101 protein-coding genes, 1 tRNA gene and 2 riboswitches (2 of these 104 running past the window's edge) are annotated in these 114,741 nt (G+C 70.5%); of the genes, 39 read left to right on the plus strand and 63 right to left on the minus strand.

What is annotated here, in order from left to right; translation table 11 throughout:
- Positions 1-104, plus strand: the 3' portion of a protein-coding gene (locus ACZ7CF_RS23985) for a hypothetical protein (protein WP_470370630.1). Its footprint begins 1,303 nt before the window's first position; only the last 104 of its 1,407 coding nucleotides appear in the window; its start codon lies off the left edge, out of view; it ends in the stop codon at positions 102-104.
- On the opposite strand, the gene ACZ7CF_RS23990 is transcribed toward ACZ7CF_RS23985, so the two are convergent.
- Together ACZ7CF_RS23990 and ACZ7CF_RS23995 are read right to left on the minus strand one after the other, a co-directional pair.
- The gene (locus ACZ7CF_RS23990) at positions 85-696 is read right to left on the minus strand and encodes an ANTAR domain-containing response regulator (RefSeq protein WP_360390086.1); all 612 of its coding nucleotides are present in this window, start codon (positions 694-696) and stop codon (positions 85-87) included. The genes ACZ7CF_RS23985 and ACZ7CF_RS23990 overlap by 20 nt on opposite strands.
- 42 nt (positions 697-738) lie before the next feature.
- The gene (locus ACZ7CF_RS23995) at positions 739-1,557 is read right to left on the minus strand and encodes a hypothetical protein (protein ID WP_360390089.1); all 819 of its coding nucleotides are present in this window, start codon (positions 1,555-1,557) and stop codon (positions 739-741) included.
- A gap of 621 nt (positions 1,558-2,178) precedes the next feature.
- Between ACZ7CF_RS23995 and ACZ7CF_RS24000 the strand changes: the two genes are divergently transcribed.
- Positions 2,179-3,759: a thiamine pyrophosphate-binding protein gene (locus ACZ7CF_RS24000; RefSeq protein WP_470370631.1), complete on the plus strand. Its 1,581-nt coding sequence runs from the start codon at positions 2,179-2,181 to the stop codon at positions 3,757-3,759.
- Positions 3,760-3,814: 55 nt separating this feature from the next.
- Positions 3,815-4,300 (plus strand): mycothiol transferase, encoded by a 486-nt coding sequence (locus tag ACZ7CF_RS24005; protein WP_360390094.1) that lies wholly within the window; start codon positions 3,815-3,817, stop codon positions 4,298-4,300.
- Between the two features lie 8 nt (positions 4,301-4,308).
- On the opposite strand, the gene ACZ7CF_RS24010 is transcribed toward ACZ7CF_RS24005, so the two are convergent.
- Together ACZ7CF_RS24010 and ACZ7CF_RS24015 are read right to left on the minus strand one after the other, a co-directional pair.
- On the minus strand, positions 4,309-4,836 hold the full coding sequence (locus tag ACZ7CF_RS24010) for a PH domain-containing protein (RefSeq protein WP_360390097.1): 528 nt from the start codon (positions 4,834-4,836) through the stop codon (positions 4,309-4,311).
- 34 nt (positions 4,837-4,870) lie between these two features.
- Positions 4,871-5,788, minus strand: coding sequence for a LysR family transcriptional regulator (locus ACZ7CF_RS24015; protein WP_470370632.1), 918 nt, complete (start codon positions 5,786-5,788; stop codon positions 4,871-4,873).
- An 81-nt stretch (positions 5,789-5,869) separates the two neighbouring features.
- Here ACZ7CF_RS24015 and ACZ7CF_RS24020 point away from each other — a divergent pair, with 81 nt between their 5' ends.
- The 6 genes from ACZ7CF_RS24020 to ACZ7CF_RS24045 all read left to right on the plus strand — a co-directional run bounded on the left by ACZ7CF_RS24020 (position 5,870) and on the right by ACZ7CF_RS24045 (position 12,692).
- The gene (locus tag ACZ7CF_RS24020) at positions 5,870-7,351 is read left to right on the plus strand and encodes an aldehyde dehydrogenase family protein (protein ID WP_470370633.1); all 1,482 of its coding nucleotides are present in this window, start codon (positions 5,870-5,872) and stop codon (positions 7,349-7,351) included.
- Between the two features lie 126 nt (positions 7,352-7,477).
- Complete coding sequence (locus ACZ7CF_RS24025) at positions 7,478-8,647, plus strand: NAD(P)/FAD-dependent oxidoreductase (protein WP_470370634.1); 1,170 nt, start codon at positions 7,478-7,480, stop codon at positions 8,645-8,647.
- A gap of 25 nt (positions 8,648-8,672) precedes the next feature.
- Positions 8,673-9,797 carry a Glu/Leu/Phe/Val family dehydrogenase gene (locus tag ACZ7CF_RS24030; protein WP_470370635.1) on the plus strand — a complete coding sequence of 375 codons (1,125 nt, stop codon included), beginning with the start codon at positions 8,673-8,675 and terminating at the stop codon, positions 9,795-9,797.
- On the plus strand, positions 9,794-10,873 hold the full coding sequence (locus ACZ7CF_RS24035; RefSeq protein ID WP_470370636.1) for a CaiB/BaiF CoA transferase family protein: 1,080 nt from the start codon (positions 9,794-9,796) through the stop codon (positions 10,871-10,873). The genes ACZ7CF_RS24030 and ACZ7CF_RS24035 overlap by 4 nt, the downstream gene beginning before the upstream one ends.
- Before the next feature lies 1 nt (position 10,874).
- A complete protein-coding gene (locus ACZ7CF_RS24040; RefSeq protein ID WP_470370637.1) occupies positions 10,875-12,035 on the plus strand; it encodes an acyl-CoA dehydrogenase family protein in 1,161 nt (386 codons plus the stop codon).
- Between the two features lie 63 nt (positions 12,036-12,098).
- Positions 12,099-12,692, plus strand: coding sequence for a TetR/AcrR family transcriptional regulator (locus ACZ7CF_RS24045; RefSeq protein ID WP_360390118.1), 594 nt, complete (start codon positions 12,099-12,101; stop codon positions 12,690-12,692).
- Between the two features lie 4 nt (positions 12,693-12,696).
- Here ACZ7CF_RS24045 and ACZ7CF_RS24050 read toward each other — a convergent pair whose 3' ends face one another.
- Positions 12,697-13,392, minus strand: coding sequence for a peptidylprolyl isomerase (locus ACZ7CF_RS24050; RefSeq protein WP_360390121.1), 696 nt, complete (start codon positions 13,390-13,392; stop codon positions 12,697-12,699).
- Positions 13,393-13,559: 167 nt separating this feature from the next.
- On the opposite strand from ACZ7CF_RS24050, the gene ACZ7CF_RS24055 reads away from it, so the two are divergent.
- The 3 genes from ACZ7CF_RS24055 to ACZ7CF_RS24065 all read left to right on the plus strand — a co-directional run bounded on the left by ACZ7CF_RS24055 (position 13,560) and on the right by ACZ7CF_RS24065 (position 16,759).
- Positions 13,560-13,748 (plus strand): antitoxin, encoded by a 189-nt coding sequence (locus ACZ7CF_RS24055; RefSeq protein ID WP_360390123.1) that lies wholly within the window; start codon positions 13,560-13,562, stop codon positions 13,746-13,748.
- Positions 13,749-13,980: 232 nt separating this feature from the next.
- Positions 13,981-16,017: a hypothetical protein gene (locus tag ACZ7CF_RS24060; RefSeq protein WP_470370638.1), complete on the plus strand. Its 2,037-nt coding sequence runs from the start codon at positions 13,981-13,983 to the stop codon at positions 16,015-16,017.
- Between the two features lie 52 nt (positions 16,018-16,069).
- Entirely contained in the window at positions 16,070-16,759 is a 690-nt protein-coding gene (locus ACZ7CF_RS24065; protein ID WP_470370639.1) for an RlpA-like double-psi beta-barrel domain-containing protein, read from the plus strand.
- Positions 16,760-16,766: 7 nt separating this feature from the next.
- Here ACZ7CF_RS24065 and recQ read toward each other — a convergent pair whose 3' ends face one another.
- Positions 16,767-18,791, minus strand: a complete 2,025-nt coding sequence (gene recQ / locus ACZ7CF_RS24070) for a DNA helicase RecQ (RefSeq protein WP_360390132.1) — start codon at positions 18,789-18,791, stop codon at positions 16,767-16,769.
- A gap of 39 nt (positions 18,792-18,830) precedes the next feature.
- The gene (locus ACZ7CF_RS24075; protein WP_458430806.1) at positions 18,831-20,681 is read right to left on the minus strand and encodes a Xaa-Pro dipeptidyl-peptidase; all 1,851 of its coding nucleotides are present in this window, start codon (positions 20,679-20,681) and stop codon (positions 18,831-18,833) included.
- Positions 20,682-20,780: 99 nt separating this feature from the next.
- Between ACZ7CF_RS24075 and ACZ7CF_RS24080 the strand changes: the two genes are divergently transcribed.
- The 4 genes from ACZ7CF_RS24080 to ACZ7CF_RS24095 all read left to right on the plus strand — a co-directional run bounded on the left by ACZ7CF_RS24080 (position 20,781) and on the right by ACZ7CF_RS24095 (position 27,800).
- Positions 20,781-21,719, plus strand: a complete 939-nt coding sequence (locus ACZ7CF_RS24080; RefSeq protein ID WP_470370640.1) for an iron-containing alcohol dehydrogenase — start codon at positions 20,781-20,783, stop codon at positions 21,717-21,719.
- Positions 21,720-21,810: 91 nt separating this feature from the next.
- Complete coding sequence (locus ACZ7CF_RS24085) at positions 21,811-23,112, plus strand: alpha/beta hydrolase (protein ID WP_470370641.1); 1,302 nt, start codon at positions 21,811-21,813, stop codon at positions 23,110-23,112.
- Entirely contained in the window at positions 23,109-25,586 is a 2,478-nt protein-coding gene (locus tag ACZ7CF_RS24090) for a phosphatidylglycerol lysyltransferase domain-containing protein (protein WP_470370642.1), read from the plus strand. Before ACZ7CF_RS24085 ends, ACZ7CF_RS24090 begins: the two co-directional genes overlap by 4 nt.
- A 93-nt stretch (positions 25,587-25,679) precedes the next feature.
- On the plus strand, positions 25,680-27,800 hold the full coding sequence (locus tag ACZ7CF_RS24095; protein WP_470370643.1) for an ATP-binding protein: 2,121 nt from the start codon (positions 25,680-25,682) through the stop codon (positions 27,798-27,800).
- 19 nt (positions 27,801-27,819) lie between these two features.
- On the opposite strand, the gene ACZ7CF_RS24100 is transcribed toward ACZ7CF_RS24095, so the two are convergent.
- On the minus strand, positions 27,820-28,428 hold the full coding sequence (locus tag ACZ7CF_RS24100; protein WP_470370644.1) for a LysE family translocator: 609 nt from the start codon (positions 28,426-28,428) through the stop codon (positions 27,820-27,822).
- A gap of 82 nt (positions 28,429-28,510) precedes the next feature.
- The gene (locus ACZ7CF_RS24105; protein ID WP_470370645.1) at positions 28,511-29,086 is read right to left on the minus strand and encodes a DUF4232 domain-containing protein; all 576 of its coding nucleotides are present in this window, start codon (positions 29,084-29,086) and stop codon (positions 28,511-28,513) included.
- A gap of 97 nt (positions 29,087-29,183) precedes the next feature.
- On the opposite strand from ACZ7CF_RS24105, the gene ACZ7CF_RS24110 reads away from it, so the two are divergent.
- Complete coding sequence (locus ACZ7CF_RS24110) at positions 29,184-29,873, plus strand: hypothetical protein (protein ID WP_470370646.1); 690 nt, start codon at positions 29,184-29,186, stop codon at positions 29,871-29,873.
- Between the two features lie 46 nt (positions 29,874-29,919).
- Here ACZ7CF_RS24110 and ACZ7CF_RS24115 read toward each other — a convergent pair whose 3' ends face one another.
- The 5 genes from ACZ7CF_RS24115 to ACZ7CF_RS24135 all read right to left on the minus strand — a co-directional run bounded on the left by ACZ7CF_RS24115 (position 29,920) and on the right by ACZ7CF_RS24135 (position 36,098).
- Positions 29,920-31,014, minus strand: coding sequence for a DNA cytosine methyltransferase (locus ACZ7CF_RS24115; RefSeq protein ID WP_458430798.1), 1,095 nt, complete (start codon positions 31,012-31,014; stop codon positions 29,920-29,922).
- A gap of 47 nt (positions 31,015-31,061) precedes the next feature.
- The gene (locus ACZ7CF_RS24120; protein ID WP_470370647.1) at positions 31,062-32,027 is read right to left on the minus strand and encodes a DNA cytosine methyltransferase; all 966 of its coding nucleotides are present in this window, start codon (positions 32,025-32,027) and stop codon (positions 31,062-31,064) included.
- A 113-nt stretch (positions 32,028-32,140) separates the two neighbouring features.
- Positions 32,141-33,025 carry a DUF6339 family protein gene (locus ACZ7CF_RS24125; protein WP_470370648.1) on the minus strand — a complete coding sequence of 295 codons (885 nt, stop codon included), beginning with the start codon at positions 33,023-33,025 and terminating at the stop codon, positions 32,141-32,143.
- Positions 33,025-34,008 (minus strand): hypothetical protein, encoded by a 984-nt coding sequence (locus ACZ7CF_RS24130; protein ID WP_458430795.1) that lies wholly within the window; start codon positions 34,006-34,008, stop codon positions 33,025-33,027. The genes ACZ7CF_RS24125 and ACZ7CF_RS24130 overlap by 1 nt, the downstream gene beginning before the upstream one ends.
- The gene (locus tag ACZ7CF_RS24135) at positions 34,005-36,098 is read right to left on the minus strand and encodes a helix-turn-helix transcriptional regulator (protein ID WP_470370649.1); all 2,094 of its coding nucleotides are present in this window, start codon (positions 36,096-36,098) and stop codon (positions 34,005-34,007) included. Before ACZ7CF_RS24135 ends, ACZ7CF_RS24130 begins: the two co-directional genes overlap by 4 nt.
- A gap of 402 nt (positions 36,099-36,500) precedes the next feature.
- Here ACZ7CF_RS24135 and ACZ7CF_RS24140 point away from each other — a divergent pair, with 402 nt between their 5' ends.
- The 3 genes from ACZ7CF_RS24140 to ACZ7CF_RS24150 all read left to right on the plus strand — a co-directional run bounded on the left by ACZ7CF_RS24140 (position 36,501) and on the right by ACZ7CF_RS24150 (position 37,741).
- Positions 36,501-36,932 carry a hypothetical protein gene (locus ACZ7CF_RS24140; RefSeq protein ID WP_360390156.1) on the plus strand — a complete coding sequence of 144 codons (432 nt, stop codon included), beginning with the start codon at positions 36,501-36,503 and terminating at the stop codon, positions 36,930-36,932.
- A 9-nt stretch (positions 36,933-36,941) separates the two neighbouring features.
- Complete coding sequence (locus tag ACZ7CF_RS24145) at positions 36,942-37,313, plus strand: MerR family transcriptional regulator (RefSeq protein WP_470370650.1); 372 nt, start codon at positions 36,942-36,944, stop codon at positions 37,311-37,313.
- Between the two features lie 65 nt (positions 37,314-37,378).
- Complete coding sequence (locus ACZ7CF_RS24150) at positions 37,379-37,741, plus strand: helix-turn-helix domain-containing protein (RefSeq protein ID WP_360390161.1); 363 nt, start codon at positions 37,379-37,381, stop codon at positions 37,739-37,741.
- On the opposite strand, the gene ACZ7CF_RS24155 is transcribed toward ACZ7CF_RS24150, so the two are convergent.
- The 5 genes from ACZ7CF_RS24155 to ACZ7CF_RS24175 all read right to left on the minus strand — a co-directional run bounded on the left by ACZ7CF_RS24155 (position 37,738) and on the right by ACZ7CF_RS24175 (position 40,360).
- Positions 37,738-38,325 (minus strand): ClpP family protease, encoded by a 588-nt coding sequence (locus tag ACZ7CF_RS24155; RefSeq protein ID WP_360390164.1) that lies wholly within the window; start codon positions 38,323-38,325, stop codon positions 37,738-37,740. The two genes, ACZ7CF_RS24150 and ACZ7CF_RS24155, sit on opposite strands and share 4 nt — an antisense overlap.
- Positions 38,322-38,933 carry a ClpP family protease gene (locus ACZ7CF_RS24160; protein WP_470370651.1) on the minus strand — a complete coding sequence of 204 codons (612 nt, stop codon included), beginning with the start codon at positions 38,931-38,933 and terminating at the stop codon, positions 38,322-38,324. Before ACZ7CF_RS24160 ends, ACZ7CF_RS24155 begins: the two co-directional genes overlap by 4 nt.
- A 122-nt stretch (positions 38,934-39,055) precedes the next feature.
- The gene (locus ACZ7CF_RS24165; RefSeq protein WP_470370652.1) at positions 39,056-39,802 is read right to left on the minus strand and encodes a hypothetical protein; all 747 of its coding nucleotides are present in this window, start codon (positions 39,800-39,802) and stop codon (positions 39,056-39,058) included.
- 150 nt (positions 39,803-39,952) lie between these two features.
- Positions 39,953-40,026, minus strand: a tRNA-Leu gene (locus tag ACZ7CF_RS24170).
- Positions 40,027-40,078: 52 nt separating this feature from the next.
- Positions 40,079-40,360 (minus strand): metal-sensitive transcriptional regulator, encoded by a 282-nt coding sequence (locus tag ACZ7CF_RS24175; RefSeq protein WP_360390172.1) that lies wholly within the window; start codon positions 40,358-40,360, stop codon positions 40,079-40,081.
- Between the two features lie 323 nt (positions 40,361-40,683).
- On the opposite strand from ACZ7CF_RS24175, the gene ACZ7CF_RS24180 reads away from it, so the two are divergent.
- Positions 40,684-41,025: a histone-like nucleoid-structuring protein Lsr2 gene (locus tag ACZ7CF_RS24180; protein ID WP_030466676.1), complete on the plus strand. Its 342-nt coding sequence runs from the start codon at positions 40,684-40,686 to the stop codon at positions 41,023-41,025.
- 123 nt (positions 41,026-41,148) lie between these two features.
- Here ACZ7CF_RS24180 and pabB read toward each other — a convergent pair whose 3' ends face one another.
- From pabB to ACZ7CF_RS24195, 3 genes are all read right to left on the minus strand, one after another.
- A complete protein-coding gene (gene pabB / locus ACZ7CF_RS24185) occupies positions 41,149-43,134 on the minus strand; it encodes an aminodeoxychorismate synthase component I (protein ID WP_470370653.1) in 1,986 nt (661 codons plus the stop codon).
- A 90-nt stretch (positions 43,135-43,224) separates the two neighbouring features.
- Positions 43,225-44,070 (minus strand): hypothetical protein, encoded by an 846-nt coding sequence (locus ACZ7CF_RS24190; protein ID WP_470370654.1) that lies wholly within the window; start codon positions 44,068-44,070, stop codon positions 43,225-43,227.
- Positions 44,067-44,564: a SigE family RNA polymerase sigma factor gene (locus ACZ7CF_RS24195; RefSeq protein ID WP_360390182.1), complete on the minus strand. Its 498-nt coding sequence runs from the start codon at positions 44,562-44,564 to the stop codon at positions 44,067-44,069. Before ACZ7CF_RS24195 ends, ACZ7CF_RS24190 begins: the two co-directional genes overlap by 4 nt.
- Positions 44,565-44,653: 89 nt before the next feature.
- On the opposite strand from ACZ7CF_RS24195, the gene ACZ7CF_RS24200 reads away from it, so the two are divergent.
- From ACZ7CF_RS24200 to ACZ7CF_RS24215, 4 genes are all read left to right on the plus strand, one after another.
- Positions 44,654-45,838 carry a metallophosphoesterase gene (locus ACZ7CF_RS24200; RefSeq protein ID WP_360390185.1) on the plus strand — a complete coding sequence of 395 codons (1,185 nt, stop codon included), beginning with the start codon at positions 44,654-44,656 and terminating at the stop codon, positions 45,836-45,838.
- Between the two features lie 107 nt (positions 45,839-45,945).
- On the plus strand, positions 45,946-47,112 hold the full coding sequence (locus ACZ7CF_RS24205; protein WP_458430788.1) for a type III PLP-dependent enzyme: 1,167 nt from the start codon (positions 45,946-45,948) through the stop codon (positions 47,110-47,112).
- 34 nt (positions 47,113-47,146) lie between these two features.
- On the plus strand, positions 47,147-47,542 hold the full coding sequence (gene speD / locus ACZ7CF_RS24210) for an adenosylmethionine decarboxylase (protein WP_030466682.1): 396 nt from the start codon (positions 47,147-47,149) through the stop codon (positions 47,540-47,542).
- A gap of 29 nt (positions 47,543-47,571) precedes the next feature.
- Positions 47,572-48,387, plus strand: coding sequence for a spermine/spermidine synthase domain-containing protein (locus ACZ7CF_RS24215; protein WP_360391446.1), 816 nt, complete (start codon positions 47,572-47,574; stop codon positions 48,385-48,387).
- Between the two features lie 70 nt (positions 48,388-48,457).
- Here the strand turns inward: ACZ7CF_RS24215 and ACZ7CF_RS24220 are convergent, their stop codons facing one another.
- Genes ACZ7CF_RS24220 through ACZ7CF_RS24230 form a run of 3 tightly spaced genes read right to left on the minus strand, consistent with a single transcriptional unit; the run spans position 48,458 to position 52,476 of the window.
- The gene (locus ACZ7CF_RS24220) at positions 48,458-50,506 is read right to left on the minus strand and encodes a S9 family peptidase (RefSeq protein ID WP_470370655.1); all 2,049 of its coding nucleotides are present in this window, start codon (positions 50,504-50,506) and stop codon (positions 48,458-48,460) included.
- A 9-nt stretch (positions 50,507-50,515) separates the two neighbouring features.
- Positions 50,516-51,286, minus strand: a complete 771-nt coding sequence (locus tag ACZ7CF_RS24225; RefSeq protein WP_470370656.1) for a DUF1295 domain-containing protein — start codon at positions 51,284-51,286, stop codon at positions 50,516-50,518.
- Positions 51,283-52,476 carry a class I SAM-dependent methyltransferase gene (locus ACZ7CF_RS24230; RefSeq protein WP_470370846.1) on the minus strand — a complete coding sequence of 398 codons (1,194 nt, stop codon included), beginning with the start codon at positions 52,474-52,476 and terminating at the stop codon, positions 51,283-51,285. Before ACZ7CF_RS24230 ends, ACZ7CF_RS24225 begins: the two co-directional genes overlap by 4 nt.
- A 295-nt stretch (positions 52,477-52,771) precedes the next feature.
- On the opposite strand from ACZ7CF_RS24230, the gene ACZ7CF_RS24235 reads away from it, so the two are divergent.
- On the plus strand, positions 52,772-53,326 hold the full coding sequence (locus tag ACZ7CF_RS24235) for a COG4315 family predicted lipoprotein (RefSeq protein WP_360390199.1): 555 nt from the start codon (positions 52,772-52,774) through the stop codon (positions 53,324-53,326).
- A 260-nt stretch (positions 53,327-53,586) separates the two neighbouring features.
- Here the strand turns inward: ACZ7CF_RS24235 and glyA are convergent, their stop codons facing one another.
- The 8 genes from glyA to ACZ7CF_RS24275 all read right to left on the minus strand — a co-directional run bounded on the left by glyA (position 53,587) and on the right by ACZ7CF_RS24275 (position 60,544).
- Positions 53,587-54,852 (minus strand): serine hydroxymethyltransferase, encoded by a 1,266-nt coding sequence (glyA, locus tag ACZ7CF_RS24240; RefSeq protein ID WP_470370657.1) that lies wholly within the window; start codon positions 54,850-54,852, stop codon positions 53,587-53,589.
- A gap of 13 nt (positions 54,853-54,865) precedes the next feature.
- Complete coding sequence (gcvT, locus tag ACZ7CF_RS24245; RefSeq protein WP_470370658.1) at positions 54,866-55,960, minus strand: glycine cleavage system aminomethyltransferase GcvT; 1,095 nt, start codon at positions 55,958-55,960, stop codon at positions 54,866-54,868.
- Between the two features lie 99 nt (positions 55,961-56,059).
- A riboswitch (glycine riboswitch) is annotated at positions 56,060-56,147 on the minus strand.
- 1 nt (position 56,148) lies between these two features.
- Positions 56,149-56,239, minus strand: a riboswitch (glycine riboswitch).
- Positions 56,240-56,284: 45 nt separating this feature from the next.
- The gene (locus tag ACZ7CF_RS24250; RefSeq protein ID WP_360390208.1) at positions 56,285-56,587 is read right to left on the minus strand and encodes a DUF3817 domain-containing protein; all 303 of its coding nucleotides are present in this window, start codon (positions 56,585-56,587) and stop codon (positions 56,285-56,287) included.
- A gap of 14 nt (positions 56,588-56,601) precedes the next feature.
- Positions 56,602-56,958, minus strand: a complete 357-nt coding sequence (locus ACZ7CF_RS24255) for a hypothetical protein (protein WP_470370659.1) — start codon at positions 56,956-56,958, stop codon at positions 56,602-56,604.
- Positions 56,959-57,114: 156 nt separating this feature from the next.
- Positions 57,115-57,606: a helix-turn-helix transcriptional regulator gene (locus ACZ7CF_RS24260; protein WP_360390214.1), complete on the minus strand. Its 492-nt coding sequence runs from the start codon at positions 57,604-57,606 to the stop codon at positions 57,115-57,117.
- A gap of 164 nt (positions 57,607-57,770) precedes the next feature.
- On the minus strand, positions 57,771-57,950 hold the full coding sequence (locus ACZ7CF_RS24265; RefSeq protein ID WP_360390217.1) for a hypothetical protein: 180 nt from the start codon (positions 57,948-57,950) through the stop codon (positions 57,771-57,773).
- 336 nt (positions 57,951-58,286) lie between these two features.
- A complete protein-coding gene (locus ACZ7CF_RS24270; RefSeq protein WP_360390220.1) occupies positions 58,287-59,411 on the minus strand; it encodes a CaiB/BaiF CoA transferase family protein in 1,125 nt (374 codons plus the stop codon).
- Entirely contained in the window at positions 59,408-60,544 is a 1,137-nt protein-coding gene (locus ACZ7CF_RS24275) for an acyl-CoA dehydrogenase family protein (protein ID WP_470370660.1), read from the minus strand. Before ACZ7CF_RS24275 ends, ACZ7CF_RS24270 begins: the two co-directional genes overlap by 4 nt.
- 107 nt (positions 60,545-60,651) lie before the next feature.
- Between ACZ7CF_RS24275 and ACZ7CF_RS24280 the strand changes: the two genes are divergently transcribed.
- The 3 genes from ACZ7CF_RS24280 to ACZ7CF_RS24290 are packed head-to-tail and all read left to right on the plus strand — an operon-like array spanning position 60,652 to position 64,377.
- Complete coding sequence (locus tag ACZ7CF_RS24280) at positions 60,652-61,086, plus strand: GNAT family N-acetyltransferase (RefSeq protein WP_360390225.1); 435 nt, start codon at positions 60,652-60,654, stop codon at positions 61,084-61,086.
- A gap of 56 nt (positions 61,087-61,142) precedes the next feature.
- The gene (locus tag ACZ7CF_RS24285) at positions 61,143-62,345 is read left to right on the plus strand and encodes an acetyl-CoA C-acetyltransferase (protein ID WP_360390226.1); all 1,203 of its coding nucleotides are present in this window, start codon (positions 61,143-61,145) and stop codon (positions 62,343-62,345) included.
- A gap of 49 nt (positions 62,346-62,394) precedes the next feature.
- Positions 62,395-64,377: a 3-hydroxyacyl-CoA dehydrogenase NAD-binding domain-containing protein gene (locus tag ACZ7CF_RS24290; protein WP_470370847.1), complete on the plus strand. Its 1,983-nt coding sequence runs from the start codon at positions 62,395-62,397 to the stop codon at positions 64,375-64,377.
- Positions 64,378-64,477: 100 nt separating this feature from the next.
- On the opposite strand, the gene ACZ7CF_RS24295 is transcribed toward ACZ7CF_RS24290, so the two are convergent.
- Both ACZ7CF_RS24295 and ACZ7CF_RS24300 read right to left on the minus strand, forming a co-directional pair.
- On the minus strand, positions 64,478-65,428 hold the full coding sequence (locus ACZ7CF_RS24295; RefSeq protein ID WP_470370661.1) for an AraC family transcriptional regulator: 951 nt from the start codon (positions 65,426-65,428) through the stop codon (positions 64,478-64,480).
- Between the two features lie 224 nt (positions 65,429-65,652).
- Entirely contained in the window at positions 65,653-66,225 is a 573-nt protein-coding gene (locus ACZ7CF_RS24300; RefSeq protein ID WP_360390231.1) for a DM13 domain-containing protein, read from the minus strand.
- 350 nt (positions 66,226-66,575) lie between these two features.
- Between ACZ7CF_RS24300 and ACZ7CF_RS24305 the strand changes: the two genes are divergently transcribed.
- Positions 66,576-66,959, plus strand: coding sequence for a hypothetical protein (locus ACZ7CF_RS24305; RefSeq protein ID WP_360390234.1), 384 nt, complete (start codon positions 66,576-66,578; stop codon positions 66,957-66,959).
- Between the two features lie 43 nt (positions 66,960-67,002).
- Here the strand turns inward: ACZ7CF_RS24305 and ACZ7CF_RS24310 are convergent, their stop codons facing one another.
- The 13 genes from ACZ7CF_RS24310 to ACZ7CF_RS24370 all read right to left on the minus strand — a co-directional run bounded on the left by ACZ7CF_RS24310 (position 67,003) and on the right by ACZ7CF_RS24370 (position 84,769).
- Positions 67,003-68,028, minus strand: coding sequence for a LacI family DNA-binding transcriptional regulator (locus tag ACZ7CF_RS24310; protein ID WP_360390236.1), 1,026 nt, complete (start codon positions 68,026-68,028; stop codon positions 67,003-67,005).
- 79 nt (positions 68,029-68,107) lie between these two features.
- Positions 68,108-68,638: a GNAT family N-acetyltransferase gene (locus ACZ7CF_RS24315; RefSeq protein ID WP_470370662.1), complete on the minus strand. Its 531-nt coding sequence runs from the start codon at positions 68,636-68,638 to the stop codon at positions 68,108-68,110.
- 221 nt (positions 68,639-68,859) lie between these two features.
- Entirely contained in the window at positions 68,860-70,281 is a 1,422-nt protein-coding gene (locus ACZ7CF_RS24320) for a GH1 family beta-glucosidase (RefSeq protein WP_360390242.1), read from the minus strand.
- 4 nt (positions 70,282-70,285) lie between these two features.
- Entirely contained in the window at positions 70,286-71,110 is an 825-nt protein-coding gene (locus ACZ7CF_RS24325) for a carbohydrate ABC transporter permease (protein WP_360390245.1), read from the minus strand.
- A 7-nt stretch (positions 71,111-71,117) separates the two neighbouring features.
- Positions 71,118-72,023, minus strand: coding sequence for a carbohydrate ABC transporter permease (locus ACZ7CF_RS24330; protein WP_458434337.1), 906 nt, complete (start codon positions 72,021-72,023; stop codon positions 71,118-71,120).
- A 71-nt stretch (positions 72,024-72,094) separates the two neighbouring features.
- Positions 72,095-73,357: an ABC transporter substrate-binding protein gene (locus ACZ7CF_RS24335; RefSeq protein WP_458430780.1), complete on the minus strand. Its 1,263-nt coding sequence runs from the start codon at positions 73,355-73,357 to the stop codon at positions 72,095-72,097.
- 492 nt (positions 73,358-73,849) lie between these two features.
- Positions 73,850-76,366 carry an ABC transporter permease gene (locus tag ACZ7CF_RS24340; RefSeq protein ID WP_470370663.1) on the minus strand — a complete coding sequence of 839 codons (2,517 nt, stop codon included), beginning with the start codon at positions 76,364-76,366 and terminating at the stop codon, positions 73,850-73,852.
- 4 nt (positions 76,367-76,370) lie between these two features.
- A complete protein-coding gene (locus ACZ7CF_RS24345; RefSeq protein WP_360390253.1) occupies positions 76,371-77,123 on the minus strand; it encodes an ABC transporter ATP-binding protein in 753 nt (250 codons plus the stop codon).
- Between the two features lie 195 nt (positions 77,124-77,318).
- Positions 77,319-80,291: a helix-turn-helix transcriptional regulator gene (locus tag ACZ7CF_RS24350; protein ID WP_470370664.1), complete on the minus strand. Its 2,973-nt coding sequence runs from the start codon at positions 80,289-80,291 to the stop codon at positions 77,319-77,321.
- A gap of 11 nt (positions 80,292-80,302) precedes the next feature.
- Positions 80,303-80,458 (minus strand): hypothetical protein, encoded by a 156-nt coding sequence (locus ACZ7CF_RS24355; RefSeq protein ID WP_360390259.1) that lies wholly within the window; start codon positions 80,456-80,458, stop codon positions 80,303-80,305.
- A gap of 82 nt (positions 80,459-80,540) precedes the next feature.
- A complete protein-coding gene (locus ACZ7CF_RS24360) occupies positions 80,541-83,369 on the minus strand; it encodes an AfsR/SARP family transcriptional regulator (RefSeq protein WP_360390262.1) in 2,829 nt (942 codons plus the stop codon).
- Positions 83,370-83,704: 335 nt separating this feature from the next.
- Positions 83,705-83,896, minus strand: a complete 192-nt coding sequence (locus ACZ7CF_RS24365; RefSeq protein WP_360390264.1) for a DUF397 domain-containing protein — start codon at positions 83,894-83,896, stop codon at positions 83,705-83,707.
- Between the two features lie 24 nt (positions 83,897-83,920).
- Entirely contained in the window at positions 83,921-84,769 is an 849-nt protein-coding gene (locus ACZ7CF_RS24370; protein WP_360390267.1) for a helix-turn-helix domain-containing protein, read from the minus strand.
- 149 nt (positions 84,770-84,918) lie between these two features.
- Between ACZ7CF_RS24370 and ACZ7CF_RS24375 the strand changes: the two genes are divergently transcribed.
- Together ACZ7CF_RS24375 and ACZ7CF_RS24380 are read left to right on the plus strand one after the other, a co-directional pair.
- Positions 84,919-85,236, plus strand: coding sequence for a hypothetical protein (locus ACZ7CF_RS24375; RefSeq protein WP_360390270.1), 318 nt, complete (start codon positions 84,919-84,921; stop codon positions 85,234-85,236).
- A gap of 405 nt (positions 85,237-85,641) precedes the next feature.
- Entirely contained in the window at positions 85,642-87,867 is a 2,226-nt protein-coding gene (locus ACZ7CF_RS24380; RefSeq protein ID WP_360390272.1) for a SulP family inorganic anion transporter, read from the plus strand.
- Positions 87,868-87,925: 58 nt separating this feature from the next.
- On the opposite strand, the gene dacB is transcribed toward ACZ7CF_RS24380, so the two are convergent.
- On the minus strand, positions 87,926-89,464 hold the full coding sequence (dacB, locus tag ACZ7CF_RS24385) for a D-alanyl-D-alanine carboxypeptidase/D-alanyl-D-alanine endopeptidase (protein ID WP_360390275.1): 1,539 nt from the start codon (positions 89,462-89,464) through the stop codon (positions 87,926-87,928).
- The gene (gndA, locus tag ACZ7CF_RS24390; RefSeq protein ID WP_360390278.1) at positions 89,461-90,891 is read right to left on the minus strand and encodes an NADP-dependent phosphogluconate dehydrogenase; all 1,431 of its coding nucleotides are present in this window, start codon (positions 90,889-90,891) and stop codon (positions 89,461-89,463) included. The genes dacB and gndA overlap by 4 nt, the downstream gene beginning before the upstream one ends.
- A 122-nt stretch (positions 90,892-91,013) precedes the next feature.
- Here gndA and ACZ7CF_RS24395 point away from each other — a divergent pair, with 122 nt between their 5' ends.
- Positions 91,014-91,313, plus strand: coding sequence for a DUF2218 domain-containing protein (locus tag ACZ7CF_RS24395; protein WP_360390281.1), 300 nt, complete (start codon positions 91,014-91,016; stop codon positions 91,311-91,313).
- Here the strand turns inward: ACZ7CF_RS24395 and ACZ7CF_RS24400 are convergent.
- Positions 91,296-91,922 carry a LysE family translocator gene (locus ACZ7CF_RS24400; RefSeq protein WP_458430776.1) on the minus strand — a complete coding sequence of 209 codons (627 nt, stop codon included), beginning with the start codon at positions 91,920-91,922 and terminating at the stop codon, positions 91,296-91,298. The two genes, ACZ7CF_RS24395 and ACZ7CF_RS24400, sit on opposite strands and share 18 nt — an antisense overlap.
- 27 nt (positions 91,923-91,949) lie before the next feature.
- Here ACZ7CF_RS24400 and ACZ7CF_RS24405 point away from each other — a divergent pair, with 27 nt between their 5' ends.
- Positions 91,950-92,459 carry an Lrp/AsnC family transcriptional regulator gene (locus ACZ7CF_RS24405; protein ID WP_470370665.1) on the plus strand — a complete coding sequence of 170 codons (510 nt, stop codon included), beginning with the start codon at positions 91,950-91,952 and terminating at the stop codon, positions 92,457-92,459.
- Here the strand turns inward: ACZ7CF_RS24405 and ACZ7CF_RS24410 are convergent.
- The 4 genes from ACZ7CF_RS24410 to pyk all read right to left on the minus strand — a co-directional run bounded on the left by ACZ7CF_RS24410 (position 92,456) and on the right by pyk (position 96,063).
- Positions 92,456-93,013, minus strand: coding sequence for a Uma2 family endonuclease (locus ACZ7CF_RS24410; RefSeq protein ID WP_470370666.1), 558 nt, complete (start codon positions 93,011-93,013; stop codon positions 92,456-92,458). The genes ACZ7CF_RS24405 and ACZ7CF_RS24410 overlap by 4 nt on opposite strands.
- A gap of 113 nt (positions 93,014-93,126) precedes the next feature.
- Positions 93,127-93,714: a Uma2 family endonuclease gene (locus ACZ7CF_RS24415; protein WP_470370667.1), complete on the minus strand. Its 588-nt coding sequence runs from the start codon at positions 93,712-93,714 to the stop codon at positions 93,127-93,129.
- Positions 93,715-93,726: 12 nt separating this feature from the next.
- The gene (gene tesB, locus ACZ7CF_RS24420) at positions 93,727-94,626 is read right to left on the minus strand and encodes an acyl-CoA thioesterase II (protein WP_360390296.1); all 900 of its coding nucleotides are present in this window, start codon (positions 94,624-94,626) and stop codon (positions 93,727-93,729) included.
- 12 nt (positions 94,627-94,638) lie between these two features.
- Positions 94,639-96,063 (minus strand): pyruvate kinase, encoded by a 1,425-nt coding sequence (gene pyk, locus ACZ7CF_RS24425; protein WP_360390298.1) that lies wholly within the window; start codon positions 96,061-96,063, stop codon positions 94,639-94,641.
- A gap of 64 nt (positions 96,064-96,127) precedes the next feature.
- Between pyk and ACZ7CF_RS24430 the strand changes: the two genes are divergently transcribed.
- Entirely contained in the window at positions 96,128-96,472 is a 345-nt protein-coding gene (locus ACZ7CF_RS24430; RefSeq protein WP_360390301.1) for a VanZ family protein, read from the plus strand.
- Here the strand turns inward: ACZ7CF_RS24430 and ACZ7CF_RS24435 are convergent.
- Positions 96,420-97,067 carry a DUF2461 domain-containing protein gene (locus tag ACZ7CF_RS24435; protein ID WP_360390303.1) on the minus strand — a complete coding sequence of 216 codons (648 nt, stop codon included), beginning with the start codon at positions 97,065-97,067 and terminating at the stop codon, positions 96,420-96,422. The genes ACZ7CF_RS24430 and ACZ7CF_RS24435 overlap by 53 nt on opposite strands.
- A gap of 75 nt (positions 97,068-97,142) precedes the next feature.
- Here ACZ7CF_RS24435 and ACZ7CF_RS24440 point away from each other — a divergent pair, with 75 nt between their 5' ends.
- The gene (locus ACZ7CF_RS24440; RefSeq protein ID WP_470370668.1) at positions 97,143-99,059 is read left to right on the plus strand and encodes a helicase-associated domain-containing protein; all 1,917 of its coding nucleotides are present in this window, start codon (positions 97,143-97,145) and stop codon (positions 99,057-99,059) included.
- Positions 99,060-99,094: 35 nt separating this feature from the next.
- Entirely contained in the window at positions 99,095-101,977 is a 2,883-nt protein-coding gene (locus ACZ7CF_RS24445; protein ID WP_470370669.1) for an NACHT domain-containing protein, read from the plus strand.
- Here ACZ7CF_RS24445 and ACZ7CF_RS24450 read toward each other — a convergent pair.
- The 4 genes from ACZ7CF_RS24450 to ACZ7CF_RS24465 all read right to left on the minus strand — a co-directional run bounded on the left by ACZ7CF_RS24450 (position 101,967) and on the right by ACZ7CF_RS24465 (position 105,257).
- Positions 101,967-102,791, minus strand: coding sequence for a DNA/RNA non-specific endonuclease (locus ACZ7CF_RS24450; RefSeq protein ID WP_458430771.1), 825 nt, complete (start codon positions 102,789-102,791; stop codon positions 101,967-101,969). The two genes, ACZ7CF_RS24445 and ACZ7CF_RS24450, sit on opposite strands and share 11 nt — an antisense overlap.
- A gap of 115 nt (positions 102,792-102,906) precedes the next feature.
- Positions 102,907-104,295 (minus strand): SulP family inorganic anion transporter, encoded by a 1,389-nt coding sequence (locus ACZ7CF_RS24455; protein ID WP_458430770.1) that lies wholly within the window; start codon positions 104,293-104,295, stop codon positions 102,907-102,909.
- A 15-nt stretch (positions 104,296-104,310) separates the two neighbouring features.
- Positions 104,311-104,784, minus strand: coding sequence for a carbonic anhydrase (locus ACZ7CF_RS24460; protein WP_360390315.1), 474 nt, complete (start codon positions 104,782-104,784; stop codon positions 104,311-104,313).
- 161 nt (positions 104,785-104,945) lie between these two features.
- Positions 104,946-105,257 carry a hypothetical protein gene (locus ACZ7CF_RS24465; protein WP_470370670.1) on the minus strand — a complete coding sequence of 104 codons (312 nt, stop codon included), beginning with the start codon at positions 105,255-105,257 and terminating at the stop codon, positions 104,946-104,948.
- A 289-nt stretch (positions 105,258-105,546) separates the two neighbouring features.
- Between ACZ7CF_RS24465 and ACZ7CF_RS24470 the strand changes: the two genes are divergently transcribed.
- Positions 105,547-106,206, plus strand: a complete 660-nt coding sequence (locus tag ACZ7CF_RS24470; protein ID WP_360390321.1) for a hypothetical protein — start codon at positions 105,547-105,549, stop codon at positions 106,204-106,206.
- A gap of 75 nt (positions 106,207-106,281) precedes the next feature.
- Here ACZ7CF_RS24470 and ACZ7CF_RS24475 read toward each other — a convergent pair whose 3' ends face one another.
- From ACZ7CF_RS24475 to dctA, 3 genes are all read right to left on the minus strand, one after another.
- Entirely contained in the window at positions 106,282-107,787 is a 1,506-nt protein-coding gene (locus tag ACZ7CF_RS24475) for a glutamate synthase subunit beta (RefSeq protein ID WP_360390324.1), read from the minus strand.
- Positions 107,780-112,303: a glutamate synthase large subunit gene (gene gltB, locus ACZ7CF_RS24480; RefSeq protein ID WP_360390327.1), complete on the minus strand. Its 4,524-nt coding sequence runs from the start codon at positions 112,301-112,303 to the stop codon at positions 107,780-107,782. The genes ACZ7CF_RS24475 and gltB overlap by 8 nt, the downstream gene beginning before the upstream one ends.
- 531 nt (positions 112,304-112,834) lie before the next feature.
- Entirely contained in the window at positions 112,835-114,193 is a 1,359-nt protein-coding gene (dctA, locus tag ACZ7CF_RS24485) for a C4-dicarboxylate transporter DctA (RefSeq protein WP_360390330.1), read from the minus strand.
- A 113-nt stretch (positions 114,194-114,306) separates the two neighbouring features.
- Between dctA and ACZ7CF_RS24490 the strand changes: the two genes are divergently transcribed.
- On the plus strand, positions 114,307-114,741 hold the 5' end (the start) of the coding sequence (locus tag ACZ7CF_RS24490) for a TAXI family TRAP transporter solute-binding subunit (RefSeq protein ID WP_470370671.1). The gene runs 468 nt beyond the window's last position; the window shows 435 of its 903 coding nt (coding positions 1-435); it begins with the start codon at positions 114,307-114,309; the stop codon falls past the right edge of the window.

Consider the following 114,741-nt stretch of genomic DNA (forward strand, 5'->3'; position numbering starts at 1 on the left):
TCGCGCTCAAGGGCGGCCACGACGTCGAAGTCCGCCTGCGCCCCGAGGATCCGGGACGGCAGGCGGACTCGGTCTGGCTGGAGCTCAGCCGAAGTTCTCGATGACGGCCTCGGCCACGGCCTTCATCGTGGTGCGGCGGTCCATGGCGGTGCGCTGCACCCACCGGAACGCCTCCGGCTCGCTCAGACCCTGCTTGGTCATGAGGATGCCCTTGGCCCGTTCCACGACCTTGCGGGTCTCCAGCCGCTCGGTCAGACCGGCGACCTCCTGCTCCAGTGCCGCGAGCTCGTTGAACCGGCTGATCGCCAGCTCGATCGCGGGCACCAGGTCCCGCTTCGCGAACGGCTTGACCAGGTACGCCATCGCACCCGCGTCACGGGCGCGCTCGACCAGCTCGCGCTGGCTGAACGCGGTGAGGATCACGACCGGCGCGATCCGGTTGCCCGCGATGTGCTGCGCGGCCTCGATCCCGTCGACCTTGGGCATCTTGACGTCCAGGATCACCAGGTCGGGGTCGAGCTCGGTCGCGAGTTTGATCGCCTCTTCACCATCCGCGGCCTCACCGGCCACGTCGTAGCCCTCCTCGCGCAGCATCTCCACGAGGTCGAGGCGGATGAGCGCCTCGTCCTCGGCGACGAGCACGCGCGGGGCCTTGCGCGTGGCTTCGGACTGGGCCTCGGCAGCCTGCTGGGTCACCGGGGTCCTCCTGACGATCGTTCCTGCGGGCGAAAGGGCAGTCTACCGGCGCCCGTGGCGCTGATCGGGCTCACCAGCCGTGACGGCAGACACGAACTCCTCCGGCCACGGGTAGGTGCGCATGCCCCGGTCGACGTCCTCGGCCGGCGCCTCGCTGCGCTGCAGCACGACCTCGTGCGCCGTGCCGAACCGCGGGTGGGCGAGCTTCTCCCGGACGCCGGTCTCGGAAGGACCGCCCGGCCACTCGACGAACCAGCCGTCACCCAGCGGAAGCGCACGGAGCCAGCACGCGTCGTGCCACAGGTGCACCCGGCGCAGGAGAGCGCTCCCAGTGGCCGCTTGCGCGACCTCCTCGTCGAGCCCGCCGCCGTCTGCGTACTCGACGCCGCGGAACTCGTGCATCCACCGCACGTACCGCATGCCCTGGTCCCACGCCGCCTGGTCGACACCGGCGAGGACCACCGACGCCTCCCCCGTGGTGAGCTCGGCGGAGCGCCGGTGCTGCCGGTGGACGAGCCCCGCGACACCCATGCCGTAGCCGCCCTCGGTGCGCGGTAGCAGCTCGAACAGCAACGGCCCCAGCACGCGCGGCGCGAGGTGCAGCCGGACCGCCTCCCCCGGCTCCACCGCGCGGAACGCGTGGGTGGGCGTCGTGATGCTCGCCGGGGGCATGAGCTGGACGATGCTCGCCGCCGTGCAGCCGGCGAGCAGCACCTTGGCCTCCAGCTGCTGCTGGGCCGCGGTGGTCGCGTCGGGCAACGGCGCCCCGTCGCGCACGGCGGGAACGGCCTGCGAGAGGTTCTCGCCCGTGTAGGTGCGCCGCAGGTCGGCGAGCTGGTCCGTGGTGGACAGACGTGCCATGGCAGCAGTCCTCGTTTCCGCCGCCCGGCTCGGCCGACAAGGACGCATGTGCACGCGTCTACGTGGTCAGTGCGCAGTTCGTGAGCAGGAGTTGCTGAACTCTGCGACGGACTCCGCTCCACTGCCGGGAGAGCGGCTCCAGCCCCACGTCTGCTCGACGCCACCGACCACGGTACCGGATCTGCGCACCCGATTTTCTGTCCGCGCCGACGATCAACCGGTACCGCACGTCGACGGTGAGCCGCGGCGCGCTGGTCGCGCATGCAGAACCGCCCGGACGTGTCGGTCACCGGGTTCGTGGTCGAGGGCTGGTTCGCCCACGTCCACCACCGCGCCTGGAACTCCGCGGTGGCCGGTTCGTCCGATGTGGACGACGTGGGGGGCGGTGGCGCCGCCGTCCGGGCCCCTGACCCGCAGCCGGCGAGCAGGAAGACCAGTCCTCGTCGTGCACCGGACGCCCCGCCACCGGATCTTCGGCAGACTGCGCACGGCTCCCTCGCCGGTCGTGACGACGCCCGTCGGGCGCGGGTCCGTCGAAGAGGCATCGAACAGGTGGTCCTGAGCACCAGACCTGCTGCGCGACCGTTGCCGGTGCGATAAGCGCCCCTTAGCGTCGAGCGCATGCCCAATGGTGCCGAGAGCCTGCTGGCGATGGTGGCCGCGCACGACGTCGAGGTGGTCTTCGGCCTGCCCGGTGTGCACAACCTGGCGGTGTGGGAAGCGCTTGCGGCGTCCGGGATCCGGATGATCGGCGTGCGGCACGAGCAGACGGCCGTGTACGCGGCGGACGGGTACGCGCGGGCGACCGGGCGGCTTGGCGTCGCGGTGGTGACGACGGGGCCGGGGGCGGCGAACACGCTCGGTGCGACGGGCGAGGCGATGGCGTCGGGCAGTCCGGTGCTGGTCATCGCGACGGACATCTCCAGCGCGGTGCGGCGGCCCGGCGTGTACCGCGGGGTGCTGCACGAGACGCGGGACCAGCGGGCGTTGTTCGGCCCGGTGACCAAGGCGGCGTTCGACGTGCCGGCGGCGGACGAGCTGCCCGCGTACGTCGACCGGGCGGTGCGCACCGCTCTCGAAGGCGCGCAGGGGCCGGTGTACCTCGGGGTGCCGACGGACTTCCTGACCGCGGAAGTGGCGTGGGGCGTCAGGTCTGCCACCGGCGAACGGCCCCCGGTGCCGGACCTGTACGCGGCGGTGGAGCTGGTCGGAAAGGCCGAGCGGCCACTGCTGTGGGTGGGCGGCGGTGCGGCGCGGTCCGGGGCCGGGGCCGCGATCAGCGCGGTGAACGACAGGCTGAACGCACCGATCATCACCACCTACGGCGCGCGCGGCATCAGCGACCACCCGCTCGTCGTGCGCGGACCGGTGCACGCACCGGTGGTCGGCGCGCTGTGGGACGAGGCGGACCTCGTGGTCGCCATCGGCACCGACTTCGACGGCATGATGACGCAGAACTGGTCGCAGCCCAAGCCACGCGCGCTGCTGTCGATCAACATCGACGACGCCGAGCTGTCGAAGAACTACCCGGCCGACGTGGCGTTGCTCGGCGACGCGCGGCACGTCACCGCGGCGCTCGCCGAAGCGGTCCCGGTCAAGAAGGCCGCCGTGGACGTCGAACGGGTCAACGCGGCGGTGCGGGAGTTCGTGCGCGCGGACTCGCCGGAGGCGGCGGTGTTCCTGGACGCGATGGCGGGCGTGGACGCCACGATCGTCGCCGACATGTGCATCCCCGGCTACTGGCTCGGCGGGTTCCACCACGTCCGCAGGCCGCGCGGGCTCGCCTACCCGGTCGGCTGGGGCACGCTCGGGTTCGGTTTCCCCGCTGCCATCGGCGCGGCGGTGCACGGGCGCACCATCGCGGTCGTGGGCGACGGCGGGTTCCTGTTCGCGTGCGGAGACCTCGCGACGGTGCGGCAGGAAGGGCTGCCGTTGACCGTCGTGGTCGTGGACGACGGCGGGTACGGCATGTTGCGCTACGACCAGCAGATCGCCGGCCACGCGATCACCGGCGTCGACCTCACCCGCCCTGACTTCGCGAAGCTGGCCGAAAGCTTCGGCATCCCGGCGGTCACGCTCGACGGGTTCGGCGGCCTTGCCGAGGCGCTGACGGCCGAGGGCCCGAACGTGGTCGTGGTCAACGCCAGGCTGCAACCTCCGGTCAACACCTCTCCGCGCTGGTACCGCACAACCACCGGCTGATCATGTTCGCGATCGACCGGGAGCCCGCCGAGCAGTCGGCTGGCAGACTCCTGCCGTGACCCGAACCTGGCCCGAGAACCTCGCGACCGACGAAGGTGTGCTCGCCTGGCAGTTCCTCGACTTCCTGCGCAGGACGGCCGTCCTGAAGGTCGACGGCCTGACCCGCGAGCAGGCGGCCGCCGCCCCGATCGCCACCTCGCCGAAGCTGACCGCGCTCGGCGTTCTCAAGCACCTCGTCGCCGTCGAGCGCTACTGGCTCTGCATCGCGGGCGCGGGCCTCGGCCTGCCGTCGCTGTGGGAGGGCGACCCCGACCCGTCGTGGGACCTCGACCCGGCCGACACGCCGAAGACGCTCATCGCCGCCTACCGCGCGGAGTGGGCCAACGCCGAAGCCCTCCGGGACTGCGGCGCGGACGCTGTCGCGGCGGACGGCAAGCGCACGGTGCGCTGGATCCTCGCCCACGTGGCCCAGGAGACCGCACGCCACGTCGGTCACCTCGACCTGCTGCGCGAGCTCGCCGACGGTCAGACGGGCGAATAGGGGCGCGATCAGGAGACGCCGGCCCAGGCCACGACCAGCAGCAGGGCGACCAGCCCCAGGAAGTGCCACGGACAGAGGTCGAGCCGCCTGCCGGGCACCTCACCCGCGGGCGGCACGGCCGGGCGGTGCCGCTCGATCTCCTCGCGCATCCGGTGCTGCACCCGGCTGCCGCCCAGTGCGCTCGCGAGCGAGAACGCCCCCGCGGTCACGTCGACCCGCTCCCCCGTCGTGAGCACCAGGACGACCTCGCGGGTCACCTCGACCTCGCGCAGCGCCGTCCACGGCACCCAGTAGGAGCGGAACCAGTTGACGACCCGCACCCCGGACTCGTGGACGCGCACCGCCGGGTGCGCGAAGACCATCCAGCAGAACCAGATCAGCGGCGCCATCACCGCGACGAGCTCCGTCTGCTGCGCGAACCCGGCACCGGGGAGCGGGTGCAGCAGGACGTAGGCCGTGCCGCCGGTCCCACCGATGGCCAGGGACCAGCCGACCGCGCTGTCGGACCTCCTGCGCAGCACTGCTCTCGCCTTCACCCGACGCATTGTCGCCGACTCCCCGTTCCTCCGGTCATGGCAGGCCGATGTGGTCGCCCACGGCGTCCTCGCAGGCCTGGTGCAGGGCGTTGACCGCGTCGTGCAGCAACGGGTTGGTGTTCGCCGTGCGGTGCACGACGTGCACGTGCCGCCGCAACGGCTTGCCGCGCAACGGCATCGCGTGCGTGCCGCTGAGCGCCTTGTGGCCGAGCGCCGGCACGAGGGCGACGCCGACGCCCGCCGCGACGAGCGACTGCACCACCTCGTAGTCGTTGCTGCGGAACGCGATCCGCGGCGCGAATCCGGCCGCGGCGCACAGCCGGGTCAGGCAGGTGGCCCCGGACGTGCCGTCCCGTGACGCGATCCAGCGCTCGTCCCGCAGGTCCTCCAGCCGCACGGTGGCGCGCGCCGCCGGGTGGTGCTCCGGCACCATCACCAGCAGCGCCTCGTCCAGCATCGGCCGCACCGTCAGCTCCTCCGGCCACGTCCGGGGAACGAGGTCGTAGGCGTAGACCAGCGCCAGGTCGAGCTCCCCGGTCAGCACCAGCGGCAGCACGTACTCCGGCTCGCCCTCGTCCAGCCGGATCTCGGCACCGGGCAGCTCGGCCGTGAGCCGGGCGAGCGCCCTGGGTACGACGCGCGACGACGCCGTGGGGAACGTGCCGATCCGCAGCCGCCCGCGCAGGCCCTGCACCACCGCCTTCACCTCGTGCTCGAACCCGTCGAACGCGGCCAGCAGCTCCGCACCCCGGTCGGCGATGAGCAGCGCGGCCGACGCGGGCCGGATCGAGTGCGCCTCGCGTTCGAACAGCGTCACGCCGACCGCCCGCTCGAACGCCGAGACCTGCTGGGACACCGCCGACGACGTGTAGCCCAGGCGGCGGGCCGCCTCGGCGAACGAACCGGTCCTCACGACCTCGACGAGCGTGCGGAGATGCACCGGGTTGAGCACCAGGCCAGCTTATGCTCGACGACGCGAGGTTTCGCTCTGCCGCCTCTGGTGTTCTCGCCGGGCAGCTACCAGGGTGGAGGCATGGCCTACGTCTCCACGAACCCGTCGAACACCTCCGACGTGGTCACCGAGATCGAGCTCGGGACCAGCGCGACCTTCATCGACGCCGCGGGACGCGCGAAGGCGGCGCAGCGCGAGTGGGCTCGGGTGCCCGCCCCCGTGCGCGGTCAGGTCATCGGCAACATCGGCCGTCTGGTGGAGGCCAACGCCGAGAAGCTCGCCCAGCTCGTGACCCGCGAGATCGGCAAGCCGATCGGCGAGGCCCGCGGCGAGGTGCGGGAGATCGTGGACACCTGCGACTTCTTCGTGGGCGAGGGCCGCCGCCTCTACGGGCAGACCGTCCCGTCGGAGATGCCCGACAAGCAGCTCTTCACCTTCCGCAACCCGGTCGGGGTGGCCGCCGTGATCACCGCGGGCAACTTCCCCGTGGCGGTCCCGTCCTGGTACATCGTGCCCGCGCTGCTGTGCGGCAACTCAGTCGTGTGGAAGCCCGCCGAGTACTCCGCCGCCTCCGCCCAGGCCTTCTACGACCTGTTCCAGGCAGCCGGCCTCCCCTCGGGCGTGTTCGAGGTCGTGTTCGCCGAGGGCGCGGAGACGTTCACCGGCCTGGAACGGGCCCTGCAGCAGGGCCTCGTCGACAAGGTCGGCTTCACCGGCTCCACCGAGGTCGGTGTGCGCATCGGCGAGCTCTGCGGCCGCCACCTCCAGACGCCGTGCCTCGAACTCGGCGGCAAGAACCCGATGGTCGTCACCGAGGACGCCGACCTCGACCTCGCCGTGCAGGGCGCGTTGTTCGCCGGCTTCGGCTCCGCCGGCCAGCGCTGCACCTCGCTCGGCACGGCGATCGTGCACGAGTCGCTGTACGACGAGTTCCTGGCCCGCTTCACCGCGGCCGTGTCCGACGCCGTCGTCGGCGACCCGACCGGCGACGTCCTCTACGGACCGCTGCTGGACGAGAAGTTCGCGCTGGCGTACGAGAAGTACCTCGGCTGGATCGGTGAGCACCACGTGGTGCACGGCCCGATCGGTCGCATCACCTCCTCCCACCCTCGTGGTGGGTTCACGGGCACGGGCGGCTTCTTCTACCACCCGGCGGTCGTCTCCGGCGTCCGCGCGGACGACGAGCTGTTCCTGCAGGAGACCTTCGGCCCCATCGTCGGCGTGATGGCGTACTCGTCGCTGGACGAGGCCGTCGAACTCGGCAACGCACCGGGCTACGGCCTGTCGTGCTCGATCTACACCACGGACCCGGACAAGGCGTTCCGCTTCCGCGCGGGCATCTCCGCCGGGATGGTGAGCGTCAACAACTCGACGTCCGGGGCCGAGGCGCACCTGCCGTTCGGCGGCAACGGCAAGAGCGGCAACGGCTCCCGGCAGTCGGGTGTGTGGGTGCTCGACCAGTTCACCCGGTGGCAGTCCATGAACTGGGACTACTCGGGCACGCTGCAGAAAGCGCAGATGGACACGCTCGAGATCGAGGCGGACCTTGGCTTCCGGCTGTGACGGTGGCGGGGCGCCGAGTGCCGTCGTGAGCCCGGCTCCTGCTGCACCGGTGCAGCGGGTGGCCTGCGGCTCGGTCCGGCCGACGCGCCCGGGACCGCCGTGGCGCCACGAGATCGGAGGCCTGCCATGACGTCCGGCTCAGTGGAGCTCCCTGCGCGGGCTGAGGTCGTCGTCATCGGTGGCGGGGTGATCGGCACGTCCATTGCCTTCCACCTCGCCGAAGCGGGCGTCCGCGATGTCGTCGTCGTGGAGAGGGACGAGCTGGGCTCCGGGTCCACCTGCAAGGCTGCAGGCGGGGTGCGCGCCCAGTTCTCCGACGAGCTCAACATCAGGCTCGGTGCTCGGTCTCTCGAAGCGTTCCAGCGCTTTCCGCAGCGGCCCGGGCAGGAGATCGATCTCCACCGGGTCGGCTACCTGTTCCTCCTCTCCTCGGCTGACCACGTGACGGCGTTCGAGCGCAACGTCGACCTGCAGAACTCCCTCGGCGTGCCGAGCCGGATGCTGTCGGTCGAGGAAGCCCGGCGGTTGTCTCCGCTGGTCGAAACGGACGGTCTGCTGGCGGCGGCCTATTCGCCGGAAGACGGACACTGCACGCCCGAGTCCGTGGTCCTGGGATATGCCACCGCTGCCCGCCGGATGGGGGCCCGTTTCTGCACCGGAACTGCCGTGGAATCGATAGTAGGGGCCGGGTCCGACACTTTTCGGGTCGAAACCGGCCGCGGCACCGTCATCACCCGGACGGTGGTCTGCGCGGCCGGTGCGTGGTCGCGCTCGATCGGCGAGATGGTGGGCGTCGACCTGCCGGTTTTCCCGCTGCGGCGGCAGGTGGTGTTCACCGGGCCCATGCCGGAGTTACTCGATCGGGTGGTTCCCTTCACCATCGACTTCGGCAGCACCTTCTACTTCCACCGCGAGGGCCGCGGCCTGCTGTTGGGCATGTCCGACCCGGACGAGACGCCGGGGTTCAAGCTGGAGGTGTCCGACGCGTGGCTGCCGCGGCTCACCGAGGCGATCGGCCGGCGGGCACCGCGGCTGCTCGACGTCGGCGTGCGCACCGGGTGGGCCGGGCTGTACGAGGTGACCCCGGACCACAACGCGCTCATCGGCCAGGCGGAGGGCGCGGGCCGCTTCTTCTACGCCACCGGGTTCTCCGGGCACGGTTTCCTGCAGGGACCCGCGGTCGGCGAGGTCGTGCGCGACCTCGTGCTGGGCCGGGAGCCCTTCCTCGACGTGTCCGCCCTGGACGCCTCCAGGTTCACGGCCGGCCAGGCGCGGCCGGAGCTCAACTGCGTGTGAAGCCCGACCGGGAGGGGGAAGTGCGGTGGACGTTCTCCAGCTCATGGACGAGTGGGGACCCGAGAAGGTCGTCGCGGTGTCGGACCGGCGCACCGGCATGAAGGGCGTGCTGGTCATCGACAACACCGCGCGCGGCATGGGCAAGGGCGGCACGCGGATGAGCCCCGGCGTGACGGTCGCGGAGATCGCGCGGCTGGCCAGGGTGATGACGTGGAAGTGGGCCGGGGTCGACCTCTTCTTCGGTGGCGCCAAGGCGGGGATCCGGTTCGACCCCGCCTCCCCCGGCAAGGAGGCGGCGCTGCGGGCGTTCGCGCGCAAGCTGTCGAACGAGGTGCCGCGCGAGTACGTGCTGGGCCTCGACATGGGCCTCACCGAACGGGACGCCGCGATCGTCCAGGACGAACTGTCGGACCGCGGCGCTATGATGGGCGCACCGGCTCAACTCGGCGGCTTGCCGTACGACGAGCTGGGCGTCACCGGGTTCGGTGTGGCCGAGGTGGCGGACGAGCTGATGCCCCTGCGCGGCAAGCGGGTCGCGATCCAGGGCTTCGGCGCGGTGGGTGCCGCGACGGCGAAGCGGTGCGCCGAGCTGGGCGCGATCGTGGTGGCCGTCTCTTCAGTTCACGGCGCGTTGGTGGACGCCGGAGGTCTTGACGTCGACCGGTTGTTGCGGCTGCGCGCGGAGTGCGGCGATCTCGCGGTGGAGGAACACGGCGGCGGTGCCCTGCGGGCGCTCGGCGCCGAGCTGCGGGTGCCGTGCGACGTGCTGGTGCCCGCGGCGGTGCAGGACGTCGTCGACGCCGATCTCGCGAAGGAGCTCGACACCGCGCTCGTGGTCGAGGGGGCGAACCTGCCCACCTCCCCCGCGGCGCAGGAGGTGCTGGCCGCGCGCGGGATCACCGTGGTGCCGGACTTCATCGCGAACGCCGGCGGCGTGGTCGCGGCGGCCTTCGGGATGGACGCGCGGTACTCGCCGTTCCCCGTCGACCCCGCGGTGGTGCTCGACGCGGTGTCGGTGAAGCTGCGCGCGAACGCGGCCACCGTGCTCGCCGAAGCGCGTAGTCGGGGTACGACAACACATGCAGCAGCGAGAGAGGTGGCTCAGGAACGCGTGCTCGCGGCGATGCGGCTGCGGGGGCGGGTCGCATGAGCTCGCTCGAAGGGGTGGTGATCGCCGACTTCAGCAGGGTGCTGGCCGCGCCCTACGCGACCATGGTGCTCGGTGACCTGGGTGCCGAAGTGGTCAAGGTCGAACAGCCCGGCCGGGGCGACGAGACCCGCACGTGGGGTCCGCCTCACCACGGCGACGAGGCCACGTACTTCCTGTCCGTCAACCGGAACAAGACGTCCGTGCAGATCGACCTGGGCACCGCGGCGGGCCGGGAGCAGGCGCGCGAGCTGATCGCGCGCGCCGACGTCGTGGTGGAGAACTTCAAGCCCGGCACGATGAAGAGGTTCGGACTGGACTACGAGTCGCTCGGCCGCGACGACCTCGTGTACTGCTCGATCTCCGGGTTCGGCTCCGGCAAGGGGGCCGACCTGCCCGGCTACGACCTGCTCGTGCAGGCCGTCGGCGGGTTGATGAGCGTGACCGGTGACGGCACGCCGGTGAAGACCGGTGTGGCGCTGGTCGACGTCCTGACGGGCCTGCACGCCTGCGTGGGCGTCCTGGCCGCGCTGCGGCACCGGGAGAAGACCGGGCTGGGGCAGCGGGTCGAGCTCGACCTGCTGTCGGTGTTGTTGTCCAGCATGGTGAACCAGAGCGCGGGCTTCACGCTGGCCGGTGCGATCCCGGAGCCGCTGGGCAACCGGCACCCGTCGATCGCGCCGTACGAGGTGTTCCCGACGGCTGACCAGCCGATCGCGCTCGCGGTGGGCAACGACCGGCAGTTCCGCCGGTTGTGCTCGGTGCTGGACGTGCCGGAGCTGGCGACCGACCCGCGGTTCGCGACGAACCCGGACCGGGTGGAGAACGTGGACGCGTTGTTCGAGGTCCTCGCGCGGCAGCTGCGGGAACGGCCGGCGCGGCACTGGTTCGAGACCTTGACGCCCCTGGGCGTTCCGTGCGGGCCGGTGAACGACATCGCGCACGCGTTCGCGCTGGCCGAGTCGCTCGGCCTCGCTCCGACCACGACGATCGACGGCATGACGCTCGTCGCGAACCCCATCCGCCTGTCGCGCACGCCGGTGAGCTACCGGCTGCGCCCGCCGAAGCTGGAGCCGTGAAGTGCAGGACCCGTTGCAGCTGCTGGACATCCCGTCGTTGCTGAGCGACGAGGAGCGCGACATCCAGGCCACCGTCGCGGAGTTCCTGGCCGACCACGTCCGGCCGCACGTCGCCGACTGGTTCGAGGAGGGCGTGCTGCCGCGCGAGCTGGCGCGGGAGCTCGGCAAGCTCGGTGTGCTGGGCATGCACCTGGAGGGCTACGGGTGTGCGGGCACGTCGGCGTTGGCCTACGGGCTCGCGTGCCTGGAGCTGGAGGCCGTGGACAGCGGCATCCGCAGCTTCGTGTCGGTGCAGGGCTCGCTGTCGATGTTCTCGATCTGGCGGTACGGGTCGGAGGAGCAGAAGCAGGAGTGGCTGCCGAGGCTCGCGGCGGGCGAGGCGATCGGGTGCTTCGGCCTGACCGAGCCCGACCACGGCTCGAACCCGAAGGGCATGCGCACGCGCGCGGTCCGCGACGGCTCCGACTGGGTGCTCGACGGCACCAAGACGTGGATCACGAACGGCGGGCTGGCCGACGTCGCGACCGTGTGGGCGCAGACCGGCGACGGCATCCGCGGGTTCCTCGTGCCGCGCGGCACCCCGGGGTTCACGACGCACGACATCAAGCACAAGCTGTCGATGCGGGCGTCCGTCACCTCCGAGCTGGTCCTGGAGGGCGTGCGGCTGCCCGACAGCGCCCGCCTGCCGGGGGCGACGTCGCTGGGCGCACCGCTGTCGTGCCTGAACGAGGCCCGGTTCGGGATCGTGTTCGGAGCGGTCGGTGCCGCCAGGGACTGCCTGCGGACGGCGCTCGGCTACGCGGCCACGCGGATCCAGTTCGACCAGCCGATCGCGGCGTTCCAGCTGACCCAGCGCAAGCTCGCGACGATGGCGGTGCAGGTGAACAACGCCATGCTGCTCGCGCTGCACCTCGCGCGGCTGAAGGAGGAGGGCCGGCTCAGGCCGGAGCAGATCAGCGTCGGCAAGCTCAACAACGTCGAGGCGGCCATCGCGATCGCTCGGGAGAGCCGGACCGTGCTCGGCGCGAACGGCATCTCGCTGGAGTACTCGCCGCTGCGGCACGCGAACAACCTGGAGTCGGTGCTGACCTACGAGGGGACCTCCGACATCCACCTGCTCTCCATCGGCCACGCGTTGACCGGAATCGCCGCATTCCGCTGATCTTCGCCCTATCCTGCACTGGCAGTTCGTCGAAAGACGTTCGACGGGGAGGACGTCCTGCCAGTGGACACGAGCAGCCGCAGCGACGCGCGCCGCAACCGCAAGCGGTTGCTGGAGGCGGCGACGCACGTTCTGCGGGAGGAGCCGACGACGGCGACGATGCAGTCCATCGCTCGCGAGGCGTGCCTTTCGCAGGCGACCGCGTATCGGCACTTCCCGTCCGTGGAGGCGCTTGTCGTCGCCTACCACGAGGACGTCATGACGTCGTTGGCCGAGCACGGCGAGAAGTCGCGCAAGACCGGCAAGGACCTGTTCGAGCACCAGGTGGCGCACTGGGTCGAGCTGCAGGACGTGCACGGTCCGGTGATCGCGCGGTTCTGGTCCCAGCGCGGGTTCCTCGACCGGCTGCGCTGCTCCGACGCCACGGCGGCGGTGTTCTGCCGCGCGTGGGACCGGGCCTTGCGCGGCGTGCTGATCGACCTGGCGCTGCCGGACCCGCTGCTGCCGGTGGGCCGGTTCCTGCACAACGCGCTGTTCGACCCGCGGGAGATCCTCGACCTCACGAGAGCCGCCGGACTCCCTGGCGAGCAGGTGGTCCGGCGGCTCTCGGACGCCTTCTACGGTGCGTTGTCGGGGTGGGCCCGTTCCGGGGCCTGACGGGTCAGATGCCGAGCGGGAGCACCCACCTGAGCTCGGACTTGACGTTCGGGCGGCCGTCGACCGGGTTCTCCCCCGCGATGCCGCCGGCGGCGATCTTGTCGAGCGTCTTCAGGCCCTCGGGCAGGATCTGGCCGAACACGGTGTAGTTCGGGCGCAGGACCGAGTCGGACTGGACGAGGAAGAACTGCGAGCCGTTGGTGTCCGGGCCGGCGTTGGCCATGGCGAGCGTGCCGCGCGGGTAGATGCGGCGCTGGCCGGTCGGGTCGTTCGGCACGGGCTGCAGGTCAGTCGGCAGCTCGTCCCGGTACCTGTATCCAGGGCCGCCCTCGCCGGTGTTGGACGGGTCGCCGCACTGCAGCACCTTCAGCGTCGGGTACGCGGTGAGGCGGTGGCACTCGGTGCTGTTGTAGAAGCCGCGGTGGGCGAGGTGGATGAAGCTGTGCGTGGTGCACGGCGCCTTGGTGCGGTCGAGCACGAGCGGGATGTCGCCCTGGTTGGTCTTGACCTTGACCAGCACCTTGCCCCTGGTGAACCAGGGGTCGTGCGGCACGGGCACCGGGCGGGCGGCGGGCTCCTCGGGCGTCGCGGTGTAGCCGCAGTCCGGCCTGGCCAGGTCTTCCTGCGCGGCCGCGGTGCCCGTCGTGCCGAAGACGACGGCGAGTGCCGCCACTGCCAGTCCAGCTGCGATTCGCCTCATGCGCGTTTCCTAGTGGAGGGGGTCGTGGCCCGGCAAGGGTTAACGGATCACTCAGCTGCCGGTCATCTGTGTCCCTCCACGCGTGGCTCGCCACGCTTCACCCCATCCAGCGACGTGTACCGGATGCCAGACCGGGTATCCCGACTCCATAGGGAGGTGATGCAGTCATGGGCTTCGACGAGTTGAAGGACAAGGCAAAGGACCTCGTCGGTCAGCACGGCGACAAGGTCGACCAGGGCGTGGAGCGCGCAGGCCAGTTCGCCGACGAGAAGACCGGCGGCAAGCACAGCGAGCACATCGACCAGGGCGAGGACAAGCTCAAGGAAGGTCTCCGGAAGTTCGGCGGCCAGCAGTGACCTCCGCGGCCGGCGCACTCATCTGGAGTGCGCCGGCCGCTTTCGCTTCAGCACGCGACCAGCACCCCGTGCAGCCGAACCCACCGGAAGTGGGCATCTGAGGCTGTTCGTGCGGGTGAGTCGCATGTGAGTTAGGCGGGAAACCGCCGAACGCGCTGTCTGCGCACCACCCGTCCGAGTTACTTCCGCGATCCTGCCGTCCCGGTTACCGTCGTTCGCCGGGATCGCGGAGGTGAAGGTGGATCCGAGCGGGCTGTCGAGAGCGGCACGGCTCACCGCGTTGGCCGGGTTGTGCCTGGTCACGGTCCTCCTGCTGCTCCCGGCGGCGATCAGCGTCAGCACCGGCGGCACCGCTCCGGAGTTCCTCGGCGAGTTCGGGCGCTGGCTGTGGCCGGCGGTGGGCGTGATCGTGCTGGTCGCGGTGGTCCTGGCCGTCTGGGAACGGGTCCGCGGGCACGAGACGTCGAGCCGGTCGGCCGCGCTGAACCGGGTCGAGGCGCGGGTCAAGGCCCTGCTCGCCTCCTCGCTCGCCGCGCAGACCCAGGTCAAGCTCGGTGTGCTGCGCCAGCCGAAGCTGTCCGTCCGTGCGGACGGCGACGAGATCTCCTCCACCGACCTGCCCGCCGTGTACGACCGGCTCGGCCACACGATGGTGCTGGTCGGACCGGTCGGCAGCGGCCGGTCGACGCTGCTGCGCGAACTCTGCCTGGTGCTCGTGGAACGGGCCCGCAACGACCCCGGCGCACCGATCCCGGTCGTGGTCGACCTCGCGACCTGGCGGCCGTACGGCGCGCGCAAGCCCACCGAGTTCACCGCGTGGCTGCTGCGCGAGATGAACCGCCGCTACGGGATCAGCCGCTCCGCCGGCACGATCTGGCTGCGCCGGAACCGGGTGGCCGTGCTGGTCGACGGGCTCGACGAGGTGCCGCGCGCCGACCGCGAGCACTGCGAGTCCGAACTGGCGCCGTTCGCCTCGGTCGTGGTCTCGACCGGACCCATCGAGAACCTGCCGTCCGTCCACGTCGACCCCCTGTCCCGCGGCGAGGTGCTGGAGTACGTCGCGTCGGTCAGCCCGCGGCTCGACAGCCTGGAGGCCGCGCTGACCCCGGAGGTGTGGGAGCAGCTGACCTCCCCGCTGGCGCTGAACCTCCTGGCGCTGACGCACCTCGACAAGCAGGTCGACACGATCGGCACGGACCTCGTCGGTTCCTTCGTCGTCGAGCGGCTCTCCGGTCAGCGCGGGGCCGGTCCTGCGATCCGCGCGCTCAAGTTCCTGGCCCGGCTCGGCCGACCGGACCTCGGTGCGCCCGTGCACATGCCACACCGCCGTGCGTGGTTACCGCTGCTGCCGACGCGTCCGCTGTGGTTGCTGTTCATCCGGGCCGTACCCGCCGCATTCGCCGGTGGGGTGTGTGCGGTGACGTTCATAACCGGGCTGCAGCTCGGCTTCTGGTCCGCGTTGACGTTCGTGGTGTCGGCTTCGCTGATGCTGGTGTGGGTGAACAAGCTGCCGCACGTGTTCCATCCGCCAGGGCGCGCACACGGTCTGATAACCGCCGGGATGGGTTTCCTGGCCGGTCTGGTCATGGGCTTGTTGGTCGGTTTCGTGGGTTTGTGGCTCGGCGGGATAGCAACGCCGTGGCCGTACTTCGCCGCGTATGCGTTCGTGGTGGTGGCGACATTCTTCTTGGCATTGGGTTTTGTCCCCGGTGACGCGCCTGTGCCGTGGTCGATCCTGATCACGGCGGCGCCCGGTGTGTCCATGGTGTGGGTCGGGCCGCATTCCGTCCTGGCCGGTATGGGACTGGGGTTCTCCGCGGGTGTGGCGGGCGGCGTGTTCGCGGCGGCGGTGGGACGGGTGTGGCGCACGGTGCGCCCGGCACAGCACCAGCGGATGCGGCTCGGCCGGCCGTGGTGGGTGCAGCCCGCGGTGCCGTTGGCCGGTGCGGTGGGGCTGCTGGGCGGCATCGCGTCGTTCGGGTCGTGGGGTGCGGCGCTGGGCGTCGCGCTCGGGTTGATGGTGACACCGGTCGCCGCCCGCGACTACGTCTGGCCGTTCGACGCGCTCGCGGAATGGGCGGCGGAAGGCCTCACCCGGCCGTTGTCGCTGGGTGAGTTGTCGTTCCGCCGCACGGCTTTGCTGCACCTCGCCGAGGACCGGCTGCTGCTCACGCGGGTCGACGGCGAGTACCGCTTCACCCACGTCGTGGTGCGCGACCACCTGGCTGCCTGCGACCCGACCGCGCTGGTGAGGGCCACCCGTCGTTGAACCGGGCCGTTCCGCGGGCCGTACGGCCTGACAGAAGGGTCGGGTGTTGCACATGCGCTGGTCAAAGGGCTGGATCGCGGCCGCCGGGGTGTTCTCGGTCGTGGCCGCGGTCGGGGGTACGGCCTTCGCTCTGGCTGGATCGGGTTCGCCGTCGGCGCAGACCTCGGTCGCCGGCAAGGAGGTCTGCGCCGGGGAACCACTTGAGCTCAAAGAGGTCGGCGGGCCGGCCGGGGTGTTGTCGGACCAGATCCCGGTGGGGACCTCACTGCGCATCACGAACCTGGCCAACAAGCGCAGGATCACCGTTCCCGTGGTGGGAACGGCGCAGAAGTGCGCGGTGCTGAACTACGCGGCGTACGAGACGCTGCGGTCGCAAGACACCGCGCGAGGTGGAGCGGAAACGGTTCTCCGGCGCGTGCTCGTGGAGATAGTGGGAAATGCGCCGGCGCCGGACCCGTCGGCGAAGGCGCAGGTGCGGGCTTCCGGGACCGCGGGACGAGTTGTGTGCGAGGGGGCTTCGGTCGCGTTGTCCGACGTGGGCGGGGCACCCGAGGCGTTCTCGTCCGTCCTGCCGGTCGGGACCGTGGTGCGGGTGACGCACCTGGACAGCGGGCGGCAGGTGACAGCGCCCGTCGTCGGGGTGGGACGCGGGTGCCTGGTGTTGAACCGGACGGGGTTCGCCGCGGTCGGGACGTCGGGCAGGAACGTGGTGGGCGGGGTGCGGATCGAAGTGGTGGGGTGAGGCCCCGTCACCAGTCGAGGGGCTCCTCGGGCTCGGGCCACTCCTCCGGTTCCGGCAGCGAGGAGAACCCGTCGTCGTCCGAGGCGCCGGGGGCCCAGGCACCGGCTGCGGTGGCGCGCGACGACGGCCGGGCGGACCGCGCGGGCTTCGCCGGGGTGCCGGTGCCGAGGAGCGCCTGGTCCGGTGCCGCGGCACCGGGACCGGCGTCGGCCACCAGTTCGAGGACCGCGGTGCCGTACTTGGTCAGCTTGGCCTGGCCCACACCGCTGACGGTGCCGAGGGCCGCGAGCGTGGTGGGGCGGGAGGCCGCGATGCCGCGGAGGGTGGCGTCGTTGAAGATCACGTAGGCCGGGACCGCCTGCGTGCGGGCCTGGTCGGCGCGCCACTTGCGGAGGGTCTCGAAGAGCGGGGCGGCCTCCGCGGGGAGGTCGGCGGCGGCCTTCGGCTTGGCACCCGGTGTGGCGGTGCGGGTGGTGGAGCGGGCCGGGGTCATGTCCTTGCGCATCATGACCGTGCGCTTGCGGGACAGGACGTCGCCGCTGGCCGGCGTGAGGACGAGCGTGGAGTACTCGCCCTCCACGGCGAGGAGGCCCTGGGCGAGGAGCTGGCGGACCACACCGCGCCACTCCGACTCGGTGAGGTCCTCGCCGAGGCCGAAGGTGCTGAGGCGGTCGTGGTCGAACTGCAGGACCTTGGCGGTCTTGCGGCCCAGCAGGATGTCGATGGCCTGGCCGGCACCGAACTTCTGGTTGCGCTCGGTGCGCAGGCGCCAGACCGTGGAGAGGAGCTTCTGGGCCGCGACCGTGCCGTCCCACGACTCGGGCGGGGTGAGGCAGGTGTCGCAGTTGCCGCAGGGAGTGCCGGGTTCTCCGAAGTAGTCGAGCAGCGAGGTGCGGCGGCAGTTGACGGTCTCGCAGAGGGCGAGCATCGCGTCGAGGTGCGCCTGGCTGCGGCGGCGGAACGCCTGGTCGCCCTCCGAGGACTCGATCATCTTGCGCTGCTGCACGACGTCGGCGAGGCCGTAGGCGAGCCAGGCGGTGGACGGCAGGCCGTCGCGGCCCGCGCGGCCGGTCTCCTGGTAGTAGCCCTCGACGGACTTCGGCAGGTCGAGGTGGGCGACGAACCGGACGTCCGGCTTGTCGATGCCCATGCCGAAGGCGATGGTGGCAACCATGACCAGGCCGTCCTCGCGCAGGAAGCGGGCCTGGTTGCGCTGGCGGACCGAGGCGTCGAGGCCCGCGTGGTACGGCAGCGCCTCGACGCCGTTCGCCACCAGGAACTCGGCGGTCTTCTCGACCGAGGCGCGCGACAGGCAGTAGACGATGCCCGCGTCACCGGCGTGCTCGCCGCGCAGCAGGTCGAGGAGCTGCTTCTTGGGCTCCTTCTTCGGCACGATCCGGTACTGGATGTTCGGGCGGTCGAAGCTGGAGACGAACAGGCGGCCGTCGCCGAGGTCGAGGCGGGTGAGGATCTCCTTGCGGGTCGCCTCGGTCGCGGTGGCGGTGAGGGCGATCCGCGGGACCTTCGGCCAGCGTTCGTGCAGGTGGGCGAGCGAGAGGTAGTCGGGCCGGAAGTCGTGGCCCCACTGCGAGACGCAGTGCGCCTCGTCGATCGCGAACAGCGCGATGTCGGCCTTGTCGAGCAGCTGCACGGTCGCCTCGGAGCTGAGCCGCTCGGGCGCGAGGTAGAGCAGGTCGAGCTCGCCCGCGACGAACTCCGCCTCCACCATCCGGCGCTCGTCCCACGACAGCGACGAGTTGAGGAAGCCCGCGCGCACGCCGAGGGCGCGCAGCGCGTCGACCTGGTCCTGCATCAGCGCGATGAGCGGGGAGATCACCACGCCGGTGCCGGACCGCACCAGCGCCGGGATCTGGTAGCACAACGACTTGCCGCCGCCGGTCGGCATGAGCACGAGCGCGTCGCCGCCCGCGATCACGTGCTCGACGATGTCGGCCTGCTCGCCGCGGAACTCGGGGTACCCGAAGACGCGCTGCAGGACCTGCAGCGCGTCTCCGTGGTCGGTTGAACCCATGCCGCCGATGCTAGCGAGCGGCACCGACAACGCGGGGAGCTAGCCCAGCGCGCTCTGCGTACCTGCGGAAACGCTGAGCGCGGTGATCGGGGCGGCGGACGCGGCCGGCACCGTGCCGCGGATCGGGACCCGCACCGAGGTGTCCGCCAGGTCCACGGTCAGCCGGGGCAGCCGACCCGGCGCGACGATCACGCTGGAGTCGGTGCCGCCGATCAGCAGGCCCAGGCGGTGGCCCGCCGGGACGAGGTGGTCCGTTGTGGACAGCCGGAACGTGATGCGGTACTTGGTGCCCGGCGTGATGGTGCGCGTGGTGGAACGCGACTCGTAGTTCGCGAGGTCGGCCCACCCGCGCGCGATGACCTGCGCGTCGACGTTGCCCGCCGTGGTCTCGGTGTTGCGGTAGCAGGCGTCGTCGCCGGTGCGGCTCTCGCCCCAGCACGACTCCGCGGTCAGCGTGCGGATGCCCTCACCGGTGCGGACCCGCGCCGGGCCGTAGTCGACGAGGTACGCCGTGAGGTGCGCGGTCGGCGTCGAGGACGACACCCCCACCGTGATCGACGACGTGCCCGCGACCAGCAGGTCCGACGTCAGCGGCGCGGTCGAGTGGACGACCCGGCCGGTGTTCGAGCCGGAGAGCCACGAGGACGGCGTGCCGCTGCCGTTGTCGGTGAACGCCGCGGTCCCGGTACCGGGCGTCGTGCCGAGGCCCGCGGCAGAAGGCCGCAGCACCTGCGTGGTGGTCCCGGCGGGCGGCCACGTCTGCGTGTCCTCCCACTGGTCCGGGTTGCGTTCGACGGACGCCTGGGCCTCGTTCTCGATGCCGTTGGGCACGTCGAGCAGCCAGCGGTCGAACCACCGGTGCAGCGTCGGCACCCACTCGGCGCGCCGGAAGTCGAACGGGTCGACGTGCGCGGTCTGCGAGAACCACAGCTTCTTCGGCACGGTGGCCGGCAGGGCGTCCCAGAACTGGCCGTACTGCAGCGTCTTCACGTTGAGGTCGTTCTGGCCGTGGATGGCGAAGACGGACGCCTTCACACGCGAGGCGTTGCGCACGAAGTCGCGCTGCTGCCACATGGCCGTGTAGTCGCCGTTGGCCGGAGAGCCGTTGTTGATCTCCGTGCGCACGGCACCACAGCGCGAGCTGGCGTTGGAGTTCTCGAACTGCGAACCCAGGCCCGTCGGGGAGCTGTAGCTGCGGTAGGAGACGCCGTCGGAACGGAACCAGTCGTACCACGAGCTGATAGCGGCAATCGGGACGATGGTCTTCAAACCGTCGATACCGGTCGCCGCGACGCCGTTCGCGATGGAGCCGTCCCACGACTTGCCGATCATGCCGACGGCGCCGGTCGACCAGCTCGCGGACTTCGTCGTGCTGCCGGTGACGGTCGTGTAGCCGGTCCGGCGGCCGTTCAGCCAGTCGATCACGGCGCTGGCGGACGCGATCTCCGCCCGTCCGCCGACGTCGACGCAGCCGCGCGACCGGTTCGTGCCGAGGAAGTCGACCAGCACGACGGCGTAGCCGCGCGGGACGAAGTAGTTGTCGTAGAAGAGCGGGAACTTCACCGGGACGCCGGCCGAGTCGTAGGTCTTGACCTCGCTCTCGTTGCCGCGGCCCGCGCTCTGGTAGTACGGGCTGGCGTCCATGATCACGGGCACGCGCCCGGTGGTGGCGGGTCTGATGACGTCGGCCGTGACGCGGTCGCCGCGGCCGTCGCCGTCGAGGTCGAGGCCGGTGTCGACCCAGACGCTCTCGCGGACGGCGTCGGCCATCGAGTGGATGGGAGCGGACACGCCGCCGGACAGGGTGAACGCCGGTGTCGCCGCTGTGGCAGGGATTGGCGCGAGGGTCAGGGCCCCTACTAACGCCACTACAACACGAGCACGGTTCATGAACTTTCACGCTACGGAGTGACAAAGTCACCTAGCAGAGTCGAAAGTCTGGTTCCGCAGAGTTGCGACCGGTCCCCGTGGCGCTGAACATACGACCTCGTGAGCTTCACCTTCGAGCCGGCGCGCACGCGGATCGTGTTCGGTCGCGGCACCTCCTCCTCCGTACCCGCCGAGGTCGAGCGCTTGGGCGCCGCGCGGGTCCTGCTGATCGCCCGGCACGGCGGCGACCGGGTCGCCGAGGCGCTGGGACCGCTGCTCGCGGCCCGGTTCACCGGCGCCACCGTGCACACCCCGGTCGAGGTCACCGACCGGGCGCTCGCGGTGCTGCGCGAGCACGGCGCGGACTGCGTCGTGTCAGTCGGCGGCGGGTCCGGCACCGGGCTCGCGAAGGCGCTGTCGGTGCGCGCGGGCGTGCCCCAGGTCATCGTCCCGACGACCTACGCGGGCTCCGAGGTCACGCCGGTGCTGGGCGAGACGGCGAACGGGCTGAAGAGGACCCGGCGGGATGCGGCGGTGCAGCCGGACGTGGTCGTCTACGACGTCGACCTGACGCTGGACCTGCCGCTGGACGTCACGGTGACCAGCGCCGTGAACGCGCTCGCGCACGCCGTGACGGCACGCGGCAACGAGAACCCGTTGATCGACGCCATCGCCGTCAAGGCCATCGACGGCATCTTGCACGCACTGGCTGACGATCCGTCCACGGTGGACGCACGGACCGAGTTGTTGTACTCGGCGTGGTTGGCGGGAACGTGCCTGGCGTCGGTTCCCATGGGGCTGCACCACAAACTGGCGCACGTTTTGGGTGGATCGTTCGGAATGCCCCATGCCGCAACGCACACGGTGTTGCTCCCCCACACCGCACCCGCCGACCTGGGCGGGCGCGTCCACGACACCGCGGCACGGTTCGGAGCCGCGACCTCGTTGCGGGAGCTGGGATTGGCGGAGTCCGATTTGTCCCGCGCCGCGGAGATCGCCGAGCACCCGGAGGCCTTGCGCGTGCTGGCGAACGCGTGGCGCGACGCACCGATCAGCTGAAGCGTTGTCAGCCTTAAGGCTGATGTTCACGTCATCGAACCGAGACCAATCTCCGATGTGGAACCTGTAGATCTGCTGATGAACTGACGGCATGTCCAGCCCCTTGGATCTGTCCCTGCTACACGGGCCGATCCCCGTCGCCGCGACTGCCGCGGGCGTGGTCGCGCTGCTCTTCCTGGCGATGCGGGCGAAACGGACGTGGTGGACGCGCGTGCTGCCGTTGACCGTGCTGGGCTGTGCGCTGGTCGTCGCGGGGCTGGCGTACGTGGTCGACCACGTGTGGAAACCGTGGCCGGAACCGCTGCCGGCGGTCCTGCTCGGGTGGCTGGGCGCGGCACTGGTCGGTCTCTGCCTGGCGGTCGCGCGGCTGCGGGCCGGGCGGTGGTACCTGCGCACGTTGAGCGTGGTGGCCGCTCTTGTCGTCGTGTCGAGCGCGGTGACGGCGACGAACGCGTTCTTCGGGCAGTACCCGACGATGCGGGCGGCGCTGGAGGTCTTCAGCAACCCGACCGTGGACCTCGACGAGGCCGCGAAGCCCGGTTCGGCCGTCCTCGAGGTGCCCGCGGGCAAGCGGCTGGCCGACGTGTGGCGCAAGCCGCCGGACCTGCCGGACAAGGGGACGGTCTCCGAGGTCGACATCCCGGGCGCCTTCAAGGCACGTCCGGCGTGGGTGTACCTGCCACCGGCGTACTCGGCGACCCCACGGCCCCGATTGCCCGTCATCGTGCTGATGGCGGGTCAACCGGGCAGTCCGCGCGATTGGCACGACGCCGGACGGCTCGTCGAGAACATGGACGCGTTCGCACGCGCGCACGACGGGCTCGCGCCGGTCGTGGTGGTGCCCGACCAGCTCGGTGCGGTGACGGCGAACCCACTCTGCCTCGACTCGAAGCTCGGGCAGTCGGAGACGTACCTCGCGCGGGACGTGCCCGCGTGGGTCAGGAAACGGCTGACCGTGGACGAACGCCGGGAGGCGTGGACCGTCGGCGGGTTCTCGCACGGCGGCACGTGCTCGTTCCAGCTGGCCGTGCGCGCGCCGGACGTCTACGGCAACTTCATCGACCTCAGCGGCCAGGCCGAGCCCACGCTCGGCACGCGCGAGGAGACCGTCAAGGCCGCCTTCGCCGGGGACGAGGCGGCGTTCCTTCGGGTCAACCCGCTGGACGTCCTCGCGCGCGAACGGTTCCCGCACACCGCGGGGGTCATCGTCGTCGGCCTGGGCGACCCGGGGTTCCGCGAGGCGAACGCGCTGGTGCTCGAAGTCTGCCGCAAGGCGGGCATGGACGTGGTGCGGCACGAGCTGCCCGGCGGGCACGACTGGAACGTGTGGCGGGCCGGGCTTTACGAACACGCGCTGCCGTGGCTCGCGGCGCGGACGGGGTTGAGCAGGTGAACGGGGTGGTGGCCGTGGCGCGCAGGGCGCGGCGGATGATCGCGCGGTTGTTCCGGACGGCACCGCTGACGTGCTCGTTCCTGGTGGTGTTCTGGACCGTCGGGACGCTGGCGCCGCCGGTCGACGAGGTGCTGGAGCGGGTCGGGTTCGGCACGGACAGTCCGGCGTGGACGGTGCTGACCTCGGCGCTGTGGGCGATGGACCTGCCGGGCTACGTCGCGACGACGGTGTTCCTGCTGGTCTTCGGCGCGCTGGCGGAGCGGGAGTTCGGATCGCTGTGGACAGCGGCGATCTTCCTGGTGTCGCACGTGGTCGGCGCGTTCCTGGGGATCTCGTGGGTGCTGCTCGGGCAGGCCGCGGGCTGGTGGTGGCTGGACTCGCTGGTCGGCCACGTGGCCGCGGGGCCGTCGATCGGCGGGGTGGGGCTCGCGCTGGCGCTGACGTTCCGCCTGCCACCGCTGTGGCGGCGCCGGGTGCGCTTGTTCACGATCTTGTCGGTGCTGGTCCTTACGCTCTACTCGGGATGGTTGGAGGACCTGCTCCGGCTGTCCGGTGGTGTGGTGGGTCTGCTGGTCGGAGCGTTGTTCCTGAAGGGAGGTGGCGAGCACAGGGCGCGCACGTTGCAGGAGACGCGGGTGCTGGTGGCGTTGCTGCTGGCGGCCTCGGCGCTGGGACCGGTGGTGGCGATGCTGTCGCCCAACCAGGACGGTCCGCTGTGGTGGTTCGCCGACGTCGTGGCGGTCGTGCAGCCGTCGCAGGACGAGGTGGCGGTCGTGTGCGGCAACCCGGACGCGGTGGACCTGTGCCGGACGATGCTGGTCCAGCTGTCGTACGGGCGGTTCCCGGCGCTGGTGATGTCGGTGCTGCCGGCGATGCTGCTGCTGGTGCTCGCGGAAGGCCTGCGGCGCGGACGGCGGTTCGCGTGGTGGTCGGCGCTGGTCTGCAACGCGGCGTACGCGGCGTTCATCGGGTGGTACGTCGTGGAGGCGGCGCAGATCCCCGAACGCGGGGCGCTGGACCTGGCGTTCTCGTACAGCGTGCCGATGCTGGTGCCGCTCGCGATCACGGTCGTGCTGCTGGTGACGCGTCGTCACTTCGACGTCGCGCTGCCCCGGCGTGCCGTGGTGCGGTTCTGGCGGTTCACGCTGGGCAGTGTGGCGCTGCTGTCGGCGCTGTACGTGTTCGGCGGGTACCTGGTGCGCGACGAGCTCACGCCGGCGCCGGGGTTCTCCGAGCTGCTCGCCGACCTGCCCGCGCGGTTCCTGCCGCCGGGGTACCTGGTCGGGCTCGTGCCGTTGCAGTTCTCGGCGGACGGGTTCGTGGGCGCGCTGCTGTTCGAGTACACCGGCGTGGTGTTCTGGCTGATCGCGCTCGCCGGTCTGCTGATGGCGTCGTGGCGTTCCTGGCCGACCGCGTGCACCGAGGCGGCCGAGCGCGCGCGTGCGTTGATGCGGCGCCACGGCGGTTCGTCGTTGTCGTACATGACGACGTGGCGCGGCAACCAGTACTGGTTCACGCCCGACGGCGAGACGGCCATCGCGTACCGGGTGGTCGCGACGATCGCGCTGACCGTCGGCGACCCGATCGGTCCGGCGCCGCTCGCGGCCGTGCGCGGGTTCGCCGAGTTCTGCGCGCGCAACGGCTGGACGCCGTGCCTGTACAGCGTGGGCGCGGCGACCAGGGACGCGGTGGCGGGCCTCGGCTGGTCGGCCGTGCAGGTCGCCGAGGACACCGTGGTGGAGCTGGAGGCGCTGAGCTTCACGGGCAAGAAGTGGCAGGACGTCCGCACCGCGCTGAACAAGGCGGCGAAGGCGGGCATCACCGCGGAGTGGTGCACCTTCGCCGACGCGCCGTTCGCGATCACCGACCAGATCCGGTCGATCTCGGCGGAGTGGGTGGCGGACAAGGGCCTGCCCGAGATGGGGTTCACGCTCGGCGGGCTGGAGGAGCTGACCGGAGAGGGGGTGCGCTGCCTGATAGCGGTCGACGCCGACCGCACGGTGCACGGTGTCACGAGCTGGCTGCCGGTCTACGCCGACGGCGAGGTCGTGGGCTGGACGCTGGACTTCATGCGCCGACGCTCGGAGGGGTTCCGCGGCTCGATGGAGTTCCTGATCGCCTCCGCCGCGACGTCGCTGAAGGAGGAGGGCGCGCGGTTCCTCAGCCTGTCCGGTGCCCCGCTGGCCCGCCTCGACCGCGGCGAACCCCCGCGCGGGGTGCAGCGCGTGCTGGACCTCACCGGGCAGGTGCTGGAGCCGGTGTACGGGTTCCGGTCGCTGTTCGCGTTCAAGGCGAAGTTCCAGCCGACCTACCGGCCGATGTTCATGGCCTACCCGGACTCGGCTGCGCTGCCCCGCATCGCCAACGCGGTGAGCCGCGCCTACCTGCCGCACCTGAACGCGCGGCAGGGCGTCCGCCTGGCCGGCAAGATGATCATCCGTTCCCGCGACCGCGAGCCCGCGCCCGTGCGCTGACCTGTGGGCGCGCCGGGTGAGAGTGCTAGGCCGAAAGGGTGGTGAGTCGATCCTTCTCGCCGTGGCGCGCGCGAGCTGGGCAAGGATGCGCCGATGACCGTGCGGGACGATCTGCTCGACCGGCCCACGACGTTCATCGGCCGGCACGCCGAGCTGGCCGAGGCCAGGGCGCTGCTCGGCCGGTCGCGGCTGGTGACGCTGGTCGGCACGGGCGGTGTGGGCAAGACGCGGATCGCGGTCGAGACGGCGCGCGCGGTGCGGGACGACACCGCGTTCCAGCACGGGGTGTGGCTGGTGCCGCTGGGCGAGCTCGACGACCCGGCGCTGCTGGCGAGGACGGTCGCGGCCGGGCTGCGCGTCGTCGACAACGGGCGGGACGCCGGCCCCTGCCGGCTCGTGGAGGCGTTGTACGACAAGCACTTGATGCTCGTGCTGGACGGGTGCGACCACCTGCTCGACGCCGTGCGGGACCTGGTGCACCACCTGTTGCGCCACTGCGAGGGGCTCACGGTCCTGGTGACCTCGCGTGCGCCGCTGAACCTGTACGGCGAGTGCGTGCTGCTCGTGCCGCCGTTGTCCGCCGATGATGCGCTGGCGCTGTTCCGCGACCGGGTGGCGGTCGCCGAGGCAGGGCTGCCGGAGGCGTTGGACGGGACGCCGCTGGCGGTCGAGCTGGCCGCGACGCGACCGGGTGAGCCGGTGCGCGCACCGGTGCTGGAGTGGGTGGCGCGGAACTGCTCCGACGAGGAGCGCGAGCTGTGGGCGGCGCTGTCGGTGTTCCCGGCGGACTTCGACCTCGCCGCGGCGACAGCGTTGTGCGGCAGGGAGATATCGCTGTCCGCGCTGGTGGACAAGGCGCTCGTGACGGCGTCGGCGAACCCGGTGGCGGAGCGGACGCGGTACCGGCTGCAGGACACGGTCGCGCGGTTCGGTACGGGTCTGCTGACGGACCCCGATGTCGTGCGGCGCAGACATGTGCGGCACTACAGCGCGGTGGCGGAGGAGGCCGCGAGGTCGTGGTTCTCACCGGACGACTCGCGGTGGGTCGCGCGCCTGCGGGAGGAGTGGCCCAACCTCCGGACCGCCATCGGGTACGCGCTGCGCTCCCCCGGCCTGGCGCCCACCGGCGCGACGATGCTGATCGACCTGGGGCGGACCCGGTTCCCCGTTCTCACGGGCGTGCTCGGCCAGTTCCAGGACCTGCTGGCCATCGCACGCGAGGCCGTCCGACCGCCGCTGCGGACGTCGCTGGCCGCGCACCAGGCATTGCTGGCCCTGACGCAGGGCGACCTCGCGGCGGCGGGCCCGTTGCTGAGCGAGTTGCGCGGGCTGCCACCGGATCCGGAGTCCGATGTGGACCTGATGTGGGTGGAGGCGACGCAGCTCTTCCTCGTGGCGGGCTCGGCTGACTGCGTGCCGGTGTACGAGCGCCTCGCCGAGCTGTCCAGGGAACGCTCGGCGCCGGGCGACACGTACGTGATCGAGCTGTTCCTCGCCACCGCCTCCTGCCTCCTGCTCGACGCCGAGGCCGCCGACAAGGCGACGACCGCGCTGGCCGCGAAGAGCACCGGGGTGGCCTGGTCGACCGCGTGGGCGCTGTGGCACCGCGGCCTCTACGAACTGCTGCACGGCGACCCCGCCCTCGCGCACCCGCACGCCGCGGAGGCATTGCGCATCCAGCTCACCCTCGGCGACACCCACGGTCCCGCCCACAGCCTGTGGCTGCTCGCGTGCACCTGCGCCGAACTGGGCGCCCACGACCGCGCGACCCGCCTGCTGGGCGCGCTGCGGTCGCAGGAGCGCACCACCCGGATCTCCTTCGCCGGCCTGACCCCGTTCCGCGTCCTGCTGGAACGCGCGGACCGCACCGTCCGCCGCGCACTGGGCGACGACCACCCGGTGATCGCCACCCTGGGCGCCGACCTGCGCCCCGACCAGGCGATGGAGCTCGCGCTGGAACCGGTGCCCGACTCCGAGCGCCGCCCGCCCCGACCGACCCTGCCCGGCGGTCTGACCAGGCAGGAGTTCACGATCGCGGGCCTGGTGGCCGACGGCTTCTCGGCCAAGCAGATCGGCGCCCGCCTCTTCATCTCACCCAGGACGGCGGACCGGCACGTGGTCAACATCCGCACGAAGCTGGGCCTGCCCAGCCGGGTGGCGCTGGCGGCGTGGCACCGGTCGGTGACCGGCGACGACCCCGACCGCCGCTGGTAGCCGGTTCGCCGGCACCGGCTCACCGCGTCTCGGCGGCCAGTTTCAGCCCCAGCGCGATCAGCACGGTGGCGGTGAGCTGGTCGAGCAGGAGTCGCCGGCGCAGCAGGAAGGCGCGGGCGCGGGCGGCCAGGCCGATGAGGACCGGGAACCACAGCAGGCCGATGCCGAGGTGAATGGCGACGAGCAGCACGCCCCACGACGGTGCGGACGCGGGCAGGAACTGCGGCAGCAGCGAGAGGTAGAAGACGCCGGGTTTGGGGTTGAGCAGGTTCGTCAGCAGGCCGACGCGCACGGCGGCGCGGACCGACGGGACCGGGGCCGGTTCGTCGAGGTCGACGGGTGTGCGGGCGGTCCACAGCGCCTTCACGCCCAGGTACACCAGGTAGGCGGCGCCGAGGACGCGGACCAGGTCGTAGGCGAGCTCGGACGCCGTCAGCAGCGCGGTCAGACCGGCCAGCCCCGCCGCCGCCCACACCAGGCAGCCCAGGGTGCTGCCGACCACGACGCCCAGCGCCGCGCGCCGGCCGACGAGCAGGGCCGTCCGCAGCACCAGCAGGGTCTCCAGGCCCGGGGTGATGACGGTGAGCAGCGCGACGAGCGTGAAGCTCAGCAGTGCGGTGGTCGACATGCGGCCATCAGAACACGGAAACGCTGCGGTGCCGGAAGAATTTACCCGGCCGACACGTGCGCGACACCATCCACAGTGGACCTCAGCGGTACCACGCCCGCACACCGATGCGGCCCGTGCTGCCCAGGTCGATGTTGATGCTGCGCTCGGGTGCGACCGGAACCAGCGACTGCCAGGCGCCGCCGGGTGCGGCCGCCAGGTCGACGTGGCTGCCGACCTGCGGCGGGTCGAGCGTGGTGTGCGTGTTCCGCCAGAGGATCGCCGAACGCGCGCGCTCGCCCGGTTGCACGGTGATCGGTTGTGACGGGTCGTCGAAGCCTTCGAGCCGTGCGATGCCGCCGGAACCCGGCAGGACCGCCACGTCCAGCGGCTGCCAGCGCTCGTCGAGCAGGCGCACCTGCGGGTGGCCGTTGAGCTGCACCGGTTCGATGCCGCAGTTGACCACCTCGACCGCCATCACACGCAGGCCGGTGGCCGCGTCGCCGCCACTCGTGGTGAACCGCAGGCCGCCGGTGCAGGCCGGTTCCGCCGGTGCCGCCGTGGTCAGCGCGGGTGGCGGAAGCACCGGTTCCTGCCGCAACGCCGTGTGCCTGCCGCACGACGCCAGTGCGACGAGCGCGGTCACCACCGCCAGAAGAGCTCCGCCCCCAGATCTCATGCGACCGATCATGCCCGTGACCGGAGGAGATGTCATTGATTTGGCACCGGCTGGCGTTCCGCCGCGGCGCTACCCTCTGCTCCGGGGAGGGATACCGATGAACGCCGCGCATCCCGGCTTCGTCCGGTGGATCAACGAGGAGTGGGGCGGTGACGAGCTCTTCGCGGCCGCCCTGTGCCTCGACGAGCTCGCGGAGGCCTGCGGAGGGCCGTACGGCGAGTGGGGCACGCTGTCCGAAGAGGACCAGTCGGTGCTGCTGCAGCACTTCAGCACGCTGCACCCGGACCGGACCTCGTTGCGGGCGGTCGCGTTCGAGTACCGGGAGCACGCCGGCGACGGGAACCTGCGCGAGCTGGCCCGGCGGCTGCGCGAGGACGGGGACGTCCCCGCGCACGACCTCGCGCCGGTCTGGTGGCGGCGCAAGCAGGAGAACCGGGTCAGCACGCACCGCTCCACCTACACCGTCGAGCTGCTGCTCGACGACTACGACCGGCTGATCGCGCTGGTGGGCACCCTGACCGACGCGGCACGGGACTCGGCGCAGTGCGAACGGCTGCTGGACCTCAAGATGGTGCACCGCGAGCTGGAACGCGGGCGCGACCGCGCCGTTCCGGCGATGACCGGGCAGAACCGGTGGGAGTTCTTCGTCATCCTCACGGCCGAGCACATGGACCTCCTGCGCGCGGAGGGCGGCGAGCACGCCCGGTCGGCGCCAGCCGGCTTCCGCGCCTACTGGCGGGACGTGGACAGGGCGTTGCGGTCGGCGCGGTCCATCGCGTTCTCCTGAGCGGGCTTGACTCCGAGTTCCGTACGTCAGCGGAAAAGGCGAAAGGTCAGCCAGTTCGCCTCGCGATCAGAGGCTTGGCATCTTTGGTCACATCCCAGCTTCCGTTCACCGCTGCGTCCAGAGCCTGCTCATCGAGCGTCCAGCCCATGGCCGCGGCGAGCACGTGTGCGGCCAGCCTGGGCGGAATGGCATTGCCGATCTGTTGGGAGACGTCCTTGCCTGACCACGGGTAGTCGACCGGGAACGTCTGCAAACGACCGGCCTCGGGAAGGCTGAACCGTTCGAGAGCTTCCTCGTCAGGCGTCACCAAGCGGTTGCGCGACACCTTGCCGGTGACCGTGGCCGCCGGTTCGCCAGAGGTGCGCCTGCCGCGGAGCTTCGGGTCTCCACCGGTGCCGTAGTTGGAGATGACCACGTATGGCGAGTCCCGTTTGACCGCGCGCCCCATCGTCTCCCAGGGCAGCAGCTGTGGATCTCCCTCTGTGGCAGGGACGCCTTTGCGGTACCGACGGTGCGTCGGTGCGGGAAGACTCGGCTTCCGGTCACGACGGGCGATCAGAATGGCACGTCGACGTGTCTGTGGAACCCCGAACATCTCTGTGTGCAGAATTCCACAATCTGCTTTGTACCCAACGCCTTCCAAGGCCTCCCGCACCGCGTGCCAGACCGGGAGGACCGCCGGAACCTGTTCGAGGATGATCGCCTCGTAGGGCCGGCCGTCCTGAACGGCTTCCAACGCCCAGCGCAACGGCTCCAACACGAGTCCCGTGCGGACGTCGTCGAGCTCAGCGAGGCTCTCCTTGACGTTCTCCCCTGCCGCCATGCGCTTCACGAAGCGGAGTACCTGCTCCAGCGCACGCCGACCAGCACCACCGCCTGCAACGGTGTAGGTCTGGCACGGGGGCCCGCCGGCGAGCACTGTCGCAGTATCGAAGTCGGCGGGCTTGTGCTCCCGAACATCCGCTTGCCAGGTGCGCAAGCCCGCCTTGGCGCGGGTAGCGCACGCGCTGACGTCCCACTCGATCCCGTCCACCGCCATGCCCAGCCAATGTGCGGCAACGTCCAGCCCTCCAGGGCCGGCGAAGAGATCCACCATGTGGATCTGCCCCGGTTCAAGGGACACGGGCTGTTCAGGGGTCATGAGGTCGGAGTTTATCCGGTACCGCACCCGCGATCGGGAGTGCCGGGTCAGTGTCCTTCCAGAACCCGACGAATCGCTTGCCCGAGCGCGTGCGCGACAGGCGGCGGTGATGCGTTCCCGATCTGGCGGTACTGCTTGGTCTTGCCACCTGCGAAGCGCCACTCCGCCGGGAACCCCTGCAGGAGTGCTGCCTGGCCAACTGTCAGCTTGACCATGCCGACAGGTCCGGCGGCCGGGTCCCAGTGGAAGTCGGCGCCGGGCGGTACGTCCGCCAGCGATCCGCCGTTCACGCCCATCGAGGCCCATGCCCGCTTCGATCCGGTGGGACCGAGATCAGGCCCTCCACGCTTCCACGAGCCACCGACCAGCGTGGGTGCCACGCGGTCGGCCTGCTCGGCCCAGTCCTGCGCCTGCTCCCACCCCCGCGACGCCATGGACTGCAGCAAGGCACGACCCACCGACGGTGGTGGATCCGCCACCGGAGGCACCTCGAACGAGTCCGCCGGCCTGTCTTTGAACGCCACGAGAACGCCTTGTTTGCGGTCTTGCGGCACACCGTAGTCCGCAGCGTTCACCACAAGCCAACGGGCTTGGTAACCGAGGTGGGTGAGTTCGGCCTCGATGTCGCGGCGCGCATCCTCGTACCGCTCCCTCGTCACGAGGTCTGGCACGTTCTCGACCAACAAAGCCCGCGGCTGCACGCCGTGCATCAACATGACCGTGGCATGGAGGAGCGCCAGTTCTTCATCACTTCCACGCGGCCGACTGTTCGAGGACGATGCCTCCACACGTGGCAGACCTGCCGCAAGCAGGTCGACGTCGTAGACGTGCTGGTTGTCAGCCGGGTCGAAGTCGATGAGATCGATCTGCCGGACGTCCCAGTCCGGACGGTTCATCAGCAACGTTTCGACGGCGACGTCTTTGTTGTCGATGAGCAGAACGGGATCGAATCCTGCACGCTCCAACCCGAGCGCCTGACCTCCTCCTCCCGCACAGATTTCCAGCGACCTCAAGCGAGTTCGCCCCAGAGCTGCTTCTCCCGGAATAGCCTTCGATACCGCACGCACGCAGAAATCCACCCCTTGCGCTGAATCCAGCCTTGATCGACGTCCCCGACCAGTTCGTCCTACTCGTCGTCGTCCTCCTTCTTCTTCCTGACACGAAGGGGCGCTTCGGCCAGGAGCTTCTCGAACATCGGAACCAGGACGTCCACGGCGCGTTTGTTGACCACACCGTCGTCCGGCCCGTCCGGCAACCGGTCCCACGGCACTTCGGCCATGTGCGCGGCCTCGGCGATCCAGTCGTGCACCGCGTCGTGGTCGACGGGAGTGTCCGGGGCGATCACATCGAAGATCAAAGTGCTTCCAGCGGCATTGACCGCCGCCGACAACGCGTTGATCTGGTCGGAGAGTTTCGGCGCGCCTTCGTCAATGAGCCGTTCCACGACACGCAGCATCGCCGCCGCCGTAGGGCGATGATTGATGATGTCCAGTCGCAAGATGCTGTTCACGACATCCTGGTAACCGAACATTTTTCCCACGAGCCGGTAGTCGGGGCCGGCGCGGAACATTTCCGCCGCCCACCACAAGCGCGAGAACGCTTGAACGTCAAGCGACCCGCTGAACCTGGAGGCGCTCGCTGCACCGCTCTTCTTCTCGTGCCGCCAGACCACGTAGTCAGGGGCAACGAGCATGGCCAGGTAGTTCCAGAAACGGCTGTCCGCGGCCTCGGCGCGGGTCAGCCGCAACGTCGCGTGCAACCGCGGAGCCAGCCACGAGTCCGCTTTGGGTCGCTGGTCCTCGAACCTGTGCATCGCTTCGTCTACCAGTACGCGCACAGGCTCCGTTCGCCACCTCGCGTCTCCAGCGGGCAGCTCCTGGACGTTCCTGCGCAACGCGTTCGGCGAGTAGTCCAGTCCTGCCTGCAAAGCAGGACCGAGGTACTTCGTGGCCGCAGCATTGGACAGAAGCCCGAGGACGGCCGGACAGTCAACAGGTCGAGCCGGGGTCATCAGGACCCGCTCCTCTCCTCGCGGTGAACCGTGCGAACAGCACTGGTCAACTTTTTGGCCGCCTGGCTCCGCCTGCCGGCCGCGTACTGGATGTTCGTCTGCAGCTCCGGCCACCCCGCACCGCTGGTACGGCGCTCGCTGATCTCATGCAACGCGTCTGTGAGCTGCCTGCCGGGCAGCACGTCCGGCAACATCGCGCGCAGCACCGACTCCCGCCAGCCGGCCGGCATGATCGGTGTGCCGTCCTCGTCCTGGTCGAGATGGCTCACCGCGGTGTGGAACATGGCGGTCCAGGCGTCTTGCGAGATCTGACTCGCCGCTACGTCCCGCACCACCTTCTCCGCGGTCGAACCGCCTGCGCCGTTCAACACCTCGACAAGACCTTCCACTCCTGCGGTGTTCAAGTAGACGATCGGGATCTCCGGGTCGTTGACCGTGGAGACAAGCCAGCCGGCGTCCTTGTACGGTCGAAGCCACTCCTCCGGCCCTTCCCGGAAGTCGATCTCCACAACCTTGACGTCGCGCTGTCGGCGCGGAGTCGCTTCCTTGAGGTCGACGTACCAGGGTGCTTCTGCCTTCCCGATGACTCGGCCGGACACACCTCCGATGTCACCGGTCACGACCAGTGAGAGCACCGCCCTGCTGAAGTGCTGGGCTCGCACCAGATCGATTTCCCCTCGCCAGGTCCCGTCGTCCTCTCTGACGAGACGGCTGCTGCTACGCACGTTCGTCCTGTTCTCGGACAGCACCGCGAGACAGACGACATTGGACCAAGGGCCATCGGCCAGCTCGTGCTCCGGCAACTCGGCCTTGAGCTGCAACGTCGCGACACTCCACTCGCCTCGCCCGGCTTGGTGCAGCGCGACAGCCTGGTCGGTCCTGGAGATCTGCGCATACGGAAGCGCTCTGCCGTCCACCGCAACGGATGCGACTTCCAGGACTGCCGGGTCGAACAGCGTCTTGTAAGGGAGATAAGGCCTCACGCCGCACCTCCGCGAGCCTTCTGCACATCGATGACCAGACCGGCCAAGCTGGCGTGAACGGGGTGGCTGGCAGGATCGGTCGTGCCGGAGAACGACGCCGAGCGCACGCCAGCCTCGATCACGAGGTTCCCGCCCTCCTCTCGACAGTTCTGTCCTTGCATCAGCTGCTTCCACTTCACCACTGGACGACCTCCGGACCGGACGTCGAACTTCGCGACAGGGGTGAGCAGCCACGGATCGGCGGCCTCGGGGAGCTTCAGGTCAACCAGGACGTGCCAGGCACCGGCGTCGTCGAGGTGACCGTCAGTGATCCGCACCGTCGGAACGCCCTGCGAACGGCGAGAACCCGAAGGACCGAAACCGTCCAGCCGGAGCAACTCCCGCAACACCGCGGGCCCGTCTGCGCCCGTGCTCGTGCGGCGTCCGACGAGCTGACGAACCGTCTTCTCGATCTCGACGCGGAACTCCTTGAGCCGACTGAGCGCGCCGCGCGCATACACAGCTGTCAGTTCTTCGGTGTACTCCCAGCTGTTGTGCTCGGGAGGTTCGGACGCACGGAGGAACTGCTCAGCCAGTTCCACCTCCTGCCCCTCGCGACCGGTGGCGTAGCCGGCGAGCAACACGGCGTGGAACCGAGTCGCCCCCAACGGAAGCTCACGTGGTCGCTTCCGCATCACCGTCATCCGGCTTCCCCGCATGTACACGACCTGGTTGACCGGATCGTCGTCCTCACCGGCAGGGGTGACCAGCAGTACGGCTCGGTGGTCACCTCCACCTTCCTTCCTCCGTTCCGACCGGAGTGGCGGTACGGAGAGCGTCACATCAGCCCGCGCGACATCAACGTTCGAGGTCAACTCGTCGACCGTCTCCCGATTGAGATACGCCTCGAACGCACGGCTCAACGCAGGATGCGCCATGTGTGGATCGACTCGTTCTTCGTCTTTGAACACCCGGCCGTTCCGCATGGTCACAACGCTCGCCTCCAGCAACGGACCGGCGTCCTGCCCACCGATCATTGCCGCCCAAAACCCGTCCGCGAGCGACTTCACCAGCTTCTCGTGCATCTGCTGAAGCGTCTCGGCCGTGCCCGACGCGTCATGCGCGCCGACGATGAGGAAGGAAGTACCGGGCTCATCGGTGAGCCGCTCCAAGTGGAGATCGCGCACAGTCTGCTCGTCCGCCCACCACGACCGGGAGACCTCTTCCCGCTCGGGTTGTGTGTCGGCCTGCCCAAACCACGCCGGACCTGCGTATGCCTTGCCGCCGACCTCGCGCCACGGCAGGTCCAGGCGCCCGACGAGCCGTCTCTCGCTGTGGCCCTCATAGGGTTCCGAAAGCGTCGAGTTGATCAGCACCAGGCTGAACCGGCTCGTGGCCCACAGGGTCACCTTTCCGAGGCCGTACGAGCCGGCTGCCTTGGTGCCGCTCTCCTTGAAGCTGTCCAGCTGCCTGCGGACCACGGCCGTGTACCGACCGTTCCCGTACTCGTCGCCGGTGAGTCCGGCCGCGTTGTAGTCGTCAACCTTGAGCAGGACCAGGCTCCTGCTCTCGTCCAGGTCGTCCAGCGCAGCCTTCAGACTGCGCGAGACCTTTTGCTCTGCGGCCGCGGCCTGGTCGTAGTGCTCACGCAGGTCGCTCCAGCGGATCGCGGCGAGGAACGCATCGAGGTGCTCACCGGTGAGTTCGTGCAACGTGTAGCGCACTCGCACCGGCCGGCTGGTGTCATACCGCTCGTCCAGGGAGTTCTGCGTCGCCTCGCGTGCCAGCGCGGTCAAGTTCGCGTCAAACGCGAAAGCGGCGGCATTTCCGTACTCGCGACCACCGTCCCTGTGCGCCGACCGGTGATGCCACTGCGGCGGCGTCTGCAGCACCACGTCCGTGCGGTTGTAGACCGAAGCGGAGTCGGTGCCGAGAATCTCGGCGATCCTGCGCTGGGTGTCCGGTCGAGGCTCGGCGCGACCGTTGACCCATGCGGACACCGCAGCCCTGGTGATCTTCAGATCGTCAGCGAGCTGGGCTTGGGTCATGCCCGTCTTGCGGAGCTGACGGGCCAACCAGGGGCCGAAATTCTCGCCCTGCTGTGGACTCATCGCGACTGCGACCCTCCCGACTTGTGTTGGAGCCCGCTCAAGCCGAGTGGGTCAGATAACACTATCAGCTGAATTTTGACATGACCACAAGGATCAAAATTTAGTACATAGTCCCAGCTCAAAAGCTTAGTGGAAGATCTACAACCGGTGTCGGGACTACTTCGTTCCTGGTCCGCATCAGGCACGCTGGCAGCGGCGACCTCGTTCTTCCCTGTGCTCCCCACGCATCGGAGGACGGCGCGCCCGGCAACCAAGGCCGACATCCAGGGGCATGCACCACGCGATCTCACGTCTGCGGTGTGGTGGAGCAGTTGGCCGCGCCCACGCCTTCACGTCACAGTCGCGGCGCGCCCCGTGAGCGGGCTTGACCCTGCACCGTGGTGCAGGGTCAAGGGTGGCGGTGTGATCGAGACCGTCGAGACTTCGGAACGCGCCGCGGTGACCAGGTGGGGCCGGGCGGGCGCGCTGTACGACCTGGTGGCGAGCGCCGCCTTCCTCACGCCGTGGACCGCCGCGTTCGCGCTGGGTCTGATCGGGGACCTGCACGCGGCGCTCGGGCTGCCGGGTGCGCCGCCTCCCCCGCCGAACGCGATGACGTTGTTGTTCGCCACGCTGTTCGGCACGGTCGTGGTGCTGTGGTCGGTGGTCCGGTGGGTGCGGCCGGAACCGGTGTTGATCGCCGCGGACACGGTGGGCAGGGTGCTGTTCAGCGGGTGGTTCACCCGGGCGCTCTGGCAGGGCGAGACGCCGGTGCTGGCGGTGTTCCTGGTGCTGGAGGTGGCGTGGGGTGCGGCGCAGCTGCGGGCGCTGCTGGCCGGGCGCAGGGCGGGGTAGCGTCCGGTGGTGCGCATCTCCGAACTGGCCCGGTCGGCGGGCGTGGGCATCAGCACGGTGCGGTTCTACGAACGGCGCGGGCTCGTCGTCCCGTCGGCGCGCACCAGCGGCGGGTACCGCGAGTACGAGCCGGAGGTGGTGAAGCGGCTGAAGTTCATCCGCCGCGCGCAGCTGCTCGGGTTCACGCTCACCGAGATCGACCAGATCCTCGCGCTGTCCGCCGGTCCGGCCGACGTGGCCGGGCTGGGCGGGGTGATCGAGGAGAAGGTGAGCGAGATCGAGGAACGGGTGCGCGACCTCGAACGGGTGCGGCTGGCGTTGCTCGACGTGGCCGCGAACGGGCCGCGCGAGACGTGCCCGGTGGTCGCCGCGTTGAGCTGACGGCGTCTTTCTGCCGACAGCAGAACGCACCTTCCGGCCGGTGCGGCTGCTGTCACGATGGCGGCATGGCGGACATCTTCGACTTCAAGGGCAAGCGCGAGCCGCAGCCGCTGTGGCGCGAGGCGCTCGGCCGGAAGCTGCGCGAGATCAGGGAGCTCCAGGGTGCCCGCCTGGTCGACGTGGCCGAACGGGCGGGCATCTCGACGCAGTACCTGTCCGAGATCGAACGCGGGCGCAAGGAGCCGTCGAGCGAGATGATCGCCGCGGTCACCGGTGCGCTGGGCGTGGACCTGGCCGACCTGCTCGTCGGCATCGCGGGCCAGGTCCGGCACTTCCAGACCGCGCGTCCGGTGCACCGCCCCGGCGGCCCGGTGATGACCACGCGGTCCCTCGGCCGTCCCAGCGGACCGGTGCTCATGGCGGCTTAGCGCTGCTCCAGCACCTGGTCGGCCAGTCCGTACGCCACGGCACCCTCCGCGTCGAACACCCGGTCGCGGTCGGTGTCGTGACGCAGCTGGGCGACGTCGCGCCCGGTGTGCCGCGACAGCACGTTCTCCAACTGGGAGCGCACCCGGACGACCTCGTCGGCGGCGAGGATGAGGTCCGGGATCGTGCCCCTGCCCTGTGCCGCCGGCTGGTGCAGCACGACCCTGGCGTGCGGCAGCAGTGACCGGCGGCCCTCCGCGCCCGCGGCCAGCAGGACCGCGCCCGCCGCGACGGCCTGGCCCACGCACGTCGTCGCCACCGGTGCCTTGATGTAGCGCATGGTGTCGTAGAGCGCGAGCATCGCCGACGGGTCGCCGCCCTCGCAGTTGATGTAGAGGTTGATCTCCAGGTCGGGGTTGTCCGACTCCAGGTGCAGCAGCTGCGCGATCAGCGCGTTGGCCACGCCCGAGTCGATCCCGGTGCCCAGGTAGACGATCCGCGACGACAGCAGGTGCGAGTAGACGTCCATGATCCGCTCGCCGCGGGCGTCGCGGGTGATGACGTTGGGGATGGTGTAGGTGCTCATGCGACGGCTCCGGAGTGCAGGCCCAACTGGTGGGTGCGGACGGGGACGACCTGGCCCAGGTCGCTGACGACGTGGTCGATGAACCCGTACTCGCGGGCCTGGCCGGTGGTGAACCAGCGGTCGTGCAGCGAGTCGGTGAAGATCCGGTCGAACGGCTGGCCGGTGTCCTCGGCGATCAGCCCGAGCACGGTGTCCCTGGTGTGGCGCAGGTCGTCGGCCTGCACCTCGACCTCGACCGCGGAGCCGCCGATGCCCGCGGACCCCTGGTGCATGAGGATGCGGGCGTGCGGCAACGCGAACCGCTTGCCCTTGGTGCCGGCGGAGAGCAGGAACTGGCCCGCGCTGCACGCGAGACCCAGCGCGAGGGTCGCCACGTCGCACGGGACCAGCCGCATCACGTCGCGGATCGCCAGCATCGACGGCACCGACCCGCCGGGCGAGTGGATCCACAGCGCGATGTCCTGCCGCGGGTCCTCGCTCGCCAGCGACAGCATCTGGGTCGCGAGCACCGTGCCGTTGTCGTCGTCGAGCGCGCCGTCGAGGATCAGCACCCGCTGCGCGAAGAACCGGTCCCTCAGACCGGGGCTGAACATCTTGTCGTTCGTCATGCACCCGACGATGCCGGTGCCACCGCCGCGGCCGCTTCCGTTGCTGCTGTGGGCAGATCAGCTCACGGCAGGCACGCACCCGGAGCTTCAGTCCTTTGAGGACACCTTCGGGGGCCGCACGGTCACGCCGATTCCACGGTGAGCCGCCACCGCACGATCCCTTCGGCGGGCACGACGGCGACCGGGTTGTCGGGGTCGGTGCGTTCGAAGCTCGCGCCGACCATGGGTTCCACCCCGATGCTGCGGTAGGGCTCCGGTTCCGGCCAGCCCTTGAGGTTCCGCCACAGCGCGATCGACACCGGCTGTCCCGCGCACTCCACCCGCAAGTCGAGCGCGTGCTCGCCGTCGACCACCCGGATGCGGTCGTGGCGCAGCACCGCACCGGTGGCCGTGCCGTCGTCCGGTCCGAGCGCGGCCAGTCCCGCCGGCCACTCGCTCATCACCGGCGCGGGGTCGGCGATCAGCACCGGGACACCTTCCGGCGCCTCCAGACGGGCTTCCTGGCTGAGCTCCAGCAACGCGTGTGCCGCCCACACGAACCGATAGCCGGGTTCGGCCGTCAGCTCGTAGTCGACGACCACCACGTCGCCTTCACCGCCGAAGCGCCGCCGGAACGAGAACTCCGGTGTCTCCACCGCCCACCAGCCGTCGACCTCGTGCCAGGGCCGGCTCCACACGTCACCGTGGTCGGGCAGCCCGCGCAACGTCGGAACGCATTCCTCCAGCCCGCCCGCGTCCACCCACGGGTCTCCGGGCGACACCGCCGCGCGTGCCGGGTCCTCTCTGGCCCACAGCCACTCGCGTTCCCCGCTGCGCAACGACGTCCACCGTCCGCCGAGCGAGTGGTCCACCTCGACCCGCAACCCCACCACACCACCCCCGCAAGCAAGGTCATCGCGTTCCGACCCTCCCACGCACCAAGGCGCAAAACAACGCCCGGCCGGGGACCTGGGAGCCCAGAAAACACCACGGGCGGGGTATGTCCGCGCGTTCCGCAGACATACCCCGCCCGAAGGTCGTGCCCCCGGTGCGACTCGAACGCACACTGGACGGATTTTGAGTCCGCTGCCTCTGCCGATTGGGCTACGGGGGCGTAGCGGGGTGAACTGTAGCGGATCTGGCGGTGTGGTTTGTTGCGGGTACCCCTAGGACTTCACCAAACGGCTGATGGCCGCGGTGGCTTCGGCGAGCTTCTCCTCGGCGACGGGGCCGCCTTCGGCGACGGCCTGGGCGACACAATGCTTGAGGTGCTCGTCGAGGAGGCCGAGGGAGACGGCCTGGAGGGCCTTCGTGGCGGCGGCGATCTGGGTGAGGACGTCGATGCAGTATTCGTCGTTCTCGACCATGCGCTGGAGGCCGCGGATCTGTCCCTCGATGCGGCGCAGTCGCTTGAGGTATGCGTCCTTGTCCGCGGTGTACCCGTGCATCGCTCCTGACCTTCCCTACCCCTGGCGGGTATGTGCAGGATACCCGGAGGACGGGTGGTGCGTTATGTGCAACGCTGCTCCGTCAGCGGGAATGGTGAAGCGTCCGGCAAGCCCAGCAACAGCGGCGTGATGAGACGACTAGCTGCACATTTTGGACCCATAACACCCCTGCGGTTTCCTCCGCAAAATGCCCCGACCGGGCGGTTGGGTCACATTTCAGCGGCGAAAGGTTCGCCGTTTTTCCTCGTGTGGACTATGGTGTTGTCGGTGCACGTGGTTTGGTCGAGGATCCGCGTGCTATGTGAGTACCCAACGGAGGAACAGTGGCACAGCAGACCGTCGTCCAACTCATCGACGACCTCGACGGCGGAGAAGCCGACGAGACCGTGACCTTCGCACTTGACGGTGTCGAGTACGCCATCGACCTGTCGAAGGGAAATGCGGAGCGGCTTCGCGAGTCGCTGGCGGACTTCGTCGCCAAGGCTCGTCGTGCGGGTGGCCGCAAGCAGCGCAAGGGCACCGGCAAGTCCACGGTGAAGGCCAGTGACAAGGCTGAGGCGCAGCGCATTCGGGACTGGGCCCGTGCGCAGGGGCACCAGATCTCGGACCGCGGCCGCATTCCGCAGAACCTGGTCGTGCAGTTCCAGGAAGCGCACGCGTCCTGACCTGCGCGGACTCGCGGGGTTTCCACACGTCGGCCGGGTGGCCGGCCGACGTGTTACCAAGAACAGAAGCACAAAGGTGTAACACGTCCCGGTTCGTTCACACCATCCCCGGAACGCGTGGGATCAGCGACCGGGAAAGTCCGCTCCGAACAGCCGCAACACGGCTGTCGCCTTGACCGCCGTCTCCTCGAATTCCGCGTCCGGCTCGGACAGCGAGATGACTGCTCCGCCGACGCCGAAACTGACCTGGGCACCGTTGCGGACCAGCGTTCGGATGACGATGCTGAAGTCCGCGGCGCCGTTGAGCGAGAAGTATCCGAGGGCTCCCGAGTACACGCCACGTGGACCAGCTTCGAGCCCGTCGAGGATCTGCGTGGTCCGGATCTTCGGTGCTCCGGTCATGGACCCGCCGGGAAACGCGGCTCGAACACATCGGACGGCGGAACTGTCCGGTCGAAGTCGTGCCCGCACGGTGCTCACCAATTGGTGGACGGTGGTGTAGGTCTCGACGTCGAACAACCGGGTCACCTCGACGGAACCGACTTCCGCGCAGGTGCCGAGATCGTTGCGGACGAGGTCCACGATCATCAGGTTCTCGGCGCGGTCCTTGACCGATCGGGCCAGGCTTGTGCGCAACATCTCGTCTTCGGCGGCGTCTTCGCCGCGGGGGCGGGTGCCCTTGATCGGCGATGACTCGACGACGCCATCCCGGTCGACGCGGATAAATCGTTCGGGTGACCCGCTGAGCACGGACAGTTCACCGAAACGCAGCAACGCGCCGAACGGTACGGGATTTGCGGCGCGGAGCAGCCGATAAGCGGCCCAGGGGTCCACGTCGGCCTGCCAGGACATCATGTTCGTCAGGCAGACCTCGTAGGTCTCGCCGGCGGTGATGGCTTCCTGGCACGCGTTGATCAGCTTCAGGTAGTGCGTGCGCGGGTGCCGCAGTTGCACGGTGGCCGCGGCGGGCGGTTCGGGGGCCGGCAACGGGGTGAGTGCGTTCAATACGACCAATACCTGGTCGAACCAGTCGTCGTCGGTCAACGACAGCAAATAAGTGGTGTCTTCGTGGTGGTCGATCACGACGGCGCGGTCGGCGAAGACGAACGACGCGTCGGGGTGGTCGGACCGGTGGGCGGAGTCGCCGCCGCACTCGGCTTTCAGCTCGTACCCGAGGTAGCCGACCCAGCCGAGCGCGAAGTCGAACGGCACGTCGGGTTGTTCGACGGCCCAGGCGGCCACGTCCTCGTCCAGCCACGAGAAGAACGACGGGCAGTGCAGGCGTTCGCCGTCGACGACCAGCTCCTGGTCCGGTACCGAGTACCGGGCCACGCGCGCGAGGGGCCCTGAGGCGTCGCCCAGGAACGAGAACCGCCCGCCGGAGCCGCTGTCCAGCCAGAACGCGGTCTCAGCGGTCCCGTGGAGGGCCGCGAACGCCTGCTCCGCGTCCACGGCCAGGTCCAGGCGGCGAACGTGCACAGGGCGCTTCTGAGCCGTTGTACGAACCACCGCGGGTTCGGGGACGGCGGCGGTCCGGGTGGGGGTGAGGGTGGCGAAGTTCGCCAGCAGCTCCCGGCCGGACCGGGTGCAGATCGACTCGGGGTGGAACTGCACGCCCCACGCCGGGCGGTCGAGGGCGCGCACACCCATCAGCACGCCGTCGTCGCTCCACGCGACGGCTTCCAGGGAGGGAGGCAGCTCGGTGACCGCCAGCGAGTGGTAGCGGACCACTTCAAGAGGTGACGGCAGACCGGCGAACACGTCGACGCCCGTGTGCGTCACCGGTGAGACGATGCCGTGGCGTGGCACCGGCGCGGGACCGACCGTGGCGCCGTAGGACAGGCACAGCCCCTGATGGCCCAGGCACACGCCCAGCAACGGGATCTCGGCGTGCTCGACCACCGCGCGGCAGAGGCCGAAGTCGGCGGGGTTGCCCGGCCGGCCGGGCCCCGGCGAGATCACCACGTTGTCGAACGACCGCAGCGCGGACAGCCGGAAGCGCGGGTCGTCGTTGGCGACGACCACGGGTTCGGCGCCGTTCACCTCGGCCAGGTGCTGGAAGAGGTTGAACGTGAAAGAGTCGTAGTTGTCGATGAGCAGAGTCCGCATCGCGGGCGGCACTCTACCTGCCAAAACACCCGATCGGACGCAGGAGAGAGGGCGGCCACAGAACGTGACCGCCCTCCGTGTGCGACCGGGTCAGCTCCCGAGGACGAACTTCGGGTCGACCGCCATGGCGGCGAGCTCTTCGCCGGAGAACGGCTCGACGTCGAGCGCCGGGTAGCCGCCTCCGTCGTAGCCCGCGCTCTGGGCGACGTTCACGACCCAGCCGTTCGGGTGCTTGTACGACATCCAGCCCATCACGCGGCCCTGGTCCGTGCTGGCCGCGTCACCGACCTTCTTCCCGTCGACGTCGCGCACCTTGCACATCGCCCGGCTCATTCCCCAGAACTGCCTGGCCAGGGCACACGGCTCGGAGGCGCTGCCCTGGCTGGGCGTGGACACCTCGACGATCAGCTTGCCGACCTTGCCGTTCTTGCGGACCGGCACGTACGACGTGTACTCCCAGACCTCGGGCTCGCCCTCGTTCGACGAGATCTGCGCCTGGGTGTGGAGCAGGTCGCCGTTCTGGTACTTCGTGTCCTGGTACTTCAGCGACGGCGTCTCGAAGCCGTGCGCCTGGGCGGACTGCTTGACCGCCTCCAGCAGTTGCACGCCGCGCGCCGCCTGCGGGCCCTGCTGCGCGGTGCGGTCGTTCTGCCCGGACGGCCACGCCATCTTCGACGAGGCGCCCGGCTGGGAGCTGCTGCTGCTCGGCCCCGCACCGATGAGGTAGTCCTGCGTGCCGCCGGGGTCGAGCGCGAACGCCGACCCGAGGCCGATGCCCACCACGAGCACCGCCACCACCGCGCCGACCTGCGACGACCGCCGTTTGGACCGGGCCTTGCGCGCGACGTCGAGCGCGCGGTTCGGATCCATGGCCGGCGGGGGGCTGCTGGTCACCACCACGTCCTGGAAAGCCGTCCTGAGGTCCTGTTCGTTCATCGAACCCTCTCCTGCTGTGAGAGCAGACCGCGCAGCGTCTGCAGCCCCCGCGCGGCCTGGCTCTTGACCGTTCCTCCCGAAACCCCGAGGACAGCGGCCGTCTGGTCGACGGACATGTCCTCCCAGTACCGCAGCACGAGGCACGCGCGCTGCTTCGGAGGCACCTTCGCCAGCGCCTCCAGCAGCACCATCCGCTCCTCCGGGTAGCGACCCGGTGCAGCGGCCGAGTCGGCGAGGTCCTCGCTCACCGACTCGAACCGGAACCACCCGCGCCGCCGCTCGGACAGGAACGTCCGCACCAGTACCTGCCTGGTGTAGGCGTCCAGCGCCTCGTGCCGGTCTATTCGCCGCCACGCCAGGTAGAGCTTCGTGAAGGCTTGTTGCACGAGGTCTTCCGCGCGATGCCAGTCGCCGCACAGCAGATACGCCGTGCCGCGCATGGCGTCGGAACGGGCCGCGAAGTACTCCTGGAACGCGGCGTCCCGGTCACTCATCAGGTCTCCCCCTGTCTGCGGTACCGGGTTACTCACGCCACCGCCAACCTGGCGGGTTGCACGGAGTTCGCGAAACGCATACTGATGTCGTGATTTTCCTTTTGCTCCTCGGCGTCCCCACCGCACTGGGCCACTTCTACCTGTGGCGCAGGCTGGTCGTGGACACCACCCGGCCGCGCTCGCTCGGGCGCCGCGTCGGCACCGCCGCCATCGCCGGCGCGTTCCTGGTGCTGATGAGCGCGCTGGTCGTGACGCGCCGGGTGCCGCCGGAGTACGGGAAGTTCTTCGCCTGGCCGGGCTTCGTGTGGCTGGCCGTGCTGTTCTACCTGGCCATCGCGCTGGGCATCGCCGAGGTCCCGCGGCGCATCCTGCTGCGCAGGGCCAGCGCCGCACCCGTGCCCGTCGGCACCGGCGCGGAGGCGGCCGAGCCGGTCGAGGTCGTGCCCGACCCCGGTCGCCGCCTGTTCATCGCGCGGTCGGTCGCGATCGGCTCCGGCATCGCCGCGGGCGGTGTCGTCGGGTACGGCATGACGCAGGCGCTCGGCGACCCTCAGCTGCTGAACGTGCCGGTGACGCTGGACAAGCTGAAGCCCTCGCTGTCCGGTTTCCGGATCGCGGTGGTGAGCGACATCCACCTCGGCCCGCTGCTCGGCCGCTCGCACACCGAGCGGATCGTGCGGATGATCAACGAGCAGGAGGCCGACCTCGTCGCGATCGTCGGCGACCTGGTCGACGGCACCGTGGCCGAGCTGGGCGAGGCCGCGGCACCGCTGCGGGACCTGGTGTCCCGGCACGGCAGCTTCTTCGTGACCGGCAACCACGAGTACTTCTCCGGTCACGAGCAGTGGATCTCCGAGCTCGACCGGCTGGGCGTGCACCCGTTGCGCAACGAGGGCCTGACCGTCGCCGGTGGGATCGAGCTCGTCGGCGTGAACGACGTCACCGGGAAGTCCTACGGCGACGGCCCCGACCTCGACCGCGCCTTCACCGGCCGCGACCGCGCCAACCCCGCCGTGCTGCTGGCGCACCAGCCGGTGCAGGTGGGCGACGCGTCTTCACGCGGAGTCGACCTGCAGTTGTCCGGTCATACACATGGCGGACAGATGGTGCCGTTCAACTTCGTGGTGCCGGTGCAGCAACCCGCTGTCGCGGGGCTGTCGAAGGTGGACGACACGTGGCTGTACGTCAGTCGTGGTGCGGGTTTCTGGGGGCCGCCGGTGCGCGTGGGCGCTCCCCCGGACATCACGCTGGTCGAGCTCCGGTCTGCTGGCTAAATCACACTCGGCCCCACGGGATTGCGCACTTGCGGTGTGCAGGCCGTAGAGTGGACGGCCGTGCCCGCGTACGGACGCGAGGCGGATGAAGGGGGAACCCTGGGGAAATGACCGAGAGCTTCGCCGTCGACCGGCGTTACGAGGCAGAGGCTCGTATTCGGCGTTTCCTGGACCAGGAGCACCCGTCGACACCGTGTCTGGTGATCGACCTCGAGACGATCCGCGCGCGTTACCAGGCGATCCACGCCGCGATGCCGTCCATCGACATCTTCTACGCGGTCAAGTCGAACCCCGAGGCCGACGTCGTCGCGACGCTGGTCGCCCAGGGCGCCCAGTTCGACGTCGCCTCCCCCGCGGAGATCGACCTGTGCCTGGCGCGCGGCGCCGCACCGTCGTCGATCTCCTACAGCAACCCCATCAAGAAGGCCGCCGACATCGCGTACGCCTTCTCCCGCGGGGTGCGGCTGTTCGTGTCGGACAGCGAGCAGGACGTGCGGTTCCTCGCCGAGCACGCGCCCGGTTCGTCCGTCCTGGTGCGGATCCTCGTCCACAGCAAGGGTTCCACCTACCCGTTCGGCAACAAGTTCGGTTGCGATCCGGAGATGGCGACGGATCTCTTGCGGTTGTCGCACCGGTTGGGGCTCGTTCCTCTGGGCGTCGCCTTCCACGCGGGCTCGCAGCAGCTGTCCGTGGCGGGCTGGGACTCCGGCATCGCCGACGCCGCCCTGATCGCGGCGAAGCTGCGCGCGGAGGGCATCGAGACCACCACGGTCAACCTGGGCGGCGGGCTTCCGGCCGTGTACCAGGAGGACACGCCGGGCCTTGAGGCCTTCGCCGCCGCCATCGAGGAGTCGCTGGCCCGGCACTTCGGTGCCGCACGCCCGCGGGTGATGATCGAACCGGGGCGCGCGATCTCCGCGGAGGCCGGGATGATCCGCTCGTCGGTCGTGCTGGTGTCGCGCAAGTCCTATGCGGACGAACGCCGCTGGGTGTACATCGACATCGGCCGCTACCAGGGGCTCGCCGAGACCGAGGGCGAGGCGATCGCGTACCGGTTGCGCACCTCGCGCGACGGCGGGCCGACCGGACCGGTCGTGCTGGCCGGTCCGACCTGCGACGCGGACGACGTGATCTACCAGCACACCCGCTACGACCTGCCGCTCGACCTGAGGGCGGGCGATCACGTGGACATCCTCCACGCCGGCGCCTACACCTCCTCCTATTCGTCCGTGTGCTTCAACGGCTTCCCGCCGCTGGCCACGTACTGCGTCTGAGTCCGCCTGTACTTCACATAGTTTGGAGTGATTGATGTCCGAAGCGCCCTGTCAGACCGAGGAGACCGTCGGTTTGTTCGCGGGACAGCACGTACTTGCAGAGCTTTCGGGTGTGAGTGCCGATCTGCTCGACGACGAGCAGTTCTTGCGCCACGCCCTCGGTGAGGTTCTCACGCAGGCCGACGCAACCGTGCTGGAGGTGATCTCCAAGAAGTTCGATCCCCAAGGAGTCACCGTGCTGGCCCTGCTGTCGGAGTCCCACGCGTCCATCCACACCTACCCCGAGGTGGGGTCGGTGTTCGTCGACGTGTTCACCTGCGGTACTCGTGCGAAACCCGCGCTCGCCGTCCAGCTACTCGCTGACGCTCTGGGCGCTGCTCACGTGAGCACGGACCTCGTCACTCGTGGCATCAAGGAGCACGCCGCGTGAACACGATCAACGAGCCGCTCGCCGAGGGCATGACCCGCCACTGGCGCGTGGACGAGGTGCTGGTCGACACCAAGACCGACTTCCAGCACCTGGTGATCGCCCGCACCGCCCAGGGCCTGTCGTTGTTCTGCGACGACGACCGCCAGTCCACGGAGCTCAGCCAGCTGACCTACCACGAGGCCCTGATGGTGCCGGCGCTGCTGCTGGCCGACCAGGTCGAGCGGGTGCTGGTCATCGGCTCGTCCGAGGGCGTGGTGTGCCAGATGGCGGTGCAGCACGGCGCCACCGTCGTCGACCACATCGACATCGACGAGCAGGCCGTGAAGCTGTGCGCGGAGCACCTCCCGTACGGCTACACGACCGAGGAGCTGGCGCTGGCGGAGAAGGGCGAGGGCCCGATCCGCGTGCAGTACATCGACGGGTTCGAGTACATCCGCACGACGTCGGAGAAGTACGACATCGTGCTGGTGGACCTGCCCGACGAGCGTGAGGAGGAGGCGCAGCACAACCGCCTGTACGGCGCGGACTTCCTGCGCATGTGCAAGGCCCTGCTGCGTCCGGGCGGCGTCGTCGTCAACCAGTCCGGTTGCCAGACGATGTGGCGCAACACCACGCTGATCCGCTCCTGGCAGCGGTTCAACGAGGTGTTCGAGACGGTCGCGTACTACGGCTCTGACGAGCACGAGTGGGCGTACCTGTTCGGGCGCGCGGACGTCGTCGAGGACCCGACGGCGCTGATGGTCGAGCGGTTGGCCACGGCCGGGTACCGGCCGGAGTCGATCGACGACCTGGCGTTGCTGGGCAACAGCATTCCGCCGTACCGGGTGCGGCAGTCGCTGGCCTGAGCCGGTTTCCGGCACGAGAGAGGGGCGCTTCCCGGTCACCGGGAGGCGCCCCTCCTCCGTTCGTGCGCGCCTAGCCGAGCGCCTGCTTCAGGAAGTCCACCTGGAGCAGCAGCAGGTTCTCCGCGACCTGCTCCTGCGGCGTCATGTGCGTGACACCCGACAGCGGCAGCACGGTGTGCGGCCGGCCCGCCGCCAGCAGGGCGCTGGACAGGCGCAGGGTGTGGGCGGCCACGACGTTGTCGTCGGCGAGGCCGTGGACGATCATCAGCGGGCGGGAGAGCTTGTCCGCGTCGGCGATGAGCGAGTTGGAGTCGTAGACCTCTGGCCGCTCGTCGGGGTGGCCGAGGTAGCGCTCCGTGTAGTGGGTGTCGTAGAGGCGCCAGTCGGTGACCGGGGCGCCGGCGATGCCCGCGTGGAACACGTCCGGGCGGCGCAGGACGGCCAGTGCCGACAGGTAACCGCCGTAGGACCAGCCGCGGATGGCGACCCGGTCGAGGTCGAGGTCGGGTTCGAGTGCCGCCGCGGCGTGCAGGGCGTCGACCTGGTCCTCCAGGGTGGCGCCGGCGAAGTCGAACGCGATGGCGCGTTCCCAGGCCAGACCGCGGCCGGGGGTGCCGCGGCCGTCGGCGACGAGCACCGCGAAGCCCTGGTCGGCGAGCCACTGCGAGGCGAGGAAGGCGTTCTGGGCCGTCAGGACGCGCTGGGCGTGCGGGCCGCCGTACGGGTCGAGCAGCACCGGGAGCTTGGTGCCCGGCACGTGATCGGCAGGCAGCAGCAGGGCCGCGCGCAGGTCGCGTTCGCCGAGGGTCAGCATGCGCGGGGACGCCCTGATGACCGGCGTCTCGGCCCACGACTCGATCTCGCGACCGCCGACGGTGACCTTCGAGCCGTACCAGTCCAAAGAGGACGATGCGAGCACAACCGTGTCACCGCCCCGGACCGCGGTGTGCACACCATCCCCTGTGGACAGCCGCTCGACCGTCGCGCCGACGGAGTGGACGTGCACCTGGGTGGGGTCGTCGGCGGAGGCCGCGATCAGCACGGAGTCGTCGGTGATGTCCAGGACCCGGCGCACCTGCAGGCCTTCGGTCACGACGTCGTCGCCGACCTGCAACGCGTACTCGTCGCCGGAGTGCACGATCCGGACCAGGCGGCCGTCGGGCGTCCACGCCGGGGCGCCGTCGCTGACCTCCAGCCACACCGGGTCGGTCTCGACGGCGAGCTCGGACACCGCACCGGTCTCCGGGGCGAGCGAGTGGACGCGGCGGGTGCGCTGGTCGCGGGTCTGCGTGGTGATCAGCGGCGCACCACCGGCTGACCAGTGCACGTCGTTGAGGTAGTCGAACTCCAGCAGCACCGGCACGAAGGTGCCGTCCAGCGACACCACGTGCAGCGACACCGCGGCGTTGTCCGTGCCCGCCGCCGGGTAGGCGATCTCGGTGGCCGGCGTCGCGGGGTTCGCCGGGTCGGCGATGTACCAGCGGCGCACCGGGGAGTTGTTCACGCGCGCGGCGATGAGGCGGGTGCCGTCCGGCTCCCACCAGTAGCCGCGGTAGCGCGACATCTCCTCGGCGGCGATGAACTCGGCCAGGCCGAACGTGACGTCCTCGCCGTCGGGCACGGCGACCGCGCGGTCGTCGCCCGAGTCCAGCTCGACCACGCGCAGGGTCCCGCGCGTCACGTACGCCACGCGCTGCCCCGTCGGGTCGACGCGCGGGTCGATGACGCCGCCACCGGTCGGCAGCTCGCGCACGTCCCCGCTCACCAGGTCGGCCACGAACAGGCGGCCGGACAGGGCGAACGAGGCGACGTTCGCGTCACCGGACAGGGCGTAGCCGACGATGCCCGCGCCGGACTCGCGCGTGCGTTCGCGGCGGGCCTTCTCCTCCGCGGGCAGGTCCTCCGGATCGGTCAGCAGGCGGCCGGGATCGGCCACCAGCCGTTCGACGCCGGTGGTCGTGTTCAGCTCCCACAGCCCGTTCGCACGGCTCGTGGCCGTGGCCGGGCGCAGGAAGAACACGCGCGAACCGTCCGGCGACACCGCGAAGGTGCGCGGTGCGCCGACGGTGAACCGCTGAGAGCGCGCCTGTTGGCGCGGGAAGGAGATGTCGTTGCCCACCCGCTCACACTATCCCGCGCGCGAACGCGGGGGCATGGGAACGAAACCGCTGGTACGACGCACGTACTCGGCGTACCCCGGCCGGCGCGACACGATGTCCCTCTCGAGCAGCGGTTTGCCCGTGCCCTTGGCGAGCAGCCACGTCATGACCACCGGACTGATGACCGTGAGCGCCGCCGGCCAGGAGTGCACCGCGAACAGGAAGAGACCCCACCACACCACGGCGTCCCCGAAGTAGTTGGGGTGCCTGGTGTAGCGCCACAACCCGCGGTCCATGACGGCGCCCTCGTTCGCCGGGTCCGCCCGGAACCGCGAGAGCTGCCAGTCACCGACTGACTCAACTGTGAAGCCGACCACCCACAAGGTCGTTCCGACCCAATCTAACACTCCCCACGGCGCGTCAAGGTGCTGTGCGACCTGCACCGGCAGCGACACGATCCACATCAGAACGGCCTGCAACAGGTACACCCGGTACATCCGCAGCCGCGGATTTCCCTTGGCGCGCTTGAGGATGTCCCGATAGCGCGGGTCCTCGTCCCTGGTCCGGTTGCGCAGGAGGATGTGCACGCCGAGCCGGACGCCCCAGATCACCGTGAGCGCCGTGACCAGCACGTTCCGCACCGGTTCGCCGTCCGCGAACAGGAACGTCACCACCGCGATGACCGCGAAGCCAGGTCCCCAGGCGGAGTCGACCAGGTCGTAGCGCTTGCGCCGGTCCGCGTAGCCGAACAACGCGGTGAGCAGCACCAGCACCACGAGGAAGCTGACCGGGTAGCTCACCGGGCCACCAGCTCACGGCGCACGCGCGGCATGCCGCTGCGGCCGTTCTCGCTCGTGCGCACAGCGAGGACCTGGTCCACGCCCATCCGTCCCTCCTCGAACGTCAGCGCGCCGCCGGCGAGGTAGAGCCGCCACACGCGCGCCTGACCCTCGCCGACGAGCGCGACGACCTCGTCCCACCTCTCTTCGAGCGTCCGCGCCCACGCGCGGACGGTCCAGACGTAGTGCTCGCGCAACGCGTGCACGTCCCGGATCTCCAGCCCGGCCGCCTCCAGGAACCCGGTCGTCTGGCTGACCGGTCGCATGTGCATGTCCGGTGCCACGTACGACTCGATGAACGCACCACCGCCCGGCGCGTTCCGGCCGCGCGACATCTGCTGCAGCAGCAGCCGCCCCTCTGGCTTGAGCAGCCGGTGCAGCGTCGCGGCGTACTCGGGGTAGTTCCGCTCGCCGACGTGCTCGCCCATCTCGATCGTGGAGATCGCGTCGAACGGTTCGCCGCGCACCTCGCGGTAGTCCTGCAGCCGCACCTCGACCCGGCCCTCCAGCCCTTCGGCCGCGATGCGCGAGAGGACGTGCTCGCGCTGCTGAGCGGAGATCGTGACCCCGGTGGCGTGCACGCCGTAGTGCTTCGCCGCGTGGATGATCATCGAGCCCCACCCGCAGCCGACGTCGAGCAGCCGCATGCCGGGCTGCAGGCCGAGCTTGCGGCACACCAGGTCGAGCTTGTTGTGCTGCGCCTGCTCCAGTTCCTCGTCCTCGGCGGTGAAGTACGCGCACGAGTAGGCCATGCTCGGATCGAGCACGAGCCGGTAGAAGGCGTTGCTCAGGTCGTAGTGGTGCGAGATCGCGTCCCGGTCCCGCTTCTTGCTGTGCAGCGCGCCTTTGAGCCGTGCCTCCTCCTTCGGCGCGTCCGGGTTGCGCCCGACCACCTTGAGGTCCAGCGCGAGCCGCACCACCTCGGTGAGCTTCGGCCTGCGCGTGACGCCGCGCCGCACCAGCCCCCAGACCTGGGAGAGCCCGGCCGCGAGGTCGCCTTCCACGTCGAGCTCGCCGCTCACGTACGCCCGCGCGAGCCCGAGCTCGTTCGGGCTCCACACGAGCCGGCGCAGCGCGTCGCGGGAGCGGAGCACGAGCACGGTCCCGTCCTGTGGGCCGGCCACGCTCCCGTCCCACGCCCGAATCCCGATCGGAAGCGGCGCACCCAGCACCCGTTCCGCCACTCCTGCCAGCTGACCAGCGACGACCACCCTGCACCTCCTGCGAAACCGGCTCCGCCTGACGTTCGGGACGGCAAGAGGTTCGGTTCGTTTCTGAACCGAGACGCAACCACGCCCGTATGGCCCGGTAGAGCGAACGACGGACAAGGAGGACATGAGTGTGATCCGACGTAACCGCATTGCCATCGGGCTCGCCGCGGGACTGGCAGTTGTGCTGGGTCTTGGTGTCTGGAGCGCCACGGGAAGTGGCACGAACTCGAAGCCGGTGGCACAGACCGAAACCGACCTGGGCGTCCTCGGTGACTACGGCGACGTGGGTCAGCCCCCGGTGCTCCAGGAACCCGCTCAGGCGCCCGAGACCCCGGTTCAGCAGCAGGCACCGGAGACCCCGGCCGCGCAGCAGCCCCCCGCAGCCGCACCGGTCAGCTCGCTGAAGCTGGTCGGCAAGCCGGTCGACAAGATGGGCCTGGTCGTCCAGGACGGCGACGGCCGCACGATGTACCGCTTCGACAAGGACACCCCGAAGCCGGAAGGCAAGTCGAACTGCAACGGCCAGTGCGCCATCACGTGGCCGCCGCTGCTGTCGGACACGATCCCGCAGGTCGAGGGCATCGACTCGAAGCTCGTCTCGCTGATCACCCGCGCTGACGGCAAGAAGCAGGTCGCGATCGACGGCTGGGCGCTCTACGCCTACTCGCAGGACCCGAAGCCGGGCGCCTGGAAGGGCCAGGGCGTCGGCAACACCTGGTTCGTGATCCAGCCCGACGGCAAGCGCAACGTCGAATGCCTTCCCCCCGGCGTGACGGTGCCCGCGGCCTAGTCCCCTTGCAACGACCATCCCGTTAGGACGGTCCACCTGACACACACGACACCCTGACACGCGAAACCCCGGCCCTGGGGAAGGGGCCGGGGTTCCCGTCGTTCCGCTCTCACCCGATCGAGTGGTCTTTCACGTCACGCGGGGGCCCCGCGTTCCCCACAGGGAAACGCGGGGCCCCCGCGTGACGTTCGAACAGGCGGAGAAGGGGCGGCGCCGGAGGTCCGGTGCCGCCCCTTCGTTGCCACAGGGTCAGAGCAGGGTCAGAGCGTGGAGTACAGCGGGTGCTTCGCGGCCAGCACCTCGACGCGGGCGCGCAGCTCGTCGATCGTGGCGCCCGGCTTGAGGGCCTCGGCGATCACGTCGGCGACCTCGGTGAAGTCCCCCTCGCCGAAGCCGCGGGTGGCCAGTGCCGGGGTGCCGATGCGCAGACCCGAGGTGACCATCGGCGGGCGCGGGTCGTTGGGGACCGCGTTGCGGTTGACCGTGATGCCGATCCGGTGCAGCACGTCCTCGGCCTGCTTGCCGTCCAGCTCGGAGTTGACCAGGTCGACCAGGACCAGGTGCACGTCCGTGCCGCCGGTCAGCACCTTCACGCCGGCCTGCGCGACGTCGGGCTGCGAGAGGCGGTCGGCGAGGATGCGGGCGCCGTCGAGGGTGCGGCGCTGGCGGTCGGCGAACTCCTCCGACGCGGCGTGCTTGAACGCCACGGCCTTGGCGGCGATCACGTGCTCCAGCGGACCGCCCTGCTGGCCGGGGAACACCGCCGAGTTGATCTTCTTGGCGATGTCGGCGTCGTTCGACAGGATCACGCCGCCGCGCGGACCGCCGAGGGTCTTGTGCGTCGTCGTGGTCGTGACGTGGGCGTGCGGGACGGGCGAGGGGTGCAGGCCCGCGGCCACGAGGCCCGCGAAGTGCGCCATGTCGACCATCAGGTAGGCCTCGACCGAGTCCGCGATGCGGCGGAACTCGGCGAAGTCCAGCTGGCGCGGGTAGGCGGACCAGCCGGCGACGATCAGCTTCGGGCGGTGCTCGGTGGCGAGGCGCTCGACCTCGGCCATGTCGACGCGGCCGTCACCGTCGGAGACGTGGTACGGCACGACGTTGTAGAGCTTGCCGGAGAAGTTGATGCGCATGCCGTGGGTCAGGTGACCGCCGTGCGCGAGGTCCAGGCCGAGGATCGTGTCGCCGGGCTGCAGCAGCGCGAACATCGCGGCGGCGTTGGCCTGGGCGCCGGAGTGCGGCTGGACGTTGGCGAAACCGGCGCCGAAGAGCGACTTGATGCGCTCGATGGCGAGGCGCTCGACGACGTCGACGTGCTCGCAGCCACCGTAGTAGCGGCGGCCGGGGTAGCCCTCCGCGTACTTGTTGGTCAGCACCGAACCCTGGGCCTGCAGCACCGAGACCGGCGTGAAGTTCTCCGAGGCGATCATCTCGAGGGTGCCCTGCTGGCGCGCCAGCTCGGCCGCAACGGCCTGCGCGACCTCGGGGTCGTACTCCGCGAGGGAGGCGTTGAACTGGTCGGACATCTGGAGGATCTCCCTACTTGGCGCGCTTGTAGAACGGAAGTGCGACGACCTCGACCGGCTGCTTCTTGCCGCGGACGTCCACCAGCAGAGGGGTGCCGGGCGCGGAGCTCGCCCGGTTCACGTAGGCCATCGCCACCGAGTAGCCCAGGGTCGGCGACAGCGCGCCCGAGGTCACCTCGCCGACGACCTCGTCGCCGTTCAGCACGGCGTAACCGTGGCGGGGCGCGCGGCGCTCGGGGGTCTTCAGACCGACCAGCACGGAGTCCACATCGGACTCGGACACCTCGGTCAGCGCCTCGCGGCCGACGAAGTCGCCCGGCTTGTCGAGCTTCACGACCCGGCCGAGACCCGCGTGGTACGGGGTGAGCGAGGTGGTCAGCTCGTTGCCGTACAACGGCATTCCGGCTTCCAGGCGCAACGTGTCGCGGCAGCCGAGACCGCACGGCTTGAGCTCGTGCGGCTGCCCGGCCTCCAGCAGCGCCGTCCACACTGCGGCGGCGTCGTCGGGCGCGACGAACAGCTCGAAGCCCTCCTCGCCGGTGTAGCCGGTGCGCGCGAGCAGCGCGTCCACCCCGGCCACCTTCGAGGGGTAGGAGGCGTAGTACTTCACCGTCGACAGGTCGGTGTCGGTCAGTCCGGCGAGGACCTCCACCGACTTCGGGCCCTGGATCGCGATCAACGCGTAGTCCGTGGACCTGTCCGTGACGGCGGTGTCGAACCCGGCGGCCCGCTCGACGAGCGCCTCGGCGACCACGGCGGCGTTCGAGGCGTTGGCGACGACCATGAACTCCTCGTCGCCCAGCCGGTAGACGATCAGGTCGTCGACCACGCCGCCGTCGGCCTGGGTGATCATCGTGTAGCGGGCCTTGCCGACCGCGAGCGCGGAGATGTGGCCGACCAGCGCGTAGTCGAGCGCGGCACCGGCCTGCGGCCCGGTCAGCACGATCTCACCCATGTGCGTGAGGTCGAACAGGCCAGCGGTGGTGCGCACGGCGTGGTGCTCGGCCAGCTCGCTGGAGTAGCGCAGCGGCATCTTCCAGCCCGCGAAGTCGGTGAACATCGCGCCGAGCGACTCGTGCTCAGCGTTCAGTGGCGTGAGGCGGGACATCAGAACGCTCCTCCAGGGTGCGCCGAAGAGCCGGGCCAGGCCGGCTGAGGCAACAGAAGAATGACACGGTCCACCGGAGACTCCTCACCAGAGCGAGCCTCCCCCTCTGTCATGAGCCTGAGAGCTTCGTCGCCGGAGCGACTTGCACCGTGGGCGAGGCTCCTGATGAGCCTGCTTTCCAGAGTTGCCTTCGTCGTGCGGTATCTGTGCCTGAGAGATTCCGGGGAGGAGTTGCTCCTTCGGCGCTCCCGCTGAAGGGAGCTCTCCCGCGCGACATCGACGGCCGTGTTCAGTTGGTTGCCCCAGACGCTAGCAGGCCGAACGTCACAGCGGCACGCCCTGAGCAGTCTTCTCCACCACCTTGCGCTCCGCCCAGAACGACAGGAACGGGATCGTCCCCGCGACCAGCACGAGCGCGGTGCCCTTGATGGACCAGCGCAGCTTCAGCGCCAGGTCGACCGAAAGCACCAGGTAGATGGCGTAGAGGAACCCGTGGATCGGGCCGACGACCTTCATCGCCTGGTCCATGCCGGCGGCGTACTTCAGCACCATCGCCACGACCAGCAGCAGCAGGAAGACACCGACCACGTAAGCCATGACCCGGAACCGGGTCAACGCACCCTTCATCTGCCCGCCTTCGCTCAACGACCGTCCCGCGCGTTGAGGTCCGCGAGCATGCGGTTGTAGGCCGCGAGCTCCGCGTCTTCTTCGTCGTCGAAGTGCTCGACAGGCGCGGGTTTGACGGCGTCAACGGTAGTCACCGGTGCGACGGGGGGTGCAACCGGCTCCGGTGCGGAGAGAGCCTCGTCACGGCGCTGGCGCGCGAGACGGCGGAACCGCCACACCATGAAGAGGGGGAAGAGGCCGAAGAGCGGCCACTGGAGCACGTACCCGAGGTTTTGGAACGTGCCGCTCGCGGACTCGAAGCGCTGCCACTGCCACCACGCGAGCCCGCAGCAGAGGACCAGCGCCGCCAGACAGGCGAGCGCGATCAGCACACGCTGGGGAGTAAGGAGGCCGCGCACGACCTCCACACTACTGGGGTGAGGCCTCCTGTCAGGAGGCCACCCGTGAGGGGTAGCGCGCCACGGGAGCGCGCGTGCCCGTTTGCGAGTGAACTTCGGGGCTGCCGATGCCTCGACAGCCCGCTTCTCCTACGCCACGCCGTCCCGGCGCTGCCTCTGCAGACGAGCAACGCACCAGGCCGCGGCCGAACCGCGGCGGAGGTGCTGGAGAACCGTCATCGGTCCCAGGCGCCTTCCGAGGTCGGCAGGCGTGAGGCCGGCGGCGCGGTAGTCGAGCGCGCGCTGGTCCAGCGGGCTGATGCCCGCGTCCCACCACTGCTCGGCCTCGGCGACGTCGCCCACCAGCTGCCAGTAGCTCGCCGCGGCGGCGAGCAGTGCCTCGGGTGCCTCCGGCGCCCGCTTGCGCATCGCGGCCACGTAGGCCGGATCCGCCGAGTCGACCTTGACCAAGCCACGCGGCCCACTCCTGCCTCCCCGCTGCACGGGGATGCCGGGCGCCGAGGGGGGAGCCTCCGCGAGCCACGCGTTCTTGATCCGGTTCACCTCCTGCATCTCTGCGTCGTCAGACCGTTCAGCCGCCCACTGCTGCAACAGCTCGTGGACCCCGGAGTCCTCGACCATCCATGCCTCCTCGTCGGTCGGGGATCGGCCATTGCAGCGGAAGGTATTCGGTAGGTCTGACAATCGCCAGACCCTGAATCGCCAGAACACCCGTTACCAGTGCGTGATTGGCCTCATTCCACCCGTCCGGCTCAACGCGGAGGGCCGAGGATCACCGAGGGTCACTAGGCGACGGGGGTGGCCGTCCCGAAGAGGCTCCTGACGAAGGTGATGATCGACTCCGCACCCTCGCGCAGCCAGCCGAGGGCCGTCTGGACCCCCGACGCGGACTCTTCCGGCTGGGTGATCAGGAGGAACAGCACCAGCGCGACGCCCGCCAGCACCAGCACCTTCTTGAGGTTCACAGGTCCCTCTCCGTCCATGTCGCTCACAGGTGGGCGGCGAACCGCCCGTGTCACCCGACATGCTCCCTCATTCACCCGTGCGATGAACAACCACCACGCCAGGCGGGGCGGCGGATCCACCGCCACCGCACGTCTGCACCGGGCCTGTTGTCACCCGAATGGCGGCTAAAGCCGCCGGTTTCCAGCGCCGATGTCCTGGGCACGAGGTGAGCGCGAGGACCCTCGAATCCCACAGCTTGGACAAGACACAGGTGCACCGGGCCTCACCCGGATGCCGAATGCCCGGCATCACGCTCCGTCACGGCGTGGTGTCGTCATTAATGCGCCTCCGACCGTTCACGCAATTGCTCCAGCCCGCCGCAGTTCCGCAATTCGGTCTTCCGCCACACCCATGTTCGCGAGCACTTCCGCGGTGTTCGCCCCGACCGGCACCGGAGGGGTCGGAACCGCCGCCGGGGTCCGGTCGAACCGGGGCGCCGGCGCCGGGTGCCGCACACCGGCGACGTCCACGAAGGTGGCGCGCTCCGCGGTGAACGGGTGCTCCGCCGCCTCGGCCGGGGTCAGCACCGGCGCCAGGCAGGCGTCCGTGTCCCGCGCGAGGTCGGCCCACTCGTCCCTGGTGCGGGTCCTGACCGCCGCCGCGATGTGTTCGCGCAGCTCAGGCCACCGGGCCGGGTCGTTGCGCGACGGTGCGTCCGCCAGCCCCAGCACGCGCACCAGGTCGGCGTAGAACTTCTCCTCCAGCGCGCCGATGGCCACGTACCTGCCGTCCGCGGCCTCGTAGACGTCGTAGAACGGCACCCCGCCGTCGAGCATGTTCTCGCCGCGGCCACCGGACCACATGCCCGCGTTGCGCATGCCGTGCAGGAACGTGGTGAGCAGCGCGGCACCGTCGACCATGGCCGCGTCCACGACCTGGCCGCGCCCGGACCGCTCCCTCTCGTACAGCGCGGCGAGCACGCCGAGGGCCAGCAGCAGCCCTCCCCCGCCGAAGTCACCCAGGAGGTTGATGGGGAACGACGGCGGCCCGCCGGCCCGGCCGAGCGGTTCCAGCGCGCCCGCGACGGCGATGTAGTTGATGTCGTGCCCGGCCCGGTCGGCCAGCGGCCCGTCCTGGCCCCACCCGGTCATGCGCCCGTAGATGAGGCGCGGGTTGCGGGCCAGGCACTGCGCGGGCCCGATGCCGAGCCGTTCGGTGACGCCCGGCCGGAAGCCCTCGACCAGCACGTCCGAGCGTTCGACCAGGGTCAGCACCAGCTCGGCGCCCTCGGGCGTGCGGGTGTCGACCGCGATCGAGCGCCGGTTGCGGCCGAGGAAGTCACCGGGGACCGCCGGGTGGGCGCCCGGTTTGTGCACCTGGACCACGTCCGCGCCGAGGTCGGCGAGCACCATGCAGCCGAACGGCGCGGGCGCGAGGCCCGCGAGCTCGACGACCTTCAGCCCCGCGAGCGGCCCGCTCACAGCGACCTCGCGATGATTTCCTTCATGATCTCGTTCGTGCCGCCGTAGATCCGCTGCACGCGGGCGTCGGTCCAGGCGCGGGAGATCGGGTACTCGTTCATGTAGCCGTAGCCGCCGAAGAGCTGCAGGCACTCGTCGACGACGCGGCTCAGCCGGTCGCTCGCCCAGTACTTCGCCATCGCGGCGGTCGGCACGTCGAGCTCGCCCCTGAGGTGCTTCTCGACGCACTCGTCGATGAACGCCCTGGTCACGGCCGCCTCGGTGGCGCACTCGGCGAGCTTGAAGCGGGTGTTCTGGAACTTGATCAGCTCCTTGCCGAACGCCGTGCGCTCCTTCACGTACTTCAGCGTCACGTCGACGGCGGCCTCGATGCCCGCGATCGAGGCGACGCCGATGATGAGGCGTTCCTGCGGCAGCTGCTGCATGAGCTGGACGAAGCCCATGCCCTCCTGGCCGCCCAGCAGGTTCTCCGCGGGCACCCGGACGTCGTCGAAGAACAGCTCGGCGGTGTCCTGGCCCTTCATGCCGACCTTGTCGAGCACGCGGCCGCGCCGGATGTCGTGCTCGACCACGAGCAGCGAGATGCCCTGCGCGCCCTGGCCGGGGTCGGTCTTCGCGACGACGACCACGAGGTCGGCGTGCACGCCGTTGGTGATGAAGGTCTTGGAGCCGTTGATGACGTACTCGTCGCCGTCGCGGATCGCCTTCGTGCGGATGGACTGCAGGTCCGAGCCCGCGCCGGGTTCCGACATCGCGATCGCGCCGACGTACTCGCCGGACGCGAGCTTGGGCAGCCAGCGGTGCTTCTGCTCTTCGGTGCCGTAGGAGTTGAGGTAGTGGGCCACGATGCCGCTGTGGACGCTGTTGCCCCACGAGCTGTCGCCGGCACGTGCCTGTTCTTCGAGCAGAACGGCCTCGTGTGCGAACGTGCCGCCACCGCCGCCGTACTCCTCGGGGATGCTCAGGCACAGCAACCCGAGCTCGCCCGCCTTGGTCCACAGGTCGCGGTCGACCTGCTTCTGCTCGGCGAAGCGCTCCTGGTGCGGCACGACCTCCTTCTCCATGAACGTGCGCGCGAGCTGGCGCAACTGGTCCAGGTCGCTGTCCATCCACCGCGATCGACGCTCTGCCATGCGGTCAACGAAACCACCGGCGGGTGGCCGACGCCATGACCGCCGCGCCTGCCCGTCACCCGAAAAACTGAGCGAAAAAACCACCTCGGTCGGTCAGACTGCCCGGTGTGCGGATTCACCGGGTCAGCCAGGACGACTGGCGGGTGTGGCGTGACGTGCGGCTGGAGGCGCTGGCCACCGACCCCGGCGGCTTCGGGTCGGCGCTGGCTCACGAGCAGGCGTTCACCGAGGACGACTGGCGGGAGGCCGTCGAGCGGGGGCTGAGGCTCATCGCGTTCGCCCCGGAGCCGGTCGGGCTGGTCGGTGCCACGCCGAAGCCCACCGGCCTGCACCTCTGCTCGATGTGGGTCAGGGGCTCCCACCGCGGCCGCGGCGTCGGGGAGGCGCTGGTGGACGGCGTGCTGGCGTGGGCTGCGGACGAGGGCTGGAAGGTCGTGCGGCTGCGCGTGTACGAGGACAACCTGCCCGCACGCAGGCTTTACGGGAGGCTCGGGTTCATCGACTGCGACGAACCCGAGCACATGGAGCTCCTCCTGAGCTAATCGGTCACCCTCCACGGTCATGGCCAGCGTCAGGAGCCGGGCTTAGCGTGGGTGCCATGAGCGAAGCCTTGATCTTCGACGCGGTGCGCACGCCGCGCGGCAAGGGCAAGCGCGGGTCGTTGCACAGCGTGCGGCCCGTCGAGCTGGCCGCCGGTGTCCTGCGCGCGCTGTCCGAGCGCAACTCCCTGGACACCTCCTCGGTGGACGACGTCGTGTTCGGCGTGGTGTCCCCGATCGGCGAGCAGGGCGGTGACATCGCCCGCGCGGCGGTGCTGGCCGCCGGGTGGGACCAGCGTCCCGCCGGTGTGCAGCTCAACCGGTTCTGCGCCTCCGGCCTGGAGTCGGTGAACCTCGCGGCGGCCAAGGTCGCGTCCGGGTTCGAGGACCTGGTGGTGGCCGGTGGCGTCGAGTCGATGTCGCGCGTGCCGATGGGCTCCGACGGTGGCGCGTGGGCGATCGACCCGGCCACGAACTTCGACCTGTCGTTCGTGCCGCAGGGCGTGTCGGCCGACCTGATCGCGACCCTGGAGGGCTTCTCCCGCACCGACGTCGACGCGTGGGCCGCCCGGTCGCACGCGAAGGCGTTCGAGGCGCAGAAGAACGGCTTCTTCGAGCGGTCCGTCGTCCCGGTCGTCGACCAGAACGGCACGGTGGTGCTCAAGGAGGACGAGACGATCCGCCCCGAGTCCACCGTGGAGTCCCTCGGCAGGCTGAAGCCCAGCTTCCAGTTCCACGGCGACCTCGGCTACGACACCGTCGCGATCGACCGCTACCCCACCGTCGAGCGCATCAGCCACGTGCACACGCCGGGCAACTCGTCGCAGATCGTCGACGGCGCCGCGGCCATGCTGATCGGCTCCGCGGCGGCCGGCCGGGCGCTGGGCCTCACCCCGCGCGCGAAGATCGTGTCCGTCGCGGTCGTGGGCACCGAGCCGACGATCATGCTGACCGGTCCGGCCCCCTCGGCGCGCAAGGCGCTGGACAGGGCGGGGCTCTCGGTCGAGGACATCGACCTGTTCGAGGTCAACGAGGCGTTCTCGTCGGTCGTGCTGAAGTTCCTGCGGGACATGGACGTCCCGGAGGACAGGGTCAACGTCAACGGCGGCGCCATCGCGCTGGGCCACCCGCTGGGCGCGACCGGCTGCATGATCCTCGGCACGCTGCTGGACGAGCTGGAGCGCCGGGACCTGCGCCGCGGCCTGGCCACGCTGTGCGTGGGCGGCGGCATGGGCATCGCGACGATCATCGAGAGGATCTGAGGTGCCTTTCCACTACGACAAGGACTCCGACGGCATCGTCACCCTGACGATGGACATGTCCGGCTCCGCCAACGTGATGAACGACGAGTACCGCGAGCTGATGGGCGATGCCGTCGCGAAGTTCGAAGGTGACGACATCACCGGTGTGGTCATCACGTCCGCCAAGAAGACCTTCTTCGCCGGCGGCGACCTGAACGTGCTCATCGCGATCACCCCGGAGAACGCCTCCCAGGCGCTGGAGGGCGTCGAGGAGGTCAAGGCGCAGCTGCGCAGGCTGGAGAAGCTCGGCAAACCGGTCGTGGCCGCGATCAACGGCACCGCGCTCGGCGGCGGGTTCGAGATCGCGCTGGCCGCGCACCGCCGGATCTTGCTGAACGACAACGGCATCCGCGTCGGGTTGCCGGAGGCGACGCTGGGCCTGCTGCCCGGCGGCGGTGGCGTGACGCGCATGGTGCGGCTGCTGGGTGTGCAGAAGGCGTTGCCGTTGCTCATGGAGGGCAAGCAGCTGCGGCCGGAGCGGGCGCTGCAGGCCGGGATCGTGCACCAGCTCGTGGACACGCGCGAGGAGCTGGTCTCCGAGGCCCGTGCGTGGATCAAGGCGAACCCGGCGCCCGTGCAGCCGTGGGACGTGCAGGGCGCGGGTGTGCCGGACCTGAAGTTCGGCGACCCGAACAGCTACGGCCTGCTCGGTGCCGCACCCGCCGTGCTGCGCAAGAAGTCGCACGGCGTCTACCCGGCGCCGGAGAAGATCATGGCGACGGCGGTCGAGGGCGCGTACGTCGACTTCGACACCGCGTTGAAGATCGAGGGCCGCTACTTCGTGGAGCTGGCGTCCGGCCAGGTCTCGAAGAACATGATCACGGCGTTCTGGTTCAACCTCAACGAGGTCAACGGCCGCGCGTCCGCCACGGGCAAGCGCGTCGCCAAGCTCGGCGTGCTGGGCGCGGGCATGATGGGCGCCGGGATCGCCGAGGTGTCCGCGAAGGCGGGCATCGAGGTGGTGCTGAAGGACGTCAGCCTCGAAGGCGCTCAGAAGGGCGCTCAGGGCCTGGCGGGCATCACGCCGACCGACTCCGACGACGACCTCGCGGGCTGCGACCTCGTCATCGAGGCCGTCTTCGAGAACCGCGAGCTGAAGAACGCGGTGCTGCCCGCCGCCGAGGCGAAGGCGTTGCCCGACGCGGTGATCGCGTCCAACACCTCGACGCTGCCGATCACCGGTCTCGCGTCGTCGGTGTCCGCGCCGGAGCGGTTCATCGGCCTGCACTTCTTCTCGCCGGTGCCGAAGATGCGGCTCGTGGAGATCATCCGCGGCGAGAAGACGTCCGAGGAGACGTTGCAGCGCGCCCTGGACTACGTGCGGCAGATCGGGAAGACGCCGATCGTGGTCAACGACTCGCGCGGCTTCTACACCTCGCGCACGTTCGGCACGTACGTGATCGAGGCGATCACGATGCTGGCCGAGGGCGTGGCGCCCGCGCTGATCGAGAACGTCGCCAAGAAGTCCGGCATGGCGGTCGGCCCGCTCGCGGTGTCGGACGAGGTGACGCTGTCGTTGCAGCTGAAGATCCACGACCAGACGCTCGCCGACGACCCGTCGCTGGTGTCGGACAGCCCGGCGTACGACCTGATCCGCGAGATGGTCTCGCTGGGGCGCACCGGCAAGTCCGGTGGCGCGGGCTTCTACGAGTACCCGTCCGACGGCTCGAAGAAGTTCCTCTGGCCAGAGCTCACCACCCGGTACGCGAAGGCCGACGCGGGCGTGTCCGAGCAGGACGTGCGCGACCGGCTGCTGTTCGTGCAGGCGCTGGAGACCGTGCGGTGCCTCGACGAGGGCGTGCTGACCTCCGTGGCGGACGCGAACATCGGCTCGATCTTCGGGTTCGGGTTCGCGCCGTGGAGCGGTGGCACGCTGCAGTTCATCAACTCGTTCGGCGTGCAGGCGTTCGTGGAGCGGGCGGACTACCTCGCGGACACCTACGGCGAACGGTTCCGCCCTCCGGCTTCGCTGCGGGAGCGCGACCAGTTCTAGGCAGGTTGCCAGATGTCGTGCCTGTGACGCCCCAAGTTCCCGCACCTGGCCCTGCTGGCGTCTGCAACGAGGGGCGAACGAGATTTCTGGCACCAGGTGCTCAGGCGCGGTAGGAGCCGGGTGAGGACCCGGTCCACCGCTTGAAGGCCCGGTGGAAGGCGCTCGCCTCGGAGAACCCGAGGCGCAGCGCCAGCTCCTCCACCGACTCACCGCCGCGCACGAGCGACGCCACGGCCTGGTCGCGCAGCAGCTGTTCGCGCACCTCGCGGAACGACGTGCCCTCCGCGGCCAGCCTGCGCCGCAGCGTCGGCGCGGAGATGCCGAGCCGTGCCGCGACCGCCTCCAGACCCGTGACCCCGCTGCCGAGCAGCCTGCGCACGTGCCCGGCCGTGTCGGCGCCGTAGTCCCTGCGCGACAACAGCTCCGCCGGCGAGTGCCGCAGGAACCGCTTGAGCGCCGCCTCGTCCTGCACCACCGGCATCCGCAGGAACCGGGGGTCGAAGCTGATCGTCGTGTCCGGTGCGCCGAACGCCATCGGGCAGCTGAAGATCAGGTGGTACTCCCCGGCGTGCGCGGGCTCGGGGTAGGCGAAGGTGGCCTGCCGCAACGGGATGCGCCGGCCGATCAGCCACGACGAGAACCGGTGCCACAGCACGAGCAGCGACTCGGTGAGGAAGTGGTCGGGGTCGCCGGGGACGTGCAGCCGGAAGGTGCCGCCGCTGAGGGCGAGGTCCAGCGGCTCGTCGAAGAGCGAGTAGAACGCGAGCCCCCTGCGCAGCGCCGACTCGAGGTCGGGGCAGTGCACGGCCAGCAGGCACATCATGGCGAAGGTGCCGCGTTTGGACGGTCGCGGGCCGAAGCCCATGAACTCGTCGTCGAGGACCTCCCACAGCGTCTGGACCAGCCGCGTGTACTGGGCCGGCGTGACGCGCGCCCGGTCGTCGGCGAGCAGCGAGGCGGGGACCCCGGCACCGGCGAGCACCTCGTCCGCGCGCGGGCAGGCGCGCAGGGCCGCTCGCACGTAGTGGATCGCCACGGTCCGGGTGTGCACGAGCCACAGTAAAACGCCTGCGGGCCACCGGCGGTGGCGCGACCCCGGGGAGAGCCGGGGTCGTGCCACCGCCGGAGAAGGCCCACCCGGTGAGCCGTGCTCCTCACCGATGGGGCTGACCGCCCACCCACCGGCAAGGGACGATGTCGTGATCTCACAATGACGCTATGTGGTCTAGACCACAAAAGTCAATAGTGCGAACAGAGCAGGCGGGAGCGGGTGTTTCAGGCCTGTTCCAACGGTGCTACGGCAAAGCCCGCGGAGAAGCGCTTGCACCAGATCACGACACTCCGAATGGTGGAGACGTCGACTCCGGCCGGAATTTCGTACACCTGGTCGCCACGATTTCCCTTCAGCTTGCCGAGACTGGTGAATCCCTGTCCGAAGGTCTTCTCCGCCGCGGTGGACGCGTGCGGCGAGAGGTAGACGTACAGGTCGGGGCCGTCGCTGGTGGCGAGCGCCGCGAACTGCACGGAGTGCCCGCCACCAGGCAGTTCGACCAAGCTCGCCTGGCCGGTGGTGGCGTGTTCGAGCGACCGCCACGCGCCGGTGGCGACCTCTCGCGGCGTTTCGACCGGCGGGGGTGCGACGGGAGTGGCTTCCGCACTCGTCCCGGACGTCGTCATCGGCGCGGACGAGGTGGGTCCCGCGGGAACGAGGAGCGCCTCGTTCGTTTCGCGGGTCGTCAGCAGGCGCCACGGCTGGAACAGGTACAGGCCGACCCCGAGCGCGACCACGAGGACGAGTGCGACGGGGATCAGGAATCGACGATGGCGCATACCGAAATACTGGCGCAAACCGGACCGGCAAGACCTTACTGAGTTGTTAAGGCGGCACGGTCGACGCCGACCTCCCCTGTGCGTGCGTTCAGGTCCGCGTCGCTCGATGGAGCAGTTCGCCGAGGTGTTCACCTGCTCGGGTGATGCTCCGGCGTGGCGCCTGACCGGAACCGTGCTGGTGGCAGGGCTTGCGGGGGCCGGTCCGGTGCTCGCCCGGACTGCGGTCCGCTGACGGCGGCCACTCAACCAGGGGCGTCAGGGCGCCGATAAGGCAGTCAGGTGAGCGTTCTCCTGCGCCCTTACTACCGGTAGCCTGCCGTGAGCGTGACCACCTGACTTCCATCCGTGAGCAATTGAGGAGGACTGCCGTGCGCGCACTGTGGGCCGCTGGCGGCTCCGCTGTGCTCGGCTCCGCGTTGCTCGGTGTGTTGGTGGGTATGGCCATCCACGGTGTCTCGGAAGAGGCCCCGTCGGCCGGAACACCCGGTTCCAGCTGGATCACCACCACCCCGAGCACGTCACTGAGCAGCACCGAGACCACCACGCCGTCGAGCAGCGCTCCGCCGAGTCCTCCGAGCTCCACGTCGAGCACGCAGCAGACGCCCAGGAAGACCACCCCGCCGCCGGCCGTCACCAACCCGGCACCGCCGCCACCGGTGAGCACGACCACGACGACCACGGCGACGCCGTCGGGGTGGCCGTGCAGCCCGCTGAACCCGTTGCCTCCGCCCACCTGCAAGAACCCGGGGTGAGTCCGCGCGCCCCGCTCAGCCGGGGCGCGCACTCCCCTGCTGGTCAGGCGGACTCGCGCCGCACCAGCGCCGTCGGCAGCATCTCCTGCTTGCGCTTCACCGTCTCGTCGCGCAGCAGCTTCATCAGGTGCGCGACCATGTGCTTCACCTGCGAGTCCGAGTCCTGGCGCACCGAGGTCAGCGGCGGCACGGTGTGCTCGGCGATCGCGATGTGGTCGTCAAACCCGACCACGGCGACGTCCTCCGGCACCCGTTTCCCGGCCTCGTTCAACGTTTCCAGCGCGCCGGCGGCCATCAGGTCCGACGCGACGAACACGGCGTCGAGCGCGGGCACCTTCGCCAGCAGCGCCGACATGGCCTTCCGGCCGCCCTCGCGGGTGAAGCCGCCGTCCTCGGTGAGGCGGGCCGCGGCCTTGTCGTCCAGCTTGAGCGCGGACTTGAAGCCGTTCAGCCGGTCGATCGCCGACAGCTCGTCGAGCGGGCCGGAGACGTGCACGATCTTGCGGCGGCCCAGCGACTTGAGGTGCTCGGTCGCGAGGACGGCGCCGCCCTCGTTGTCGTTGTCGACGAGGTGCATGCCGCGCAGGGAGCCCCAGGGCTTGCCGGCGTAGACCACCGGCAGCGGTAGCTTCTTCACGATCGAGACCAGCTCGTCGTTGCGGTGCGGGGCGAACACCAGCGCGCCGTCGACGTGGCCGCCCGCGAGGAAGCGGTGGGCGCGGGCCTGGTCGTCGAGCGAGTGGACGAGCATGAGGACCATCTGCACGTCGACGTCGGCCAGCGCGCGGGCGCCCGCGCGGATGAGGCGCGCGAAGTGCGGGTCGTCGAAGATCTTGGGTTCGGGCTCGGAGAACACGACGGCGACGGCGCCGGTGCGGCGGGTGACCAGTGCCCTGGCCGCGCGGTTGGGTTGGTAGCCCAGCGCGTGCACGGCGGCGTTCACGGCCTCCAGTGCCTCGGGGCTCACCCTCGGCGACGCGTTCAGCACCCGTGACGCCGTGGCGCGGGAGACCCCTGCCCTCGCGGCCACGTCCTCCAGCGTCGGTCGCGCGTGGTTGGACACGAGCACCACCACTCCTCGATGAAAAGCCTTTGAGTCGCTGGTCAGCTTAGCCGCAAGCGATCTCGGAGGAGGGTTTCCGCGTTTTTCAGCGCGTTTTTTCCCCAATAGCGGCCACTTTCGGCGGATCGGGCGTGCTTCCCCGTGGCGCGATGGAGACCCGGACCAGTCCGTCCTCCCGGCGGGTCGCAACGGGCAAACCGGCGGAAACGGCCGTCCGCACCAGAGCGGTCGACGAAGGCAGGCACCACGCCACGAGCTCCCGACAGCCGAACAGCTCCGCCTCGGAAGCCAGTGCGGACAGCAGCGCCGCACCGACGCCACGGCGTTGCCACGCGTCCTCCACCAGCAACGACACCTCCGCGCAGCCCGGCAGCCCGGTGCGGATGAGCTGCCCCAGCGCGATCAGCCGGTCACCGTTCTGCACCACGGTCGTGGTCCCGCGCGAGGGGCTGAGCAGGCGGTGCAGCCAGCGCCGCGGCACGGTGCTCATCCCGGAGTGGTAGCGGTTGAACAACGTCCCCATCGAACATCTGCCGTGCAGCTCGGCGACGGCGTCGGTGTCCGCGGCCGTGCCCGGACGCAGCACCAGGTCCTCGGTGAGCACTCCTCGCATCATGCGAACCAGGATCGCCGGGTGCTGTTGCGGGAACGCGACACCGCAGTAAAACGATCCAGAAAAGCCCGGGGTCGCGAAATGAGGGAATTGTCGTCGCGTCCCCGGCGAACTCCACCGCCCTGCCGGTGACACCGAGCGGCCGGGAAACGAGAGAGCGCTCTCACCTGCGGACGGGCGTGTCCGCGGGTGAGAGCGCCGGAGTCCCCGGTCCGGCCAGGCGGTCAGACCGCGTAGCCGTGCGCCGGCAGGCCGTTGTTCCCGATGATGCGGGAGAACGTCGCCGCGCTCTCCTTGACCGTGCGCTGCTGCGTCTCGAAGTCGACGTGCACGATGCCGAACCGCTGCGAGTACCCGGCCGCCCACTCGAAGTTGTCGAGCAGCGACCACGCCAGGTACCCGCGGACGTCCGCGCCCTCGGAGATGGCCCGGTGCACCGCGCGCACGTGGTCCACCAGGTACCTCGTGCGCTGCACGTCCACGACGCGACCGAGCTCGTCGACCTCGTCGGGGAACGCGGAGCCGTTCTCGGTGACCACCAGCGGGATGCCGTCGACGTGCTTCGACAGCCGCACCAGCAGCTCGGTGAACGCGTCGGCGTTCTGCTCCCAGCCGAAGCCGGTGAGCTCACCGCGCGGCGGTTGCAGCGCCACCCCGCGCAGGCCGGCGTGCGGGCCCTCGGGCACGAAGTCCTCCTCGGCCGGTGCCACGCGGGTCGGGTTGTAGTAGTTGACGCCGATCCAGTCGACCGGGGTCGCGATGGTCTCCATGTCGCCGTCGCGCACCACGTTCGTCCAGTCGCCCAGCCAGGCGGTGTCCTGCAGGACGTCCAGCGGGTAGCCGCGGCCGAGCACCGGGTCGAGCAGGATGCGGTTCTGCAGCCCGTCGACCTTGCGCACCGCCTCCAGCGACGCCTCCGAGGAGTCGTCCGCCCAGATCGTGCTGAAGTTCAGCACGAGCGACAGCCGGTGCGAGGCCGGGGCCTGGGCGCGCAGCGCCTGCGTGGCGAGGCCGTGGGCGAGCAGCAGGTGGTGGGCCGCCTCCAGGGAGGCCACCGGGTCGGCCACGCCGGGGGCGTGGATGCCGTTGCCGTAGCCCAGGAACGCCGACACCCACGGCTCGTTCAGCGTCGTCCAGGCCTCCACCCGGTCGCCGAGCCGTTCGTGCACGACGGCCGCGTACTCCGCGAAGCGGTAGGCCGTGTCCCGGTTGCGCCAGCCGCCGAAGTCCTCCAGCACCTGGGGCAGGTCCCAGTGGTACAGCGTGGCCAGCGGCTGGATGCCCTTGTCCAGCAACGTGTCCACCAGCCGGTCGTAGAACGCGAGCCCGCGCTCCTCGACCGCGCCGCTGCCGCTGGGCTGCACGCGCGGCCAGGCGATGGAGAACCGGTAGGCGGCCAGCCCGAGCGAGACCATCAGGTCCACGTCGGAGGCGTACCTGCGGTAGTGGTCGCAGGCCGGGTCGCCGCCGTCGCCGTTCAGCACCTTGCCCGGCGTGGCCGCGAAGGTGTCCCAGATCGAAGGCCCCCGACCGTCCACTGTGGTCGATCCTTCGATCTGGAACGCCGCGGTCGCCGCTCCCCACAGGAAGTCCGGCGGGAAGCTCAGCACCTCCCGCTCGACCTCGACGTCCGAGTCGGTCGTCATTCACTCACCCCTTCACAGCACCCTGCATGATTCCTCCGACGATCTGGCGGGAGAGCAGGACGAAGATCGCGATGACCGGCAGGACGGCGAGCGACGCGCCGGCCAGCATCAGCGAGTAGTCGGTGTAGTAGCCGCTGGCCAGGGTCGACAGCGCGACCTGGACGGTCGGGCTGTCGTTGGGGTCCAGCACGATCAGCGGCCAGAAGAAGTCGTTCCACGACGTCATGAACGTGAACATGCCGAGCACCGCCGCCTGCGGCCGGACGGCGGGGAACCCGACGTGCCAGAACGTCCGCAGCACCGAGCAGCCGTCCACCCGCGCGGCCTCGATCAGCTCGTGCGGCACGGTCTCCTCGCACGCCTGGCGCATCCAGAACACCGCGAACGAGCCGATCAGCACCGGGACGATGACCGCCTGCAGCGTGCCGTACCAGTCCAGGTCCGACATCAGCATGTACAGCGGGATCACGCCCAGCTGCGTCGGCACCATCGCGGTGCCGAGCACGACCAGGAACAGCGAGTCGCGGCCCTTGAACCGCAGCCGGGCGAACGCGAAGCCGGCGAGCGTGCCCAGCACGACGTTCGAGATGGCCACGGTCGAGGCGACGATGAACGAGTTCTGCATGGCGAGCCAGAAGTCGACCGTGTCGAAGACGCGGGTGACGTTCTCGACGAGGTTGCCGCCGGGGACCAGCGGCGGCAGCTTCTCGCCGAGCACCGAGTTGTCCTTCGACGCCACGATGAACGAGTAGTACAGCGGGAACACCGAGGCGGCGAGCACCGCGACCAGGAACCCGTAGAGCAGCGGTCCGGCCTTCGTGCGAGTCATCGGCCGATCACCCCTTCGACGCGATGCGCCGCGTCAGCGTGAAGTTGATGACCGCGACCACCAGCACGACGAGGAAGAGCATCCACGCCACGGTGGCCGCGTAGCCCGCGTCGAACAGCCGGAAGCCCTTCTCGTACATGTAGAGCACGAGCGTCTGGAACTGCCGGTCGCTGCCACCGGTCGAGTTGTTGGCCGCGAAACCGGGGTCGAACAGTGCGGGTTCGGCGAACAGCTGCAGACCGCCGATCGTCGAGGTGACGACGGTGAAGAGGATCGTCGGGCGGATCGACGGCACGGTGATCGACCAGAACATCCGCCAGCGCGAAGCACCGTCCAGGGTGGCCGACTCGTACATGTCCCTCGGCACCGACTGCATGGCCGCCAAGTACAGCAGCGCGTTGTAGCCGGTCCAGCGCCACATCACCATCGACGACACGGCGAGGTGCGAGGCCCACGTCTCGGCGCGCCAGTCGACCGGGTCGATGCCCACCAGCCCCAGCAGGTAGTTCACGATGCCGAAGTCGCGGCCGTAGAACTGCGCGAACACCAGCGCGACCGCGGCGACCGAGATGACGTTCGGCAGCAGCACGCCCGCGCGCCAGAACGCCCTGCCGCGCAGCCCCCGGTCGAGCAGCGCGGCCAGGCCGAGCGCGGCGAGGAGCTGCGGGACGGTGGAGAGCACGAACAGGCTGATCGTGTTGAACAGCGCGTTCCAGAAGTTCGGGTCGCCGAACAGCCGGCTGTAGTTCTCCAGGCCGACGAACCCCTGGTCACCGTCGATCAGCTGCCAGTCGTGCAGCGACACCCACGCCGTGTACAGCAGCGGGTAGAGCCCGAAGACCGCGAAGACCAGGAAGAACGGCGCGATGATCAGGTAGGGCGTGTACCTGGCGTCCCAGCGGCTCAGCCCCAGCCGCCGGGGCTCGTTCGAGGACGGAGGAACCGAGGCGGCCCTGGCCGCCTCGGTCTCCGGACGCGTCAACGTCACTTGACGAGGTCCTGTGCTTCCTTCAACGCCTGCGTCCAGGCGTCTGCTCCGGACTGCTTGCCCTGCTCGACGCGCGTGAGCGCGGTGCCGAACACGGGGCCGACCTTCGAGTCCTTCGTGCCGCGGTAGGTGGGCTTGAGCGACTCGGCGGAGGTGGCGAAGATCTGGCCCACCGGCGCGGAGTTGAAGTACTCGTTGACCGTGGCCTGGACCTCGGCGTCCTGGTAGACCTTCGGCTGGCTGGGCAGGTTGCCGGTCTCCTTGAAGATCCGCTTCTGCTGCTCGGGAGCGGTCAGCCACTTGGCCAGCTCGTAGGCCTCCTTCGGGTGCTTGCCCTGCTTCGGGATCGCGAGGAACGACCCGCCCCAGTTGCCGCCACCGCCGGGCGCCGTCGTGACGTCCCACTTGCCGGCCGCACCGTCACCGGCACCGGCCTTGATGAGCGCGAGCGCCCAGGCGGGGCAGGTGGTGGTGGCGAACGAGCCCTGCTTCAGCGCGACGTTCCACTCCTGGCTGAACGGCTCCAGCGCACCGGTCTGCTGCTTGGTGCCGAGCGCGGCCGCGGTGTCGAACGCGGTCTTGACCTTGTCGTTCTTCTCCGCGATGTAGGAGTCGTCCTTCGCGAAGTAGCCCTCCTCGGTCTGGTCGAGGATGGCCTTGTAGACGTTGCGGCCGGTGTCGACGAACTTCACGTTCGGCGTCTTGGCCGTGAACTGGTCCGCGACCTTGGCGTAGTCCGCCCAGGTCGGCCACAGCTTCGCGACCTCGGCGCGGTCGGTCGGCAGGCCGGCCGCGGCGAACAGGTCGCTGCGGTAGCACAGGCCCAGGCTGCCCATGTCGGTGCCGAGGCCCAGGACGAACTCACCGTTGTCGGCGGTGCCCTGGTTCCACTTCCAGTCGGCCCACTGCGACTTCAGGTCCTTGGCGCCGTACTCGGCGAGGTTCACGAACTTGTCCTTGGAGGCGCGGAACTGCGAGATCACGCCCTCCTCCAGCGCGACGATGTCGGCGGCACCGCGGCCACCCGCCAGCTGCGTGGCGAGCTGCGTGTTGTGCTGCTCCATCTTGACCTTGCGCTGCTCGATCTTGACGTTCTGGTGCGAGGCCATGTACTCCTCGATCAGCTTGTCGTAACCGAAGTCGGAGAACAGGCCGAGTGACAGCTCGACCTTGCCGTCAGCCTCGGAACTCCCGCCGCATCCCGCGACCAGAACCATCACGAGGGTCGCAGCAGCGCTGCCGACCAGCCTTCTGTTCATCCGTCCTCCTCGACGGCGCCGTTGGCGCATGTGAACCTCGGTGAGAGCGCTCTCACACTCAACTGGAGACGCGCCGGTGTCAAGCGGTCGACATCGTTCCGTAACTTTGTGGACAGGAGCAACAAAAACCTGGGACGAACTCCCGCGGCGTCTCAACCGGGTGGCGCGGAAGCGCCGGAACGGAGAGAGGGACGACCGGGCCCTCGCTCCGGTCGTCCCTCTCACCCCAGGTAGAGGGCGTCGCGCCCAAAAGATGACGCGCGCTCCCAAGATTTTTTCCACTCCCGCCCGTCCACCCCCTGCTGGGTGGGCACGCGGGGCCCTTCCGTGCACCAGGAGAGTACGAAAGCTCCCCGCGTGCACTCGACACAGCGGAGGTCCGGTGCCCCGAGTGCACCGGACCTCTGCCGATCCCCGGTCGTGCGGCCCCTGTTCCGCACCACCCGGTCCGTTCCGGCGGGTCCCCGAACTCACCCGGCCGGAACGGACGTCCTAGGCCTCCGCCATGCCCGCCACCACGGAGCTCTTCGCCGCCCGGCGGGCCGGGAGGGCGGCCGCGACGACCGCGGCGACCACGGCGAGGCCGAGCATGATGCCGATCTGGCCGTACGGGACGGAGAAGCTGATCTGCAGCTCCGAGTTGGAGATCGCCTGGACCAGCAGCCACCCGAACCCGGCGCCGAGCACGACGCCCACGACCGCGCCGATCAGCGCCATCAGGATCGACTCGACCACCAGCATCTGCCGCAGCTGACCCCTGGTGAGGCCCAGCGCCCGCAGCAGCGCCGACTCGCGGGTCCGCTCCAGCACCGAGAGCGTCAGCGTGTTCGCGATGCCGAACAGCGCGATGACCAGCGCCAGGCCGACGAGCGCCCAGATGAAGAGCAGGATCTGGTCGATCTGGCCGTTGAGCTCGGCCTTCGTCTCCGCCGCCGAGTTCAGCACCGCGACCGGCGAGGTGGCGATGACGCGTTCCAGGTCGGCCCGCGCGGTCGCGACGTCGGTGCCGGGAGCGAGCTTGACCAGCAGCTTCTCGTAGCCCTTCGGGGCCTCGGGGAGCAGGGCCGTGGCCGAGGGCAGCGTGACGATGCCGGTGCCGTAGCTGTTGTCCTTGAGCAGCGAGACGACCGTGAAGTCCTTGCCGCCGAGCTTCAGCGACGACCCGATCGAGAGGCCCGCTTCCTTGGCCTCCTTCTCGCGCATCGCGATCTCGCCGTCCTTCAGCGGGGTCAGCGGCCCGGTGGTCGTCTCCGCCCGCACCAGCGAGCCGATCGCGTCCGCCGGGTAGCCGGTGACGTAGGCGTAGGGCAGCTGCGGCGACTCGGTGGACGCGGTGAGCTGCGGCGCGACCTGGGCGACGGTGCGGACCTTCGCGAGCTCGTCGGCGAACTTGGAGGTCAGCGGCTGGCTGTAGACGCTGGAGCTGACCTCGTAGTCGGACGGGAACCGCTCGTCGACCTTCTTGCTCATCGTCTCGCGGCCGCTGCCGGCCACCACGGTCACCATCGCGACGATGGTCACGCCGATCATCAGCGCCGCCGTGGTCGCGGCCGTGCGCTTCGGGTTGCGGCCGGCGTTGGCCGAGGCCAGCTTGGCCGGGACACCGCGCAGCACCTTGCCGAACAGGCGGTTGACCGGGCCGACGTAGAGCGGGCCGAGGAGCAGGACCGCGAGCAGCAGCACCATCGTGGCACCGCCGGTGATGAACATCGCCAGCTCTTCCTCCTCCTGCCGGAGACCGAAGTAGACGGCGACGCCACCGGCCAGCGCGATCAACGCGGCGAGGACGATGCGGACCTTGCCGGTGCGGGCGACGTCGTCGTGGCTGTCGGGCTGCGAGCGCAGCGCGGCCACCGGGGCGACCTTCGTGGCGCGGCGGGCCGGCAGCACGGCCGACAGCACGGTCACGACCACGCCGACGCCGAAGCCGGCGGCGATGGTCACCCACGAGATCGGCAGGCGGATCGCTACGTCGTCCCCGCTCGGGCCGCCGACCGTGCCCACCAGTGCCTGCAGGCCGGCCGAGACGCCGAGACCGCCGAGGATGCCGAGCACGGACGCCGCGAGGCCCATGAAGACCGCTTCGGCGAGCACGCTGCGGAACACCTGGCCGCGTTCGGCACCGACGCAGCGCAGCAGCGCGAGCTCCTTGGTGCGCTGGGCGACCAGGATCGTGAAGGTGTTGTAGATGACCATGCCCGCGACGACGAGCGAGATCGCGGCGAACGCGAGCAGGAACGTCTTGATCTCCGCGGCGGCGTCACCGACCTGCTTGAGCGTCTCCTGGGTCAGCTGCTCACCGGTCTGCACCTGGTAGCTCGCGCCGACGACGCCCTTGATGGTGTCAACGAGCTGCTGCTGCGACACGCCGTCCTTCGCCACGGCGACGATCTCGTACACGCGCTGCTTCGGGATGACCGTGCGCAGGCCCTCCGGCGACACCACGACGTGGTCGCTGCCGGACATCGAGAGACTGCCGGCGCCCTGCTGGTAGGTGCCGACGACGGTGAACGCGTGCTCGGCGTTGTCCTCGTCGAGCAGCTTGACCTGGTCACCGACCTTGAGCTTCGCGATCTGCGCGGTCTTGGTGTCGACGGCGGCCTCGTCGGCCTTGGCCGGGAACCGGCCGTCCCTGAGGTTGAAGTCGCGCAGCGCCTCCGTGGTGGGCAGCGGCTGCACCAGCGCGTTGCGGGCCTTGCCGTCACCGCCGAGCAGTGCGGCGCTGCCGAACTCGCGGGAGTCGGCGCCGGCCACACCGGTGGCGGCGCGGATCTTCTGCAGGAAGTCGACGGGAATGCCGTTGTCCCGGTCGGGGCTGTTCTCCGACAGGTGCACCGCCGCGTCCACGTTGCGGGCGCTGCGGGCGAAGTTGTCCCTGGTCTGCTCCTCGACGGCGTCGCCGAGCACGAGGGTGCCCGTCACGAACGCGACGCCGAGCGCGATGGCGATGCTGGACAGCACCAGCCGCGCCGTGCGGGCGCGCAGGCCCGCGAGGATCGTCTTCAGCATCGCTTCACGCCCCCAGGTGCGTGAGGGCGTTGACGACGGACTCGGTGGTGGGCTGGTGGATCTCACCGGCGAGGCGGCCGTCGGCCAGCAGGACCACGCGGTCGGCGTAGCTGGCGGCCACCGGGTCGTGCGTCACCATGATCACGGTCTGGCCCAGCTTGCGCACCGACATGCGCAGGAAGTCGAGCACCTCGGCACCGCTGCGGGAGTCCAGGTTGCCGGTCGGTTCGTCGGCGAAGATGACCTCGGGGCGGGCGACCAGGGCACGGGCGCAGGCCACGCGCTGCTGCTGGCCACCGGACAGCTCGGTCGGGCGGTGGGTGAGGCGGTCGCGCAGGCCCAGGACGGTGACGATGGTGTCGAACCACTCCTGGTCGGGCTTGCGGCCGGCCAGTTCGAGGCCCAGCAGGATGTTCTGCTCGGCGGTGAGCGTCGGCAGCAGGTTGAACGCCTGGAAGACGAACCCGACGCGGTCGCGGCGCAGCTTGGTGAGGTCCTTGTCGTTCAGCTTCGTGATCTCGGTCTGTCCGATGTGGATCGCGCCGCTGTCCACCGTGTCCAGTCCGGCGAGGCAGTGCATCAGCGTCGACTTGCCGGACCCGGACGGGCCCATGATGGCGGTGAACCGCCCGGCCTGGAACGCGACGTCGATCCCGTCGAGCGCCCGCACGGCGGTGTCACCCTTGCCGTAGACCTTCACCAGGTTGTGGGCCGCCGCGGCGGTCCGGGTGCCGACCTCGGACACCAGTGCAGACATGTCTCGTGCCTTCCTCGCAGGGGGTCTGTCCTTGACGAGGAAGAAGCTATTTCGGTGGCTCGTGCGCGGACATCATCTCGCCGACGCGTTCCGCATCAGCCTGTGGGATGACAACCCACGGCGATTCGAGCAGCCCCCGGTCGTACCCGCCCGCCCCTCTGTTGGCCGATGGCATCTGCGGCGGGAAGCAGGGGGTCAGGGCGGTGCCAGCAGGGCGCGGTCGTAGGCGATCGCCACGGCCTCCGCGCGCCGGGAGGCGCCCAGCTTCGCCATGATGCGCGAGAGGTGCACGGACACGGTCTTCTCGCTGATGTAGAGCTCCTCGCCGACCTCGCGGTTCGTCCGCCCGGAGGCCACCAGCTCCAGCACTGCGCGTTCCCTCGGCGTGAACAGGTCGACCTGCTCGCGCACCGGCGCGTCGGCCCTCAGCGTGATGCGGGCCCGTTTGGCGACACCGGCCACGGCGTCCGCGAGCGCTTTCGCACCGAGCTTCGCCGCGGTCTCGTCGGCCCGGCGCAGCTCCTCGGCCGCGGCCTCCCTGCGGTCGGCGCCCAGCAGCGCCTCGGCGAGCCGCCACCGGCACAGCGCCTGCTCGAACACCAGGCCGTAGCCGAACCCGTCGACCGCGGCCTGCCACAGCGCGGGGTCACCGGGGCCGGTCAGCCGGGACTCCTCCGCCTGCGAGCGGGCCAGCCAGGCGCGGCCCTCCGGTCCGAGCGCACCGGAGCGCGGGACGCCGTTGCGCGCGGTCAGCCGGACGTGCTCGGCCAGCCTGCGGCCCTCGGCGACGGCCTGTTCCTCCGCCTGCCGGTCCCGCTTGCGGCGGGCCTTCGCGGCGATGTCGGCGTGGGCGGCGACGCCGATCGCGCCGATCCGGATGTCGGCCAGCATCCACGGCCCGCCGAGCTTGCGGGTCCACTCCAGCACGTCGGTGACCCGTTCGACGGCCAGCTCCGGCCGTCCCCGCCACAGCGCGAGCTCACCACCGGTGCCGCCGGTGATCAGGGCGATCTGGATGTCGCGGTGCCAGTCGCTGCGCAGCTTCGTGATCACCCGCTCGGCCTCGGCGAGCTGCCCGCGGCCGATGGTGAGGTGGGTGTTCGCGGCGCGCAACCTGGCCAGCACCGTCGAGGACACGGACATGCCCGGCGGTTCGCTGGCCCAGTCCGCGTAGTCCCAGTCGCCCAGGTAGTAGTGCACGAGCACCTGCTGGATGCGGATCTCCAGGCCGAACATGCTCCAGGTCAGCCCGGTCTCCTGGGCCCGCTCGCCCGCCTCGTTGTAGACGCGGGCGGCGGCGGTGAGGTCACCGCGGTCGTAGTGCATCAGGCCGTGGTAGTACCGGGCGCGCAGCTCGGTGTTGACCGCGCCGACCTCCCTGGCGCACTCGATCGCGCGCTCGAAGTTCCGCCACGCGTCCTCCGGCCGGTTCGCGTAGTCGTCGAGGATGCCGAGCGTGCCGAGGGCGTCCGCCACGGCTCCCGGCGCGTTCGCCGCCTGCCCGTCGGCGATGGCCAGCTCCGCCGCCTCGCGCGCCTCCTCCCCGCGCCGTTCCTGCCGCAGCAGGGAGGCCTTGCCGGCGAGCACGCGGGCCCGCGTCGGGCTCGCGTCCCGGTCGCAGACCAGGTTCCACGCCGCCATCATGACCTCGTGGTGCTCCTGGTCGTTGCCGTCCAGGATCGACAACGCCTGGGCGAGCCGCAGCAGCACCTCGGCCTGCTCCTCCGGCGACTGCCCGGCGAGCGCCTTCGTCGCGCTGCGCCCGAACGCCACCGCCCGCTCCGGCTGCCCGGCCGTGCCCGCCACCCAGGACGCCCGCCGCAGCAGCACTGCTTCGTCCACATCGGACGGACGGTCCGCCGCGGGCACCGCGTTCCACAGGTTGAGCGCCATCTCCAGGTGCTGCAACGACTCCGCGGGCGCCCCGGCGCGTTCGGCCTCCTTGGCGGCCTTGATGAACGCCGTGAGCGCCTGCCCGTGGTCGTGGCTCTGGAACGCGTGGTGCGCCAGCGCGGCCGCGGCGCCCCGCTCGTCGAGGTGCCGCGCGAGGTGGTGCGCGTACGCCGCGTGCAGCCGGACCCGTTCGCCGGGGAGGAGGTCGCCGTACACGGCCTCCCTGAGCAACGCGTGCCGGAAGGTGTAGACCTCGTTGTCGTCCACGACCAGCAGGTGGTGCTGGACGAGCTCGCGCAGCGCGGTGTCGAGCGCGAGGTCGCTCATCCCGGCGACCTCCCTGAGCCGCTCGTGCCGCACCCGGCGGCCCCGCACCGATGCCACCCGCACGACGTGCTGCGCCTCCGGGCTCAACCGCTCGACCCGGCTCAGCAGCACGTCCGCCAGCGCGCTCGGCAGCGAGCGGTCGTCGCACGCCGCCACCGCGATGAGCTCCTCGGCGAAGAACGCGTTGCCCTCCGAGCGTTCCGCGACCTGCTGCACGACGTCGGCGGGCAGGTCGTCGCTCAACGCGTCCACGAACCTGCGCGCGTCGGCGGCGTTGAACGGCGCGAGGTCCAGCCGTTCGACGGCGGGCAGCCGCACCAGCTCCGACAGCAGGGGCCGCAACGGGTGGCTGCGGTGCAGGTCGTCGCTGCGGTAGGTGCCGACCACCAGCAGGCGCTGGGACCTCAAGCGGGACAACAGGAACGACAGCAGGTAGCGGGTGGACGCGTCGGCCCAGTGCAGGTCCTCGACGACGAGCAGCACCCGCTGCCGCTCCGACAGCTCGGTCAGCAGGCCGAGCACCGCGTCGAAGAGCTGGAGCTGGCCGACGTCCTGCACGGGCCGGCGGCCGGGGATCAGGCTGGGCGCCAGCATCGCCTCGGTGCCGGGCTCGCGTTCGGCCGGAAGTGCCAGCTGCGGCAGGAGCATCGCGAGCGCCGGGCGGTGCGCGGTCCCGGTCTTGAGCTGGCCGAGGGCCTCGGCGAACGGGAGGTAGGGCAGCCCGGTCTCACCGGCGTCGAGGCAGCGTCCCAAGAGGACGAGCGTGTCGTCGGCCGCGGCGGCCAGCTCGTCGACCAACCGGGTCTTGCCGACGCCGGCGTCACCGGCGAGCAGCACCGCGGCGGCGGTGCCGTTGCCGGCGCCGGTGAGGGCGGCGCGCAACCGGGCCAGCTCGCGGTCGCGGGCGACCAGGGGAATTCCGGAACCCAGACGTGCCACGGGAGGCATGCTCGCACACCTCACGGGCTGGTGCCGCCGTGTTTCCGGGAGGTGCGGTGGATCACCCGGTGGAACCAGCGGCGCGGGCCGCCGTTGGACCGCTGCCAGGTGCAGCGGGCGTTCGCGCGGCGGTAGGCGATCTCGGCGTTGACGGCTTCGAGGGTCCACTCGGTCATGGACCTGAGGGTGGTGCTGAGGGTGGGCCGGGGACATTGGCAGAACGGGTGCGATCGGCAGCGAGAAGCCTTACCCCGCCTGCTACACCGCGGTCACCGCGCGCGCCCGTGCCAGCCTCGCCCGGATGCCGTCCGCCTCCGGTGCCCCCAGCTCCGTGAACAGCGCCAGCGCCCGCTGCCAGTGCGCCGCCGCACCCGCGGCCCCGAGCCGGTCGAACACCGCGGCGAGCCGGTCGTGGGCCAGGGCCTGGTGGTAGGGCGACACCGCGTCGCACGCGACGGCCAGCGCGGTGCGGGCCGACGACAGGGCGCCCTCGGTGTCACCGGTCTCCAGGAGCGCGGTGGAGAGGTCGACGTGGCAGGCGGCTTCCCCGCACTGCTCACCGACCTCGTGGTACATCCGCAGGGCCACGCGCAGCCACGGCATCGCGTCGTCGTAGCGGTCGTTGGCGAGGTAGAGCAGGCCGAGGTGGTGGTGGGCGTTGGCCTCCGCCCACCGGGAGCCCGCGATGCGCGAGACCTCCATCGCCTCGCGGTAGTGCGCTTCCGCCTCCTCCGTGCGGCCCAGGTCCATGAGGGTGCCGGCGACGGTGGTGAGGGCGCGGGCCTGCTGGTGGACGTCGGCCTTGCCGCGGGCCACCTCCAGGGCGCCGCGGTGGGCGGTCAGCGCCTCCTCCTTGCGCTCCACCTGCAACAGCGCCACGCCGAGGTTGAACTGCATGACGAACCGCGCCTCGTCGTCGCCGAGGGCGTTCGCGGCGGCCAGCGCGGCCTGGGTGATGCGCAGCGAGGTCTCGCGTTCGGTGCGGAGCCAGAGGTAGCGGGACAGCGTGTACGGCAGCTGCCAGGCGTGGACGTGCCAGCCGGAGGACGCGGCGTGTTCGGTGGCGGCGATGAGGTTGGCGCGTTCGGAGTCGAACCAGGCCATCGCGTCGGAGGGGCCGGTCAGGGACGGCACGGCGGCCGGGCGGTGCTCCGGGGCCACCAGGACGCTGCCGCGGTTGATGGGCAGCAGGCCGTCGGCGAGGTCCGCGCAGTGCAGGTAGTAGTCCAGCATGCGGCCGGTGGCGGCCCGGCGCTCCGGTTCGGAGAGCTCGCCCGCCAGGGTCTTCGCGTAGACGCGGACCATGTCGTGGGCGACGAGGCGGCCCGGTTCGGAGACGGACAGCAGGTTCGCGGCGGCCAGTGCGTCCAGCGCGCGCTGGGCCTCCAGCAGGGAGACCTCCCCCATCGCCGCGACGACGTGCGGGGTCAGATCGGCGCCGGGGTGCAGGCCGATGACGGGCAACAGGCGAGCGGGAACCGCTGGCAGCGCACGGCGTGATGCGTCCAGCGCGGCGCGCACGGGACCTTCGCCGTCCTCCAGCCCGAGAGCGGCCAACCGCCCGTGTTCGTCCTGCAGTTCCTCTACGAGCTCGGCGACGCGCAGCTTCGGGGACACCGCCAGCCGGGCGGCGGCGATCCGCAACGCCAGCGGCAGACCGTCGCACAGCTCGGCCAGCGACCGCAGGGCGGCGGCTTCGGCGGCACCGCGGCCCGCGACGCGGCCCAGCACGTCGACGGCGGCGTCCGCGGTGAGCATGTCCAGCTCGACCAGCTCCGCCTCGACCTGCGCCACCAGGCCGACCAGGCGCCGGCGCGAGGTGACGACCACGCACGACGGCGCGCCCGGCAGCAGCGGCAGCAGGTCACCGGAGCCGCGGACGTTGTCGAGCATCACCAGCATCCGGCGGTCGGCCAGGAGCGTGCGCAGCAACGCCGACCGCTCGTCGACCGAGACCGGGGTGTCGCCGGCGGGAACGCCGAGGGCGCGCAGGAACCGGTTCAGCACCTCGCCGATCTCCAGCGGTTCCCGGTTCGGGTCGTAGCCGTGGACGTCGACGTAGAGCTGGCCGTCCGGGAACTCCTCGCGCACCCGGTGCGCCCAGTGCAGCGCCAGCGCCGTCTTGCCCACGCCGGCCGGACCGGTCACCAGCAGCACGGGACCGTCGTGCGCGCTCAGCAACGAGTCCATCCGCGCCAGCTCCGCGTCCCGCCCGATCAACGCGACGGGTGCGCGCGGCAGCTGCGCGGGAACGGTCACGACGGGCTCGGGGGCCGGCTGCGCCGGGAGGCGGACCGGCGCGCGTTCCGGTTCGGGGCTGTCCCCCGCCAGCACGGCCTGGTGCACGCGGCGCAGCTCCGGCCCCGGTTCCACGCCCAGCTCGTCGATCAGCACCCGGCGGGCCTCGCGGTAGGCGGCCAGCGCCTCCGCCTGCCGGCCGGCCTGGACCAGGGCGCGCATCAGCAGCCCGTGCCCGCGTTCGCGCAACGGGTGCTCGGCGACGAGGGAGGTGAGCTGCGAGACGAGCTCGGGGCCCTGGCCGATCGCGAGACCGAGCTCGGCGCGTTCCTCGACCACGGCCAGCCTGCGTTCCACGAGCCGGCCGCGTTCGACGTCGGCGAAGAGACCGGACACGCCGCCCAGCGGCTCGGCGCGGAACAACGCCAGCGCGTCGTCCAGCTCCACCGCGGCTCCGGCGAGGTCCCCCGCCGCGCGCATGCGGTGCGCGAGCGAGACCTGGCGTTCGAACACGTCGAGGTCCAGCGCGCCCGTCTCGACCCGCAGCAGGTAACCGTCGCCGACGGACGTCAGCAGCTCCGCGGGGGCCCGGCGCGCGCGGGCCGGCTCCAGTGCGCGGCGCAGCCCGGCGACGTAGGTCTGCACCAGGTTGACCGCGCTGGAGGGCACGTTGTCGCCCCAGACGGCCTCGATGATCGTGCCCCTGCTCACCGGGGTGTTGCGCGACAGCAGCAGCACGGCGAGCACGGCGCGCTGCTTGGCCGCACCGAGATCGACCTCGTGACCTGCGCGAACGACCCGGAGAAGGCCGAGAACCTCGAACCGCAGGGGTTCCTCGCGCAGTGTCACCGATCTGTCCTTCGCCTGGTGGCCAGCTGGAGCTTGAGGACCACTTCAGTCGGGCTCCAGTCGTGCTGTAGAAGGCATTCTTACGCTTAGCGTGTCCAACCAACCACAGACGGCGAGATCAACGGAAACCCGGGGGTCGAGCAGTCGACGGGGTTGGACCGGACAGCGGAACACCCGCTGCTCCCCATGATCGACGTGGGCCGGCCGGCGTGCAAGGGGCATCCAGCCCGCGGCGGCGGAACGCCGGCCGGCCCACGTCCCCCTTTCCGCACACGACGAAGCCCCGGCTGGGCGATCCAGCCGGGGCTTCGCGGTTCTTCGCGGCTTGTCGTCGATCAGCTGGCGAACGTGCCGGTCCTGGCGGCGGAGAGGAAGCCCTCCCACCCGGCGGACCCGAACCGGAGCTGGGCCCCGTCCGCGTTCTTGCTGTCACGCACGGCCGCGCCGGCCGGGACGAGCGCGATCTCCACGCAGTCGGGTCCGCTGGCGGACGATCGGCTGCTCTTGCGCCAACGCAGGCTTTCCACTGTCTGTTCACTCCCGGTCTGCGATCAGCCGAGAGCGCGAGCGACTTCCGTGATCAGGGTCGCGGAGTCCGCCGGCTTGAGGGCGGTCCGCACCAGACGCTCGAACACCTCGGCGTACCAATTGACGTCACCGGACTGCTCCAGGTAGACGCCGCTTCTCGTGCTCTCGATGTACACCACGTCGGGGTCCAGCTGCTCGGGGAAGCTCAGGATGACGAACGGCCCGTCCATCGCAGCGTAACCACCGGCGCTGAACGGCACGACCTGCATCGTGACGTTCGGCAGTGCACCGACTTCGAGCAGACGCGCCATCTGCGTGCGCATCACCTTCGCGCCGCCGACGAGCCTGTGCAGGGCGGCCTCGTCGATCACGACGTGCAGGCGCAACGGGTCGTCCTCGCTCAGCAGTGCCTGCCGAGCCTTGCGCAACCGGACCCGCCGGTCGATCTCCGCGGTGCTCGCCTCTGGGAGCACCTGGGAGATCAACGACCTCGTGTACGCCTCGCACTGCAGCAGGCCGGGGATCATCAGGCCCTGGTAGGTCCTGATGGAGTCGGCGTCGGCCTCGTACCCGACGTAGCGACCGGGCACGATGTCGCCGAACTCGTCCCACCACGCCTTGCGGCGGGCTTCCCTGGCCAGCTGGACCAGCTCTTCCAGGGTGGTGGCGTCCGCACCGTAGGCGGTGAGCATGTCCCGCACGTCGCGCGGGCTCACCCCCACCCTCCCGGTCTCGATGCGGCTGATCTTGGAAGCCGAGCACTCGAGGCGCTCGCCGACCTCCTCGATCGTCAGCCCGGCCGCTTCGCGCAACCGCCGCAGCTCGCTCACGAGCCGGCGTTTGCGCAGGGTCGGGCTGCTACCCCGTGGCATCCACACCTCCTGGTCCGCGTCCAAGTTTGAGAGCAAAGGACACGCCCGCAAAGGGACGTCATCCATTCGTGTACTGCAACTTGCAGTTCGGCTCCGGGCCGGGCCAGGCTGCATGGGTTGCTCACGCGAGGACTGGAGCTCTGAGCCTGATGGCCGTCACGGTGTTCAGCCAACTGGACAGGTCGCTGCACTCCCACCTGGCCACGCTCGCGGACCTCGCCGAGCGCGGTGACGACCAGACGGCCCTCGTGCTCGCCAGGGTAGAGCTGCCGAGGGTGGTCGCGGTCGTCAAGGCGTTGCTGGACGAGCACCAGCCCGACGAGCACGGCCGCTGCGCCACGTGCAGGCGCGGCTGGTTCTCCCGGCGGATGCCCGCGCCGTGCCGGGCCTACCTGTCGGCGCAGCTCGTCCTGACCGTCGTGGGACAGGGGACTTCGCACGGCAAGCACCTGCGCCCGGTGGGCTGAACTCCGGAACTCGATAGTTCTTCAGCTCCGCCCCGGCCTGGGCCGGCTCCGCACCCCCCGACCGGAGCCGGCCCTTCTCGTGCCGGTCGGCCATCACCTCGCGTGACGATCACCGCGAAGATCAACACGACCGGCTGAAAGGTCTGTCACAGCGCCGCCTCCGCCCGCATCATTGTGGTGACGCGGCCTGGTCCCGACCCCGGATCCTCGTGCCGACACGGAGGTGTTCCCGTGCCGACCCCGCATGACCGCGCCGACGCGCTCGCTGCCGTCCGGCCGCGCCGCCTGCTGCCCTTACAGCGCCGCTAGCGCCCCTTCACCCGCGCTCTCCCCCTTCCCCATGTCCTGTGCCGGTCGCACAGGGCCATGCGGTCATTCCGCCGTTCCCACGAAAGGCAAGAAGACGTGAACCACCTCCAGCGGTCCAACGCCGGCGAGCACACCCCGCACGGTCCTCCGGGCGGGGTGCGCCTGGTCCTGCGGCACGACCTGCCCGCGAGCTTCGTGCTGTTCCTGATCTCGATCCCGCTCTCGCTGGGCATCGCCCACGCCACCGGCGCGCCGCTGATGGCCGGGCTGATCTCCGCCGTCGTCGGCGGTGTCGTGGTCGGCGCGCTCAGCGGGGCGCCGTTGCAGATCAGCGGACCGGGCACCGGGCTCGTGGTGATCGTCGCCGGGCTGGTGGCGCAGTTCGGCTGGGCCGCGACCGCCGCGATCACGCTGGCCGCCGGGGTGCTCCAGGTGGCGCTGGGCCTCACCGGGATCAGCCGGCTGGTGATGTCGCTGTCCCCCGCCGTCGTGCACGGCCTGCTGGCGGGCATCGGCATCTCGATCGCGGCCGGTCAGCTCGTCGTGGTGCTGGGCGGCACGGCGGCGTCGTCGGTTCCCGCGAACGTCGCCCTGCTGCCGGGTCAGCTGGCCGGGTCCCACCTGGGATCAGTGCTGGCCGGCGCGGTCGCGGTCGCGGTCCTGCTGCTGTGGCCGCGGGTCCCGCGCGCCTCGCTGGTGCCGGCGCCGCTCGTCGCCGTCGCCGCCTCGACCGGGCTCGCGGTCGCGCTGCGCCTCGACGTCGCACGGGTCGACCTGCCGGACAGCCACTCCCCGGTGTTCCCGGAGATGCCGCAGGGCAGCGCCGGAACCGTGGTCGTGGCCGTGGTGACGGTCGCGCTGGTGGCGAGCATGGAGTCGTTGCTGTCGGCGGTGGCCGTGGACCGGCTGCACGACGGGCCGCGGGCCCGGCTGGACAGGGAATTGATGGCGCAGGGCACCGGCAACGTGCTCGCGGGCGCCCTCGGCGGGTTCCCGATCAGCGGTGGCCTGGCGCGCAGCTCCACGAACGTCGCCGCGGGCGCGAAGACCCGCTGCGCCGCCATGATGCAGGGGCTGTGGATCGCGGTGGCGGTGCTGGCGTTCGCTCCCGCGCTGGAGCAGATCCCGCTGGCGGCGCTGGCGGGCGTGCTGCTGGTCGTCGGCCTGCGGCTGGTGTCGGTCGAGCGGATGCGCAACCTGGTGCGGCACCAGGAGCTCCTGGTCTACGCGGCGACCGTGCTCGGCGTCGTCCTCTTCGGACTGCTGGAGGGCGTGGTCGCGGGGCTGACGATCGCGCTGCTGCGCGCGCTGTACCGGTTGACGCACTGCTCGGTGCGGGTCGAGGGCAACCGGGTGTGCGTGCGCGGGTCGCTGGTGTTCCTCGGCGTCGGGGGGCTGGTGCGCGAGCTGCGCCGGTTGCCGCTCGGGCAGACCGTGGTGCTGGAGCTGCACGTCGACTACCTGGACCACGCGTCCTACGAGGCGATCGACGACTGGCGCGAGGGCTACGAACGGCTCGGTGGCCGGGTTCAGGTCGACGAGGTGCACGACACCTGGTTCGACCAGGCGGACCAGGGCAGGCCGGGGCGGCGCAAGACGTTGCCCGGTCCGCTGCCGCGCTGGTTCGCGCCGTGGTCGCACTGGCAGGGCGCGGGCACCACGGTGCACCTGCCGTCGCAGCGGCCGTCGCCGGAGAGCGATCCCATGCTGCGGGGCATGCACGAGTTCGAGACGCGGTCGGCGCCGCTGGTCCGGCCGTTCCTGCGGGAGCTGGCGGTGCGCGGGCAGCGACCGCGGCAGCTCTTCATCACCTGCGCCGACTCCCGGGTGGTGCCGAACCTGATCACCACGTCCGGGCCGGGCGACCTGTTCTGCGTGCGCAACATCGGCAACCTGGTGCCGATGCACACCGCTGAGGACCGGTCGGTCGGCGCCGCGGTCGAGTACGCGGTGGAGGTCCTCGGCGTCCGCTCGATCGTCGTGTGCGGGCACTCCGACTGCGGTGCGATGAAGGCGCTGGTGAGCGGCGGCGCCGCCCGCGGCTCACACCTGCACTCCTGGCTGCGCAACGCCGAACCGTCGCTGATCCGCTTCCACGCCCCCACCGCGCCCGGCTGCGCGGAGCTGCCGGTGGCCGACCGGCTCGCGGTCGCGAACGTGGCGCAGCAGCTGGACAACCTGCTCGGGTACCCGAGCGTGCGGGAGGCGGTCGCCGCGGGCGCGCTCTCGTTGAAGGGCCTGTACTTCGACATCTCGAACGCCCGCGTGTACCTGGTGGACCCGGACCGCAACGGGCTCGAACCCGTGCCGTCACCGGCCTAGGAAACGCCGGAGCCGCCCCGGTTCGTCCCGGGGCGGCTCCAGTGGTCTCACGCGTGGGTCAGCAGGTGCCGATCCACGAGCACTCGACGTCGAAGCGCTCCTGCGGGGGAACCGTCACGCGTTCCTGCGCGGGGGCCTTCCGCTGCTGCGGAACGGACTCGACCTTCGGCGTCGCCACCTGCGCGCCGCCGTCGGAGGCGAGCCGCACGGCGACCCTGTCCTCGACCGCCTTCGGGCTGAACCACAGCACCACGTTGTTCTGCACCAGCGAGAACACCAGCTGGCGGCCCGACGCCGTGGTGACGTACCCGGACAGCGCCGAGACGCCCGAGAGCGACCCGGTCTTGGCCAGCACGGTGCCCTCGGCGGCGGTGCCCTTCATGCGGCCCGCCAGCGTGCCGTCCCTGCCCGCGACCGGCAGCGCCGCCGACCAGGTGCCGAACCACGGCTTGGTCTTCGCCTTCACCAGGATCGAGGTCAGGTCGTCCGGCGACATCTGGTTCAGCCGGGACATGCCGGAGCCGTCGAAGACCTCGACCCAGTTCGGGTCGATGCCCAGGCCCGCCCACTTGCGGCTGAGCTGGTTGACACCGTTGGCGAACGAGCCGCCCGCGGTCTTGACCAGCACCTCGGCCAGCATGTTGTTGCTGTTCTTCAGCAACGGGGTGATCAGCTGGCCGAGCGTCTGCGACGTGTCGGAGGCCAGCACCGCGGCACCCTGCGGCGCCTTGGCCCGCTTGACGCCGCCGAGGACCTGGACCCCGTTCTGCTCCAACGCCTTGCCGAACACCGACGAGACGAGCCCGGTCGGATCCTTGACGGTGGACAGCGCGGTCGTCTCGACCCAGGTCGAACCGCTGACCTTGATCACGTTCGTGCCGTGCTCGCGTTCGACGGTGATGCCGGCGTCCCCGTTGGTGGTCGCCGTGCTCTGGATCTGCACCACGTCGTTCGCGGGCTCGACGCTCACCTGCACCGGCGCGCCCGTCGCGGCGCCCGGCTTCACCCGCACGAGGACCGTGCCGGCGCTGTACCGCTCGTCCGGTGAGAGCGTCAGTGCCGACGTCTCCGCGCTGTAGGAGTACGGCTCGTCGTCCCACGCCCAGCCACTGCCGTACGGCTGCGCGTCGAACGCCGTGTCGTCCAGCACGAGCGCGCCGGTCACCTGCGTGACACCGCTGTTCTTCAACGCCGCCGCCAGCGCCTGGTAGCGCGCGGCGGACATCGTCGGGTCGCCCGTGCCGCGCAGGACGAGGTCGCCGGTCAGCGTCGAACCCGAACGGGCACCGGACGACTGCAGCTCGGTCTTCCACCGGTGGTCCGGCCCGAGCAGGTCGAGCGCCGCCGCGGTCGTGAGCACCTTCAGGTTCGACGCGACCTGAGAGCGCTTACCACCTGATCTGGTGTACACGACCTCACCGGTGTTCGCGTCCCGCACGGTGATGCCGACGTCCGCGCCCTTGAGCCCGGAGTCGGCGAGGATGGCGTCGAGATCGCGGGTCAGCGCCTCGTTGCCGACCGCCACGGCGCCACCGCTGGACGTCAGGGTCAACCCCGCCGCCGCGACGACGACCGCCCCCAGTAAACGAAGTTTCACGCTTCCACCTCAGACCTGTCGCCTGACCACAACGTGTGGAAGCTACCGGCCCTGTCGGTGCGCCGATAAGTGTGTGCGCCGAAGAAGTCGCGTTGTCCCTGAACGAGTGCCGCGGGCAGCCGTTCCGAGCGAAGTCCGTCGTAGTAGGCCAAAGCGGACACGAAACCGGGCGTCGGGACACCGGACTCGACCGCGCGGACCACGACGCGCCGCCAAGCGGCCTCGGCATTCCGGACGGCGTCGCGGAAGTAGTCGTCCACCAGAAGAGACGCGAGATCCGCGTTCGCGTCATATGCCTCGCGAATGCGGTTGAGGAACCGTGCGCGGATGATGCAGCCACCGCGCCAGATCGTCGCCATCGCGCCGAGGTCGATGTCCCAGTCGAAGTTCTTCGACGCCTCGCGGATCATGTCGAAGCCCTGCGCGTACGCGACGACCTTCGACGCGTACAGCGCCTGCCGCACGTCGTCGACGAGCTCGGCGTCCGGCTTCGCCACGACCTCGCTCGCACCGAACGCGTCGCGCACGGCCTTGCGCTGGTCGGTGTGGCCGCTCAGGCTGCGCGCGAACACGGCCTCGGCGATGCCGGTGACCGGGACGCCGAGCTCCAGCGCCTCCTGCACGGTCCAGCGGCCGGTGCCCTTCTGCTCGGCGGCGTCCTCGATGACCTGCACGAGCGGCGTGCCGTCCGCGTCGACGTGCTTGAGCACCTCGGCGGTGATCTCGACCAGGTACGACTCCAGGTCGCCCGAGTTCCACTGCGTGAAGACCTCGGAGATCTCCGCCGGCGTCTGCCCGCCGACGCGGCTCAGCAGGTCGTACGCCTCGGCGATCAGCTGCATGTCCGCGTACTCGATGCCGTTGTGCACCATCTTGACGAAGTGCCCGGCACCGTCCGGCCCGACGTGCACGCAGCACGGCTGCCCGTCGACCTTGGCGGCGATCTCCTCGAACACCGGCCCGACGTGCTCGTAGGACTCGGCGGGACCACCGGGCATGATGCTGGGCCCGTTGAGGGCGCCCTCCTCGCCGCCGGAGATGCCGGCGCCGACGAACAGCAGGCCCTTCTCCTTCAGGGCGGCCTCGCGGCGGCGCGTGTCGGCGTAGTGGGCGTTGCCGCCGTCGATGACCATGTCGCCGGGCTCCAGCAGCCCGCTCAGCTCGTCGATGACGGCGTCGGTCGGCCCACCGGCCTTCACCATGATGATGATCTGGCGCGGCGTCTGGAGGCTCTGCACGAGCTCCTCCAGCGTCTCGGCGCCGACGAAGTCGCCCTCGTGGCCGTGCTCGTCGAGCAGCGACTTCATCTTCGCGGGGGTCCGGTTGTGCACGGCGACCTTGAAACCGTGCCGCGCGAGGTTGCGCGCGAGGTTGCTGCCCATGGTGGCGAGACCGGTGACCGCGATACGTGCTTTGCCTTCCGTCATGGGCGACAGCCTGCCGTGTTCTCAAGCTTTGCGCGAGATGTCACAGCGTCTTCTCAGCCATCGTTTCGCCAGGTGAACCGCGTCACCCAACGGTACGTACAGCAAGGCGTAAGTTGGTTTTCATGACGTTCGTGAGCGAGGGCACCTCGGCGACCGACCGCGCCGAGCGCTACGGGTCCCAGCTGGTCAAGCACTTCACGCAGAAGGACCTGGAAGGGTCCTGGGAGGACGGACGCGGTTTCGTCCGCTTCTCCGCGGGAACGGCGTCCTTCGCCGCTCTTCCGGACGCGCTGCGGCTGCGCGTCGAGGCCTCCTCGGAGGAGGACGCCGCCCGGCTGCGCGACGTCGTCGAACGGCACCTGGTGCGGTTCGGGACGCGCGACGAGCTGAGCGTCTCGTGGGACTCAAGCGGCGAGAACTGACGCCGCCATCCCGATGAGAGCGGTACCACAGACCCGCTCGAACGCCGTGCGAACCTTCGGCCTGCTCAGCACCGTGCCCAGCTGACGAGCCAGCGGGACCACCACCACCCAGAACCCCGCGAACACACCGACCGTCACGGCGCTCAGCAGCGCGGCCTGCGGCAGCGGTGGGCTGTTCGGGTCCATCGCCTGCGGGATGAGGCTCAGGAACGTGAGCATCACCTTGGGGTTCAACAGATCGCAGAGCAGGCCGCGCAGGAACACGTTGCCACCGCTGCGCGGCAGCTCCTGCTCCTTGCCCGCGCCCTTCAGCGTCATGAACCCGAGGTGGGCCAGGTACAGCGCGCCGACCGCCTTGACGAGGAAGAGCGCGGTCGGCACCGCCACCACGAGCGCGCTCAGTCCGACGGTCGCGAGCGTCGCGTGGACGAGCAGCCCCGTGACCACGCCCAGCGCCGCCGTGACGCCCAGCTTGAGGCTGCGCACCGCGTTCCCCATGATCAGGACGAAGTCGGGACCGGGCACGACCGTGATCACCACGAGTGCCAGCAGGAAAGACGTCCACGCGATGTGCATGAGCGGGATCGTCCGCCACTCGTTCTGCCACATTCCACCTGGTCAGTACGATGTTCGCTTATGCGCGAACAAGCCGAACTGGATTCGGTGGACTGGCACATCCTGGAGGAGTTGCAGAACGACGCCACCCTGCCGAACCGGTCGCTCGCCGAGATCGTCGGCCTGGCCCCGTCGTCGTGCCTGCAGCGGGTGCGCCGGCTGCGCGAGCTGGGCGTGATCACGGGCTCGCACGCCGTCGTCGACCCGGCCGTGCTCGGACTGCCGCTGGAGGCCGTCATCTCGGTGAACGTGCGGCCGCACACGCGCCCGGTGGTGGCGGCGTTCCGCGCGTTCGTGATGGCCCAGCCCGAGACGCGGTCGATCTTCCACGTCTCCGGGCAGGCGGACTTCCTGATCCACATCGCGGTGGCGGACTCCACACACCTGCAGGCGTTCCTGATGGACAAGATCGCGTCGCGGACGGAGGTGCGGAACCTGACGTCGTCGGTGGTGCTGGAGCGGGTGGAGACACGGGCGCTGACCCCGCCGGCGACCCTGCGGCCGACGCACCGGCGGCGCCGCGCGGACTAGGTCACGCGGGTCAGCCTGTCGAGGTCGATCACCAGTGGGGCCGGGCGGTTCAGCTTGACCTCGCCCGTGCACTCCTCCACCAGCTCGTAGCTCCCGTCGAGCAGCTCGAAAGCCTTGAGGGTGTTCGGTTCACCCAGTTCGACGAGCCAGTAGTGCGGGATTCCCACCTTGGCGTACTGCACGGGCTTCACGACGCGGTCCGTCCGCTCCGAGCCTTCCGACACGATCTCGACCGCCAGCACGACGTCCTCGGCCGTGAACCGCTTCGAACCGCGCAGGGCCGCTCCGGTGGTCACCACCACGATGTCGGGCTTGCGCACCGTCGGCCGCCTGGAGCCGTCGAGCGTGACGTCGACGTCGGCGTAGGACGTGAGGCCGTCCGGCAGCTGTTCGTCGATCCAGTAGGCGAGCCTGTTCTGCGCCTTCTGGTGAGGAGGTACAGCAGCAGGCACCACGTGCAGGACTCCGTCTACCAGTTCGAGGTTCTTGTCCTCTGGCATCGCGTCCCACTCGTCCAGGCTCACCGGGTGATCGCGCCACGCTTCCGCGGTCATGCGCACACCGTCCTTCCGCCTTGGAGCTCCCGCCACCAGTCAGTGTAGGCATCGACCACGCCCCGTCCCGGCTTGATGACCCGCACGGGTGGTTCGAACAGGCGTGCTAGGAGTTACTCCATCGAGCGACGGCGAGTCAGCGCGGCGAGGTCCACCGTCATCGGTGCCGGGCTGCGCACGTCGAGCATCCGCGAGCCTCCCCCGGCCAGCTCGTACCGGCCGTCCACCAGGGAGTGCGCGACCATGCTGACCGGCTCGTCCAGCGCGACCACCCAGTAGTCCGGGATTACTGCGGCGGCGTACTCGCGCGGCTTCACCCGCAGGTCCACGTCCTCCGAGCCCTCGGACAGGACCTCGACCACCAGCGCCACGTCCGCCGCGTCGAAGCGCGTCACCCCGGCGTCGAAGAGCTTGCTCGAAGCCACGACGACGTCCGGCTTGCGCATGAGCGGGCGTGCGCTGTCCTTGAGGAGGACGTCGAACGCGTGCACGACGTCGAGTTCGACGGGCAGCTGGTCTTCCAACTGGTCCGCCAGCAGGCGCACCGCGCGTTGGTGCACGGGATAGCGCGGTGGCATCTCCACCAGCACCCCGTCCACCAGCTCGTGGCGGCGGCAGTCTTCCTCGGGCAGGGCGTCGTAGTCGGCCAGCGTGATGATCACGGCCAGGTCATCGACGTGCGACGACCCGCCCTTGATCACTCACACAGGGCCTCAGTCCGACTTGACGACCCGGATCAGCCCCTCCTGCACCACCGTGGCCACCAGCTGCCCGTCCTGCGTGAAGAACTGCCCGGTCGCCAGCCCGCGGTTCCCCGAGGCGGACGGCGAGGCGGTGTCGTACAGCAGCCACTCGTCGGCGCGGAACGGGCGGTGGAACCAGATCGCGTGGTCCAGGGAGGCGCCGAGGACCTTGTCCAGTCCCCAGTAGACGCCCTGCTTGGCCAGGACGCCGTCCAGCAGCGTCATGTCCGAGGCGTAGGTCATCACGCAGATGTGCAGCATCGGGTCGTCCGGCAGCTTGCCGTCGGCCTTCATCCACACGCGGGACACGGCCTCGCCGGGACCGTCCTCACGGGACTCCCACGGCGGCTCGGTGACGTAGCGCACGTCGATCGGGCGCGGGAACTTCGAGTTCACCAGGGAGTAGCCGGCGGCCTGTTCGGTCCACGTCGGCAAGGTCTCCGGGTCCGGCACGGAGGGCATCGAGGAGGCGTGCTCGACGCCCTGCTCCTCCAACTGGAAGGAGGCGGAGAGGGCGAAGATGGCCTTGCCGTGCTGCACGGCCACGACGCGGCGGGTGGTGAACGAGCGGCCGTCGCGGATGCGGTCCACCTCGTACACGATCGGCACCCGCGGGTCGCCGGGCCGGATGAAGTACGAGTGCAGCGAGTGCACCCGTCGTTCCACCGGCACGGTCCGACCCGCGGCCACCAGGGCTTGACCGGCGACCTGCCCGCCGAAGACGCGCACCGGCGACTCGGCGGGGGACACACCGCGGAAGATGTTCTCCTCGATGCGTTCCAGGTCGAGCAACGCGACCAGGTCGTCCACTGCGGGTTGGCCACTCACACCGGGTGGTCCGGCGGCAGCGGCACGGGCGGCCTCAGTCACGTTCCAACACTCCTACGCGTGGTCTTCCTCCCCCAGCCGGTGCACCCGGATGAGGTTCGTCGACCCAATGGTGCCAGGAGGCGATCCGGCGACCACCACCATGAGGTCACCGGCCTGGTAGCGGCCGATCTCCAGCATGGCCACGTCGACCTGGCGGACCATCTCGTCGGTGGACTCCACGCGCGGCACGATGAACGTCTCGGTGCCCCACGTCAGCGACAGCTGCGAGCGCACCGACGGCTCCGGCGTGAACGCCAGCAGCGGCAGGTGCGTGTGCAGGCGGGCCAGGCGGCGGACGGTGTCGCCGGACTGGGTGAACGCGACCAGGGCCTTGGCGTTGAGGCGCTCGCCGATGTCGCGGGCCGCGTAGGAGATCACACCGCGCTTGGTGCGCGGGACGTGCGTCAGCGGCGGCACGACGACCGACTCGGTCTCGACGGCCTCGATGATGCGGCCCATGGTCTGCACGGACTCGATGGCGTAGCGGCCGACCGAGGTCTCACCGGAGAGCATCAGGGCGTCCGCGCCGTCGAGCACCGCGTTCGCGACGTCGGACGTCTCGGCGCGGGTCGGGCGGGAGTTCGTGATCATCGAGTCGAGCATCTGGGTCGCGACGATGACCGGCTTGGCGTTCTCGCGGGCGATCTGGATCGCGCGCTTCTGCACCAGCGGCACGCTCTCCAGCGGCAGCTCGACGCCCAGGTCGCCGCGGGCGACCATGACGCCGTCGAAGGCCAGCACGATGGCTTCGAGGTTGTCCACGGCCTCCGGCTTCTCGATCTTCGCGATCACCGGGAGGCGCTTGCTGCCCGCGCGGTCCATGACCTGGTGGACCAGGTCGATGTCGGCGGGCGAGCGGACGAACGACAGTGCGATGAAGTCCACGCCCAGCGAGAGCGCGAACTCGAGGTCCTCGATGTCCTTCTCCGACAGCGCCGGCACGGAGACGTCCATGCCGGGCAGCGAGAGGCCCTTGTTGTTGCTGACGGGTCCGCCCTCGGTGACCTCGCACACGACGTCGGAGCCTTCGACCTCGACGACCACGAGGCCGACCTTGCCGTCGTCCACGAGCAGGCGGTCGCCGACCTTGGCGTCCTTCGCGAGCTCCTTGTACGTCGTCGACACGCGGTCGTGCGTGCCCTCGACGTCCTCGACGGTGATGCGGACGATGTCGCCGTTGTTCCAGTCGACAGGACCGGCCGCGAACCGGCCGAGCCGGATCTTGGGGCCCTGCAGGTCGGCGAGGATGCCCACGGCGCGACCGGACTCGTCCGCTGCGGCGCGGACCATGTCGTAGACCTGCTTGTGGTCGGCATGGCTGCCGTGGCTGAAGTTCATCCTGGCCACGTCCATACCGGCCGCTACCAGGTCACGGACCTTTTCGGGCGTGCCAGTGGCGGGACCGAGGGTACAGACGATCTTTGCGCGTCGACTCACGTGTAGAGAGAGTAGTCCTCGTTCCTGGACCGATCCCGAACTACTCCTCGGTAATGTTCTGCCAATGGGTCGAGTGTTCCCGTTCGTGTTCGCCGCGTTGCTCAGCGTCGTCGTGTTGTTCACCCCCGAGTCAGGTGTGCCCTCCTCGCCGCCGGGCACCGACAAGGTCGTGCACCTGGTGCTCTTCGGCCTGCTCGCGTTCACCGGCCTGCACGCGAAGATCCCTCACGTGCTGTGGGCGCTGGTGGCGTACGCGGGGCTCTCGGAGGTGCTGCAGGAGCTCATCACGCCGCTGCACCGCAGCGGGGACGTCCTCGACGCACTCGTCGACGTGGCCGGGATCGGTCTCGGCTGGGCTATCGCCGCGGCTTCTCGCTCACGCCGACGTGGTCCTCGCACCACGCGTTGAGGTCCCTGAGCTGCCGCCACGCCTTGCGCACCCGGTCCAGGGCGCCCGGCTCGTGCAGCACGTCGTCGGGCTCCCAGACCTTGCGCACCCAGATCGACCGGTGCTTGAGCAGGTCGAGGTGCGGGTGGTCGTCGGCGAACCCGCGCGGCTTCGACCTCATCACGTCGCCGTGCAGCTTCCAGCCCTGCTTGACGAGCTTGTCGACGACCTTGCGCAGCAGGACGCCGTGCGCGTCGACGGAGGCGCGGTAGCGGGCCAGCTGGTCGGACTGCATGTGGAACGAGCCACCGCCCACCATCAGGCCCTCCGGGCTGAGCTGCACGTAGTACGCGCCGCCGCCGCGGCCCTTCTCGATCACGGCGCCGCAGTGGTCCTTGTACGGCGTCTTGTCCTTGGCGAACCGCACGTCGCGGTACGGCCGGAACACCTTGCCCTCACCGAACTCCCCCTCCAGCGCGAGCAGCAGCGCCTCCATGGGGGCGCGCACGTCGCGCAGGTAGGTCTCCCTGTTGTCGTCCCAGTACGCCTTCGAGTTGTCCAGCACCAGGCCGTCGTAGAAGTCGATCGCGTACTCGCCGAAACCTTCGAACGTCACCGAGTCAGCCTAGGCGGCACGCCCGAATGCGTGAAAACTCGTTTGAGCGCAGACGGTCGGGGCATACTCGGACGAATGCCACGCCGTACCACCGCGCTCGCGAACTGGCTCCAGCGGCTCGACCAGGACGCGGTGGCGGCGGTGCTGACACACCGCAGGGACGTGGGCGACCGGTTGCTGCGCACCCTCAAGGACCTCGCGTACCAGCTCACGGACCCCGACTCGGTGCACCGCGCGGAGGAGGACCTCGACCAGGGCGCGGTGGACGTGCTCGGCGCGATCGTCCGGCTGGGCCGCTCGGCGAGCGTCGACGCGGTGTGCGCGGAGCTGCGGTGCTCGGTGCGGGAGTTCGACCGGGCGTTCGCCGAGCTCAAGGTGCGCGCGCTGGCCTGGCCGGAGGGACCGGTGCTCAAGGAGGTCAACTCGGTGCGGGCCCTGCACGCCCGGCCGCACCTCACGCCGCGGCCACCGGCGGCGCGGCGCGGGCCGGTGCCGCGGGTCTCGCCGGTCGCGCCCGCGACGTCCACCGTGGACGGGGTGGCGCGGCTGCTGGCGCACTGCGAGCGGGACGCCTTCGAGGCCCGCCACACCGGCGGTGTCGCGACCGGGGAGATCCGGCGGGTCGCGCGGGCGCTGCGGGTCACCGACGGCGTGCTGCGGCTGCGGCTGGAGCTGGCGGTCGAGGCGCAGCTGCTGGGGCTGGAGCGCGGGCGCCTGCTGCCGACGCGGCACGCCGACGCGTGGCGGGACGCGCACCCCGGGGTCCGGCTCGCGCGGCTGGTCGCGGCGTGGCGGCGGATGGACTGGCGGCCCGACGCCGAACAGGCGCGGGCGGCGTTGCGCGACTACGCCGGGCAGTGCGGCGCCGAGCTGCGGCGGTCGACGCTCGCGGCGTTCAGCACCGGCCACGCGGTCGTGGAGCCCGGTGAGCTGGTCGCCGAGCTGGAGTGGGCCCGCCCGGCCGTGCACGACCTGCGGGCCACGGCGGTCGTCATCACCGAGCTGGAGGCGCTGGGGCTGGTCGCGGGTGGCGCGCTGACGCCGCTGGGACTGGCGGTGCGCGACGGCGGTGACGTGGCGGCGGCCGCGGTGGAGCTGATGCCGCCGGCCGCGGACAGGGCGGTGTTCCTGGCGGACCTGACCGCGGTGGTGGACGGCCTGCCGGGCACGGTGCTCGCCGCCACGCTGGACCTGGTGGCGGACCTGGAGGACGGCGACTCCGCGCGGGTGTGGCGGCTGTCGGCGGGGTCGATCCGGCGGGCGCTCGACGCCGGGCTGCCGTCCGAGGAGGTGCTGCTGCGGCTGGGGGTCGTGGCGGACGGGCCGCTGCCGCAGGCCGTCGAGCAGCTGGTGCAGGACGTGGCACGGCGGCACGGGCAGCTGACGGTGACCGAGGTCGCGTGCTGCGTGCGGGCGGAGGACCCCGCGCTGCTGCGGGAGATCGCGCGGTCCCGGTCGCTGGCGCAGCTGGGACTGCGGTTCCTCGCGCCGACCGTGCTGGCGTCCGCGGCGCCCATGCCCGAGACGCTGGCGGCGTTGCGCGCGGCCGGGTACGCGCCGAAGGGCGTCGACGGCGCTGACCGGTCCATTGTGGAGCGTTCACGGCCGGACCGGGCGCCCGCGCGCGGTGAGCGCGGACCGGACCGGCAGCGCGCCGAGCTGGACGACCTGGAGCTCACCCAGCTCGCGGTGCGGCTGGTGGAGCAGGAACGGCAGGTCCTCGGCCGGGGCACGCCGAGGGCGAACGCGGCGCGGCTGCTGCGCGACCAGAACGTCTTCCTGCGCGACGAGGAGGTGCAGCGGCTCGCGTCGGCGCTGGTCGACGGCCGGCCGGTGCGCATCGGGTACGCGAGCGGCCCGCGGCAGACGGAGTCGGTCCTGATCACACCGGTCAAGCACCTCGACGGCGTGCTGACGGCGGACTGCGAGGGCGGTGTGAGCCGGGAGTTCCGCATCGAGCACGTCCGCGCGGTGCACGTGCCCGGCGGGTGAACACCTGGTGAAGTCGCCGCCGCACCGGTGATCACGTGCTGATACTGGGGACCGTGCCCGACCCGTTCTCCGCCGGACTGCTGATGGTGCTCGAGACCGTGCTGGAACGCTTCCTGCTCGGGCTCTTCGACGCGGCGCACAAGGGTGCGCGGGACAAGAAGCGGCAGCGGGAGCTGACCAGGCCGGGTCCGCTGGTCGAGCGGATCGGCACCGAGCTCGCCCGCGGTGAGCTCGGCGGGGTCGCGGAGAACGAGTGGCGCGCCGCCGTGGCCGCGGTGCGCGAGTCGGTCGAGGCCGCGCTGCCGCTGCGCGAGGACGAGGCGCTGCACGTGGTGCTGACGCCCGAGGCGCTGCGGGCGCATGTGCTGGCCAGGTCGGTGGCGGTGCGGCGGGCGGCTGGGCTGTCCGAGGCGGCCTCGGCCGGCTACGACGCGCTGCTCACGCGGGTGTGCGTCGCGATCGTCGAGCTGGTGCGGTCGCAGCCGGAGTACGCGCGGCGGCTGGCCGTGGCGATGTTCCAGCTCGGTCAGCGCACCGCGGACGCCGTGGCGCGGTTGCCCGAGCAGCAGCGCGCGGCCGTGGTCGCCGCGCACCGCGAGTTCGAGGACCGGTACGCCGAGCAGGTCGCGCACGCGCTGGGCGGCCTGGAGGTGTTCGGGGTCTCGCGGGGACGGGCGCCGCGCCGGCACTCGTTCGACAGCTCGTACGTGTCGCTGGCCGTGGCCAGGGTCGGTGACACCGGCGAGCTGACCGGTGCCGGGCTGCCGGTGGCGGCGGCACTGGCGGACACGCCGCGGGTGCTGGTCCGCGGCGGCGCCGGCGCGGGCAAGACGACGTTCCTGCGCTGGCTCGCGATGAACGCGCTGGGCGAGACCAGGACCTCCGGCGACGAGTGGCTCGGCCTGGTGCCGTTCTTCGTGCCGCTGCGGCAGTGCACGGCGCTGCCGAAGCCGGAGGAGCTCATCGCCTGGACCGCGGCCGTGATCGAGGAGGAGAAGCCGTCCGGGTGGGTGACCGCGCGGCTGCGGGAGGGCAGGGCGCTGGTCCTGGTCGACGGCGTGGACGAGCTGGTGTGGGAGCGGCGGGCCGAGGCGCGGCAGTGGCTCGCGCAGCTCGTGGCGGCCTACCCGAAGGCGCGGTACGCGGTCACGACCCGGCCGGCGGCGGTGCCGGAGGACTGGCTGGAGGACTGCGGTTTCGCGGCGTTCGACCTGTTGCCGTTGAGCGACAAGGGGGTCCGCGACTTCGTCGAGGCCTGGCACACGGCGGCGCGCGACGAGCCGGGGTTGCCGCGGGACGCGCGGGTGTGGCTCGCCGAGTGCGAGACGCGGCTGGTGGCGACCCTCGCGAAGCGCCCCGACCTGCGGCGGCTCGCGTCGAGCCCGCTGCTGGCGGGACTGCTGTGCGCGCTGCACCAGGACCGGAACATGCACCTGCCGCGGGACCGGCGGTCGCTGTACGAGGCGGCGCTGGACCTGCTGCTGGTGCGCTGGGACGAGGACCGCGGCCTGGTGCTGCCGGCGTTCTCCAAGGAGGAGCAGCTCGTCCTGCTGCAGCGGTTCGCGTACTCGCTGGTGCGCAACAGGGAGCTGATGGTGCCGCGCGAGGAGGCGGTGCACCGGCTGGGGAACGCGATGCGCGGCCTGCGCTCGCACGACGTGGACCCGGATGAGGCGATGCAGCGACTGCTGGAACGCGCCGGGCTGCTGCGGGAGGCGGCCGGGGAACGGGTGCAGTTCGTGCACCGGACGTTCCGCGACTACCTGGCGGCCAAGGAGGTCGTGGACGCGGGCGACCTGAACCTGCTGGTGGACCGGGCGCACCTGGACGAGTGGCACGACGTGGTGGTCATGGCCGTCGCGCACGCCCGGCCGCGCGAACGGGCCAGGGTGCTGATGGACCTGCTGGCGGGCAACGACGACACGCGCAAGGACGAACGCGGCCGGGACAGGCTGCGGCTGCTCGCGCTGGCGTGCCTGGAGCAGGCCGACGTGATCGAACCGGAGACCGCACGCGCGCAGGTGACGTCGGCGGCGGCCGCGCTGATCCCGCCGACGAGCTTCGCGCACGCCGACGCGCTGGCCGAGGCCGGGTCGTTCGTCGTGGACCTGCTGCCGGGACCGGAGGCGGTGGCCGAGGCCGCGTTCGTCGTGCGGACGCTCGCGAACATCGGCGGTGAGGGCGCGTGGGAGCGGCTCGCGGAGTTCGTGGCCGTGGACCAGGTGATGGTCGTCGACGAGCTGCTGAGGGCGTGGCGGAACACCCCGGACGCGGAGAACTACGCGCGGACCGTGCTGTCCGGGGTGGACTTCGGCGACCGGCGGGTGGACGTCCGCGGCTGGCACCGCATCCAGTTCATCGCGCACCTCGCGAAGCTGCGGTACGTGCGGTGCATCGGCAACATCAACCCGCTCGACCCGCTGGGCGCCATGCCCGCGCTGCACCGGCTGGAGCTGTGGCAGAACGAGGTGGTGCGCGAGCTGGCCCCGCTCGCATTGTCGGGGTCGCTGCGGGAGCTGCACCTGAGCCGGTGCCGACCGCTGGGGCGGCTCGACCTGGCGCCGGTGCGGGGACTCGATGAGCTGCACCTGCACTTCAGCCGAGTCGACCTCGCGTCGCTGGAGGGCGGTGCGCTGCGGCGGTTGCAGGTCCGCGACGAGGGCTTGGACGGCGGTCTGGCGGCGCTGCCCGCGTTGCCCGCGCTGCGGCACCTGGCCCTCGACCACCGCCCGCCCTACCCGCTGGCGGGGCTGGAGCGGTGGCCGACCATCACGACGCTGGAGGTGTTCGGGGTGCCCGCGGCGGACGAGCTGCGCGTGCTGCCCGCGCTGGAACACCTCGTCGTGCACCAGCCGGAGTCACCGGCCCGGCTGGCCGGGCTGCGCCGGGAGCTGCCGGGGCTGCGGATCACCACCTGATGTCGGCGAGGCTGCCCAGTGGCGGGCGCCGCGACGCGTCCTGCGGCTGCACGGCGGACGTGTCGGCGGCGTGCAGCTCGGCGGGGAACGTGAAGCTCACCCGCTGTTCGAGCTCGGTCAGCGACACCTGGAACACCCGGAACTCGTCGAGGTCGAGCGCCTCGGCCAGCACGAGGTTCTGGGTGAGCAGGAACGCGCTGCAGCGCAGCTCGCCGTCCACGACGAACGCGATGGCCTTGAAGAACTCGCGCGGGATCGGGACACCGCGGAACACCCGGTCGTCGACGTTGAACACCGGTCCGCCGTAGACGCTCACCCTCAGGTCGTCCACGTCGACGTCGGCGAGCACCGCGTCCTCCAGCCGCCCCCAGAGGCCTTCCTTGGTGCTCTGGTTGAAGTCGTCCATCTGCGGGGTGATGTTCGTGAAGAAGAACGAGTCCCGGTTGGCCTTCTTCGCCTCCGCCGTCGGCCCCCAGCACAGGTCGGCGCGGCGCGCGATGTGGCCGCGGTCGAGCCGGTTGTCGCGGTAGAGCTCGTCACCGGTCTGGAACTCCGCGGGCACCCTCGGGTCCTTGACGAACGGAATGCCGGTGCGGCTCAACGCCTTCATGGCGGCACCGTCGATGTTCCACGCCACCCAGCTCGCGAACCTGCGCGACCTGCTCAGCGCGAGCGAGAAGTGGGTGTAGTCGATGGTGGTCGAGCCGTTCAGCTCGACCGCGTCCTCGGCGCCCGCCCCGGTCAGCACCGGAATCCCGGCGTCCGTGCCGAGGAAGCCGGTGTCGAAGCCCGTCTGCACCGCTGTGCTGGTCATGTGTCGCCCCCTGTGACTCACCTGCAGGATCGACAGTGTCACCACGACCGTTAGCGGCGTACACCCGAACGGCCCAGTGCCGCGACCACAGCCGGCCGCGGCACCGGACCCCGCACTACCTGCCGACCAGCTCGACGGTGCGGCCCGCGCGGCGGGACTCGTCGACCCACTGGTCGATCGCCTGCACGCAGGCCTGGTCGAGGTGCCGGACCCCGCTCAGGTCCATCCTGACGTGGTCCCTGTCGACGCCGTCGAGCACGTCGAGCAGGTTCGGCAGCCGCAGGAACGTGGCGTTGCCCTTCAGCTCCAGCCCGTCCGGGGTGACGACCACCGACAGCCGGGACACGTCCCAGGCGGTCTTCACGATCGCCGCGAGCAGGCCGACCAGCGTGCCGGTCAGCAGGTCCGTGGCGACGATGAGCCCAGCCGTGAGCACCAGGACCGCGCCCTCGGCCCGGTCGGTGCGCCACAGCGCGACGACCTGCTTGAGCCCGAGCAGCTTCCACCCGGCGTGCACCAGCACGGCGGCGAGCACGGCCACCGGGATCAGCGCGAGCAGCCCCGGCAGCGCCACCACGAACAGCAGCAGCCACACGCCGTGCAGCACCCGTGACGCCTTCGTCCGCGCGCCCGCCGCCACGTTGGCGGAGCTGCGCACGATCACCGCCGTCATCGGCAGTGCGCCGAGCAGGCCGCAGATCGTGTTGCCCACGCCCTGCGCCACCAGCTCCTGGTCGTACTTCGTCCGCGGCCCCTCGTGCATCCGGTCCACCGCGGCCGCGCTGAACAGGCTCTCCGCGGAGGCCACCAGCGCGAACACCACCGCGGAGCCGACCACCCCGGCGCCGAGCAGCGAGAACTCCGGCAGGTGCACGTCCGAGGCCAGCTCACCGACCTGGATCCGCGCCACCGGCAGCCCCGCCACCTCGGCGACCGCGGTGCAGACCACCACTCCGATGAGCACACCCGGCACCGCACGCCAGGCGAACCGCTGCCACAGCAGCATGATCGCGATCGTCGCGACGCCCAGCAGCACCGCCGCGGGCGTCACCGCGAGGTCGACCAGTCCCGCGACCTTCTCCCCCGTCGTGGCCGGCGCCTGCGCGCCGACCAGCGGGTAGAGCTGCCCGAGCACCAGCACCAGGCCGATGCCCGCGAGCATGCCCTGCACCACCGACGGCGAGATCGCGCGGAACCACCGCCCGCACCGCGCCAGGCCCAGGACCACCTGCAGCAGTCCGGCGCCGAGCACGATCACGCCGAGCGCGGCGATCCCGTGCGTGCCGACCGCGTCCGCCACCAGCACGGTCAACCCGGCCGCCGGTCCGCTCACCTGCATCGTGCTGCCCGGCAGCAACCCGACGACGATCCCGCCGACCACACCTGTCACGATCCCGAGCTCGGCCGGCACCCCCGACGCCACCGCCACACCGACGCACAGCGGCAGCGCCACGAGGAAGACGACGACCGACGCACCCAGGTCGGCCCACACCTTGTTCTTCATCCGGACCCCGCCCCCTTACAGCGGCAGGAACGCGTGCTCGGCGCACGCGGAGACCTCGCCGGTCTCGATGTCGTAGAACCAGCCGTGCACGCGGAGCTCGCCTCGGTCGACCTTCTCCGCCACGAACGGGTAGTCGAGCAACGCCCTCAGCTGCGCGCGCACGTGCTCCTGCCCCTCACCGCGCAGGGCCGGGTCCGCGGAGCTGCGCGGCCGCTGCTCACCGAGCCAGCCGCGCATGGCCGGCAGGTGGTCGATCGCGGCGCCGTTGAGCGCCATCACCGCACCGCAGTGCGAATGCCCGCACACGACGATCTCGCTGACGCCGAGCTGCAGGACGGCGAACTCGATCGTCGCCATCTCACTCGTGGGCGCGTTCAGCGAATACGGCGGAATGACGTTGCCCGCCGTCCTGAGCTCGAAGAGAGAGCCCGGTTCCGCGCCGGTGATGGCCGCGGTGACGATGCGCGAGTCGGCACACGTGATGAACATCGTCGACGGCTTCTGCCCCCGCGCGAGCTGCTCGCCAATGGCCTGGGGCCGCGACTTGGCGTGTGCGCGGGCATGCTGAACAAAGCGGTGGAAGTCCACGGGAATCCCTCACTGCTGGGGTTGAGATCTGTGTTCAGTTGGAACCGACCGGCGGGGACCGATCAGTTCCGGAACACCTGCAGTGCGGGTGGTGTGCGCCAGACCGCTGTCGGTTCGGCGGCGGGAACCGGCTTGGCACCGGTTGCCTCGACGCGCGGCGCGAGGGCCACCTCACGGGGCTTGGCCACGGTGGATGAACGTTCAACCGCCGAAGCGGCCGTCAGCAGGCGCAACCGGCTCGGTTCGCGCTCCTCGCGCGGCGCCTCTTCCTTCGGGGCCGACGTCTTGGACTTGGGCGGCGGCGCGCCGATCGACGCGGTCGACACCGCCGGGGCCAGCACGGCGCACAGGGCGACCACGACGGCCAGCAACACACTGCGCATGGTTCACCCCCCGACCGAGTTGATCTCGCACTTCCAGTTTTACCCGAGCGGATGACCAATGGGTTAACGGGGGCGCGATTGCACCGTCTCAACCGGCAAATTCACCCGAAAGGTGCTTCGCGTTTCACGGAGTGGAACGACGCTCACGCCTGACACACACCCTAGTCCTCCATTCAGTTTGTGGCGCAAATCATCAGGGAAGGGCCGAACCTTTCTCGTTCCCATCACGAAGGACACCTCACGCGGACTTTTACCGGCGCGGAACTGCTTGGATGACGGCGTGACCGCCTACGACGTCGCCCGGCTCCTGCCCGCCATCGAGGAACTGCGCGCGTTGTGCCGTTCGCTTGCCGTTCTGGACCTCGTGCTGAACCCGGACGACGACGTCCGGCGCCACCGGTTCGACGCCTCGTGGGCGCCCGGTGAGGAGCTGGCGTCCATGGACGACGGCTCGGGCAACGAGTACTCCGTCGTGTTCACGGCGGCGGGCGCGTACGTGCGCGGTTTCGACCACGAGTCGCCGATGAGTCCCTATGCCACCGACGACGACCAGCCGTGGCCCGGTGTCGTCGACGCCGTGCCCGAGGTGTTCCGGCAGTGCGTGGAGGAGCCGGCGTTCTGCGACGAGGGCGTCCCGCGCAGCACGGTGTGCCTGTGGCGGCGCACCGACGACACCGCCTGGCAGCACGGGGAGATCGACTTCCCCGACGACGACCAGGACGGGGCGGACTGGCTGTTCGCGCTGCTGACCGACCGCACGCCGGAGTCCTATCAGGACTGGGCGCGGGACTACTACGAGATGCCGGTCGACCTCGGCGCGGTGCGGCACGTGTACGCCGGGCGGTCGCTGACTTCGGACGTGGTGACCGCGCTCAACCCCGCCACGACCCTGGCCGCGGTGGCGGACCGGGTGGCGGCCATCGGCCACCCCGTCCGCTGAAAGGCGAACGCCCCGGTCCGACGTCGTTGTCGGGGCCGGGGCGCCATGCTGCTGACCGCTGGTCGGACGTCGTTGTCAGACCACGGCGAGCGGAAGCTGGTTGGGGATCACGGGCGAGGGCAGGTTGGACGAGCCGGTGAGGAACCTGTCCACGGCGTGCGCCACGGACCGGCCCTCGGCGATCGCCCAGACCACCAGCGAGGCGCCGCGGTGGGCGTCGCCGCAGACGAAGACGCCGGGGGCGGTCGTCTGCCAGTCGGAGCCGCACGAGATGGTGCCGCGCGACGACAGCGGGATGCCGAAGTCGTCGAGGACCTTCATGTGCTCGACACCCTCGAAGCCGATGGCGAGCAGCACCATGTCCGCGGGCAGCAGCTCGACCTCGTCGGACACCGGCACGACCTGGCGGCGGCCGGAGGAGTCCCGCTCGACGCGCACCTGCTGCAGCTCGATGAACCGCACGTGGCCGGCTTCGTCGCCGACGAAGCGGCGGACCGCCACGGTGAAGCGGCGTTCGCCGGCCTCCTCGTGCGCGGGGTACGTGCGCAGGACGTGCGGCCACACCGGCCACGGCGAACGGTCGTCGTCGCGGACCGACGGCGGCATCGGGTACTGGTCGAGCTGCGTCACGGACAGCGCGCCCTGGCGGGTCGCGGTGCCGTAGCAGTCTGCGCCGGTGTCGCCACCGCCGATGACGATGACGTGCTTGCCCTCGGCCGAGATCCCGCTCGGCCCGTCGCCCTCGCAGGCCCGGTTCGCGGGGACCAGGTGGTCCATCGCGAGGTGGATGCCGTCGAGGTCGCGGCCGGGCGTGGACTTGTCGTCACGGCCGCGCAGCGCGCCGACGGCGAGCACGACGGCGTCGAAGTCCGAGCGCAGCTGCTCGACGGTGATGTCGACGCCGACCTCGCAGCCGGTGACGAACCTGGTGCCCTCCTTGCGCAGCTGGGACAGCCTGCGGTCGAGGACCTTCTTCTCCATCTTGAACTCGGGGATGCCGTAGCGCAGCAGGCCGCCGAGGCGGTCGTCGCGTTCGTAGACGACGACCTCGTGACCCGCGCGGGTCAGCTGCTGGGCGGCGGCGAGACCGGCGGGACCGGACCCGACGACCGCGACGCGCTTGCCGGAGGACACCGCGGCCGTGGACGGCTGCACGTAGCCGTTCTCCCACGACATGTCCGCGATGGTCTCCTCGACCCGCTTGATCGCCACGGCACCACCGGCATCGTGGGAGATCGCCAGCACGCAGGCGGCCTCACACGGTGCCGGGCACAGCCGCCCGGTGAACTCCGGGAAGTTGTTGGTGGCGTGCAGCCGGTCGGAGGCGAGCTCCCAGTCGCCGCGGCGCACCAGGTCGTTCCACTCCGGGATCAGGTTCCCGAGCGGGCAACCGGCGGTTCCGCTGTGGCAGAACGGGATGCCGCAGTCCATGCACCGCGTCGCCTGCGTGCGCACGGCGGCGTTGCGCTCCTCCGGGGCCTCCTGGAGGTAGACCTCGTTCCAGTCCTGCAACCGTTCCGGCTTCGGGCGCTTGGGCGCGTCGGAGCGGGAGTGCTTGAGAAAACCCTGTGGATCAGCCACGAGACGCCTCCATGACAGCCGCGTCAACGTCCCGGCCCTCGGCGCGGGCGAGGCGCATGGCCTCGAGAACGCGCTGGTAGTCGCCGGGCATGACCTTCGTGAACGCACCGGCTCGACGGGTCCAGTCACCGAGCAGCGAGGCCGCGACGGCGGAGCCGGTCAGCTCGTGGTGCCTGGTGACGACGTCCTTGAGCCAACGCAGGTCCTCGGCGCTGAGGCGCTGCAGTTGCACCATCTCCTGGTTCACCGACAACGGGTCCAGGTCCAACACGTACGCGATGCCGCCGGACATGCCGGCCGCGACGTTGCGACCGGTCGGGCCGAGCACGACGGCACGGCCTCCGGTCATGTACTCGAACGCGTGGTCGCCCACGCCCTCGGCCACCAGCGTGGCACCGGAGTTGCGGACGCAGAAGCGTTCGCCGACCCGGCCGCGCAGGAAGATCTCACCCGACGTGGCGCCGTAGCCGATCACGTTGCCCGCGATCACCTGCAGCTCCGCGCGGAACGGCGCGTCGTCGTGCGGGCGGACGACGATCCGGCCGCCGGACAGGCCCTTGCCGACGTAGTCGTTGGCGTCGCCGACCATCTCCAGCGTGATGCCGCGCGGCAGGAACGCGCCGAGCGACTGGCCGGCCGAACCCGTGAGCTTCACGTGGATCGTGTCGTCCTCCAGGCCCTCGCCGCCGTAGCGGCGGGTGACCTCGGCGCCCAGCAACGTGCCGACGGTGCGGTTGACGTTGCGGACCGGCAGCTCCAGCTTCACCTGGTGCGCGTCCTCCAGCGCCGCCTCCGCGAGCTGGATGAGCGTGCGGTCCAGGGCCCGGTCGAGGCCGTGGTCCTGGTCGCGGACGCGGCGCTTGGCCGTGGGGTACGGCGTCTCGGGCACCTCGAAGACCGGGTCGAGGTTCAGGCCCTCGATCTTCCAGTGCTCGATCGCCTCGTCCTTGTCGAGCAGCTCGGCGTGGCCGACGGCCTCGTCGATCGTGCGGAAACCCAGCTCCGCCAGCAGCTCCCTGACCTCCTGCGCGATGAACTCGAAGAAGTTCACGACGTGGTCGGCCTGGCCGGTGTAGCGGGCGCGCAGGTCGGGGTTCTGCGTGGCGACGCCGACCGGGCAGGTGTCGAGGTGGCAGACGCGCATCATCACGCAGCCCGCGACGATCAGCGGTGCGGTGGCGAAGCCGAACTCCTCGGCACCGAGCAGCGCGGCCACCACGACGTCGCGGCCGGTGCGCATGGCGCCGTCGACCTGGACGGTGATGCGGTCGCGCAACCCGTTGAGCAGCAACGTCTGCTGGGTCTCGGCGAGGCCGATCTCCCACGGCGTGCCCGCGTGCTTGAGCGAGTTCATCGGCGAGGCACCGGTGCCGCCGTCGTAGCCCGAGATGAGCACGACGTCCGCGTGCGCCTTGGCCACGCCCGCCGCGACCGTGCCGACGCCGATGGAGGAGACCAGCTTCACGTGGACGCGGGCCTGCTCGTTGGCGTTCTTGAGGTCGTGGATGAGCTGCGCCAGGTCCTCGATCGAGTAGATGTCGTGGTGCGGCGGCGGCGAGATCAGGCCCACGCCGGGCGTGGAGTGCCGGGTGCGCGCCACCCACGGGTAGACCTTGAAGCCGGGCAGCTGACCGCCCTCGCCGGGCTTCGCGCCCTGCGCCATCTTGATCTGGATGTCCGTGGCGTTCACGAGGTACTCGCTCGTGACGCCGAACCGTCCACTCGCGACCTGCTTGACCGCGGAACGGCGTTCCGGGTCGTACAGGCGCTCGCGGTCCTCGCCGCCCTCGCCGCTGTTCGACCGGCCGCCGAGGCGGTTCATCGCGATGGCCAGCGTCTCGTGCGCCTCGGCCGAGATCGAGCCGTAGGACATGGCGCCGGTGTTGAAGCGCTTGACGATCGCGCTGACCGGCTCGACCTCGTCGATCGGGATCGGCGTGCGGCCCTCGGTGCGGAACTTGAACAGGCCGCGCAGCGTGCCGCCCTGCCGGGAGATGCGCTCGACCTCCGCCGTGTACTGGCGGAAGACGTCCTCCTTGCGCGTCTTCGTGGCGTGCTGCAGCAGGAACACCGTCTCCGGCGTGAACAGGTGCAGCTCGCCCTCGCGGCGGTACTGGTAGTCACCGCCCACCTCGAGGCGGCGGTGCGCGCGGTCGGTCGGGTTGTCCGGGTACGCGCGCCGGTGGCGCAGCGCCACCTCCTCGGCGAGCACGTCCATGCCGGCACCGCCGAGCTTGGACTGCGTGCCGGTGAAGTACTCGTCGAGCAGGTCGTTCGACAGGCCGACGGCCTCGAAGATCTGCGCGGCGGTGTAGGCGCCGACCGTCGAGATGCCCATCTTCGACATGATCTTCAGGACGCCCTTGACGAGCGCCTTGACGTAGTTGCGGATCGCCTTGTGCGCCGGGACGCCGGTGATGGCGCCCTGGCTGATCAGGTCCTCGATCGTCTCGAACGCGAGGTACGGGTTGACCGCGGCGGCGCCGTAGCTCAGCAGCGCGGCGACGTGGTGGACCTCGCGGCAGTCGCCGGACTCGACGACGAGCGCGACGCGCAGGCGTTCCTTGGTGCGCACCAGGTGGTGGTGCACCGCGGAGACCAGCAGCAGCGACGGGATCGGCGCCATCCGGTGGTCGGAGTCGCGGTCGCTCAGCACCAGCGTGCGGGCGCCGTTCGCGATGGCCTCGGACGCCTCGCGGCGCACCCGCTCGACCGCCGCGGCCAGCGCGTCGCCACCACCGTCCACCTCGTACAGTCCGGACAGGACGGTGCACGCGAAGCCGGGCAGGTCGCCGTCGTCGTTGATGTGGATGAGCTTGGCGAGCTCGTCGTTGTCGATCACCGGGTAGTCGAGGGTGACGTGCCGGCACGAGACGGGACCGGGGTCGAGCAGGTTCTGCTCGGGGCCCATCACGCGCTTGACCGAGGTGACGATCTCCTCGCGGATCGCATCCAGCGGCGGGTTCGTGACCTGGGCGAAGTTCTGCACGAAGTAGTCGTAGAGCAGCCGGGAGCGCTGCGACAGCGCGGCGACCGGGGTGTCCGTGCCCATGGAGCCGAGCGGCTCCTGGCCCATGACCGACATGGGCGTGAGCAGGATGCGCAGCTCCTCCTCGGTGTAGCCGAAGGTGAGCTGGCGGCGCACGACCGACTCGTGGCTCTGCACCACGTGCTCGCGGGCGGCGAGGTCGGCGAGGTCGAGCAGGCCCGCGTGCAGCCACTCGTCGTAGGGCTGCTCGGAGGCGAGGCCCGACTTGAACTCCTCGTCGTCGACGATGCGGCCCTGGGCGGTGTCCACGAGGAACATCCGGCCCGGCTGCAGCCGGCCCTTGGCGACGACCTGGTCGGACGGCACGTCCAGCACACCGGACTCGGAGGCCAGCACGACGCGGCCGTCGGCGGTCTGCCACCAGCGGGCGGGGCGCAGGCCGTTGCGGTCGAGCACCGCGCCGACGACCTCGCCGTCGGTGAACGTGACGCACGCCGGGCCGTCCCACGGCTCCATCAGCGAGGCGTGGAACTGGTAGAACGCGCGGCGCTTCGGGTCCATCGTGGCGTGGTTCTCCCACGCCTCCGGGATCATCATCAGCACCGCGTGCGGCAGGCTGCGGCCGCCGAGGTGCAGCAGCTCCAGCACCTCGTCGAACGACGCGGAGTCCGAGCCGTCCGGGTCGCAGATGGGGAACAGCCGCGCGAGGTCGCCGGGGATGAGGTCGCTCTCCAGCAGTGCCTCGCGGGCGCGCATGCGGTTGCGGTTGCCGCGCACGGTGTTGATCTCACCGTTGTGGGCGACGAACCGGAACGGGTGCGCCAGCGGCCACGACGGGAAGGTGTTGGTGGAGAACCGGCTGTGCACCAGCGCGATCGCCGACCGCAGCCGCTCGTCGTGCAGGTCGGGGAAGAACGCCGGCAGCTGCTCGGTCGTCAGCATTCCCTTGTAGACGATCGTGCGCGCCGACAGCGACGGGAAGTACACGCTGCCCTCGTGCTCCACGCGCTTGCGCAGGCAGAAGGTCAGGCGGTCCAGGGCGACGCCGGTCTCGTCGCGCGTGCCCTTCACGAAGAGCTGGGCGAAGTGCGGTGCCACGGACAGCGCCGTCGGGCCCACGTTCGCCTTCTCGGCGTCGACCGGGACGTCGCGCCAGCCGAGCACCTCGAGGTTCTCCTCGACGGCGATGCGCTCGATCTGCTCCCGCGCGGCCTCGCGGTCCTCGGCCTCGAACGGCAGGAAAGCGATTCCCGCCGCGTACCCGCCGCGCTGCGGCAGGTCGAAGTCGACGACAGCGCGCAGGAACTCGTCCGGCAGCTGGAGCAGGATGCCGGCGCCGTCGCCCGAGGTGGGCTCTGCTCCGGCTGCGCCACGGTGTTCCAGGTTGGCCAGGGCGGTGAGCGCGTCGCTCACGATGCCGTGGGAACGCCTGCCCTGGATGTCGGCCACCATCGCGACACCACAGGCGTCGCGTTCATCAGCGGGGTCGTAGAGACCCTGGGGGCCGGGGATGGCGGAGAAGATCACTGCGCAGACCTCCTTCGTCGTCCTCGCGTAAAGAACTAAAGTCCTCGTGCTCAGACCTCGAACCAACAGGTGGGAGCACGGGACGACGATGGCCCGCGTGTTGACGCGACTTTAACAGCCGCGAAACCCGGGGACACCATCCAATGGGTGATCCAGGTCATGGAAGCGTAACGATTTCCCAGCGCTGAGCGACATTGCAGCGAACGTCGAGGCCCGTTACGGCTGAGTTAGCGTAACCGAACGTTCAACTTCGGCCAGCGCGATGAGAGCTGCACAACATTCGCGTGTTGCCACAAGATCAGCTGGGTAACCCCTCCTTCTTCCTGGTCAGACGCCTGCCGTCCCAGTTAGCGGACGCTCACACCGCACCGCCCGCTCCGCCGGGATGCCGTTCGTTTCCGGTCAAAAAACCGAGGTCCCGGTCCTCCGCATCGCGTGCGGGAGGACCGGGACCTCGGTCTTCGCAGGGCTTGGCCGCCGTCAGGTCACGTGGCCGGGAGCGAGAGGGGGTCGCCCCCGGCCACGGACGCCTCAGTGGGCCGGGACCGCCACCTTCGCGGTCTCGTCCTCGCCGGACTGCTTCGCGAGCAGGTCGTCGACGTCGACGCTGCCGGGGTTGTTCAGCACCTCGGTCAGGCGGTCCCTGTCGAGGGACTTCTGCCAGGCGGCGACCACGAGCGAGCCGACGCCGTTGCCGATGACGTTGGTGATGGCGCGGGCCTCGGACATGAACCGGTCGATGCCGACGATGAGCGCGATGCCGACGGCCGGGATGGCGCTGTGCGCCTCGAACGCCTGCAGCGAGGCGGCCAGGGTGACCAGGCCGGCGCCGGTGACGCCCGCCGCGCCCTTGGACGCGATCAGCATGAACAACAGCAGGCCGATCTGCACGCCGATCGACACGTCGTGACCGGTGGCCTGGGCGATGAAGATGGCGCCCATGGTCAGGTAGATGCAGGTGCCGTCGAGGTTGAACGAGTACCCGGTCGGGATGGTGAGGCCCACGACCGACTTCTGCGCGCCCGCCGCCTCCAGCTTGACCATCATGCGCGGCAGCACCGACTCCGAGGACGACGTGCCGAGCACGATCAGGATCTCGTCCTTGATGTAGCGCAGGAACTTGAAGAGGCTGAAGCCCGCGACCTTCGCGACGATGCCGAGCACCACGACGACGAACAGCAGGCAGGTGGCGTAGAAGGAGCCCATCAGCCACAGCAGCTTGCCGAGCACGCTGCCGCCGAACTTGCCGACGGTGTAGGCGATGCCGCCGAACGCACCGATCGGCGCGACGTACATGACGATCTTGATGATGCCGAACATCACCTTGGAGAGCGTCTCCATCGCGGACACGACCTTGGCGCCGCGCTCGCCCATGCCGGCGACCGCGATGGCCACGAGGATCGCGACCACGAGCACCTGGATCAGCTGCCCGTCGGTGAACGCGCTGACGAACGACTTCGGCACGAGGCTCAGGATGAAGCCGGTGACACCGGTCTCCGCGCTGGAGGCGTCCTTCAGCGTCTTGTCGGCGGCACTCGCGTTCAGCTGGATGTCGCCGCCGTGGTGACCCGGCTGCACGATGTTCACGACGAGCAGGCCGATGGCGAGCGCCACGGTCGTCATCGCGGTGAAGTACAGGATCGTGCGGAGTGCGAGACCGCCCGCCTTGGCGAGGTTCCCGAGGCCGGCGATGCCGACGATGATCGTGGCGAAGATGGTCGGGGCGATCACCACCTTGACCAGGTTCACGAACAGGTCGGCGAGCCACTTCATCTCGGACGCCTGCTTCGGGAACAGGAACCCGACCGCGGCGCCCAGCACGATGGAGACCAGCACCCAGAAGTAGAGGTGCCTGTAGATCGGTTTGCGGCCTGTGGTGGTGGTCGCCACTGTTCCTCCTCGAACACTTCGCGTTGGGTAGGAGGGTGAGCCGCGCCACGCACAGCGACAAGGCGGTGCCCGGAAACTTCAGACAGACCTGACGTAACGGTTAGTCTTCGGTGGTGTCGCTCAGCCGTCGCACACTTCTGCTAGGGGGTGCCCTCGCTCTCACGGGGTGCACCCCGCGGAAGGTCGAGGCACCCGCGCGGCTCGTGCTGGCCACCGGCCCGGACGGGGCGGTGTTCCGCGAGATCGGGGCGGCGCTCGCACGGGTGCTGGCCGAGCAGCTGCCCGGCACCGAGGTGGTCGCGCAGCCGACCGGCGCGTCGGTGGAGAACCTGCGGCTGCTCGCCGAGGGCAGGGCCGACCTGGCGCTGTCCTCTTTGGACGCCATCGAGCCGCCGGAGAGCGTGCGCGCGGTCGGGCGGCTCTACGACAGCTTCATGCAGATCGCGGTGCGCAAGGAGTCGTCCATCGAACGGCTCGCGGACCTCGCGGGCAAGCGGATCTCTTTGGGGCCCGTGGGTTCCGGCACGGAGTTCACCGGACGGCGGCTC

Source organism: Lentzea sp. NPDC036955 (genome assembly GCF_055608005.1).

Bases quoted from the DNA above. Each gene is read 5' to 3' on its own strand.
- ACZ7CF_RS23995 (WP_360390089.1), bottom strand. From the start codon at position 1,557: ATGGCACGTCTGTCCACCACGGACCAGCTCGCCGACCTGCGGCGCACC.
- ACZ7CF_RS24000 (WP_470370631.1), top strand. From the start codon at position 2,179: ATGCCCAATGGTGCCGAGAGCCTGCTGGCGATGGTGGCCGCGCACGAC.
- ACZ7CF_RS24020 (WP_470370633.1), top strand. From the start codon at position 5,870: ATGGCCTACGTCTCCACGAACCCGTCGAACACCTCCGACGTGGTCACC.
- ACZ7CF_RS24025 (WP_470370634.1), top strand. From the start codon at position 7,478: ATGACGTCCGGCTCAGTGGAGCTCCCTGCGCGGGCTGAGGTCGTCGTC.
- ACZ7CF_RS24035 (WP_470370636.1), top strand. From the start codon at position 9,794: ATGAGCTCGCTCGAAGGGGTGGTGATCGCCGACTTCAGCAGGGTGCTG.
- ACZ7CF_RS24050 (WP_360390121.1), bottom strand. From the start codon at position 13,392: ATGAGGCGAATCGCAGCTGGACTGGCAGTGGCGGCACTCGCCGTCGTC.
- ACZ7CF_RS24055 (WP_360390123.1), top strand. From the start codon at position 13,560: ATGGGCTTCGACGAGTTGAAGGACAAGGCAAAGGACCTCGTCGGTCAG.
- ACZ7CF_RS24065 (WP_470370639.1), top strand. From the start codon at position 16,070: ATGCGCTGGTCAAAGGGCTGGATCGCGGCCGCCGGGGTGTTCTCGGTC.
- recQ (WP_360390132.1), bottom strand. From the start codon at position 18,791: ATGGGTTCAACCGACCACGGAGACGCGCTGCAGGTCCTGCAGCGCGTC.
- ACZ7CF_RS24075 (WP_458430806.1), bottom strand. From the start codon at position 20,681: ATGAACCGTGCTCGTGTTGTAGTGGCGTTAGTAGGGGCCCTGACCCTC.
- ACZ7CF_RS24085 (WP_470370641.1), top strand. From the start codon at position 21,811: ATGTCCAGCCCCTTGGATCTGTCCCTGCTACACGGGCCGATCCCCGTC.
- ACZ7CF_RS24095 (WP_470370643.1), top strand. From the start codon at position 25,680: ATGACCGTGCGGGACGATCTGCTCGACCGGCCCACGACGTTCATCGGC.
- ACZ7CF_RS24100 (WP_470370644.1), bottom strand. From the start codon at position 28,428: ATGTCGACCACCGCACTGCTGAGCTTCACGCTCGTCGCGCTGCTCACC.
- ACZ7CF_RS24105 (WP_470370645.1), bottom strand. From the start codon at position 29,086: ATGAGATCTGGGGGCGGAGCTCTTCTGGCGGTGGTGACCGCGCTCGTC.
- ACZ7CF_RS24110 (WP_470370646.1), top strand. From the start codon at position 29,184: ATGAACGCCGCGCATCCCGGCTTCGTCCGGTGGATCAACGAGGAGTGG.
- ACZ7CF_RS24115 (WP_458430798.1), bottom strand. From the start codon at position 31,014: ATGACCCCTGAACAGCCCGTGTCCCTTGAACCGGGGCAGATCCACATG.
- ACZ7CF_RS24125 (WP_470370648.1), bottom strand. From the start codon at position 33,025: ATGACCCCGGCTCGACCTGTTGACTGTCCGGCCGTCCTCGGGCTTCTG.
- ACZ7CF_RS24135 (WP_470370649.1), bottom strand. From the start codon at position 36,098: ATGAGTCCACAGCAGGGCGAGAATTTCGGCCCCTGGTTGGCCCGTCAG.
- ACZ7CF_RS24150 (WP_360390161.1), top strand. From the start codon at position 37,379: ATGGCGGACATCTTCGACTTCAAGGGCAAGCGCGAGCCGCAGCCGCTG.
- ACZ7CF_RS24155 (WP_360390164.1), bottom strand. From the start codon at position 38,325: ATGAGCACCTACACCATCCCCAACGTCATCACCCGCGACGCCCGCGGC.
- ACZ7CF_RS24160 (WP_470370651.1), bottom strand. From the start codon at position 38,933: ATGACGAACGACAAGATGTTCAGCCCCGGTCTGAGGGACCGGTTCTTC.
- ACZ7CF_RS24175 (WP_360390172.1), bottom strand. From the start codon at position 40,360: ATGCACGGGTACACCGCGGACAAGGACGCATACCTCAAGCGACTGCGC.
- pabB (WP_470370653.1), bottom strand. From the start codon at position 43,134: ATGCGGACTCTGCTCATCGACAACTACGACTCTTTCACGTTCAACCTC.
- ACZ7CF_RS24190 (WP_470370654.1), bottom strand. From the start codon at position 44,070: ATGAACGAACAGGACCTCAGGACGGCTTTCCAGGACGTGGTGGTGACC.
- ACZ7CF_RS24195 (WP_360390182.1), bottom strand. From the start codon at position 44,564: ATGAGTGACCGGGACGCCGCGTTCCAGGAGTACTTCGCGGCCCGTTCC.
- ACZ7CF_RS24205 (WP_458430788.1), top strand. From the start codon at position 45,946: ATGACCGAGAGCTTCGCCGTCGACCGGCGTTACGAGGCAGAGGCTCGT.
- speD (WP_030466682.1), top strand. From the start codon at position 47,147: ATGTCCGAAGCGCCCTGTCAGACCGAGGAGACCGTCGGTTTGTTCGCG.
- ACZ7CF_RS24215 (WP_360391446.1), top strand. From the start codon at position 47,572: ATGACCCGCCACTGGCGCGTGGACGAGGTGCTGGTCGACACCAAGACC.
- glyA (WP_470370657.1), bottom strand. From the start codon at position 54,852: ATGTCCGACCAGTTCAACGCCTCCCTCGCGGAGTACGACCCCGAGGTC.
- gcvT (WP_470370658.1), bottom strand. From the start codon at position 55,960: ATGTCCCGCCTCACGCCACTGAACGCTGAGCACGAGTCGCTCGGCGCG.
- ACZ7CF_RS24250 (WP_360390208.1), bottom strand. From the start codon at position 56,587: ATGAAGGGTGCGTTGACCCGGTTCCGGGTCATGGCTTACGTGGTCGGT.
- ACZ7CF_RS24260 (WP_360390214.1), bottom strand. From the start codon at position 57,606: ATGGTCGAGGACTCCGGGGTCCACGAGCTGTTGCAGCAGTGGGCGGCT.
- ACZ7CF_RS24275 (WP_470370660.1), bottom strand. From the start codon at position 60,544: ATGGCAGAGCGTCGATCGCGGTGGATGGACAGCGACCTGGACCAGTTG.
- ACZ7CF_RS24285 (WP_360390226.1), top strand. From the start codon at position 61,143: ATGAGCGAAGCCTTGATCTTCGACGCGGTGCGCACGCCGCGCGGCAAG.
- ACZ7CF_RS24290 (WP_470370847.1), top strand. From the start codon at position 62,395: ATGGACATGTCCGGCTCCGCCAACGTGATGAACGACGAGTACCGCGAG.
- ACZ7CF_RS24315 (WP_470370662.1), bottom strand. From the start codon at position 68,638: ATGATGCGAGGAGTGCTCACCGAGGACCTGGTGCTGCGTCCGGGCACG.
- ACZ7CF_RS24320 (WP_360390242.1), bottom strand. From the start codon at position 70,281: ATGACGACCGACTCGGACGTCGAGGTCGAGCGGGAGGTGCTGAGCTTC.
- ACZ7CF_RS24325 (WP_360390245.1), bottom strand. From the start codon at position 71,110: ATGACTCGCACGAAGGCCGGACCGCTGCTCTACGGGTTCCTGGTCGCG.
- ACZ7CF_RS24335 (WP_458430780.1), bottom strand. From the start codon at position 73,357: ATGAACAGAAGGCTGGTCGGCAGCGCTGCTGCGACCCTCGTGATGGTT.
- ACZ7CF_RS24340 (WP_470370663.1), bottom strand. From the start codon at position 76,366: ATGCTGAAGACGATCCTCGCGGGCCTGCGCGCCCGCACGGCGCGGCTG.
- ACZ7CF_RS24345 (WP_360390253.1), bottom strand. From the start codon at position 77,123: ATGTCTGCACTGGTGTCCGAGGTCGGCACCCGGACCGCCGCGGCGGCC.
- ACZ7CF_RS24350 (WP_470370664.1), bottom strand. From the start codon at position 80,291: ATGCCTCCCGTGGCACGTCTGGGTTCCGGAATTCCCCTGGTCGCCCGC.
- ACZ7CF_RS24355 (WP_360390259.1), bottom strand. From the start codon at position 80,458: ATGACCGAGTGGACCCTCGAAGCCGTCAACGCCGAGATCGCCTACCGC.
- ACZ7CF_RS24370 (WP_360390267.1), bottom strand. From the start codon at position 84,769: ATGCCACGGGGTAGCAGCCCGACCCTGCGCAAACGCCGGCTCGTGAGC.
- ACZ7CF_RS24375 (WP_360390270.1), top strand. From the start codon at position 84,919: ATGGCCGTCACGGTGTTCAGCCAACTGGACAGGTCGCTGCACTCCCAC.
- gndA (WP_360390278.1), bottom strand. From the start codon at position 90,891: ATGACGGAAGGCAAAGCACGTATCGCGGTCACCGGTCTCGCCACCATG.
- ACZ7CF_RS24395 (WP_360390281.1), top strand. From the start codon at position 91,014: ATGACGTTCGTGAGCGAGGGCACCTCGGCGACCGACCGCGCCGAGCGC.
- ACZ7CF_RS24400 (WP_458430776.1), bottom strand. From the start codon at position 91,922: ATGTGGCAGAACGAGTGGCGGACGATCCCGCTCATGCACATCGCGTGG.
- ACZ7CF_RS24405 (WP_470370665.1), top strand. From the start codon at position 91,950: ATGCGCGAACAAGCCGAACTGGATTCGGTGGACTGGCACATCCTGGAG.
- ACZ7CF_RS24410 (WP_470370666.1), bottom strand. From the start codon at position 93,013: ATGACCGCGGAAGCGTGGCGCGATCACCCGGTGAGCCTGGACGAGTGG.
- ACZ7CF_RS24430 (WP_360390301.1), top strand. From the start codon at position 96,128: ATGGGTCGAGTGTTCCCGTTCGTGTTCGCCGCGTTGCTCAGCGTCGTC.
- ACZ7CF_RS24440 (WP_470370668.1), top strand. From the start codon at position 97,143: ATGCCACGCCGTACCACCGCGCTCGCGAACTGGCTCCAGCGGCTCGAC.
- ACZ7CF_RS24450 (WP_458430771.1), bottom strand. From the start codon at position 102,791: ATGACCAGCACAGCGGTGCAGACGGGCTTCGACACCGGCTTCCTCGGC.
- ACZ7CF_RS24455 (WP_458430770.1), bottom strand. From the start codon at position 104,295: ATGAAGAACAAGGTGTGGGCCGACCTGGGTGCGTCGGTCGTCGTCTTC.
- ACZ7CF_RS24460 (WP_360390315.1), bottom strand. From the start codon at position 104,784: ATGTTCATCACGTGTGCCGACTCGCGCATCGTCACCGCGGCCATCACC.